This window comes from Paenibacillus lentimorbus NRRL B-30488 (genome assembly GCF_000411595.1).
Taxonomy (GTDB): Bacteria; Bacillota; Bacilli; order Bacillales; family Bacillaceae; genus Bacillus; species Bacillus velezensis.
In genome coordinates this window covers 1-110,309 of the sequence record NZ_ANAT01000014.1, presented here as the reverse complement: position 1 = coordinate 110,309, position 110,309 = coordinate 1, and the positions used below count along the sequence as shown (strand labels likewise).

Annotated in this window: 87 protein-coding genes, 1 tRNA gene, 24 pseudogenes and 1 riboswitch; of the genes and pseudogenes, 69 read left to right on the top strand and 43 right to left on the bottom strand. The window is 47.0% G+C overall.

All coding sequences use genetic code 11. The features are described 5' to 3' along the window. Nucleotides 1-53: 53 nt before the first annotated feature. Nucleotides 54-1,034 (bottom strand): GMP reductase, encoded by a 981-nt coding sequence (gene guaC, locus D368_RS08920; RefSeq protein WP_031378398.1) that lies wholly within the window; start codon nucleotides 1,032-1,034, stop codon nucleotides 54-56. A 217-nt stretch (nucleotides 1,035-1,251) separates the two neighbouring features. Here guaC and D368_RS20090 point away from each other — a divergent pair, with 217 nt between their 5' ends. Then, the gene (locus D368_RS20090) at nucleotides 1,252-1,395 is read left to right on the top strand and encodes a hypothetical protein (protein WP_003151982.1); all 144 of its coding nucleotides are present in this window, start codon (nucleotides 1,252-1,254) and stop codon (nucleotides 1,393-1,395) included. Nucleotides 1,396-1,435: 40 nt separating this feature from the next. Here D368_RS20090 and yumC read toward each other — a convergent pair whose 3' ends face one another. After that, entirely contained in the window at nucleotides 1,436-2,431 is a 996-nt protein-coding gene (gene yumC / locus D368_RS08915; protein WP_031378399.1) for a ferredoxin--NADP reductase 2, read from the bottom strand. Between the two features lie 310 nt (nucleotides 2,432-2,741). Between yumC and D368_RS08905 the strand changes: the two are divergent. From D368_RS08905 to D368_RS08890, 4 genes and pseudogenes are all read left to right on the top strand, one after another. After that, a pseudogene (locus D368_RS08905) lies at nucleotides 2,742-3,959 on the top strand (NAD(P)/FAD-dependent oxidoreductase); the annotation flags it as partial. A gap of 173 nt (nucleotides 3,960-4,132) precedes the next feature. Further along, on the top strand, nucleotides 4,133-4,258 hold the full coding sequence (locus D368_RS08900) for a YuiA family protein (RefSeq protein ID WP_007408708.1): 126 nt from the start codon (nucleotides 4,133-4,135) through the stop codon (nucleotides 4,256-4,258). Between the two features lie 68 nt (nucleotides 4,259-4,326). Further along, on the top strand, nucleotides 4,327-4,647 hold the full coding sequence (locus D368_RS08895) for a YuiB family protein (RefSeq protein WP_003151989.1): 321 nt from the start codon (nucleotides 4,327-4,329) through the stop codon (nucleotides 4,645-4,647). Between the two features lie 100 nt (nucleotides 4,648-4,747). Beyond that, nucleotides 4,748-5,389, top strand: a complete 642-nt coding sequence (locus D368_RS08890) for a 3D domain-containing protein (protein ID WP_003151990.1) — start codon at nucleotides 4,748-4,750, stop codon at nucleotides 5,387-5,389. 28 nt (nucleotides 5,390-5,417) lie between these two features. On the opposite strand, the gene D368_RS08885 is transcribed toward D368_RS08890, so the two are convergent. Then, nucleotides 5,418-5,894 (bottom strand): divergent PAP2 family protein, encoded by a 477-nt coding sequence (locus tag D368_RS08885; protein WP_039254019.1) that lies wholly within the window; start codon nucleotides 5,892-5,894, stop codon nucleotides 5,418-5,420. A gap of 147 nt (nucleotides 5,895-6,041) precedes the next feature. On the opposite strand from D368_RS08885, the gene D368_RS08880 reads away from it, so the two are divergent. After that, nucleotides 6,042-7,532: a leucyl aminopeptidase gene (locus tag D368_RS08880; RefSeq protein ID WP_039254021.1), complete on the top strand. Its 1,491-nt coding sequence runs from the start codon at nucleotides 6,042-6,044 to the stop codon at nucleotides 7,530-7,532. A gap of 132 nt (nucleotides 7,533-7,664) precedes the next feature. Next, complete coding sequence (locus D368_RS08875; RefSeq protein ID WP_025650207.1) at nucleotides 7,665-8,993, top strand: Na+/H+ antiporter NhaC family protein; 1,329 nt, start codon at nucleotides 7,665-7,667, stop codon at nucleotides 8,991-8,993. Nucleotides 8,994-9,038: 45 nt separating this feature from the next. On the opposite strand, the pseudogene D368_RS08870 reads toward D368_RS08875, so the two are convergent. Next, nucleotides 9,039-9,631 (bottom strand): annotated as a pseudogene (locus D368_RS08870) (biotin transporter BioY). A 99-nt stretch (nucleotides 9,632-9,730) separates the two neighbouring features. Here D368_RS08870 and D368_RS08865 point away from each other — a divergent pair. The 8 genes and pseudogenes from D368_RS08865 (at nucleotide 9,731) to D368_RS08830 (ending at nucleotide 23,477) form a co-directional block, all read left to right on the top strand. After that, a pseudogene (locus D368_RS08865) lies at nucleotides 9,731-10,328 on the top strand (sulfite oxidase-like oxidoreductase). A 174-nt stretch (nucleotides 10,329-10,502) separates the two neighbouring features. After that, a pseudogene (locus D368_RS08860) lies at nucleotides 10,503-11,371 on the top strand (alpha/beta hydrolase). 135 nt (nucleotides 11,372-11,506) lie between these two features. After that, complete coding sequence (locus tag D368_RS08855) at nucleotides 11,507-12,292, top strand: 2,3-dihydro-2,3-dihydroxybenzoate dehydrogenase (RefSeq protein ID WP_077722775.1); 786 nt, start codon at nucleotides 11,507-11,509, stop codon at nucleotides 12,290-12,292. 23 nt (nucleotides 12,293-12,315) lie between these two features. Beyond that, nucleotides 12,316-13,512 (top strand): isochorismate synthase DhbC, encoded by a 1,197-nt coding sequence (gene dhbC, locus D368_RS08850; RefSeq protein ID WP_128574727.1) that lies wholly within the window; start codon nucleotides 12,316-12,318, stop codon nucleotides 13,510-13,512. An 18-nt stretch (nucleotides 13,513-13,530) separates the two neighbouring features. Then, nucleotides 13,531-15,156 carry a (2,3-dihydroxybenzoyl)adenylate synthase gene (locus D368_RS08845; RefSeq protein ID WP_128574726.1) on the top strand — a complete coding sequence of 542 codons (1,626 nt, stop codon included), beginning with the start codon at nucleotides 13,531-13,533 and terminating at the stop codon, nucleotides 15,154-15,156. Nucleotides 15,157-15,174: 18 nt separating this feature from the next. After that, the gene (locus D368_RS08840) at nucleotides 15,175-16,101 is read left to right on the top strand and encodes an isochorismatase (protein ID WP_128574725.1); all 927 of its coding nucleotides are present in this window, start codon (nucleotides 15,175-15,177) and stop codon (nucleotides 16,099-16,101) included. A 14-nt stretch (nucleotides 16,102-16,115) separates the two neighbouring features. After that, on the top strand, nucleotides 16,116-23,243 hold the full coding sequence (locus D368_RS08835; protein ID WP_128574724.1) for a non-ribosomal peptide synthetase: 7,128 nt from the start codon (nucleotides 16,116-16,118) through the stop codon (nucleotides 23,241-23,243). An 18-nt stretch (nucleotides 23,244-23,261) separates the two neighbouring features. Continuing rightward, on the top strand, nucleotides 23,262-23,477 hold the full coding sequence (locus D368_RS08830) for an MbtH family protein (RefSeq protein WP_109567161.1): 216 nt from the start codon (nucleotides 23,262-23,264) through the stop codon (nucleotides 23,475-23,477). Nucleotides 23,478-23,521: 44 nt separating this feature from the next. On the opposite strand, the gene D368_RS08825 is transcribed toward D368_RS08830, so the two are convergent. The 3 genes and pseudogenes from D368_RS08825 to adeR all read right to left on the bottom strand — a co-directional run bounded on the left by D368_RS08825 (nucleotide 23,522) and on the right by adeR (nucleotide 26,778). Further along, complete coding sequence (locus D368_RS08825) at nucleotides 23,522-24,199, bottom strand: YukJ family protein (protein ID WP_039254039.1); 678 nt, start codon at nucleotides 24,197-24,199, stop codon at nucleotides 23,522-23,524. Between the two features lie 116 nt (nucleotides 24,200-24,315). Beyond that, the gene (ald, locus tag D368_RS08820; protein ID WP_003152011.1) at nucleotides 24,316-25,446 is read right to left on the bottom strand and encodes an alanine dehydrogenase; all 1,131 of its coding nucleotides are present in this window, start codon (nucleotides 25,444-25,446) and stop codon (nucleotides 24,316-24,318) included. Nucleotides 25,447-25,549: 103 nt separating this feature from the next. After that, nucleotides 25,550-26,778: pseudogene (gene adeR / locus D368_RS08815) on the bottom strand (sporulation transcriptional activator AdeR). A gap of 82 nt (nucleotides 26,779-26,860) precedes the next feature. Here adeR and essA point away from each other — a divergent pair. The 11 genes and pseudogenes from essA to D368_RS08760 form a co-directional block, all read left to right on the top strand. Next, nucleotides 26,861-27,004 (top strand): annotated as a pseudogene (gene essA / locus D368_RS08810) (type VII secretion protein EssA); the annotation flags it as partial. A gap of 60 nt (nucleotides 27,005-27,064) precedes the next feature. Next, nucleotides 27,065-27,796: a (S)-benzoin forming benzil reductase gene (locus D368_RS08805; RefSeq protein ID WP_007408685.1), complete on the top strand. Its 732-nt coding sequence runs from the start codon at nucleotides 27,065-27,067 to the stop codon at nucleotides 27,794-27,796. A 164-nt stretch (nucleotides 27,797-27,960) separates the two neighbouring features. Then, nucleotides 27,961-28,491, top strand: coding sequence for an HD domain-containing protein (locus D368_RS08800; protein WP_003152022.1), 531 nt, complete (start codon nucleotides 27,961-27,963; stop codon nucleotides 28,489-28,491). Nucleotides 28,492-28,628: 137 nt separating this feature from the next. Beyond that, a complete protein-coding gene (locus D368_RS08795; protein ID WP_003152023.1) occupies nucleotides 28,629-28,865 on the top strand; it encodes a DUF2642 domain-containing protein in 237 nt (78 codons plus the stop codon). A 135-nt stretch (nucleotides 28,866-29,000) separates the two neighbouring features. Then, nucleotides 29,001-30,107 (top strand): AI-2E family transporter, encoded by a 1,107-nt coding sequence (locus tag D368_RS08790; protein WP_039254048.1) that lies wholly within the window; start codon nucleotides 29,001-29,003, stop codon nucleotides 30,105-30,107. A gap of 61 nt (nucleotides 30,108-30,168) precedes the next feature. Next, nucleotides 30,169-30,390: a spore germination protein gene (locus D368_RS08785; RefSeq protein ID WP_003152026.1), complete on the top strand. Its 222-nt coding sequence runs from the start codon at nucleotides 30,169-30,171 to the stop codon at nucleotides 30,388-30,390. A 72-nt stretch (nucleotides 30,391-30,462) separates the two neighbouring features. Beyond that, on the top strand, nucleotides 30,463-30,711 hold the full coding sequence (locus tag D368_RS08780) for a YueH family protein (protein ID WP_003152028.1): 249 nt from the start codon (nucleotides 30,463-30,465) through the stop codon (nucleotides 30,709-30,711). A 65-nt stretch (nucleotides 30,712-30,776) separates the two neighbouring features. After that, nucleotides 30,777-31,175 carry a YueI family protein gene (locus D368_RS08775; RefSeq protein WP_003152031.1) on the top strand — a complete coding sequence of 133 codons (399 nt, stop codon included), beginning with the start codon at nucleotides 30,777-30,779 and terminating at the stop codon, nucleotides 31,173-31,175. Between the two features lie 96 nt (nucleotides 31,176-31,271). Then, entirely contained in the window at nucleotides 31,272-31,823 is a 552-nt protein-coding gene (locus D368_RS08770; RefSeq protein ID WP_025853916.1) for a cysteine hydrolase family protein, read from the top strand. 17 nt (nucleotides 31,824-31,840) lie between these two features. Next, nucleotides 31,841-33,306 (top strand): annotated as a pseudogene (locus tag D368_RS08765) (nicotinate phosphoribosyltransferase). 128 nt (nucleotides 33,307-33,434) lie between these two features. Beyond that, complete coding sequence (locus D368_RS08760; RefSeq protein WP_070082287.1) at nucleotides 33,435-34,655, top strand: EAL and HDOD domain-containing protein; 1,221 nt, start codon at nucleotides 33,435-33,437, stop codon at nucleotides 34,653-34,655. A 6-nt stretch (nucleotides 34,656-34,661) separates the two neighbouring features. Here D368_RS08760 and D368_RS08755 read toward each other — a convergent pair whose 3' ends face one another. Beyond that, nucleotides 34,662-35,003 (bottom strand): YuzC family spore coat inner layer protein, encoded by a 342-nt coding sequence (locus tag D368_RS08755; protein ID WP_014305721.1) that lies wholly within the window; start codon nucleotides 35,001-35,003, stop codon nucleotides 34,662-34,664. A 465-nt stretch (nucleotides 35,004-35,468) separates the two neighbouring features. Between D368_RS08755 and degQ the strand changes: the two genes are divergently transcribed. From degQ to D368_RS08720, 6 genes and pseudogenes are all read left to right on the top strand, one after another. Continuing rightward, nucleotides 35,469-35,609, top strand: coding sequence for a degradation enzyme regulation protein DegQ (degQ, locus tag D368_RS08745; RefSeq protein WP_003152043.1), 141 nt, complete (start codon nucleotides 35,469-35,471; stop codon nucleotides 35,607-35,609). Nucleotides 35,610-35,907: 298 nt separating this feature from the next. Continuing rightward, nucleotides 35,908-36,675: pseudogene (locus D368_RS08740) on the top strand (polyprenyl synthetase family protein); the annotation flags it as partial. Then, nucleotides 36,644-36,817: a competence pheromone ComX gene (gene comX / locus D368_RS08735; protein WP_102422026.1), complete on the top strand. Its 174-nt coding sequence runs from the start codon at nucleotides 36,644-36,646 to the stop codon at nucleotides 36,815-36,817. The pseudogene D368_RS08740 and the gene comX, both read left to right, overlap by 32 nt. A 13-nt stretch (nucleotides 36,818-36,830) precedes the next feature. Beyond that, nucleotides 36,831-39,119, top strand: a pseudogene (locus D368_RS08730) (histidine kinase). A gap of 80 nt (nucleotides 39,120-39,199) precedes the next feature. Then, nucleotides 39,200-39,843, top strand: a pseudogene (comA, locus tag D368_RS08725) (two-component system response regulator ComA). 21 nt (nucleotides 39,844-39,864) lie between these two features. Then, entirely contained in the window at nucleotides 39,865-40,248 is a 384-nt protein-coding gene (locus D368_RS08720; protein ID WP_007613430.1) for a hotdog fold thioesterase, read from the top strand. 39 nt (nucleotides 40,249-40,287) lie between these two features. Here D368_RS08720 and mnhG read toward each other — a convergent pair whose 3' ends face one another. The 7 genes and pseudogenes from mnhG to D368_RS08685 all read right to left on the bottom strand — a co-directional run bounded on the left by mnhG (nucleotide 40,288) and on the right by D368_RS08685 (nucleotide 46,056). Further along, the gene (gene mnhG, locus D368_RS08715) at nucleotides 40,288-40,662 is read right to left on the bottom strand and encodes a monovalent cation/H(+) antiporter subunit G (RefSeq protein ID WP_003152056.1); all 375 of its coding nucleotides are present in this window, start codon (nucleotides 40,660-40,662) and stop codon (nucleotides 40,288-40,290) included. Further along, nucleotides 40,646-40,930, bottom strand: coding sequence for a Na(+)/H(+) antiporter subunit F1 (locus tag D368_RS08710; RefSeq protein ID WP_003152057.1), 285 nt, complete (start codon nucleotides 40,928-40,930; stop codon nucleotides 40,646-40,648). The genes mnhG and D368_RS08710 overlap by 17 nt, the downstream gene beginning before the upstream one ends. Next, a pseudogene (locus tag D368_RS08705) lies at nucleotides 40,930-41,405 on the bottom strand (Na+/H+ antiporter subunit E). Before D368_RS08705 ends, D368_RS08710 begins: the two are co-directional and overlap by 1 nt. A 5-nt stretch (nucleotides 41,406-41,410) precedes the next feature. Then, nucleotides 41,411-42,892, bottom strand: coding sequence for a Na+/H+ antiporter subunit D (locus tag D368_RS08700; RefSeq protein ID WP_039254060.1), 1,482 nt, complete (start codon nucleotides 42,890-42,892; stop codon nucleotides 41,411-41,413). Next, a complete protein-coding gene (locus D368_RS08695) occupies nucleotides 42,885-43,226 on the bottom strand; it encodes a Na(+)/H(+) antiporter subunit C (RefSeq protein WP_003152063.1) in 342 nt (113 codons plus the stop codon). The genes D368_RS08700 and D368_RS08695 overlap by 8 nt, the downstream gene beginning before the upstream one ends. Then, the gene (locus tag D368_RS08690; RefSeq protein ID WP_128574722.1) at nucleotides 43,226-43,657 is read right to left on the bottom strand and encodes a Na(+)/H(+) antiporter subunit B; all 432 of its coding nucleotides are present in this window, start codon (nucleotides 43,655-43,657) and stop codon (nucleotides 43,226-43,228) included. Before D368_RS08690 ends, D368_RS08695 begins: the two co-directional genes overlap by 1 nt. After that, complete coding sequence (locus tag D368_RS08685; RefSeq protein ID WP_071392237.1) at nucleotides 43,654-46,056, bottom strand: Na+/H+ antiporter subunit A; 2,403 nt, start codon at nucleotides 46,054-46,056, stop codon at nucleotides 43,654-43,656. The genes D368_RS08690 and D368_RS08685 overlap by 4 nt, the downstream gene beginning before the upstream one ends. Nucleotides 46,057-46,307: 251 nt before the next feature. Here D368_RS08685 and D368_RS08680 point away from each other — a divergent pair. Next, nucleotides 46,308-46,525: pseudogene (locus tag D368_RS08680) on the top strand (hypothetical protein). 44 nt (nucleotides 46,526-46,569) lie between these two features. Here the strand turns inward: D368_RS08680 and nupQ are convergent. From nupQ to malK, 6 genes and pseudogenes are all read right to left on the bottom strand, one after another. After that, nucleotides 46,570-47,529, bottom strand: coding sequence for a guanosine ABC transporter permease NupQ (gene nupQ, locus D368_RS08675; RefSeq protein WP_003152071.1), 960 nt, complete (start codon nucleotides 47,527-47,529; stop codon nucleotides 46,570-46,572). Next, nucleotides 47,530-48,575: pseudogene (locus D368_RS08670) on the bottom strand (ABC transporter permease). Then, nucleotides 48,568-50,100, bottom strand: a complete 1,533-nt coding sequence (locus tag D368_RS08665) for an ABC transporter ATP-binding protein (protein WP_071392236.1) — start codon at nucleotides 50,098-50,100, stop codon at nucleotides 48,568-48,570. The pseudogene D368_RS08670 and the gene D368_RS08665 overlap by 8 nt, the downstream one beginning before the upstream one ends. 141 nt (nucleotides 50,101-50,241) lie before the next feature. Beyond that, nucleotides 50,242-51,315: a BMP family lipoprotein gene (locus D368_RS08660; RefSeq protein ID WP_007408665.1), complete on the bottom strand. Its 1,074-nt coding sequence runs from the start codon at nucleotides 51,313-51,315 to the stop codon at nucleotides 50,242-50,244. 401 nt (nucleotides 51,316-51,716) lie between these two features. Beyond that, nucleotides 51,717-52,424: a response regulator gene (locus tag D368_RS08655; protein WP_003152077.1), complete on the bottom strand. Its 708-nt coding sequence runs from the start codon at nucleotides 52,422-52,424 to the stop codon at nucleotides 51,717-51,719. Further along, a pseudogene (malK, locus tag D368_RS08650) lies at nucleotides 52,417-54,017 on the bottom strand (malate sensor histidine kinase MalK). The gene D368_RS08655 and the pseudogene malK overlap by 8 nt, the downstream one beginning before the upstream one ends. 174 nt (nucleotides 54,018-54,191) lie before the next feature. Here malK and D368_RS08645 point away from each other — a divergent pair. Further along, nucleotides 54,192-54,749, top strand: a complete 558-nt coding sequence (locus tag D368_RS08645; protein ID WP_007408662.1) for a YufK family protein — start codon at nucleotides 54,192-54,194, stop codon at nucleotides 54,747-54,749. A 14-nt stretch (nucleotides 54,750-54,763) separates the two neighbouring features. Here D368_RS08645 and D368_RS08640 read toward each other — a convergent pair whose 3' ends face one another. From D368_RS08640 to D368_RS08630, 3 genes and pseudogenes are all read right to left on the bottom strand, one after another. Continuing rightward, nucleotides 54,764-55,177: a thiol-disulfide oxidoreductase DCC family protein gene (locus D368_RS08640; RefSeq protein WP_003152080.1), complete on the bottom strand. Its 414-nt coding sequence runs from the start codon at nucleotides 55,175-55,177 to the stop codon at nucleotides 54,764-54,766. Nucleotides 55,178-55,198: 21 nt separating this feature from the next. Then, nucleotides 55,199-57,072, bottom strand: a pseudogene (locus D368_RS08635) (transglycosylase domain-containing protein). Between the two features lie 88 nt (nucleotides 57,073-57,160). After that, nucleotides 57,161-58,405: a multidrug efflux MFS transporter gene (locus D368_RS08630; RefSeq protein ID WP_032862488.1), complete on the bottom strand. Its 1,245-nt coding sequence runs from the start codon at nucleotides 58,403-58,405 to the stop codon at nucleotides 57,161-57,163. 151 nt (nucleotides 58,406-58,556) lie between these two features. Between D368_RS08630 and kapD the strand changes: the two genes are divergently transcribed. Further along, the gene (gene kapD / locus D368_RS08625; RefSeq protein ID WP_003152084.1) at nucleotides 58,557-59,174 is read left to right on the top strand and encodes a 3'-5' exonuclease KapD; all 618 of its coding nucleotides are present in this window, start codon (nucleotides 58,557-58,559) and stop codon (nucleotides 59,172-59,174) included. Nucleotides 59,175-59,197: 23 nt separating this feature from the next. Here kapD and kapB read toward each other — a convergent pair whose 3' ends face one another. From kapB to D368_RS08610, 3 genes and pseudogenes are all read right to left on the bottom strand, one after another. Beyond that, complete coding sequence (gene kapB / locus D368_RS08620; RefSeq protein WP_003152087.1) at nucleotides 59,198-59,584, bottom strand: kinase-associated lipoprotein KapB; 387 nt, start codon at nucleotides 59,582-59,584, stop codon at nucleotides 59,198-59,200. A 47-nt stretch (nucleotides 59,585-59,631) separates the two neighbouring features. After that, nucleotides 59,632-60,914 (bottom strand): annotated as a pseudogene (locus tag D368_RS08615) (ATP-binding protein). A gap of 122 nt (nucleotides 60,915-61,036) precedes the next feature. After that, nucleotides 61,037-62,200 (bottom strand): MalY/PatB family protein, encoded by a 1,164-nt coding sequence (locus D368_RS08610; RefSeq protein ID WP_031378409.1) that lies wholly within the window; start codon nucleotides 62,198-62,200, stop codon nucleotides 61,037-61,039. An 86-nt stretch (nucleotides 62,201-62,286) separates the two neighbouring features. On the opposite strand from D368_RS08610, the gene D368_RS08605 reads away from it, so the two are divergent. Then, nucleotides 62,287-62,547, top strand: a complete 261-nt coding sequence (locus D368_RS08605; RefSeq protein WP_039254081.1) for a DUF1871 family protein — start codon at nucleotides 62,287-62,289, stop codon at nucleotides 62,545-62,547. A gap of 25 nt (nucleotides 62,548-62,572) precedes the next feature. Here D368_RS08605 and D368_RS08600 read toward each other — a convergent pair whose 3' ends face one another. Continuing rightward, nucleotides 62,573-63,394: an alpha/beta fold hydrolase gene (locus D368_RS08600; RefSeq protein WP_003152096.1), complete on the bottom strand. Its 822-nt coding sequence runs from the start codon at nucleotides 63,392-63,394 to the stop codon at nucleotides 62,573-62,575. Between the two features lie 152 nt (nucleotides 63,395-63,546). Here D368_RS08600 and D368_RS08595 point away from each other — a divergent pair, with 152 nt between their 5' ends. The 3 genes from D368_RS08595 (at nucleotide 63,547) to yugI (ending at nucleotide 65,805) form a co-directional block, all read left to right on the top strand. Then, a complete protein-coding gene (locus D368_RS08595; protein WP_003152098.1) occupies nucleotides 63,547-64,047 on the top strand; it encodes an Lrp/AsnC family transcriptional regulator in 501 nt (166 codons plus the stop codon). Beyond that, nucleotides 64,048-65,217 (top strand): aminotransferase, encoded by a 1,170-nt coding sequence (locus D368_RS08590; protein ID WP_003152100.1) that lies wholly within the window; start codon nucleotides 64,048-64,050, stop codon nucleotides 65,215-65,217. 195 nt (nucleotides 65,218-65,412) lie between these two features. Continuing rightward, nucleotides 65,413-65,805, top strand: a complete 393-nt coding sequence (yugI, locus tag D368_RS08585) for a S1 domain-containing post-transcriptional regulator GSP13 (protein ID WP_003152102.1) — start codon at nucleotides 65,413-65,415, stop codon at nucleotides 65,803-65,805. 47 nt (nucleotides 65,806-65,852) lie between these two features. On the opposite strand, the gene D368_RS08580 is transcribed toward yugI, so the two are convergent. Next, nucleotides 65,853-66,089 carry a DUF378 domain-containing protein gene (locus D368_RS08580; RefSeq protein ID WP_003152104.1) on the bottom strand — a complete coding sequence of 79 codons (237 nt, stop codon included), beginning with the start codon at nucleotides 66,087-66,089 and terminating at the stop codon, nucleotides 65,853-65,855. 229 nt (nucleotides 66,090-66,318) lie between these two features. On the opposite strand from D368_RS08580, the gene D368_RS08575 reads away from it, so the two are divergent. Beyond that, on the top strand, nucleotides 66,319-67,482 hold the full coding sequence (locus tag D368_RS08575; protein WP_039254089.1) for an iron-containing alcohol dehydrogenase: 1,164 nt from the start codon (nucleotides 66,319-66,321) through the stop codon (nucleotides 67,480-67,482). 85 nt (nucleotides 67,483-67,567) lie between these two features. After that, on the top strand, nucleotides 67,568-68,740 hold the full coding sequence (locus tag D368_RS08570) for an iron-containing alcohol dehydrogenase (protein WP_101562384.1): 1,173 nt from the start codon (nucleotides 67,568-67,570) through the stop codon (nucleotides 68,738-68,740). A gap of 301 nt (nucleotides 68,741-69,041) precedes the next feature. Here the strand turns inward: D368_RS08570 and ycaC are convergent, their stop codons facing one another. Together ycaC and D368_RS08555 are read right to left on the bottom strand one after the other, a co-directional pair. Beyond that, a complete protein-coding gene (ycaC, locus tag D368_RS08560; RefSeq protein WP_003152112.1) occupies nucleotides 69,042-69,686 on the bottom strand; it encodes an isochorismate family cysteine hydrolase YcaC in 645 nt (214 codons plus the stop codon). Nucleotides 69,687-69,810: 124 nt separating this feature from the next. Beyond that, nucleotides 69,811-70,377: an NADPH-dependent FMN reductase gene (locus D368_RS08555; RefSeq protein WP_128574721.1), complete on the bottom strand. Its 567-nt coding sequence runs from the start codon at nucleotides 70,375-70,377 to the stop codon at nucleotides 69,811-69,813. A 397-nt stretch (nucleotides 70,378-70,774) separates the two neighbouring features. On the opposite strand from D368_RS08555, the gene D368_RS08545 reads away from it, so the two are divergent. From D368_RS08545 to D368_RS08535, 3 genes are read left to right on the top strand one after another with little or no spacing between them, the layout of a single operon-like run. After that, nucleotides 70,775-72,127 (top strand): glucose-6-phosphate isomerase, encoded by a 1,353-nt coding sequence (locus D368_RS08545; RefSeq protein ID WP_007408647.1) that lies wholly within the window; start codon nucleotides 70,775-70,777, stop codon nucleotides 72,125-72,127. A gap of 20 nt (nucleotides 72,128-72,147) precedes the next feature. Next, a complete protein-coding gene (locus D368_RS08540; RefSeq protein WP_101562383.1) occupies nucleotides 72,148-72,546 on the top strand; it encodes a transporter in 399 nt (132 codons plus the stop codon). Nucleotides 72,547-72,568: 22 nt separating this feature from the next. Continuing rightward, nucleotides 72,569-72,973: a YugN-like family protein gene (locus D368_RS08535; protein ID WP_003152121.1), complete on the top strand. Its 405-nt coding sequence runs from the start codon at nucleotides 72,569-72,571 to the stop codon at nucleotides 72,971-72,973. On the opposite strand, the gene D368_RS08530 is transcribed toward D368_RS08535, so the two are convergent. Together D368_RS08530 and D368_RS08525 are read right to left on the bottom strand one after the other, a co-directional pair. Then, nucleotides 72,970-73,956, bottom strand: coding sequence for a potassium channel family protein (locus tag D368_RS08530; protein ID WP_015240465.1), 987 nt, complete (start codon nucleotides 73,954-73,956; stop codon nucleotides 72,970-72,972). The two genes, D368_RS08535 and D368_RS08530, sit on opposite strands and share 4 nt — an antisense overlap. Beyond that, nucleotides 73,953-74,207, bottom strand: a complete 255-nt coding sequence (locus D368_RS08525) for a protein mistic (protein ID WP_039254102.1) — start codon at nucleotides 74,205-74,207, stop codon at nucleotides 73,953-73,955. Before D368_RS08525 ends, D368_RS08530 begins: the two co-directional genes overlap by 4 nt. Nucleotides 74,208-74,339: 132 nt before the next feature. On the opposite strand from D368_RS08525, the gene D368_RS08520 reads away from it, so the two are divergent. The 7 genes and pseudogenes from D368_RS08520 to D368_RS08490 all read left to right on the top strand — a co-directional run bounded on the left by D368_RS08520 (nucleotide 74,340) and on the right by D368_RS08490 (nucleotide 80,249). Further along, entirely contained in the window at nucleotides 74,340-74,603 is a 264-nt protein-coding gene (locus D368_RS08520; protein WP_014305698.1) for a YuzI family membrane protein, read from the top strand. Between the two features lie 46 nt (nucleotides 74,604-74,649). Beyond that, the gene (locus D368_RS08515; protein ID WP_003152125.1) at nucleotides 74,650-75,327 is read left to right on the top strand and encodes a zinc metallopeptidase; all 678 of its coding nucleotides are present in this window, start codon (nucleotides 74,650-74,652) and stop codon (nucleotides 75,325-75,327) included. Nucleotides 75,328-75,369: 42 nt separating this feature from the next. Continuing rightward, nucleotides 75,370-76,659: a hemolysin family protein gene (locus tag D368_RS08510; RefSeq protein ID WP_007408640.1), complete on the top strand. Its 1,290-nt coding sequence runs from the start codon at nucleotides 75,370-75,372 to the stop codon at nucleotides 76,657-76,659. A gap of 89 nt (nucleotides 76,660-76,748) precedes the next feature. Further along, a pseudogene (locus D368_RS08505) lies at nucleotides 76,749-78,406 on the top strand (glycoside hydrolase family 13 protein). Between the two features lie 121 nt (nucleotides 78,407-78,527). Next, nucleotides 78,528-78,944, top strand: a complete 417-nt coding sequence (locus tag D368_RS08500; RefSeq protein ID WP_033574926.1) for a secondary thiamine-phosphate synthase enzyme YjbQ — start codon at nucleotides 78,528-78,530, stop codon at nucleotides 78,942-78,944. Continuing rightward, nucleotides 78,941-79,972, top strand: coding sequence for a nitronate monooxygenase (locus D368_RS08495; protein WP_061890785.1), 1,032 nt, complete (start codon nucleotides 78,941-78,943; stop codon nucleotides 79,970-79,972). Before D368_RS08500 ends, D368_RS08495 begins: the two co-directional genes overlap by 4 nt. A gap of 25 nt (nucleotides 79,973-79,997) precedes the next feature. Beyond that, the gene (locus D368_RS08490) at nucleotides 79,998-80,249 is read left to right on the top strand and encodes a hypothetical protein (protein WP_007408636.1); all 252 of its coding nucleotides are present in this window, start codon (nucleotides 79,998-80,000) and stop codon (nucleotides 80,247-80,249) included. Nucleotides 80,250-80,266: 17 nt separating this feature from the next. Here the strand turns inward: D368_RS08490 and D368_RS08485 are convergent. After that, nucleotides 80,267-81,003 (bottom strand): annotated as a pseudogene (locus D368_RS08485) (protein-glutamine gamma-glutamyltransferase). A 141-nt stretch (nucleotides 81,004-81,144) separates the two neighbouring features. Here D368_RS08485 and D368_RS08480 point away from each other — a divergent pair. The 5 genes and pseudogenes from D368_RS08480 to D368_RS08460 all read left to right on the top strand — a co-directional run bounded on the left by D368_RS08480 (nucleotide 81,145) and on the right by D368_RS08460 (nucleotide 90,122). Then, nucleotides 81,145-83,130: a methyl-accepting chemotaxis protein gene (locus D368_RS08480; protein ID WP_128574720.1), complete on the top strand. Its 1,986-nt coding sequence runs from the start codon at nucleotides 81,145-81,147 to the stop codon at nucleotides 83,128-83,130. 184 nt (nucleotides 83,131-83,314) lie between these two features. Further along, a pseudogene (locus D368_RS08475) lies at nucleotides 83,315-85,300 on the top strand (methyl-accepting chemotaxis protein). A 127-nt stretch (nucleotides 85,301-85,427) separates the two neighbouring features. Then, nucleotides 85,428-87,413: a HAMP domain-containing methyl-accepting chemotaxis protein gene (locus D368_RS08470; protein WP_032876853.1), complete on the top strand. Its 1,986-nt coding sequence runs from the start codon at nucleotides 85,428-85,430 to the stop codon at nucleotides 87,411-87,413. A gap of 113 nt (nucleotides 87,414-87,526) precedes the next feature. Next, nucleotides 87,527-89,533, top strand: coding sequence for a methyl-accepting chemotaxis protein (locus D368_RS08465; protein WP_071392226.1), 2,007 nt, complete (start codon nucleotides 87,527-87,529; stop codon nucleotides 89,531-89,533). Between the two features lie 65 nt (nucleotides 89,534-89,598). Continuing rightward, nucleotides 89,599-90,122 (top strand): annotated as a pseudogene (locus D368_RS08460) (type 1 glutamine amidotransferase domain-containing protein). A gap of 31 nt (nucleotides 90,123-90,153) precedes the next feature. On the opposite strand, the gene D368_RS08455 reads toward D368_RS08460, so the two are convergent. After that, a complete protein-coding gene (locus tag D368_RS08455) occupies nucleotides 90,154-91,140 on the bottom strand; it encodes a Gfo/Idh/MocA family protein (RefSeq protein WP_071392224.1) in 987 nt (328 codons plus the stop codon). A 180-nt stretch (nucleotides 91,141-91,320) separates the two neighbouring features. Here D368_RS08455 and D368_RS08450 point away from each other — a divergent pair. The 3 genes and pseudogenes from D368_RS08450 to D368_RS08440 all read left to right on the top strand — a co-directional run. Further along, nucleotides 91,321-92,484: pseudogene (locus tag D368_RS08450) on the top strand (AI-2E family transporter); the annotation flags it as partial. 87 nt (nucleotides 92,485-92,571) lie between these two features. Next, complete coding sequence (locus D368_RS08445) at nucleotides 92,572-93,402, top strand: undecaprenyl-diphosphate phosphatase (protein WP_007613337.1); 831 nt, start codon at nucleotides 92,572-92,574, stop codon at nucleotides 93,400-93,402. A 128-nt stretch (nucleotides 93,403-93,530) separates the two neighbouring features. Next, a tRNA-Ala gene (locus tag D368_RS08440) sits at nucleotides 93,531-93,603 on the top strand. A gap of 174 nt (nucleotides 93,604-93,777) precedes the next feature. Here D368_RS08440 and D368_RS08435 read toward each other — a convergent pair. Together D368_RS08435 and D368_RS08430 are read right to left on the bottom strand one after the other, a co-directional pair. Then, the gene (locus D368_RS08435; protein WP_071392223.1) at nucleotides 93,778-94,293 is read right to left on the bottom strand and encodes a hypothetical protein; all 516 of its coding nucleotides are present in this window, start codon (nucleotides 94,291-94,293) and stop codon (nucleotides 93,778-93,780) included. A 137-nt stretch (nucleotides 94,294-94,430) separates the two neighbouring features. Then, a complete protein-coding gene (locus tag D368_RS08430; protein ID WP_007409859.1) occupies nucleotides 94,431-94,619 on the bottom strand; it encodes a hypothetical protein in 189 nt (62 codons plus the stop codon). Between the two features lie 319 nt (nucleotides 94,620-94,938). Between D368_RS08430 and D368_RS08425 the strand changes: the two genes are divergently transcribed. The 3 genes from D368_RS08425 (at nucleotide 94,939) to D368_RS08415 (ending at nucleotide 97,617) form a co-directional block, all read left to right on the top strand. Next, nucleotides 94,939-96,069, top strand: a complete 1,131-nt coding sequence (locus D368_RS08425) for a response regulator aspartate phosphatase (RefSeq protein ID WP_128574728.1) — start codon at nucleotides 94,939-94,941, stop codon at nucleotides 96,067-96,069. 134 nt (nucleotides 96,070-96,203) lie between these two features. After that, on the top strand, nucleotides 96,204-96,329 hold the full coding sequence (locus D368_RS20085) for a hypothetical protein (protein WP_261977451.1): 126 nt from the start codon (nucleotides 96,204-96,206) through the stop codon (nucleotides 96,327-96,329). Between the two features lie 967 nt (nucleotides 96,330-97,296). Beyond that, the gene (locus tag D368_RS08415) at nucleotides 97,297-97,617 is read left to right on the top strand and encodes a hypothetical protein (protein WP_071392222.1); all 321 of its coding nucleotides are present in this window, start codon (nucleotides 97,297-97,299) and stop codon (nucleotides 97,615-97,617) included. Nucleotides 97,618-97,684: 67 nt separating this feature from the next. Here the strand turns inward: D368_RS08415 and D368_RS08410 are convergent, their stop codons facing one another. Continuing rightward, nucleotides 97,685-98,326, bottom strand: a complete 642-nt coding sequence (locus D368_RS08410) for a cupin domain-containing protein (RefSeq protein WP_071392221.1) — start codon at nucleotides 98,324-98,326, stop codon at nucleotides 97,685-97,687. A gap of 217 nt (nucleotides 98,327-98,543) precedes the next feature. On the opposite strand from D368_RS08410, the gene hmpA reads away from it, so the two are divergent. Together hmpA and D368_RS08400 are read left to right on the top strand one after the other, a co-directional pair. After that, nucleotides 98,544-99,719 carry an NO-inducible flavohemoprotein gene (hmpA, locus tag D368_RS08405; protein ID WP_071392603.1) on the top strand — a complete coding sequence of 392 codons (1,176 nt, stop codon included), beginning with the start codon at nucleotides 98,544-98,546 and terminating at the stop codon, nucleotides 99,717-99,719. Nucleotides 99,720-99,860: 141 nt separating this feature from the next. After that, complete coding sequence (locus D368_RS08400) at nucleotides 99,861-100,706, top strand: glucosaminidase domain-containing protein (RefSeq protein WP_014418724.1); 846 nt, start codon at nucleotides 99,861-99,863, stop codon at nucleotides 100,704-100,706. Between the two features lie 34 nt (nucleotides 100,707-100,740). Here D368_RS08400 and ktrA read toward each other — a convergent pair whose 3' ends face one another. From ktrA to gbsR, 3 genes are all read right to left on the bottom strand, one after another. Then, nucleotides 100,741-101,409 (bottom strand): potassium uptake protein KtrA, encoded by a 669-nt coding sequence (gene ktrA, locus D368_RS08395; RefSeq protein WP_058906302.1) that lies wholly within the window; start codon nucleotides 101,407-101,409, stop codon nucleotides 100,741-100,743. Nucleotides 101,410-101,571: 162 nt separating this feature from the next. Continuing rightward, a complete protein-coding gene (bslA, locus tag D368_RS08390; protein ID WP_070082729.1) occupies nucleotides 101,572-102,111 on the bottom strand; it encodes a biofilm surface layer hydrophobin BslA in 540 nt (179 codons plus the stop codon). Between the two features lie 160 nt (nucleotides 102,112-102,271). After that, nucleotides 102,272-102,826: a transcriptional regulator GbsR gene (gbsR, locus tag D368_RS08385; protein WP_071392220.1), complete on the bottom strand. Its 555-nt coding sequence runs from the start codon at nucleotides 102,824-102,826 to the stop codon at nucleotides 102,272-102,274. A 200-nt stretch (nucleotides 102,827-103,026) separates the two neighbouring features. On the opposite strand from gbsR, the pseudogene betB reads away from it, so the two are divergent. The 3 genes and pseudogenes from betB to D368_RS08370 all read left to right on the top strand — a co-directional run bounded on the left by betB (nucleotide 103,027) and on the right by D368_RS08370 (nucleotide 106,376). Continuing rightward, nucleotides 103,027-104,498, top strand: a pseudogene (gene betB, locus D368_RS08380) (betaine-aldehyde dehydrogenase). A gap of 17 nt (nucleotides 104,499-104,515) precedes the next feature. Further along, nucleotides 104,516-105,723, top strand: a pseudogene (gene gbsB, locus D368_RS08375) (choline dehydrogenase). A 71-nt stretch (nucleotides 105,724-105,794) separates the two neighbouring features. After that, nucleotides 105,795-106,376, top strand: coding sequence for an MOSC domain-containing protein (locus D368_RS08370; protein ID WP_003152182.1), 582 nt, complete (start codon nucleotides 105,795-105,797; stop codon nucleotides 106,374-106,376). 1 nt (nucleotide 106,377) lies between these two features. Here D368_RS08370 and D368_RS08365 read toward each other — a convergent pair whose 3' ends face one another. Then, nucleotides 106,378-106,866 carry a DinB family protein gene (locus D368_RS08365; RefSeq protein WP_070082256.1) on the bottom strand — a complete coding sequence of 163 codons (489 nt, stop codon included), beginning with the start codon at nucleotides 106,864-106,866 and terminating at the stop codon, nucleotides 106,378-106,380. A 146-nt stretch (nucleotides 106,867-107,012) separates the two neighbouring features. Here D368_RS08365 and D368_RS08360 point away from each other — a divergent pair, with 146 nt between their 5' ends. Both D368_RS08360 and floT read left to right on the top strand, forming a co-directional pair. Continuing rightward, nucleotides 107,013-107,543, top strand: a complete 531-nt coding sequence (locus D368_RS08360) for an NfeD family membrane protein (RefSeq protein ID WP_003152186.1) — start codon at nucleotides 107,013-107,015, stop codon at nucleotides 107,541-107,543. 19 nt (nucleotides 107,544-107,562) lie between these two features. Then, a pseudogene (floT, locus tag D368_RS08355) lies at nucleotides 107,563-109,091 on the top strand (flotillin lipid rafts scaffold protein FloT). Between the two features lie 30 nt (nucleotides 109,092-109,121). Here the strand turns inward: floT and thiT are convergent. Beyond that, on the bottom strand, nucleotides 109,122-109,703 hold the full coding sequence (thiT, locus tag D368_RS08350; protein ID WP_007410163.1) for an energy-coupled thiamine transporter ThiT: 582 nt from the start codon (nucleotides 109,701-109,703) through the stop codon (nucleotides 109,122-109,124). A gap of 100 nt (nucleotides 109,704-109,803) precedes the next feature. Continuing rightward, a riboswitch (TPP riboswitch) is annotated at nucleotides 109,804-109,904 on the bottom strand. Nucleotides 109,905-110,309: the final 405 nt, after the last annotated feature.

The window sequence follows — 110,309 nt, the reverse complement described above, 5'->3', positions numbered from 1 at the left end:
TATATATATATATATNTNTNTTTTTTTTTATCTTCGAGCGGCTCTGCCGCGTGTTAAAATCTGTCGCCGTTGAAAATAGAGTTTTTTACGATTACATAGTCGACATTACGGATGGCTTCGAGTGTATTGCCGCCGGCGTAAGAGATGGAAGATTGCAGATCCTGCTCCATTTCAACCAGCGTGTCCTGTAAAGACCCTTTATGTTCGACATGCATTTTTTTGCCCTCGACGTTTTTCTTTTCGCCTTTTTGAAATTCAGAAGCGGAGCCGAAATATTCTTTGTACAGCTTTCCGTCGATTTCGATTGTTTGTCCCGGTGATTCTTCGTGGCCGGCGAATAATGATCCGATCATGACCATAGACGCGCCGAATCGGATGGATTTCGCGATATCGCCGTGCGTGCGGATGCCGCCGTCAGCAATGATCGGTTTGCTCGCAGCTTTTGCGCACCAGCGAAGCGCGGCTAATTGCCACCCGCCGGTTCCGAAGCCGGTTTTAATTTTTGTGATGCAGACTTTCCCGGGGCCGATTCCCACTTTTGTCGCGTCAGCGCCCGCGCGTTCCAGCTCCCTTACGGCTTCAGGCGTCCCGACATTCCCTGCGATGACAAAGCTTTCCGGGACATGTTCTTTAATAAATTGAATCATGCTGATCACGGCATTGGAATGGCCGTGCGCGATATCAATGGTAATATAATCCGGCACCAGCTCCTGTTCTTTCAGCTCCCGGATGAATTCATAGTCATTTTCCTTCACGCCGACACTGATGGAAGAAATCAGTCCGCGCGCTTTCATATCCCGGACAAAAGCCAGGCGTTTTTCGGGCTCGAAGCGGTGCATGATATAAAAATACCCGTTTTCCGCGAGCCAGGCCGCGATGTTTTCATCTATAATCGTCTGCATGTTGGCCGGTACGACCGGAAGTTTAAATGTGTGTCCGCCCAATGTAACTGATGTATCACATTCAGATCGGCTTTCAACAATGCATTTTGCAGGAATCAGCTGAATATCTTCGTAATCAAATACATTTTCCATATATAACACCCCTAAAAGCGAATAATATAATTAAATAAAATTAAAATGTTCGTCTTTTTATAATGTACTTCGTTTTGTCAGGAATGTCAAATGATTTCATGCTGCCTCATACGCGGTCAGCTTGTCATCCATTTGCAGTTTGGTTATCATAGTAGTATTGGTTGTTGTAAGACATTTGTTACGATAGATAGATTTGCAGAAGAAGGGAGGGGCCGGTGTGGAACAAAAACAGCCCGGGCACAGCCCGAAAGCCCAGAAAATTCAGGACCGGATTATTTTAGGCACGATTTGGGTCGTGTCAGCGCTTGTCATTGCGCTCGTTGTCGGAACCGTCATGAATTATATTTGGATGTTTAAATAAAAAAGAGTCTGTGCCGGTATGACACAGACTCTTTTTTATATTATTTTTCAAACATGCTTGTAGAATGCAGTGGCTGGACGCGCGCTTTCGGGTCCATGTAAGCCTTCGCGTTGTTCACGGCTGTCGGAGCTTCGCCGAAACCGCTGGCGATCAGCTTGACTTTGCCTTCATATGTGCAGATATCTCCGGCGGCAAAGAAGCCTTCAATATTCGTTTCCATCGTGCTTTTGACGACGATGGAATTTTTCTCGATGTCAAGGCCCCAGTTTTTAATCGGGCCGAGAGAAGAAACAAAGCCGTAGTTTACGATCAGGTCATCAATTTCAATGATTTCTTTACGGTCGCCTTTCACTTCTTCGAGAACGAGCTGTTCGATCCGGTCTTCACCGACAAGTTCAGCGGGAACAAACGGTGTCAGCACGTTGACTTTAGAATTATGCAGGTTTTCGACACTGTGCTCATGCGCGCGGAATTTATCACGGCGGTGGATGATGCTGACTTCTTTAGCAATCGGCTCAAGCATGAGCGCCCAGTCAACAGCGGAATCGCCGCCGCCCAGAACGGCAACGCGTCTGCCTGCGAATTGATTGAGGTCGTCAATGAAGTAGTGCAGGTTTTTGCTTTCATATTGTTCCGCTGATTCCAGCTCAAGCTTTCTCGGCTTAAATGCGCCGTTTCCCGCGGTGATAATGACCGTTTTTGAATAATGCGTTTCTGAATTCGTGACAAGCTTAAACACACCGTCCGCCTGTTTTTCAACAGATTCGACGGCCTGCTCTAAGCAGATGGTCTGATCGAACTTTGCCATTTGCTCTTTTAAGTTGTTCACAAGTTCCTGGGCGCGGATTTTCGGGAATCCGGCTACATCATAAATATATTTTTCAGGGTACAGCGCGCTGAGCTGGCCGCCAAGCTGAGGCAGGCTCTCGATGATTTTGACGCTCGCCTGTCTCATTCCCCCGTAAAAAGCGGTAAACAGGCCGACCGGGCCGCCGCCGATGACCGTAATATCATAAACCTTTGAATCCTCTTGCATACCAAATTGCCTCCTAATTGAAAATTGTTATTAATTATAACATAGAATTTGAAAGGATGACGAGTGCCGAAAACCGCCCGGCCGCTTCATTCTTGAAAAAAATTGCGGCTGCCGCTAAGATGGGGACAAATTCCAATCTGTTTTTTCCTGAATGTTTTCCGATTCTTCCGGATAGTATGGTGATATGCAGACATGTGCGGTTTTCTAAAAAATTTTATATTTCATTTCATAAAATCCCGCCAATAAGCTGAAGCTAATACAAATGTTGATTTGATTATGCGTCTAACAGCAAAAAAAGAAGGTGGATGTGATGGCATTGAATAAACCCAAAATCGTGGTTTTAGGTGCAGGTTATGGTGGATTAATGACAGTAACAAGGCTTCCGAAGCATATCGGGGCAAATGACGCCGACATTACTTTGGTCAATAAACACAATTATCATTATGAAACGACATGGATGCATGAAGCGAGCGCAGGAACGCTGCATCATGACCGCTGCAGATATCAAATAAAAGATGTAATCAATGAATCACGGGTCAAATTTGTGCAGGATACCGTAAAAGCGATAGATGTGCAAAATAAAAAGGTGACGCTTTCACAAGGGGACATCCCTTATGATTATCTCGTCATCGGGCTTGGCGCCGTCCCTGAAACATTCGGAATTAAAGGCTTAAAAGAATTCGCTTTTCCGATCGCGAATATTAATACGTCGCGCCAGCTGAAAGACCATATTGAGCTCCAATTTGCGACATACAATACGGAGGCCGAAAAACGCCCTGACCGCTTAACCATCGTTGTCGGCGGAGCGGGCTTTACGGGAATTGAATTTCTCGGTGAACTTGCGAACCGCAAGCCGGAGTTATGCAGATATTATGATATAGATGAAAGTCTCGTCCGGATCGTCTGTGTCGAGGCCGCCCCGACGGTTTTGCCGGGATTTGATCCGGAGCTTGTCGATTACGCCGTTCAATACCTTGAGAGCAAAGGCGTTGAATTTAAAATCGGCACCGCGGTTCAAGAATGCCGTGCAGACGGTGTCACAGTCGGCAAGAAAGATGAAGAGCCGGAAGAAATCAAATCGCAGACCGTTGTCTGGGCCGCGGGCGTGCGCGGACATCCGATCGTGGAGGAAGCGGGTTTTGAAAATATGCGCGGCCGTGTCAAGGTCAACCCTGATCTTCGGGCGCCGGGACATGATGACGTTTTTATTCTCGGCGACAGCTCGCTCTTTATCAATGAAGAGACGGAACGGCCGTACCCGCCGACTGCTCAGATCGCGATGCAGCAAGGAGAAACGGTCGCTAAAAATCTGGGCGGTTTGATTAAAGGAGGCCAGCTTGAAGAGTTCAAGCCTGACATTAAAGGAACCGTCGCCTCCCTCGGTGAGCATAACGCTGTCGGAGTCGTATACGGCAGGAAGCTCAAAGGCATGCCGGCGTCCTTTATGAAAAAGGTCATTGATAACCGCTCGCTATTTATGATCGGCGGGCTGGGCCTGACGCTGAAAAAGGGAAGTTTAAATTCTTTTGAAAACCCGCGGCCGCGGGTTTTCTCTTCTTTTAAAAAAGAGCGCTATAAAAAGCATGTAAAAGAAAAAAGAATGTTTCCGCTTACATGAGTTGTTATGTTACATATTCTGACTTGTTGCTTGACAAGTAAATATGATATATTATCAGAAAATTAAGAAAAAGGGTGGTCCGCATGAAAACGACAGCAAAAAGCACGGCGGCGTGTCCGTTCTGCTCAGGTAAAGGGTATTTTCAATTGCTTCTTGGCGGCTCCGAAACATGTCCCTCCTGCCAGGGAAGCGGCAAAGAGAGACGCTGATTTTTCCAGACGTTGACTTTTTTACCGCCCCCGAGGTACACTGAAAGTGCTGTAGGGGGTGGATGTTTGTGATTAGTTTGCCGGTTGTCCTGATCTCAATCGTACTATTTTTTGTACTGTTTTTCGGCATAGGCTTTCTGTTGAACATGCTGCTTAGAATGTCGTGGATTATGGCTGTTGTCTATCCGATTGTATGCCTTTTCATTATCAGCAATAAAAAGATGATCAGTTACGTGCAGGCGCCGGGGGAATCCTTTCAAAGCCTGTTTCAGCGCATCATGTCATTAGCGGTTGCGGATGTCGTGATTTTGGCGGGCGGACTGGCGGGAGCCATCATGTCAGGCATTGCCATAAAGGCGCTCAGAAAAAGAGGATATCAAATGTTTTAAGCCGCTTTCTTATTCAAGAAAGCTTTTTTTGTGTCGCGGCGCTTTTTGTATAGCACCTCACCGAGTTGGGAACAATGACTCGGAGGAGAGTGATTTCAGATTGACGATAATCAGACGTGTATTCATGATCGTGCTCTTTTTGGGCGCATGCCATGCGACATACTTTTCCATAACCGGTGTTGAAGCAAAGGATCTGACAAATTGGATGACGGAACATCGCGGCGCCGTTTTGAAAAACATCGGCACTCCGTTTCAATCCTTACAGAATCAGCCGGAAAAGAAGGCATCAGGCAGGGTAAAGCCGCTGGAAGAAGCTTTTGACTGGGAACGCTATCCGTCACAAAAGGTGACGGCCACCGGTTATACCGCCGGAGCGGAATCTACCGGAAAATCTCCGGGTCATCCGCAGTACGGAATTACATATTCAGGCGTGAAGGTCAAACGCGATTTATATTCAACTGTTGCGGCCGATCCGTCTGTTTTCCCGATCGGGACGATTCTGTTTATACCGAATTACGGTTACGGGGTTGTCGCCGATACCGGCTCAAAAATTAAAGGCAGCCGCCTTGACCTCTACTTTGACACTGTCAAGGACGTCTATAACAATTGGGGCAAAAAAACACTTGAAGTCTACATTATTAAAAAAGGGAACGGCACAGTGACTGAGGACGAACTTGTAAAGCTGAACGAAACAAAGTCGCTGCAAGTGTTCAGAAATCAATACAAAACGGTAAAAGAATAAAAACGCTTCAGCATCCGCTGAAGCGTTTTTACATAAAGAAATAATCTAAAATCAATGTCAGCACAATACCGGTGACGCCGCCGAAGAACACTTCAATCGGCTGATGGCCGAGCAGCTCTTTCAATTTCTTCTGTTTTTCTTTCTCTTCCGCTTTCTGAAAGTCCTTCGCTTCGCTGACAAACCGATTAAAGTCGATGACCAGTTTATTAATGACTGTCGCCTGTTCACCCGCATGCCGCCTGACACCTGTAGCATCGAACATCGTAATGACGGCGAAAATCGCGGCGACTGCAAACAGGGGCGAGTCCAGTCCCTGTTCCAAAGCGATTCCGGTTGACAGCGCGGTGACGGCGGCGGAATGGGAGCTCGGCATGCCGCCGGTGCTCGTCACAAGAGACCAGTCAAGTTCTTTGGATACGATAAATTGAATAGGCACTTTTACAACTTGGGCAAAAATAATGGCGGCAAAACTCGCCAGTAAAGGAAAATTCATAAGTACATCCATATGCGACATCCTTTCTGTATCTGCTGATTCCGATCGTATCGAAAAACTGCAGAAAACGCCCTTGGTTTGGTAAAATAAAATCAATGAAAAATGTTTTTTCATTATACCACTTTACATAACAAATACCCACATAAGGAGTGTGTACTCATGTTTTATGCATCTGATCAACTGCGGCATCCCGAAACACTGGTCATCGGTCTTTTTCAAAAAAGCACGCTGAACGGATTTACGAAGGAATTGGATGTTAAATTGGACGGTCATCTGACCCAGCTGTTAAAGGATGGTGATGTGTCCGCCAAACGCAATCGTGTATCAAAAGTATACCCTCCGGCTGCGACCGGTATGAAACGTATTTATTTTATCGGCCTGGGAAGAGAAGCGGATTATTCGTTTGAAGATACGAAAGAATGTTTTGCACGAGTATTTCAGCGGATTCATCAAGATAAAAAACAGGAAGTATCCGTGTTGCTCGATACATTCGTCTCCGGGGAAGTGCCTGCCGCCGATGCCGCTCATGCGCTTTCGGAAAGCTGTCTGCTTGCGGTTTATGAGGTGCAGGATTATAAACATAAATCGAATGAGCCGGATCAGGAACTGAAATCAGTCTGCGCCGTGACCGAAGAAGACCTGAGGGAAGTGCAGGCCGGCCTGAACGTCGGCGCGGCATACGGCCAAGGGACGAATTCAGCCCGCACGCTTGTGAATATGCCGGGTAATATGCTGACGGCCACTGATTTGGCGTCATATGCCGCTGAGCTTGCGGCAAAATACGATTTCGAGTGTGAAATTTTAGAAAAAGATGAAATGGAAGAGCTCGGCATGGGCGGGCTGCTTGCCGTTAACAAAGGCTCATCCGAACCGCCGAAAATGATCGTTCTGAAGTATCAGGGCAAAGATCAGTGGGAAGACGTCATCGGCCTGGTCGGTAAAGGAATTACCTTTGATACGGGCGGATATTCAATAAAGCCGAAAACCGGCATCGTCGGCATGAAAAGCGATATGGGAGGGGCCGCCTCAGTATTGGGCGCAATGGAAATTATCGGCGAACTCCGGCCTGAACAAAACGTGCTCGCCGTCATACCGTCTACGGACAACATGATTTCGTCCGATGCTATGAAGCCTGATGACGTCATCGTTTCGCTCAGCGGAAAAACCATTGAGATCCTGAACACCGATGCGGAAGGGCGTCTCGTGCTTGCCGACGGCATCACATACGCCAAGCAGCACGGAGCCTCTGTCCTTGTAGACGTCGCAACGTTAACGGGCGGTGTCATTGTCGCCTTAGGGAACGAAATGACGGGCGCCATGACCAATCACGCCGCTTTTTATGAACAGGTGGCGGAATCGGCGAAAGAATCCGGCGAGCCGATCTGGCAGCTTCCGATTACAGAAAAGGATAAAAAACGGGTGAGAAACAGTCAGATGGCTGATTTGAACAATTCTCCGGGAAGAGAAGGCCACGCGATTATGGCGGGGGCATTCCTTGGTGAATTCGCGGAAAACACGCCGTGGGTTCATCTCGATATTGCGGGAACTGCGACAGCGAATAAAGCGACATGCTTCGGCCCTGCCGGCGCAACAGGCGTCATGGCAAGGACGTTGGCTGTTTTGACTGAGCGGTTTACGCCCGAAAGATAACAGCATCCCGCTGCCTTGATGCAGCGGGTTTTTTGATTTCCAAAATCTTTAGTTGACTAAAGCGCGGAATGTATGTTAACTTTAATTATCTACTACATTAGCAAACTAAAGGATTTTTGGAGGGACTCATCAATGAATGCTGTTGTTGTCGCAGTATTGCTTATGCTCGTCTTAAGCCTGCTGCGTGTCAATATTATTATAGCTTTAATGATCGGCGCGCTTGCCGGCGGGCTGACCGGCGGCTTAGGCCTCGGAGAGACGGTGAAGGCTTTTACGGACGGTCTCGGCGGAAATGCCACCGTCGCGGTCAGCTACGCGCTGCTCGGAGCATTTGCCGCGGCGCTGACAAAGACGGGGCTTCCCGATGCAATGGTGGAAGCGTCTGTCAAACTAATCGGAAAAAAGGAAGATTCGCGGAAAAAAGCACTGTCAAAAGTGTTAATCGTACTGATTATTTTAATCATATCCTGTTTCTCGCAAAACGTGGTGCCCGTTCACATTGCGTTTATTCCTGTATTGATTCCGCCGCTTTTAAAAATATTTAACGAACTTGAAATAGACCGCAGACTGATCGCGTGTGTGATGACATTCGGACTGACTGCGCCGTATATCGTTCTGCCTGTCGGTTTCGGACAGATTTTCCAAGGGATGCTGAGAGATAATATGGCGTCAGCCGGTTTAAAGGTGCCGCTCAGTGATATTCCGTATGCTTTAATCATCCCGACGGCCGGGATGGTAGTCGGATTAATTTTATCCGTCATCGTCTTCCGGAAACCGAAGAAATATGAGACGAAGGAGATTGCCGGACTATCGTCTTCTCCTTATACGAAAAAAAGCATTGCCATCGCCCTGATCTCCATTGCCGTGTCGCTTGCCGTTCAGCTCTATCTGTCACAAGTGCTCGGAGTGGAAGGTATGATCATGGGCGCGCTTGCCGGTTTGTTTACGCTGTTTATCAGCGGAGTCATGAAGCGCAATGAAGCGGATAAGCTGATCACGGACGGCATGATTCTGATGGCTTTTATCGGGTTTGTCATGCTTGTTGCGGCCGGTTTTTCAAATGTATTGAACAAAACGGGTGATGTGGCTTCCTTGGTCAAAGCATCAACAGGCTTTATCGGTCACAGTCAATCATTAGGCGCGCTCCTGATGCTGGTGGTCGGTTTATTAATCACGATGGGAATCGGATCATCATTTGCAACCGTACCCGTCATTACGACCATATTTGTCCCGCTGTGCGCTCAGCTCGGATTCAGCCCGATGGCGACGATCGCCGTAATCGGAGCGGCCGCCGCGGTCGGTGATGCGGGTTCTCCTGCAAGTGACAGTACGCTCGGGCCGACGTCAGGCCTCAGCGCCGACGGACAGCACCACCACATTTGGGATACGTGCGTACCGACATTTATTTTCTATAACATTCCGCTTGTGATATTCGGGTGGATTGCCGCGCTTGTTCTGTAAAAAAGGCTCCCGGAAAGGGGAGCCTTTTTGTATGCTGAGAACATCTTACGCCGGATTTCTGCTGAACCCCGTCGCTTTATGAATAGACCTGTATACGGCAGGCGTGATAGATGCCAATAACAGTGCTAAAATGATATCTTTTATGAAAAACCATATCATGTACAACCAGGCCATTCCGTAGCTGATCGGAGCATGAAGCCATAATTTCAGCGCAATATACGTATAGGTCGTGCCAATGATATAAATGACGGCGGTACCGATCAAAGAGGCCCATGCATAATGCAGGCGGCCGGGTTTTTTTGTTTTTCCAGCAGCCATCCGGCTGCAAATGCCGCCGGGATGTAAGCGAGAATAAATCCGCCGCTCTTTCCGATAAACGGCGCAAAGCCTGCTGAGAATTGAGCGAAAACAGGCGCCCCCGCGAGTCCGGCCAATGCGTATACCGTCATTGCAATGGCTGCCCGTCTGGCGCCGAGAAGCATCGCGGCTAACAGACAAAAGAAAGGCTGCAGCGATAACGGAATTCCCGCAACTTGCAAAAAAGGAGCCATTGATGTAATGTTGGCGCCGACGGCCATCAGGGCGGCAAACATGCCGATAAGCGCCATATCGCCCGCGCGAAGGTTGCGTTGTTTCATTTGTTTTTCCCCCTTACACTTGTACCAGATTAGCGTAATCGAAGGGTGATTGATTGTCAACAAAGATTTAATAAAGGTTTACTAAATGGAGGGAGCCATATGTTTTTCGGGAAAACGAAGCAAACAAAACAGTCGGAACGGATTCCGCCAAATCAAAATGTCACAACGAAGTTTCCCGTGCTTCACGCCGGAAATGTTCCTTATTATGAAGATATGTCAAAATGGAATCTGCAAGTGTACGGGCTTGTTGACCGTCCTATGCTGTTAAGCTTTAAAGATATCAAAGCCTTTCCGGAAGCCGAAGTGAAAAATGATATTCATTGCGTCACGGGCTGGTCCCGTCTTGATAATATCTGGCAGGGAATACGCGCCAAAGACATCGCTGAGAAAGCGGGTGTGCACAAAGAAGCGGGATTCGTCATTCTGCACGCTGAAGAGGGCTGGACGGCCAACCTGCCGCTTTCTGATTTTACGCGGGAAACATCCCTGCTGGCATATGCGCATAACGGCGAGCCGTTAACGCCAGAGCACGGCTATCCGCTCAGAGGCGTTTTTCCCCCATCTTTATTTCTGGAAAAGCGCAAAATGGCTGCGCGGCATTCAGTTCACAAAGGAAAACCACCCCGGCTTTTGGGAGAAAAACGGCTACCATATGAGGGGAGATCCATGGAAGAATGAGCGCTTTACATGGGATTAAGCCCCTATCCCTACATAGTTCTTAGGTACCTTATTGAAATAAGGTGCTTTTTTATATCAAAAATCCATTGACTTTGTTTGGCAAAAAACCTATTATTTGAGGTGTCTTTTGATATTGAAAATCATTATCAATAAGGATAGATAAAGCAATTGCCACAAAGGGGATGAACACATAATGGACGGAAAACAAATAAAGCGGGGTTTCGCGCCGGCCGGCCGATACGCGGTTCCGGGCACAGAAGTAAGAGAAATGCGCTCAAAAGGAGGCCGTACGTATCGTATCTTTGTCTCTTTACCTCAGGAAGAACCGCCTGCATCCGGCTTCCCTGTCATATACCTGCTCGATGCGAATTCCGTGTTCGGCACAATGGCCGAAGCTTTGCGGGTGCAAAGCCGACGGCCTGAAAAAACAGGCGTTGTGCCGGCGGTGATTGTCGGAATCGGCTACCCGACAGATCAGCCGTTTTCCGCCGAACGGCACAGTGATTTTACGATGCCGCTTTCTGAATCAGAACTGCCGGTGCATCCGCACGGCGCGGCATGGCCCGAACAGGGAGGGGCGGAAGCGTTTCTGGAGTTTATAGAAGAAGAAGTAAAGCCCGCGATGGAGCGGGATTATCCGATCGACAGAGGCAGGCAGACGATTTTCGGCCATTCGCTGGGCGGTCTTTTTGTGCTGCAAGTGCTTTTGACGAGGCCGGACATGTTCCAGACCTATGTTGCGGGAAGTCCGTCAATTCATTGGAACAAGCGTTTTATTCAGGAAAACGCGGAACGTTTGTCAGACCGGCTCTCTGCGGAAAATCTTCAAGTCAGCGTATTGCTGGCTGCGGGAGAAATTGAAAAACACATAAAAGCAGAATCCCGGAGCACGCAGAGGCGCTGTACTCTTTATTATCCGGATTTGAAGGTGATGGAGTCCGCGCTGAATACAGCGAGTTTGAAGGAGAGGGCCATATTTCTGTCCTGCCCGTTTTAATCAGCAGAGCCCTGCGTTTCTGCCTGAATCCGGGAGGGCCGCATACCCCGTATTCTCCCGCATGAGAAAAAACAGGCCCTTCGAACTAAATGCGGCTGATTCTAATTTTCTAATTGACTGCGTGTTTTGATTTGGATATGATTGTCTTGAATCATAATTGATAATGATAATCATTATCAATATAGAAAGGGAATGATAATATGGACGCATTGGGAATGAAAGGGAAAACGGCCGTTGTCACCGGCGCCGCTCAAGGCATCGGAGAAGCAACAGCGCTTGCCCTTGCTGAACAAGGCGTAAATGTGGCAGCTATAGATACAAATGAAGACCTGCTTCCCGGGCTAACTGACAGACTTCGGCAAAAAGGCGTGCAGGCGCAGGGGTTTGCCGCAGATGTATCTGACAGTGCGGCTGTCAATGATATCATCGCTGCCGTTGAACGTGACATGGGGCCTATTGAAATATTGGCGAACGTTGCGGGCGTGCTGCGGCCGGGTCCGGTGCAATCCCTCAGTGATGAAGATTGGGATCAAACATTTTCTGTTAATACGACCGGCGTATTTCATGTATCGCGGGCTGTCAGCCGGTACATGATGGAGCGTCAAAAAGGCGCCATCGTTACGGTCGGTTCGAATGCAGCCGGCGTTCCGCGTGCTTCCATGGCGGCTTATGCGGCGTCAAAAGCGGCTGCCGCCATGTTTACGAAATGCCTCGGACTGGAGCTTGCGGCCTATCATATCCGCTGCAACATCGTATCTCCCGGTTCAACGGAAACCGACATGCAGCGTGCGCTGTGGCGGGATGAAAACGGAGCACAGGACGTTATCAGAGGTTCGCTTGATACATATAAAACGGGAATTCCGCTTCAAAAGCTGGCAAAGCCTTCTGATATTGCAAATGCCGTTTTGTTTCTGGCCTCTGAACAGGCAAGCCATATCACGATGCATGATTTATGCGTGGATGGCGGCGCTACTTTAGGCGTTTGATGTAACGAGAAGGAGGGATAATCATGACAAATCAACATGTATTGACGGAAGTGTCTGCAAAAGAGGTGCTGGACGCTTACAAGCCCGGGGCGTTCTTTTTAGCTTCCCCGAAAAGTACGCTCCTTGCAGAAGGTGTGTTTGCAAAAGTGCCGGATGCAGACGCGGAGAATCAGCTGGACTCACTGCCTGAACGTGTGAGACAGACGCTTCTTGAGGCAAAGCAAGCCGGCATCAAACATCCGATTGCGGCCGGCGCCATTCCTTTTGACGGCAGAAAAGCTTCCCGGCTTTTTGTACCGAAGAATGTCCATACGGCAGGCCCGCTTTCGTTTGCGGAATCTTCCGCAGAAAAGCCGCAATCCAATACATATGACATCCGCCCTGTTCCGGAGCCTGAGGGCTTTATGAGCGGTGTGGAACAAGGCGTATTCAACATTACGGACGGCCCGCTCAGCAAAATCGTGCTGTCAAGGACACTTCATCTGACCGCTGAAAAGGATATCGACATTCCTCAGGCCGTCAAGCATTTGGCGCAGCACAACCCGCGCGGCTATACATTCGCTGCCGATGTGACGGGAACGTCAGAAACAAGAAAAACGCTTTTCGGCGCAAGTCCTGAACTGCTGCTGTCCAAAAACGGAACATCGATTCTGTCCAATCCGCTGGCAGGTTCCAGACCTCGCAGCACAGATCCCGCCGAGGATAAGAGAAGAGCGGAAGAACTGCTGCAATCAGCAAAAGATCTGCATGAACATGCCGTAGTCGTGGCCGCCGTGGCCGCCGCCCTAAAACCGTTCTGCCGTGTGCTTGATGTGCCGGAAAAACCGTCACTCATTAAAACTGAGGCGATGTGGCACCTGTCCACCGAGGTAAAGGGCGAGCTGCGTGATCCGTCAACGACATCACTTGAGCTGGCCATCGCCCTGCATCCGACGCCCGCGGTATGCGGAACACCGACGGATGCGGCGAGAGAAGCGATTCAGGATATTGAACCGTTTGACCGCAATTTCTATACGGGAATGGCGGGCTGGTGTGATGCTGAAGGCGACGGAGAATGGATTATCGCACTCCGCTGCGCCGAAGCGGAAACAAGGTCTCTCCGGCTCTTTGCGGGTGCCGGGATTGTCGCCGGATCAAAGCCGCAGGATGAATTGGACGAGACATCGGCGAAATTCCGCACTATGCTCCGGGCGATGGGGCTTTACCAAGATGAGTTGTAAAAAAGGAGGGAACGGATCGTGCTGACTGGATTTACGCCATGGCCGGAAGAATGGGCTGACAAATACCGAAAAGACGGCTGCTGGAAGGGTGAGACGTTCGGAGGAATGCTGAAAGAGCGTGCGGCTTTATACGGAAATCAAACTGCCGTGACGTGTAAAGATGTACATTGGACCTACAAAGAATTAGATGAAAGGGCCGATCGTTTAGCGGCGGGGCTGCATAAGCTCGGAATTCAAAAGGAAGACCGCGTTGTCGTGCAGCTGCCGAATATCGCTGAGTTTTTTGAAGTGATTTTCGCGCTGTTCCGCCTCGGAGCACTGCCCGTTTTCGCGCTGCCTTCTCATAGAAGCAGTGAGATTACGTATTTCTGCGAGTTTGCAGAGGCGAAAGCATACATCATTCCTGATACGCATTCAGGTTTTGATTACAGGGCGCTGGCCAGACAGGTGAAAGACAAACTTCCGGATTTGGCGCATGTCATTGTGGCCGGCGAAACTGAAGAGTTTCAGGAACTGAGCAGCCTGCATAGAGAGCCTGTTCAGCTGGAAGAGGTAAGCCCGGCGGAAGTCGCCTTTTTACAGCTTTCAGGAGGCAGTACGGGGCTGTCCAAGCTGATTCCGCGAACACACGACGATTACATATACAGTTTGCGCCTCAGCGCGGAAATATGCGGCTTGGATCATCACAGCGTTTATTTGGCCGCTCTGCCGACAGCGCATAATTATCCGCTCAGCTCGCCCGGTGTGCTGGGAACTTTATATGCCGGAGGCCGGGTTGTTCTGTCACCGACGCCGAGTCCGGATGACTGTTTCCCGTTAATTGAAAAAGAACGTGTCACGATTACAGCGCTCGTCCCGCCGCTTGCGATGGTGTGGATGGACGCATCCGGTTCGCGAAGTGATGATTTATCAAGTCTTCAAGTGCTGCAGGTGGGAGGCGCCAAATTCAGTGCTGAGGCGGCCCGCCGCGTAAAGAGCGCTTTCGGATGCACCCTTCAGCAGGTTTTCGGAATGGCGGAAGGATTGGTGAATTATACGAGACTGGATGATCCTGAAGAGATCATTGTCAATACGCAAGGCAGACCGATGTCACCTTTTGATGAGGTCAGGGTTTTAGACGATGACGGGCGGGATGTCGCCCCCGGGGAAGCGGGACATTTGTTTACACGCGGCCCTTACACGATTCGCGGATATTATAAAGCGCCTGAACATAATGAAAGATCATTCACAGCCGACGGATTTTATCAGACCGGCGATATCGTCAAACTGACGGCGGACGGCTATATCATCGTCGAAGGACGTGCGAAAGATCAAATCAATCGGGGCGGTGAAAAAATAGCCGCTGAGGAGGTGGAAAATCACCTTCTTGCGCACCCTGCCGTTCATGATGCGGCCATGGTTTCAATGCCGGATGATTTTCTCGGAGAGCGGTCCTGTGTGTTCGTCATTCCGAAAGGAGAAGCGCCGAAACCGGGAGAGCTGAAAGCGTTTTTACGGGAGCGCGGGCTGGCGGCATATAAAATCCCCGACCGGATTGAATTTATCGCTTCTTTCCCGAAAACCGGCGTCGGCAAGGTCAGTAAAAAGGATCTTCGCGAAACGATCGCCCAAAAAGTAAAGCCGGCTGAAATCAAACAATCTTAAAAAAAGGAAGTGTTTACATTGGCTATACCGTCTATTCCCGCATATGCGCTGCCGACAGCGTCAGATATGCCTGAAAATAAAGTATCATGGACGCTGAATCCGAAACGCGCGGTGCTTCTGATCCATGACATGCAGAATTATTTCGTCGATGCTTTTGCGAAAGGTGAGGCTCCGATCACGGAGGCGGCTCAGAATATCAAGAAAATAAAAGAGCAATGCAAAGCACTCGGCATTCCGGTGGTGTATACCGCGCAGCCGGGCAGCCAAGACCCGGCGGACCGCGCGCTGCTGACGGATTTTTGGGGGCCGGGGCTGAAAAGCGGGCCTTATGAAGAAAAGGTCATTCCGGAGCTTGCCCCGGATGATCAGGACATAGTCCTCACAAAGTGGAGATACAGCGCGTTTAAACGGACGAATCTCCTTGACATCATGCGTGAAAGCGGCAGAGACCAGCTCATGATTACGGGAATTTATGCACACATCGGCTGTCTCGTCACAGCCTGTGAAGCATTTATGGATGATATCCAAAGCTTCTTTATCGGAGACGCCGTTGCTGATTTTTCTTCAGAAAAACATAAGTTGGCCATCGAATATGCGTCTCAGCGCTGCGCTTACACGGCTTTGACAAACGAAGTGCTGGAGCTGCTGGGCGGCGCGCCGGTTTCTGAAGGAGAAGGGAAGACTTCCGCCGTATTGACAAAAGACCGGGTGCGGGAACAAATTGCGGCGATTCTTCAAGAATCACCGTCTGATATTCCGGATCATGAAGACCTGCTGGACAGAGGCCTTGACTCCGTCAGAATCATGAGCCTTGTCGAACAATGGCGCCGTGACGGAGCTGAAGTGACGTTTGTGGAACTGGCGGAGAACCCGACGCTGGAAGAGTGGTGGAGACTTCTTTCTTCCCGATCTCAAAAAGTCTTGCCGAACGCAGATTATTTATAAAGGGAGAGAATAGAATGCATGATACACAACAGCTGCCTCTGACAGGCGCACAGGCCGGTATCTGGTTTGCGCAGCAGCTTGATCCTGATAATCCGATTTACAATACAGGCGAGTACGTTGAGATAAACGGCGCGATCGATGTGAACATATTTAAAACCGCTCTCGAACGCGTGCTGACGGAAGCCGCGTCATTACACGCCCGCTTCGAAGAGGGAGCAGACGGGCCGAAGCAGATCATCAATCCTCCATTTGAGGCTGCGATCGATGTCATAGATGTGGGTTCAGAAGCTGATCCGAAGCAGGCCGCACTCAGACTCATGCAGACAGATTTGGCTGAGCCCGTTGATATGGCGGCCGGGCCTTTGTTCCGCGACATTTTATTTCAGGCGGGACCGGAACGCTTTTTCTGGTATCAGCGCATTCACCACATTGCGATAGACGGCTACGGTTTTTCACTGCTGGCACGGCGTACGGCGCAAGTGTACACCGCAATACGGGAGGGACGTCCGGATAACGGGCGCTCCTTCGGCTCTTTGGAGGAGCTGGTAAAAGAAGAACAAGAATACCGCGCGTCTGATCAATTCCTGAAAGATCGGGAATTTTGGATGGAGAAATTTGCAGATGAACCTGATGTCGTCAGTTTGGCGGAAAGAGCGCCGCGAACGTCAACAAGCTTTCACAGGAGCACGGCTTATCTCTCTGAAACGGCTTTACAGCATGTAAAAGCGATTCCGAACTGGCATGAAGCCGTCACGGCCGCAGCGGCGGTATATGTCCACCGGATGACAAACGCGGGGGATATCGTGCTCGGCTTACCGATGATGGGGCGGATCGGATCGATTTCACTGAATATTCCGAGTATGGTCATGAATCTTCTGCCTTTACGGCTTTCTCTCCGCCCGGATATGAATTTTCATGAGGCCGTCAGCCAAGTGGCAAAAGAAATCCGAAACATCCGGCGCCATCAGAAATACCGCCATGAAGATATGCGCCGCGACCTTAAATTGCTCGGAGAAAATCGCAGGCTGTTCGGCCCGCAAGTCAATGTGATGCCGTTTGACTACGCGCTTGATTTCGCCGGAGCGCCAGGCGCCGTTCATAACTTATCAGCCGGGCCCGTTGATGATTTGTCAATTAACGTTTACGACAGAGCGGACGGAAGCGGAATGCGTGTGGACTTTGATGCGAATCCGGAAGTGTACAGCGCCGAAGATATTGAAAACCATCAAAAACGATTCCTGCTTCTGTTGGAATCCGCTGTGAAAGACCAGACACAAAAAATCGGCACACTCAACCTTCTGCCTGAAAGTGAACGTCTCCGCGTACTGGAAAGCTGGAATGACACGCGCAAGGCCGAGAAGCAGAAAAGTCTGCCGGAGCTGTTTTACGAACAGGCCGTAAAAACACCGGACCGGCCGGCAATCATCACCGAAAACGAAGAGCTCAGCTATGCCGAATTGAACAAGCGCGCGAACCAGCTTGCCGGCATGCTAAAGGAAAAGGGGCTCGGACCGGAACAATTTGCCGCTTTGCTGCTTCCGCGGTCACAGGAGTTGGCCGTGAGCATGCTGGCCGTTTTGAAAACGGGAGCCGCATACCTGCCGCTTGATCCTGATTTTCCTTCTGAGCGGATCACATACATGCTCAAAGATGCACAGCCTGCATGCCTGATTACAACGATGGAATTATCCGGCCGCATGCCGGAAGACAGTGATGCAAAAAGGATCATTCTCGATGACCCCGATACGGTAAAAACCGTTGCCGCTCAAAATGCTGACTGTCCCGCTCAGGCGGAATGTTCGCCTTTGCACCCCGCTTATATCATCTATACATCGGGTTCAACGGGCAAACCGAAAGGCGTAGTCGTGACATTAAAAAGCGTAAGCAATTTCCTCTTATCCATGAGGGAAATGTTCCCGCTCGGCGCACAAGACCGCCTGCTTGCCGTTACGACTGCGGCGTTTGATATTTCCGGACTTGAGCTCTTCCTTCCGCTCATCAGCGGGGCGGGGTGCGTCATCGCACGTAAAGAGACGATTCAGGAACCGCGGGCGCTTGCGAACATGATTCACTCATACGGTATTTCAATCATGCAGGCAACGCCGACATTGTGGCATTCATTAGTCACCAATGAACCGGATTCCCTCCGGGCGCTGCAGGTGCTTGTCGGAGGTGAGGCGCTTCCGAACGCGCTTATGCATGCTCTGCTTGAATCAGGCTGTACGGTGACGAATCTGTACGGGCCGACTGAAACAACAATCTGGTCGGCCGCACAGCCGCTTGCAAAAGACCATACAGGGGCGCCTCCGATCGGAAAGCCGATTTGGAACACGCGGGTATACGTGCTGGACGCCGCATTGCAGCCAGTCCCGCCGGGAATTGCGGGCGAGCTTTATATAGCGGGCGAGGGGCTTGCCAGAGGTTATTATAACCGTCCTGATTTAACAGCTGAAAGATTTATTGCCGATCCGTACGGGCCCGCGGGCGCGAGGATGTACCGGACGGGAGATCTCGTGCGCTGGCGTGAGGACGGCTCGCTTGATTATATCAGCAGAGCCGATCACCAAATTAAAATCCGCGGGTTCCGGATAGAATTAGGCGAAATTGAGTCAGTGCTGTCGAAATACCCGGGTATTTCGCAGGCCGCCGTCATTGTCCGTGAAGACCAGCCGGGAGATAAGCGGCTGGCGGCTTATGCTGTCGCGGATCAGCCCCTTGATATCGGCGGACTTCGTGAATATATAGGCGAAAGTCTGCCGGATTATATGGTGCCGGGCGCGTTTGTACAGCTGAAAGAATTGCCGCTGACGCCGAATAAGAAGCTCGATCGCAGCGCTCTGCCTGCACCTGATTTTTCCGCTGTCCTGTCTGACAGAGGGCCGCGGACGCCGCAGGAAGAAATATTATGCGATCTGTTTGCCGAAGTTCTCGGTCTCGCGCGGGTCGGAATTGATGACGGGTTCTTTGAATTGGGCGGACATTCGCTCTTAGCCGGACGCCTGATGAGCCGGGTTCGGGAGACGATGGGCGCAGAGCTTGGCATCGGCCGTCTGTTTGATACGCCGACCGTTGCCGGGCTCGCCGCACAGCTTGACACCGCAAAGAGTGCGCGGCCTAAGCTCAAGCCGTTTGACCGGCCGGAGCACATCCCGCTGTCATTTGCGCAGCTGCGTCTTTGGTTTCTCTACTGTCTTGAAGGGCCGAGCCCGACTTACAACATTCCGGTGATTGTCCGCATGTCAGGCAAGCTTGACCAATCAGCGCTGAAACACGCCTTTTACGATGTTGTCAGCCGTCATGAAAGCCTGCGCACCGTTTTTCCGGAAAATAAGGGATCATCTCATCAGCTCATTTTACCTGCTGAAGAAGCCCGCCCTGTGTTTACAGTGACACAAGCAGACAAAAACGAGCTCCAAGACATGCTTGCCGCTGCGGCACGATACCGGTTTGATCTCGCTAAAGAGCCGGCCGTCCGGGCTGAACTGTTTGATCTTGGTGACGGCGAATATACGCTGATGGTTCTCCTGCATCACATCGCAGGCGACGGCTGGTCCTTGAATCCGCTCATGCGTGACTTATCCATAGCCTATATCGCCCGGCAAACAGGTGAAAAAGCAGAATGGGCGCCGCTGGCGGTTCAATATGCTGATTATGCGCTTTGGCAGCAGCAGCTTTTAGGCAGCGCGTCTGATTCTGAGAGCTTAATTGCGCGCCAGCTGGATTTCTGGAAGAAAACGCTTGAAAATGTACCGGATCAGCTGGAGCTGCCGTCTGATTTTCCGCGTCCCGCTGAATCAAGCTACAGGGGCGGCGTCATTCCGGTCAACATCGGCCAAGAGCTTCATGCCCGTCTTCTCTCACTTGCCAGAAATCAGCGCGTAAGCCTGTTTATGGTGCTTCAATCAGGGCTTTCCGCACTGCTGACCCGGCTCGGGGCGGGAACCGATATTCCGATCGGCAGTCCGATAGCCGGCCGCAGTGATGACGCATTAGGAGACCTTGTGGGTATGTTCATTAATACACTCGTACTGAGAACCGATACCTCTGGCGATCCGAGCTTTTGTGAGCTTCTTGAAAGGGTCAGGGAAATGAATCTCGCAGCATATGAACATCAGGACGTGCCGTTTGAACGTCTCGTGGAAGAATTGAATCCGGTTCGCTCCCGGTCAAGACATCCGCTGTTCCAAGTGATGCTCGCATTCCAAAATACGCCTGACCCTGTACTCAGTCTTCCTGATATGGAAACAAGCCTGCAAATCAGCAGTGTCGGATCGTCCAAATTTGATTTGACGCTGGAATTGGCTGAACAGCGCCATGACGACGGCACGCCTGCCGGTATTGAAGGCCTGCTGGAGTTCAGTACGGACTTATTCAGAAAAGAAACGGCTGAAGCACTTGCCGGACGCCTGCTTCTTTTGCTCGAAGATGCCGCATCACATCCGGATAAACCGATCGGAAGCTTAACCATTCTTTCTGATGAAGAGCGCCGGAAGCTTTTGCCGGTTAAACAGGCAAAACAGCATATTCAGCCTCGGCAGACACTGCCTGAACTGTTTGAAATACAGGCCGCCGCAAAATCGGATGAAACGGCGGCAGTATTTGAAGAGAGCGGACTCACTTATCAAGAGCTGAATGAAAGAGCCAATCAGCTCGCGCACATGATGATTGCCCGCGGCGTCGGCCCGGAGCAGTTTGTCGCACTGGCGCTGCCGCGTTCTTTAGATATGATTGTCGGGCTGTTAGCCGTCCTGAAGACGGGGGCAGCATATTTGCCGCTTGATCCTGATTATCCCGCGGACCGCATCGCTTTTATGTTACATGATGCCAAGCCTGTATTTATGCTCACCAATCGTGAAGGCGCAAGTAAGCTCTCTGGCGAAAACGGCATGCTGGCCTTCATCCTGGATGATCCGCAGAATAAGGAAACACTTCGGCAATATGCCGTCACGAACCCTGAGAATGCCGACCGGATTCGTCCGCTGTCACCGCTTCACCCGGCCTATGTCATTTACACGTCGGGATCAACAGGTGTGCCGAAAGGTGTCATCATTCCGCACAGCAATGTTATCCGGCTGTTTGAGTCGACGCGGCATTGGTATCACTTTAATTCTGATGATGTGTGGACGATGTTTCACTCCTACGCTTTCGATTTCTCTGTCTGGGAAATATGGGGGCCGCTGCTTCACGGCGGACGTCTCGTCGTCGTGCCGCATGACATCAGCAGATCGCCGGAAGCGTTTCTGCATCTCCTCGTGAAAGAGCGAGTGACCGTACTTAACCAAACGCCGTCAGCGTTTTACCAGCTGATGCATGCGGAAAAAGAACACAAAGAGCTGGGGCGTCAGCTCGCACTCAGATATATCATCTTCGGCGGCGAGGCGCTTGAGCTGAGCCGGCTTGAGGATTGGTACAGCCGCCACGCGGACAATCAGCCGGTGCTTGTGAACATGTACGGCATTACGGAAACGACGGTGCACGTCAGTTACCTTGAATTAGACAAAAACATTGCCGAACTGAGAGCAAACAGCCTCATCGGCTGCGGCATTCCTGATCTGAACGTATATGTGCTTGATGACCGGCTGGAGCCTGTGCCTCCGGGCATCACGGGCGAAATGTATGTTGCCGGAGGGGGCGTAGCGCGAGGCTACTTAGGGCGGCAAAGTCTGACCGCCGAACGCTTTGTGGCTGATCCGTACGGCCCGCCGGGAACGAGAATGTACCGGACGGGGGATTTAGCCCGTCTGCGGACGGACGGTTCTCTTGATTATATGGGCAGGGCGGACCACCAGATTAAAATCCGCGGCTTCCGGATTGAATTGGGAGAAATCGAAGCGGTTCTCGTCAAACATCCGGATGTCGAGGATGCCGCCGCAGTCGTCCGTGAAGACCGGCCGGGAGATAAACGGCTGGCCGCCTACCTTGTCCGATCTGCCGGCAGCACCTTGGACACTGGGGACGTGCGCCGGTTTGCCGAAGAAAGCCTGCCGGATTACATGATTCCGTCAGCTTTTGTCCAAATGAATGAACTGCCGCTGACACCGAATGGAAAGCTTGACCGAAAAGCGCTCCCTGCGCCTGACTTCCAAACGGAGGTCACCGGCCGGGGACCGAGAACGCCGCAGGAAGAAATGCTGTGTGAGCTGTTTGCAGAGGTGCTTCATCTGCCGCGTGTCGGTATTGATGACAGATTTTTTGATTTAGGCGGCCATTCTTTGCTTGCGGTTCATTTAATGAGCCGTATTCGGGAAGCGATGGGAGCCGAGCTCAGTATCGGAACATTATTTGAAGCTCCTACGGTGGCAAGCCTTGCTGAAAGACTTGAGTCAGGAACGGGCACAAGCGCGCTTGATGTTCTTCTTCCGCTCAGAACGGCAGGAGAAGAAACACCGTTGTTCTGTGTCCATCCGGCCGGCGGTCTCAGCTGGTGTTATGCCGGGCTGATGTCTTCTTTAGAGGCTGATTATCCGATATACGGCTTACAGGCGAGAGGCATCGGAAAAAAAGAACCGCTTCCGCAAAGCTTAGATGACATGGCGGCGGATTATATTGAAAAAATCCGCACCGTGCAGCCGAAAGGGCCGTACCGTCTGCTCGGCTGGTCTCTCGGAGGGAATGTCATTCAGGCCATGGCGACACAATTACAGAGCCGGGGCGAAGAGGTTTCGCTTTTGGTGATGCTTGACGCGTATCCGAATCATTTTCTGCCGATAAAAAATGCGCCTGATGACGAGGAAGCCGTCATTGCGCTGCTTGCCCTGGGAGGGTACGACCCGGACAGCCTCGGGGATCAGCCGCTTGATTTTGACACCGCGCTGACCATTCTCCGCCGTGAGGGGAGCGCATTAGCCAGCCTGGACGAGTCAGTGATGATGAATCTGAAAGACACGTACGTTAATTCTGTCGGGCTGTTAGGAACATACAAGCCGAAGCCGTTCCACGGAGATGTGCTGTTCTTCAGATCCACGATTATTCCGGAGTGGTTTGACCCGATTGAGCCGGATACTTGGAAACCGTATATTACGGGGAAAATCGAGCGGTATGACCTAGACTGCCGCCATAAAGATATGTGCCAGCCGGGCCCGCTTGCCGACATCGGGGCGATTCTGGCAGAGAAATTAAACGGACGGCGTACAGTCCGGTAAAGAAAGGAAAGAGATGATATGACAAATCCATTTGAACGGGAAGACGGTTCATACCATGTGCTCGTCAATGCTGAAGGCCAGTACTCACTGTGGCCGGCCTATCTGGATGTGCCGGACGGCTGGGAAACCCGCCTGACGAATGAAACCCGCCCCGTTTGTCTCGAATATATTGAAACAAACTGGCGTGATATGAGGCCGGAAAGCCTGAAGCGGGCCGAAGCCGCTAAAATGTAATAAGAAAAGCCTGCCGTTATCTCGGCAGGCTTTTTATGCGGACATCAGCCGTTAAGCTGTGTATGATCACAAAATGTATAAGGGTGGCCTTCTTCATCCGTGCACCATGACTGAGACAGAAAAGCCAAAAAGACCGCGGCCCACTGGTCTGCAAACTGGATTAAAATACCGCCGTCGTGCCACGTTCCGTTATCCTTCTTCCAGCGTGTATCAATTGGGTTTCCCTGATTCATATGAATATTATGCATGCCGTTTGTCGGCTTGAAACCGAAAATCTTATCAGCGCCCGGCTCCGGCCCGAATTTAGAGCCGTAAATATAGACGGTGGCTTTTTCTGATTTGGCTTTTTGCATGTACGTCTCAATAAAGTCATTTAAGTCATTATCCGGACCGGTGACTTCATGCGGGAGGGGCACCATGTTCCGGGGATCAAACAATCCGCCGCGGACATAATCCAGCGCCAGCTCACGGCTGGTTTCATCAATTGGGGTATATCCATACGGAATGTTCGGCAGCAGGGTGATCGCGCTTGCGTCAAAATGATCGCGTGCCGCATACAGAACCTCTGATTCTTTTGAACTTGACATGACATTGATCGCACAGCGATAGCGCGTATCAGGCTCGCCTAGCACCTCGACTTGAAAATGCGGAGAATCATCATCTGTTTCCCTTTTCATATCTAACACAGTGCCTTTTAATACACCATAGTGCTGAACAGCCATATGAATCCTCCTTTTCTTCCGGGATATGAATTGATATTCGAGACAGGGGGCCGTTTTTCCTTTTATGAGAAAGCAAAAAGGACAGCCCGCTGATCAGGCTGTCCTCTTCATATCTATTAAGCTTTTGCAGCCGAACCTTGCATTGCTTTTTCAGCAGGCACATAGTCATAGCCTAAGTCTTTGGCTACCGCTTCATACGTGACATGTCCGTTAGCCGTATTTAAGCCCGCTTTAAGCGCAGGGCTGTCTGCAATGGCTTGTGCCGCGCCTTTATTGGCGATTTGCAGCGCGTAAGGAACGGTTACATTCGTTAATGCGAGCGTAGACGTACGCGGTACGGCGCCCGGCATATTGGCGACAGCGTAGTGAACGACGCCGTGTTTTTCGTAAGTCGGATTATCGTGGGTTGTAATATGATCGACGGTTTCCACAATGCCGCCCTGATCGATGGCAACATCAACAATGACGGAACCCGGTTTCATTTGTTTAACCATTTCTTCCGTAACGAGAGTCGGCGCTTTGGCTCCCGGGATGAGCACGGCGCAGATCAGAAGATCCGCTTCCGCGACGGAATCTGCAATATTTACAGGGTTTGACATCAATGTTTTAATCTGATGCCCGAAAATATCATCAAGCTGACGCAGGCGGTCTGCGTTCAAATCGATCATTGTCACATCGGCACCGAGTCCGACAGCCATTTTCGCGGCATTTGTTCCGACGCCGCCCCCTCCGATGATCGTGACTTTTCCGCGGGATACACCCGGTACGCCGGCTAATAAAATTCCTTTTCCGCCCTTTGGTTTTTCAAGAAACTGTGCCCCGATCTGCGCGGCCATTCTGCCGGCCACTTCGGACATCGGCGTAAGCAGCGGAAGGGAACGTCCGTCCGTTACCGTTTCGTACGCGATAGCTGTCACGCCTTTTTCTGTAAGCGCTTTAGCTAATTCCGGCTCTGCGGCTAAATGAAGGTAAGTGAACAAGACCAGACCTTGACGGAAATACGCATACTCTTCAGCCAGCGGTTCTTTTACCTTCATGACCATTTCCGCATCCCATACTTGCTTTCTGTCCTCCAGAATTTCCGCCCCTGCTGATACATAATCTTCATTTGTAAAGCCGCTTCCGAGTCCGGCTCCGGATTCCACAAGAACCCGATGGCCGTTTCCGATAAGCTGTGAAACGCCTCCAGGTGTTAATGCCACTCGATTTTCATTGTTTTTGATTTCTTTTGGAACCCCGATAATCATGTCTGTTTCCCCCAATGTTTGTGTGATGCTTCAAGTGTAGCGCGATTTTTGCGAAAATTCTTTGTTTGAAACAGAAAATAAAAAAACACGGATTTGTGAAATTTCACGAACCCATGCTGCGAAGTTTGATATCCAGGTAAATCGTAAACTTCTCATTCACATTTTTTAAGTCGATTTCTGCGATCTGGCTGATTCTTTTCAGCCTGTAATTCAATGTATTGACATGGATGTTAAGCGCTTTGGCGGCGGTGTTGACGTTGCTGTCGGCATCAATAAAATGTTCGAGCGTTTTTACCATATCGGCTTGGTGCTCCCTGTCATACTGCTCAAGCTTTGACAGGGAATAGTTCATATAGCCGCTGTGCTTGCGTTTTTCATCCAACACATCAAGGTACTGATAAATGCCGAGTTCAGAAAAGCTGAAAAGGTGTTTGGTTTCTCTCACAAACCGCTCTTTCGCTTTTAATACGGAAAGCGCTTCCTGATAGGATCGGTAAACGTAAGAAATCGATTCGTAAATACCGCCGATCGCAATCGACGCATCCTCAATTTTATATCGTTCCTTCAGCTGTTTTTGAATATGAAGAGCGAAGTGTTTTAAATCTTTAAAAGGCTGATCGGTTTTCGGTGCGGCTAATAAGATTAATTCATTTGAATCAACAGTCGCCAGCATGACATGAATCTGCTGTGTCGTTTCCTGCAAATATTGCAGCTGCTGTTCCGTCTTTTCAGTCAGCTCATCATGTAAACGGATGATCATGACACTGAACACGGACGGCAGCGCCATTCCGAGCTTATGAAACCCTTCGGCCATCTCGGCTTCCTGATAAATATGGCCTGTCAGCATTTTCCAAAAAAACTCCTGGCCCCGCTCTTCGATTTTCGTTTTGCGGATCTGCAGGTGCAAAAGCTTGTTCCGCACCGCTTTGGCGGCCAGCTGAAGTGTCTTCAGATCTTCGTCATTGAGCTTTTTTTGATCTCAAGCGCCCAAATAAATCCGAGAACCTGGCTGTTTTTCCAGATGGAAATCGCCACGCGGTTGCTTAGGCCCACCTCGTCAATTTCTTTCACTTTAATCGGCTGGTCCGTTTTTAAAAGGGCCGGAATGGTTCCGTCTTTCCACAGTTTGTTGATGACTTTTTCCGGCACCCTCCGCCCGATAATCGTCGACGTCCGGGCCGGATCTGTACAATCGCTGTGCGTGCTGTATGCAAGCAGTTTATGATTAACGTCTTCTATTGTAATGGGGCATTGAAGAACTTCACTGATATGGTCGGCAACATCTTCAAGTCTGTCGAAACTGTACTTAAATGGATCCTTTGGATTGGTCATCTGTATCCCTACTTTTTCATAGCTTCATATCTTGATCTTACCATCTTGGTTTTCAGACTGAAAGATAATGATTTACCGGTAACACTCTATAGCAGATATGGAAACGGAAGAGAAAAAGACTTCTTATCTGCTTCCTGCTATTTATGCCGTCTTGATCCTCCTCGGGATTGCGGCAATGATCTATCTGATCCCGAAAGTCACGGCGCAGGAAAAGGCAAAGCGGTAAACGGATCGCTTGTGTTTGCGGGAAGACAGCCCGTAAAATAAGAAAAAAAGGAGGAGTTTCATGCAGTTTTTTCTTATAACAGGCGCGTCAAAAGGCTTGGGCCGGGCGCTTACGGAACAGGCGCTTCAAGAAGGAGCCGAAGTCGCCGCGCTTTCAAGAACGATAAGCGGGGAAAAGCGCGAGGGGCTGACAGAATACAGTGTTGATTTAACCGATCTCGCAGATACCGGGCGGCAGATGAAGGCGATTCTTGATCAAGCAGAGGAGAAGGGGTACTCCGCCGTCACACTGATCAACAATGCCGGAATGGTGGAACCGATCAAGCGGGCGAAAGAGGCTTCCGCCGAAGAATTGAACCGCCATTACACCCTTAATCTGACGGCGCCCGTTTTGCTCAGCCAAATGTTCACAAAGCGTTTCGAAGCGTTCAGCGGCAGCAAAACAATTGTCAACATCACATCGGGCGCGGCGAAAAATCCTTATAAAGGCTGGAGCGCGTATTGCAGCTCAAAAGCGGGGCTTGATATGTTTACGAGAACATTCGGGTTTGAACAGGAAGATGAAGAGCTGCCGGTCCGCATGATCTCATTCTCGCCGGGAGTGATGGATACAGACATGCAGGCTGTCATCCGTTCTTCGTCAAAAGAAGATTTCCATGACATCGAACGGTTCCGCAATCTGAAAGAAACGAAAAACCTCAGAAGTCCTGAATACATCGCCGGCGTCATTCACTCACTGATCGCGGGCGAGCCGGAAAACGGACGGATATACGATATCAAAGAATTTTTGTAGAGCAGCTTTCACGCTGCTCTTTTTTTGTTTGTACAATCACTTCGGGCTTCGGCGGCATATGATGAATGAAACAACATATAAGGGGTATAAGAAATGTATCAGATGAATTGAGTTTCTTCTCGATTTATGTTAGGATTCTAAAAATATATGAAGGAGGGGTTTCCATGAGAAATGTAACGTTAATGGATGTCTTCACCCATCCAATCGCACAAAAGTATTTACAGCGTTCCGGTGTCGCCCATGCGATCGCCTGCGCGTTTCATGCATACCGTCTAGCCGTAAAAGCAGGTGTCAGCCCGGATCTGGCGGCGAAAGCGGCATTACTGCATGACGTCGGCCATTATGAATGGTACACAGACGGCAAATGGGATTATGAAAAGTACAGAAGAAACGATATCCATGCCATTAAAGGCGCGGAACGGGCGCATAAGCTGCTCATCCGGCTCGGTGAAGAACCGAAAGCGGCGAAGGACATTGCGCTGGCGATTCTGCTTCACACCGATTCCTATCTGCCTGAAGGCGAACTGGACAAGAATACGCTCCAGCAAATCGTGAAACAAGCGGATGAACTCGATGAAGAACCCGGCGGACATCACCATTACCGCCAAATGGATCACACGGCCGCGCTCAAACAAATCCAAAAGCTTGATCAGTTAATTGACCGAGCCCAATATCCCATAAGAAGCTCAGTCTAGGCCACTCATGCGGCCTTTTCCGCTTACATAACTCCGCATGCTCACTAACACCTTTTCCGCTCCGATAGACGTACTGTGTCAAAGCCTTTGTCCGCTGCATATGCTGAAGGAAAACATAGTAAAGGGGATCAGCGAAAATGGCCCATCAAGGAAGCCCGCAAATCGTCTCGTTAGTGGATCCTTACGTTTATCAGACCATCCATAAGCTTATCGGCTCAAGGTTTATCATTCAAACCGTCAGACGCATTGTCAGAGGACGGCTGATTGATGCCACTCCGGATCACATCGCCATTGAAGAGACGCATGACCGTGTATTTTATATCAGAAACCGCCATGTGGTTTCCGTCATGCCTGATTATACCGAACGCGTGTAACAGCCCGAAAAGGCGCAAACCGGAGGCGGCACTATAGAACCCCGGTGCGTCTTCTTTTTTGAGATACATAGATGCACGGCGGCTTTTTTTGGTACAATCACAGTACAAGTTCGCATGACAATAGGAGGAAATCGCTTGTTGAAATCAAAGGTCCATTTTTGGACGCTGCAAATTTTGCTCGTTTTGCTCATTATTTACGTATCAACGAAAGTCTCGTTTATTTTTCAGCCGTTTTTCGGTTTTATCACCACTCTGTTTTTTCCGATTTTGATCTCGGGCATTTTGTTTTTCATTTTTAATCCGATCGTGCGCCTGCTTGAGAAAAAAATCCCCCGGACATTGGCAATCCTGCTCATTTATCTCGTTTTCATAGGCCTGATTGCCTTTATGTTCACCGCCATCGGGCCGATTGTGGCTTCTCAGGTCACGGGGCTGATTAACAATTTCCCTGATTACATTCATCAGATTCAAGTCTTGACGGCGCAATTATCCCATTCCAAATGGTTTACGTGGATGATGACGCAGGATTATGTGTCGATAGACAAAATCCAGCAGTCTCTGACGGGGTTTTTACAAAGCCTTCCGCAAAATATTACGGCAAGCCTGTCGGCCGTGTTCGGCGTCGTTACGAATATCACGCTTGTCGTGATCACCGTTCCGTTCATTTTGTTTTATATGCTGAAGGACGGCCGGCGGTTTCCGCTCTTGGCAGTCAAAATCCTGCCTTCTTCCTACCGGGCGGAAGGTCGGAAAATATTTAACGACTTATATGTCACATTGGCCGCCTATTTCCAAGGCCAGCTGCTGATTTGTCTCTTTGTCGGAACGGCATGCTTTATCGGATATTGGATCATCGGCCTGCAGTATGCGTTAATTCTCGGGATGGTGATCGCCGTCACCAATATCATTCCGTACCTGGGGCCGTTTCTCGGGGCGGCGCCCGCGGTGATTATCGCGTTTATGGATTCGCCGGCTAAGGCGCTCTTTGCCGTTATTGTTGTCGTTGTCGTCCAGCAGCTTGACGGGAACCTGCTTTCTCCGCTTGTGATTGGGAAACGGCTGAATACCCACCCGCTCACCATTATTCTTCTGCTTATCGGAGCGGGCAGTTTCGGCGGCATTCTCGCAATGATTCTGGCCGTGCCGGTTTACGCGGTTTTAAAAGCTTTCGTCTTAAATATCGTCCGGCTTATCAAACTTCGTCAGCGGTCAAAGCTCGAAGACAGCCGCAAGCCGAAATAAAAACGGGCACAACTCCCGGTGCAGCGCATAAAATGCTGTAAAGAAAAGCGGAGGTGTGGGTATGCCTGCAATTGTGGGACCGATTTATATTATGAGTTTAGCCGGAGACGCTGCGGCGAGCTTCGGTGACGTGTTTGCCATTTCTCCCAAAGCCGTTGACCACTCAGGCGCGGGGGCAGGGGCGTTTCATTCCGGAGATTTTGTCAAAATTACTAATAAATTCAGCAAAACGCGCTTTGAAGACATCGATGTGTTTGACGAACCTGATTGGTTTAACGCGTGACAGCCTCCTTTTAGGAGGCTGTCGCTTTTTTGTAGTATAATAGAATCAGTCTTTATAAAAGGGGAATGTTTTATGAAAATCAGAAAAGCGAATATTACCGTGCAGTCCGGAATGATCGGTGATGTATATCTGCATGAAAATAAAAAAGAACAGCATACCCTTGTAGCTGTTCCGGAACTTGAGTGGAGCACGATCATTTCCTATGAGGAAGAGAAAAAGGCGCTGGCGCAGCGGCTTTTACAATCATTCAGCAAGCTGATTGAAGAAGAACCCGCCGGAGAGCTCGCCGGCAAGATCTCCCATTGGGTGGCTGAAATGTAACGAAAACGGTTTACCGCGTCCCGTCCGGGGCGATAATTGTAAAACAAGCTGGGAGGGACAGGCCGATGAGCGACAAAACGGTTGACCTTTATTTACAGCAGGGGATGTACGGCCCTCTGCAGACGAAACCGGATGAACGCCATTTATTTTTAGGCTCGCTGCGTGAAAGAGTCATCATTGCCCTGACGAAGGGACAGGTGCTGCAAAAGCAGCCGTATGAAGAAGTGAAACAGGCGCTGAAAAGCCGAAAAGACGCGGTGCTCTATATAAACGGAAGGCTCCCGTATCATGCTTATTCACCATATATGAAGCTTGCCGCACTTGCCGGTGTCCGAAGCTCCGTCATCTCGGACCTTCAATTCGAAACGCCGCTCGGCCTGGTTTTTGCCGCCGATTATGCCGTGAACCTTGACGGCATTTACGTGCAGGATGACATTTTTCAGCGCTCACTCCTGAAATCTTAAAAGGGCAAAACACCGTTTGTCATTTTACAATGCCAATTCACTTACAAGTGGAGATAGGATATAATGGTTTTCATATGAATGGCGGGGAGGCCGGCTATGAAAAAAGCATTTATATGCATTGATTATACGAATGATTTTGCAGCTGAGAACGGGGCATTAACTTGCGGAGAACCCGCGAGACAGATTGAAGATACGATTGTCAGTTTGACGCAAGCATTTATAGAAAACGGTGATTACGTTGTCTTTGCGGTAGATTCGCATGATGCGGACGATGACTTTCATCCCGAGACACACCTGTTTCCTCCGCATAATATTAACGGCACGGAGGGCAAAGAGCTGTACGGAAGGCTATCGCCTCTTTATGAGAAACATAAACACGCAAAAAACGTAAATTATATGGAAAAAACGAGATATTCTGCTTTTGCGGGAACGGATTTAGAGCTGAAACTGCGGGAACGGCAGATCACTGAGCTGCATCTTGCGGGCCTGTGCACCGACATCTGCGTTCTTCACACGGCGGTTGACGCCTACAACAAGGGCTTTCAGATCGTCATTCATCAAAACGCTGTGGCCAGCTTTAATCCGGAAGGGCATGAATGGGCCCTGTCCCATTTTAAGAACAGCATCGGAGCGCAAGTGGCAGAGTAAGGAAGGGGAAAACAATTTTGGTGGAGCATGGTTTTAAAGACGACAGTTTGTCTTTACATACAGATCTTTATCAAATTAATATGGCCGAAACGTACTGGAGAGACGGCATTCATGAGAAAAAAGCGATTTTTGAGCTTTTTTTCAGAAAGCTTCCCTTTGAAAACGGCTATGCGGTATTTGCGGGCTTAGAAAAAGCAATCGAATACTTGGAGAACTTCAAATTTACCGACAGCGATCTGAATTATTTAAAAACGGAATTGCACTATGCTGATGATTTCATTGATTATTTACGGGATCTTTCTTTTACCGGATCTCTTTACAGCATGAAAGAAGGCGAGCTCGTTTTTAACAACGAACCGATTATGCGGGTCGAAGCGCCCCTGATTGAAGCGCAGCTGATTGAGACGGCTCTGCTTAACATTGTGAATTACCAAACATTAATCGCCACGAAAGCGGCCCGCATTAAAGGCGTTGTCGGTGATGAAGACGCCCTCGAATTCGGAACGCGGCGCGCCCATGAAATGGATGCGGCCATGTGGGGAGCGAGAGCGGCTTTGATCGGCGGCTTCAGCGCGACGAGTAATGTAAGAGCCGGAAAGCGTTTTAATATACCGGTATCCGGCACGCACGCTCATGCGCTCGTACAAGCGTACCGCGATGAATATACGGCATTTAAGAAATATGCGGAGACCCACAAAGACTGCGTATTTCTCGTAGATACGTACGATACGATCCGTTCGGGCATGCCGAATGCGATTAAAGTCGCAAAGGAATTCGGCGACCGGATCAACTTCATCGGCATCCGCCTGGACAGCGGGGACTTGGCGTACCTGTCAAAAAAGCCCGTGAAATGCTTGATGAAGCGGGTTTCACAGACGCAAAGGTCATTGCTTCAAGCGATCTTGATGAGCACACGATATTAAATCTGAAATCCCAAGGAGCGAAAATCGATACGTGGGGCATCGGCACGAAGCTGATTACCGCATACGATCAGCCGGCTCTCGGCGCGGTTTATAAGCTTGTCGCCATTGAAGAGGACGGCAAACTGACCGACACCATTAAAATTTCGTCAAACCCTGAAAAAGTGACAACGCCGGGAAGAAAGAGAGTATACCGAATTATCAACAAGCTGAATCACCACTCGGAAGGTGATTATATCGCGCTTTATGACGAGCGGGTAAATGATCAGAAACGCTTAAAAATGTTCCATCCCGTCCACACGTTCGTCAGCAAATTCGTCACTGATTTCTATGCGAAAGACTTGCATGAGCCGATCTTTGAAAACGGCGTTTTATGCTATGATAATCCCGAAATTACCGACATCCAGCAATACGTGCAGGATAACCTCAAACTTCTGTGGGAGGAATACAAACGGATCAGCAAGCCGGAAGAATATCCGGTCGATTTAAGCGAAGACTGCTGGAGCAACAAGATGCAGCGGATTCATGAAATCAAAAGCAAGCTGAAACGGGAACTTGAATAGAAAACAAAGCGGCCTTTCCTATCTCTGGAAAGGCTTTTTGTTGTGATAATATTTTTCACATTTAGACAAATTTCGTCAAGTTATTTGATATACTTATGTTCGAAGGCCGCATCTAAGGGGGTAAATGAATGAAGGTGTTTGTTGCGAGACAGCCTATCTTCAACAGAAACGAACAGGTTGTTGCTTATGAACTTCTTTACCGGGAGAGCGAAGAGAACCGTTATTCGGCCGCGGACGGAGATAAAGCTACGACGGATCTCATTATTAACAGCTTTATCAACATCGGAATCGAAAAGCTGACTGAGGGGAAACGCTGCTTTGTGAATTTTACAGAAAGCCTGATGTTTTCAGATCTCCCTACCTCCTTTGATCCTGACCAGCTTATTATCGAAATTCTTGAGGACATACCGATCACTCCGGCACTCATCTCAAGATGCAGACAGCTGAAGAAATTAGGATATACATTAGCACTTGATGATTTTTACGCCATCAATCCGGAAAATGAAGAGTTAGTGGAACAGCTGATGAAATATATTGATATTTTAAAAATCGACTTTTTGCAATCCTCGCGTCTGGAGCGCAAAAAAATCATTCAGACGTACAGCTGTAAAAGTCTGATTTATTTAGCGGAGAAAGTGGAGACGAGAAAAGATTATAAACAGGCGGCCATAGACGGCTTTCACCTGTTTCAAGGATATTTTTTCAGTGAACCGCGTGTCATCAGCGGAAATGATCTGACGTTTCATTTTCATTCTTACTACCAGCTTTTAAGCGAATTAAACAATGACCAGCCCAATATACAGCGCGTGACGGAATACATAGAGCGTGACGTCAGCTTATCGTATCAGATTCTGCGTTTTTTAAACGGATCGCAAACAAGGCTGAAAAAAAAGATAGACAGCATCCAGCAGGCCATCATGATGCTCGGGCTGAATGAGATTAAGCGCTTGATTTACATTCTTTCATTCAGAGATTTAACGGCGAAAAGCCACTCAAGCCAAAAAGAAATCATTAAGATTTCCTTAATCAGGGCCAAACTGTGCGAACTGCTGGCGAAAAGAACCGGAAGGCCCCAGCCCTCTTCTTACATGCTGATCGGCATGTTTTCGCTCATCGATACGCTTCTCCACAGGGAGCTGGAGGATATCATCAAAGAACTGCCCTTAATCGATGAAGTCGGACAGGCGCTGCTCGGTTATGAAAACGATTATTATCAGATGCTCGCGCTCGTCAAAGCCATTGAATGCAACAACTGGGACTGTGACGAGTGGGGAAAAGAACTGAACAAAGAAGAAGCGTATGAATGTTACTTACAGGCGATCGAATGGTGCCGGCAGCTGATCGATTGAGCCGCTTTAAGCCGACCACCTGAGGGCGATGATAAACCGGCTTTGCTCTCTGATCAGACTGACACGGATGCCGTCGGGATTATACGTCACGTCAAAATCATTTTTGATGCCGGTCTGCTTAATGAGCCGCTTGACCGCTGCGGTGTCAGATGATTGCGCTGCGGTGAGGATGCTGCGCGCAAGCTCTTTTGACGCCGACAGCCGCGCAAGGAGCAGGCGCGCATCCTCCAGCATGCCCGCAGCTTCTTTTGCGGACGCTGTCAAAATATCTGCGTGAACCGGGGCACTGGGCGCTGGATGCCGGTATGGCGCGGCGAAAACAGGGCAGCATGGATACACATAATGCATACGGCGGCCTCCTTCCTGAGAAAACATTCGTTATACATGAGTATAGGCGGCGTGATAACGAGTTATGACATGCAAAAAGACCACAATGCGGGGGTTGCGGTCTTTTCGGTGTTTGTCGGTGGTTATGCGACGCTGTTCGCCCATTCTGTTTTGAAATTGCGACGGCAGGGACTATAGTCCCTGCCGGTTTGTCGGAAAACCGTTGAAAAAACAGCAGAACCGCCAGATTGGTCTGCTTTATCCTAAACGTCTGCCTTTATGGTAGTTATATAGTCCTGTTCGCTAAATGCCCTGTTCGGGACTATGGGATTACCATGGTTTGCGGTGTCACGCAGATACTTTTACACATACTTTTCGGTGAAAAATCCCGCAAAAACGTTTACACTATTAGTAACAGATCAAATACCTAGGACTCGTTCACCATACACAATTCATTGATCTTTCAAAAAAAGGAGTGTGGAAACGGTGGAAAACAAATTAGAAGAAGTAAAGCAATTATTATTCCGACTTGAAAATGATATCAGAGAAACAACCGACTCATTACGAAACATTAACAAAAGCATTGATCAGCTCGATAAATTCTCATATGCAATGAAAATTTCTTAAAAAGACTTGGAAACAAGTCTTTTTTTTGTGCATTTGTTATACAATTAATGGATAAAGTATTATATGATTATTAAAAAACAATAAACATGCTGTATTTGAACAAAAGGGTTTAGTAAAATAAAGTGAGGGATTCATATAGCTAAGAAATTAACTCTAGAAGCAGAAGATGTAAAGGACACAATAAACCATATTCTCAAAAAAATGATGTGAATAAAGAAGTAAGTAAACATGTTTTGAATTTTGCTGATACAAAAACAACTTTCCATTTGCTGAGTTAGCTTTAGATCATTATTTAGCTTTTGGAGGGAATGATTTTGAAGATATACTAGATTTAGGAACAGGGATTGAACTGCTTATCTTAGCGGCTGATATTTTTGATGACATACAAGATAAGGATCGTCCAAATGCAGAATGGATGAAAATGGATCAGGCTGTATCTTTAAATATTGCAACCTTAATTTATACAATAGCTCTCCAAGTTATATCATCTCGAGATCCGGAAGGGTTATTACTCAAGACAGCTCTAAAATATACAGTTCAAGCTATGGAAGGGCAACACATTGATTTGGTTGATAATACTTTAACTGAAAATCAATGCATTGAAATGATTAAGAAAAAGTCAGGGGCTTTGACAGCTTTAGCAAGTATGCTGGGTGCTGTACTTGCAACTAAACGTTATCAATCAGATGTGGAGCAGTATGCTTTCTATATAGGGGTTGCAGCTCAATTAAAAAATGATTTATTTGAAATAATGTATGTGAATAATACGGAAACCTTTTTCAAAAAGACAAATTTGGCAATTCAGTTCTTAGAGAAAAAATTCAACACAGTGTCCACAGAATTGTTAAACAACAACTTTCAACAATCAGAGTTAAAACGGCTTCTCTTAGAATCTGGCGTTATCCATTATATGTCAGTTATGATTAATGTATATAATTTGAAAGTGAAAAATGGACTCGAAAATTTAAATTTGACTTTAGAGAACAAAAACTATTTAATTAAAAAAATTTGCGAAAATGAGAAGGTGGATAAAAATGCAGGAAATAGTAAATTATTTAGTTCGTAATCCCGAAATTGTTCAAAAATTGAAAAGAGAAGAAGTCAGTATTATAGGTTTAGATAAAGAAGAGGTGAAAGGGGTATTGCTTGGATTTGATCAATTAATCTCAATGAGTTCAAAAGACGAGATATATTGGAAACCGTCATGAAACAGGGGTAAATATGAAGTTATCTAAAAATACGTATTCCATTTTATTAATTTTACTCAGCTTGTCTTATATTTTCTATTTAACTTATATAAATGTAAATAATTTGTTTGTAGGAGCCACCGCAAATGTTAATAACAAGAATCAAATAGAGATTACCAAAGTATCAGATTACACAATGGCTTATTATGCTGGTGTTAAAAAAGGTGACATTGTAATAAAAATTAATCAGAATAAGAGCGTTGAACCAAAAGATTTAAAACAAAATACATTGAAAAACGTTAGATCTATGACAGTTGAAAGATCTGGTGAAATAGTTGATCTCAAAAATTTAAGTTTATTAAGTGAAGACAACTTATTTGTTTATTTAATACCTGTTATTTTTTTCTTTGTATGCCTTAGTTGTTTTAAAAATTAATAAGGAGCAAGATTCAGTTTCAGCTTTTATATTGATCATCTTTTTACTCACTACTGGTATAGCATATGTAAGTGCGGGAGGTTCATCAAAAGGAGATATAATAAGCCGATACGTAAATGTCATAACTTTAATATCCGTACCGGTAAATTATCTCTTGTTTATTTATCAATATATCAAAGAATTTGGATACAAGATTTTTAACGGGAAAGTTTTTGTTGCTTTATATACAGTCCCTGTTATTAATATAATACTAGAGTTTTTTAGGCATTGCTTTGAAAGAGGAGTAGTGGGGAAAGTTAATTTAGTATCAATATCTCTCCTTTATTTAATAGCTTTATTTTTCATTACCATAGGTTTAATAAAGTACAAAAAAACAGAGCAAGCAAATATTCTTAAGACTTTTCTTTTAATTAATATTTTTGCTTTCTCACCATTTGTATTCTTGTATGTGGCACCCTACATCATTTTTAATGACTATTATGTTTCTTCTTTTTAGTTGCGCCTTTTCTTTTATTAATTCCTTTTTCTTTAGTTTATCAATTTATGACTAATAAAATCTATGAAATTGATTTTATTATTGGGCGGTTGAAATATTATAGTCTTTTAGCTGTCACTCCTACTTTACTTATTATTACAATTTATGATCTTGTACAAGATCCAAACTCAGAGTTTTATACGTTTAAACTAACTTTGCTGACATATATTATTATGTTGGCTGTGTTTTATTCAAAAGAGATCTTAGATTTTCGTTTCCGTTTAAAGCGTTTTTCTGAAAAACATAATTATCAGGATAGCATATTCAAGTTTACTCAAATAATTAAAGGAGCTTCATCCTTAAAACAAGTATTCACTGAACTTGAATCTACTCTACTTGAAGTTTTGATGGTTAGTAAAGTATGTGTTTTAGAAGTAGAAGGAGACTTAAATATAAGGTGTTTTTTTAATGATAATGAGAAAAAATTATGGGAGCCGTATTCTCATCAATTAGCTGAAACGACAAGCGAAATTGGCAAAATAGTTCAGGTGGATAAAGGGTTTTTAATGAAAATAGGGGAACGGGGCAGTAAATCATACATTGTACTGTGTTTATCATTTATGAATACTCCGAAACTAACCTGGGATGAGATTTCTTGGTTAAAAACTTTATCATTCTACACCAGTATTACGATGGAGAATGTGCTTAAAATCGAAGAACTTATGAATCATCTCGAAGATTTAAAGAAACAGGAGACAAACCCGGTCTGGCTCAAAAAGCTGATGTTTACGATCGAGGAAAAGCAGCGATCGGATTTGGCCCGGGATCTGCATGATTCGGTGCTGCAGGATTTGATTTCTTTGAAGCGTCAATGTGAGCTGTTTCTGGCTGATTTTAAAAGAGAAGAGCCTTGCCAGTTAGAGGTGCAGGACAAGCTTCATCAGATGAATGAGCAGATGTCGGATGTTATTTTGATGACCCGGGAGACGTGCCATGAGCTTCGGCCTCAGCTGCTGTATGATTTGGGTCTGGTCAAGGCGGTATCCAAGCTTGCCGCGCAGCAGCAGGAGCGTGCGCCGTTTCATATCCGTCTGAATACGGGCCGGTTTACGGCGGCGCTGGATTTGGATACCCAGCTGAATTTGTACCGCATTATTCAGGAATTTCTTTCGAACGCCATGAAGCATTCACAGGCGAATGAGGTGCTGATTATGCTGATCAGCATTCAAAATAAAGTGATTCTCCATTATGAAGACGACGGTGTCGGCTGCAATCAGGAAGAAGGCGGCGGACAGTCGATGAGCATGGGTCTTTCGGGTATTAAGGAACGCGTCCGTGCACTTGACGGACGGATGAAAATCGACACAAGTGAAGGAAACGGTTTTAAAGCGGATATTGAAATGGAATTGTAACCAATTTATCACCAAATCGACTTGGCAGAAGCCAAGTCTTTTTAATAAAATGGAAATGAGTGAGTAAAAGGGAGGAAACCATGAAAAAGATACTAGTGATTGATGATCATCCGGCTGTCATGGAGGGCACCAAGACGATTCTGGAAACGGACACGAATCTTTCTGTCGATTGCCTTAGTCCTGATGCCAGTGAACAATTCGTTCTCCGGCATGATTTTTCAGCTTACGATCTCATATTAATGGATTTAAATCTGGGTGATGACATCAGCGGCATAGAGCTTTCCAAGAAAATCTTAAAAGAGAATCCTCTCTGCAAAATCATTGTCTACACAGGCTATGAGGTTGAAGATTATTTTGAAGAATCCATCCGCGCGGGCCTGCATGGCGCCATCAGCAAAACCGAATCTAAAGAGAAAATCATGCAATACATATATCACGTGCTCAACGGACAGATTTTAGTTGATTTCTCCTATTTCAAACAGCTGATGACCCAGCAAAAACAAAAACGTCTTCTTCCCCTCAAAGTGAGCAGGATCGGTTAACTCCGAGAGAGCGCCATATTCTCCAAGAGGTCGAAAAAGGTTTGACCAATCAGGAAATCGCAGATGCGCTTCACTTAAGCAAGCGGTCGATTGAATACAGCCTGACATCCATTTTTAATAAGCTGAATGTCGGCTCCCGTACTGAAGCGGTGCTGATCGCCAAGTCAGATAACGTACTATAAATCTTGAAGGGAGAATGACCTATGAATCTGAACAATACATTGCTCGGCGCACTCGGTATTGAAATCACTGAAAACACGCCGGAGAGATGCGTGGCGGTGATGCCGGTGGATAAGAGGACGGTGCAGCCTTTCGGATATCTGCATGGGGGCGCGTCAGCAGCGCTGGCGGAGACTGTTGCAAGTGTCGGGGCCCAGCATTTTATCGACCGGTCGAAACAGGCGTGTGTCGGGCTTGAGATTAATGCCAATCATTTAAAGTCCGTGAAAGAGGGCGGAACGGTCACGGCGATAGCGGAACCCGTTCACACAGGCAGGGCAACCATTGTGTACGGGATTAACATTTTCGATGAACGAGAAAGGCTGATCTGTGTTTCCCGCTGCACGCTGGCTGTTATAACAAAATAAACAAACAGCCGGAACCCTGAATCGTCCGGCTGTTTGTTTTTACAAATATGAATCTTCTTTTCGTTTGATCACAAAGTTTCTGATCCCTTTGTAATCATCCTGAACGCTTCGTTTATCAAGCGCCGCTCCCGAATTGTACGCGGCCCTGCATATGAGGTGCGCTCCGACCGGCGCCGTCAGCAGGATAAAAATGATGCCGAGCAGTATTTTTACAGAAATTTCTCCGGTCAGCATCCACAAGTAGCCTAACACCCCGAGCAATACCAAATTAACGCCGAGTGTCGAGCCTTTTGAAGAGGCGTGGGCGCGCGTATACACATCAGGAAGCCTGAGTGTGCCGAAAGACGCGACCAGGCAGATCAGCGATCCCATCAGAATACAAACGGCGACGGCCCATTTAACGATTTCGATCATTTTCGATAATCTCTCCTTTCTCCAAAAACTTAGCAAAGGCAATCGTGCCGATAAACGATAAAATGCCAAGCAGCAGAATGATGTCCAAAAAGGCCGATGTGTTTAAGAGAATGGATACAAGTGCGGTCATGGCAATCAGATTAATGCCGATCCCATCAAGCGCGACGACCCGGTCCGGTATCGTTGGCCCTTTCATGACGCGAATGACGTACAGAAGAGTCGAAACCGCCATAATGCCGAGTGATAATTGCAGAATAAACGTAAACATCAGCGGCTCACCTCCTGAATGGCTTTCTCAAAAGAGACGCGGATGTCATGGATCGCTTTCTCCGCATCTTCAATGTCCATGGCGTGTATATAAAGAATCGACCGGTCATCGGAGATATCCATCACGAGCGTACCCGGTGTTAAAGTAATTAACAGCGAGAGCAGTGTGATCTCCCAATCCTCCGTCAATTCCGTCTTAAACGCGAAAATGCCCGGGCGGATGTTCAGTTTCGGCGATATAACGGTTTTCAGCACGCTGACATTGGCCAAATATAATTCCTTTATAAAGATCATCGCCAGTCTGATGACTGACCATATTTTCCAAATGTAAAACGGCCGCGAGAAGAAGCGCCGGAAAAAAACAGCGCCGCCAAGCCCGCGATAAATCCGGTTATAAAACCCGCCGTGCTGAGGCTGTTTGTGAGAAACATCCAGCAAACAGCGAGAAGAACATTTAATAATAGTTGAAAAGCCATGCCATCTACTCCTCCAAAACAGCTTCAATGTATTTTTCCGGATTCAGCAGATTCTCAGCCGTCTGATTGACATACGGAGAAACCCATTCGGTTCCGAGCCCGAACAGAAGCGACAAAAGGAGAAAAGCGGCTGCCGGATAAAGAAGTCCTTTTGCGGACCGTCCGCCTGCGCCGGGGATTTCTTTTTCTTCCCCCCAAAAAGCCGTCGTAAAAACCTTCAGCACGGAATAGAGCACAAGCAGGCTTGATAAGAGAATCAATACGGAAAACAATGTTTCCCCCTTATCGAACCCGCCTTCCGCGATCTTCAGCTTGCCCACAAATCCGCTGAACGGCGGGATGCCGGCCAAAGATATGGCTGAAATAAAGAACATCCATCCTAAAACGGGATAACGGTTGATCAGTCCGCCCATTTTATGCAGGCTGGCAGTGCCTGTCAATGCGATAAGCGAGCCGGCAAGCATAAACAGCGCTCCTTTAATCAGCATATCGTGAATCAAGTAATAAACCGCTCCTTGAATGGAGGCCGGCGTGTTCATGGCAATGCCGAACAAAATCACGCCGACGGCTGTAATAATATTGTAGATGACGATTTTCATGACATCCGAAAAGGCGATAGATCCGATTACGCCGAATAGCACCGTCAGCATCGCAAGCCACATCATCAATTGGTGGGTAAAGCCCGTATCGTGAATAAAGATCAGGGTGAATACTCTTAAAATGGCATACAGGCCGACTTTCGTTAAAAGAGACCCGAATAAAGCCGAAATTGCAGCCGGCGGGGCGTAATAAGAGCCCGGCATCCAGAAATACAGCGGGAATATCCCGCCCTTTAAACCGAAAACGACGAGAAGAAGGACGCCGATCACGGTTATCAGCCCGGTCTGGCCCGATTCGCTTATTTTTACGCTTAGATCAGCCATATTCAGCGTGCCCGTCACCGCATATAAGTAACCGACGCCGATGACAAAAAACGCGGATGACACAATGTTAAACACGATGTACTTCAATGATTCTCTTAATTGAATTTTCGTTCCGCCAAGCACGATCAGCATGTAGGACGCGATAAGCAGAAGCTCAAAAAAGACGTACATGTTGAACAGGTCACCCGTCAAAAACGCTCCGCTTACGCCGGCCAGAAGAAACTGCACCCCTGAATAATAGAAAGCGCGCTCCCTTTTTTCTCCGATGGAGCGGAAGGAGTACAGGGTGACGAGCAGCCCGATTATGGCAGTTGTCAAAACAAGCAGTGCGGCAAGCTGATCCGCGGCGAGCACAATGCCGTACGGCGCTTTCCAGCCGCCGAGTGTCAGCGTCTGAATCCCGTGTGTGAAAACCGTCTGAACGAGAGCGGCGCTGATGACGATGGAGACACAGGAAGCGGCAGTGCTGAATATCCGCATCAGCATCACGTGCCTGTTCATAAAAATCAGCAGCACTGCGGCAAGCAGCGGCACCAGAATAGGCAATATCACAAAGTTATTCATGTTGATCATTTCCCCTCATTCGATCCATATCATCCGTTTTCAGTTCCTGATAGGCGCGAAACGCCATCACAAGCAGGAAGGACGTGACGCCGAACGAAATAACGATCGCCGTCAGTATGAGTGCCTGCGGCAGCGGATCGACAAACGATGTGCTTTTTCCGCCCAGTATGGGAGGAGCGCCTTTTTTCAGTCCGCCCATGGTCAGGAGCAGCAAATGGACGCCGTGGCTCAAAAGCGCGGTGCCGATAATCACGCGCAGCAGACTTTTAGAAAGCAGCAGGTAGGTTGCCGCCATAAACAAAATACCGGCAATGACAGACATTAAGATTTCCACTATTCTTCCTCTCCAATCGTTTGAATAATGGTCATCGTCATGCCGACAACAACGAGATACACACCTAAATCAAACAAAGTGGCCGTCGCAAGCTCCGTATTCCCGAGCACCGGGAGATGAAAATGGCCGAATGTATGGGTGAGAAAGGGCGCTCCGAATAAGAATGAACCTGCACCCGTTGCAATCGCGATAAGCAGACCCGCGCCCGCCACATAAATAAAATTGACGGGCAAAATCGATTTGACGGTTTTTAAATCAAAGGCCAAAAGCAGCAGCACGATGGCCGAAGACGTAATCAGTCCGCCGACAAATCCTCCGCCGGGAGCGTTATGCCCCGATAAAAATAAATAGAAAGAGAAAAGCAGAATGATAAAAGATACAAGCTTCGTTGCCGTCTGAAGGATGATGTCGTTTGTTTTTTGCTGTCTCAACGCTCTTCTCCCTCCTCTTTTACTTTTGTTCTGATCATGCCGTAAATCCCGAGTGCGGCAATCGACAGCACCGTGATTTCAAACATCGTGTCAAATCCCCTGAAATCAACGAGGATGACATTGACGATATTGTTTCCTCCCCCGAGCTTATGGCTGTAAGCGGTGAAAAAGGAGGAGATGCTGTCTTTTGTTTTTTCGCTGGAAGACGCGATTCCGAGCATTGTCACGATGAGGCCGACACCGAGAGAAATGATAAAATTCGTCATCCGGAATGTTCTTGTCTTCTTTTTCCGCCGCATTTTCGGCAGATGGTAAAAACAAAGAAGAAACAAGGCGACGGATATCGTCTCAATGACGAGCTGCGTGAGCGCCAGATCGGGCGCTCTGAAAATCACAAAAAACAACGCGAGTGTGTACCCGACAACACCGAGTGAGATAATGGCCGTCAGCCGCGATTTGGCGAACACAGTCGCAATCGTTGCGCTCACCATAACGAGGGACAGCACGATTTCATACAGGCCGATCTCAGCCATTCCTTTCGCTGTCATGGAAAAGCCGCCTTTCATGACGAACGCCGCTCCGATGAGAATGATAAACGCCGCAAAAATATACAGCAGATAATCCCGCAAAAATCCGGTCATATAAGATGACGTCAGCTGGTAAGATCTTTTTTCCATACTGCCCGTCACCGCATCGTAAAGCTTGTTCAGCGTCAGTTTTTTCGGAAACAGACCGTACAGACGCTCCCATTTAGACAGCGTTACGTAACCGATCGTGCCGACAATGATGATGCCGAGGGTCATCATTACCTCAGCCGTCACCCCGTGCCACTGGGAAATATGGACATGGAATGTATCTCCGCCGGTTAACAGAGCCGGATAAATGGAGTTCATCGCCGGTTCAATCAGGCTGTAAGACAAAACGTTCGGGGCAAAAAACAGACTGACGGCGCAAGCGGCAAGAATCACCGGCGAAATCAGCATGCCGAGCGGAGCTTCATGCGGCGTCTTTTCAAGCTGAGCAGATTTGCGCGCGCCGCTGAACGTTCTGAAAAACAGCTTCATGCTGTAGATGAAAGTGAAGACGCTCCCGATCCATGCGAGAACGGGGAATAGCACGCCCCACGTATCCAGGCTGAAAATATCTGCATGAGCAATCCGCAGCATACTTGTAAAGAACATTTCTTTACTTAAAAAGCCGTTAAACGGAGGGAGGCCGGCCATGGAAAACGTTCCGATCAGTGAAACGGTAAACGTTACCGGCATAAGCGCCATCAGGCCGCCGAGCCTGCGGATATCCCGCGTTCCCGTTTCATGGTCGATAATGCCGACCGCCATGAATAAACTTCCTTTAAAAGTAGCATGGTTAATTAAGTGAAACACAGCCGCGGTGACAGCCGCCGTAAAATACTCTGAATGCTGATAATGAAGCGCGGCGGCTCCTGCGCCGAGCATTGATACAATCATACCGAGCTGGCTGACTGTGGAAAATGCCAGAATCGCTTTTAAATCGGTTTGTTTAATCGCATTAAAGGAAGCCCATACCATCGTGATCAGACCGACTGAGGCAACCGTCCAAAACCAGACGGGTGAAAAAGCAAAAACCGGACTGAATCTGGCAATCAGATAAATACCCGCTTTCACCATTGTAGCCGAGTGCAGATAGGCGCTGACAGGAGTCGGCGCCTCCATGGCATCAGGCAGCCAGATGTAAAACGGAAACTGCGCTGATTTCGTAAAGGCCCCCAATAACAGGAGAACCATCGCCGGAATAAAGAACGGATGGCCTGCGATAATATGCACCTGGTTGACCATTTCCCTGATACTGAAAGAATCCGTCATCAGATACAGCAGGATAAAGCCGCCGAGCATGCACAGCCCGCCGCCGACGGTAATCAGCAGTGATTTTTCCGCCCCGTAGCGTGATTTCTTCCGCTTATGCCAATACCCGATTAATAAGAAGGATGACAGGCTTGTCAGCTCCCAGAACATATAAAGCACGATGACGTTATCGACGAGCACAACGCCGAGCATCGCGCCCATAAACATCAGCAGGTACACATAAAAGGGGCCGAGCTTTTCTTTGTCCTTCGATAAGTAAAAAATACTGTAAAGCGTCACCAAAGAGCCGATGCCCGTAATCAATAAAGCGAATAACAGCCCGAGTCCGTCAATATAAACGGTATAGTTAATACCGAGGGACGGAATCCATTCGGCCGCATACCGGACGGTTTCCCCAGCCATTGTGACAGGGAGCTTGCTGATAAAGTAAACAAACAGCACAACGGGCACTATCAGCACAAACCAGCCTGTATGGACTTGTTTTACCCGTTTATAAAGAAAGGGAACGATAAATGCAAATAAAAAAGGCGCCAAAATCGCGAAATGTAACAGCTGCAACAGAAGACCTCCTTTGCTTGTTTTTATCAAGCAACTGCTTTATGTAAGAATGAATCAATCAATCAATCAATCAATTCACGGTCATAGGACCCAGTACAAATTATATCGCACTTTTTTTACCCTGCTACGGCATAATGTATTCCTCTTTGTGTTTTTGTGGTCTTTTGAACCCAAAATAAATTTATCAAATATCCGGATCTTTGTATATACATTTCTTTTTCAGATCAAGCTTTACAAAAGGAGCTGGTCAGATGAAGAGAAAGGCGGCGGCCTGTATTGGAATATTTTGTTCTATTATTGCAGGAACATTCATAGCGGATGATTTCTGCAAAACGCGGCAGCAGACGGAGGCAGATGATTGGGAGCGTTTTTTCTCGGTGCGGAATACGCTGAAGACAAGCTGAGTGCGGCTGAATCAATGCAAACGCCGTTTCAGCCGCGTGAGTATATCAGAATCGTATATAGATGAAAAGAGTTCCGGCACCAGGGTGCGGAACTCTTTTTGTGTGGCAATCAGCGTTTTCCTTTAATATAAGGGATGCCGTTGGCTTTAGGCGCATCCGCTCGGCCGATGAAGCCGGCAAGCGCGAGAATGGTCAGAATGTAAGGAGCCATCAGCATGTATACATTCGGAATGTCTTTGAACAGGGGCAAAAGCGAGCCGATAATGCTCAAACTCTGCGCAAACCCGAAGAACAGCGCAGCCCCGAGCGCGCCGATCGGATGCCATTTGCCGAAAACAAGCGCGGCGAGAGCGATAAAGCCTTGCCCGGAAATGGTGGAGTGCGTGAAATCAAGCGCGATCGTGGAAGCATACACACCGCCGCCGAGCCCGCCGAACAGTCCGCTGATCATGACGCCGATATAGCGCATGCCGAACACGTTGATTCCCATCGTATCGGCCGCCATCGGATGTTCCCCGACAGAACGGATGCGGAGGCCGAACGGCGTTTTGAATAAAATAAACCAGGAAACAAAGGCCAGTACGATGGCTAAAATCGACGTATAATATACGTCAGAAAAGAAAATCTTTCCTAAAACCGGAATATCGCTTAACCCGGGAATGTTCGTTTTGTAAAAGGGCTCCGGGATTTTATCAGTCTGCGCTTTTCCGTAGATCAGCTTGACGATAAACAGTGTTGCTCCTAACGCGAGCATATTGATCGCCACACCGGTTACCGTCTGATCGGCGCGGAAAGAAACCGCGGCAGCCGCGTGGATCAGTGAGAACAGTCCGCCGGCAATCATAGCCGCAGCCAAGGCGAGCCACGGAGCGGCGGCGCCAAGCTCGCGTCCGAAAAATAAGTTGAACATGACGCTTGTAAAGGCGCCGATGATCATCAGTCCTTCAAGACCGATGTTGACAACCCCCGATCTTTCAGAAAACACGCCGCCGAGAGCGGTTAAAATAAGCGGAGCCGCATATACGAGAGTTGCCGGGACAATAATGGATAAAATCTGCAGGAAGTCCACTTACTTCGCCCCCTTTTTCTTCAATTTATCAAGGATGAGACGGATGGCGTAGCTTGATGCCACAAACAAAATAATAATGGCGATAACGATGTCAACGACTTCAGAAGGCACCCCGGATTCAATCGGCATATTTAATGCCCCGACTTTAAGGCCGCCGAGAAGACATGCCGCCAGAACAACGCCGATTGCCGTGCTGCCGCCGAGAAGCGCAACCGCAATGCCGTCGAAGCCGACGCCGGTAAAGGCGCCCTTAACCGCCGCATATTGAAAGGTTCCGAGTCCTTCCATCGCGCCGGCAAGCCCTGCGAAGGCGCCGGAAATCATCATGGCGTACATCATATTTTTTCTGACGCTCATACCGGCGTATTGTGCGGCGTGCTGGTTAAAGCCGACAGCCCGGAATTCAAATCCGCTTTTTGTTTTATGAATGATAAACCACATGAGGACTGCCGCAAACAGAGCGATCAGAATGCCCCAATGAAGGCGGGAGTAATCTGTCAGCTGCTCTAAAAACGGCGAGCGGAGCGACGCGCTTTCATGAATTTTGTCTGTTTTGTCCCGGTGGTCCGTCATGACATCGGAAATGAGATAATTGGTTAAATGAAGAGCGATATAATTCATCATGATCGTGACAATCACTTCGTGGACAAAAAACGGGCTTTTAAAAATCCGGGAATCAGGCCCCAAATGCCGCCCGCAGCCGCAGCCGCCAATAACGAAAGCGGAAGGTGGATGTAAGCGGGGGCGTCAAAGGAAGCGCCGACCCACACCGCGGCGGTCCAGCCGACAAGGAGCTGTCCTTCAACCCCGATATTAAAAAGGCCGGTCCGAAATGCGAATGCCACGGCCAATCCGGACAAAATATATGGCGTAATCTGCCGGATCGATTCCCCGATGTAATACACTTCACCGAAAATGCCGCTCCAAAGAGCCGAATACCCGCTTACGACATTGTAGCCGCTGGCGAGCATGATGACCGCACCCGCAGCTAATCCAAGGATGATCGCAATCAGCGGCACAGCCAGATGAGAAAGTCGATTAATCATGTGTTTTCCCCGCCTCCATTTGCTTACTACCCGCCATTAAAAGCCCGAGCTCCTGCTCGTTTGTTTCAAGCGGATTGACGTTTGCGATGATGCTGCCTTCAAAGATGACGGCGATGCGATCGCTGAGATTCATTATTTCGTCAAGTTCAAAAGATAACAGAAGCACCGCTTTACCGGCATCACGCTGCTCAATGAGCTTTTTATGGACGAATTCAATCGCGCCGACATCGAGTCCCCGCGTCGGCTGGGCCGCAATTAAAAGATCCGGATTTCTGTCCACTTCCCGGCCGATAATGGCCTTTTGCTGATTCCCCCCGGAGAGAGCGCGCGCAGGCGTATATTCATCAGGTGTTCTGACATCGTATTCTTCAATCAGGCTTCGCGCTTTGTCATAAATCGTGTGTTTATTTAATATGCCGAAAGAAGAGTAAGGCTTTTGGTAATAACTTTGCAGTACGATATTTTCTCCGATCGGAAAATCAAGGACGAGCCCGTGTTTATGCCTGTCCTGCGGAATATGCCCGATGCCGGCTTCAGTGACTTTCCTGGGCGGCATGTTTTGGAGCTGTTTGCCGTTTAACATGATCGTGCCGGCATTTGTTTTTCTGAGACCTGTAATGGCTTCAATTAATTCAGACTGGCCGTTTCCGTCAACGCCCGCAATGCCGACGATTTCACCGGCTCTGACAGAGAGGGAGAGCTGTTTGACCGCCTCAACGCCGCGCGCGTCTTTCACCGTTACATCAGAAAGCGAAAGCACTTCCTGTTTTGGTTCGGCCGGCTGTTTATTCGTCTTGAATGACACTTCGCGTCCGACCATAAGGTTTGCCAGTTCATCTTGATCCGTATGTGCGACATCAAGTGTTGTAATGCCTTTTCCTTTCCGGATGATGGTGACACGGTCGCAGACTTCCATAATCTCTTTTAATTTGTGGGTGATGAGGATAATTGATTTTCCTTCATTGACAAGATTTTTCATAATCTGAATCAGTTCTTGAATTTCGTGCGGAGTCAGCACCGCGGTCGGCTCGTCAAAAATGAGAATGTCGGCGCCCCGGTAGAGGGTCTTTAATATTTCCGCCCGCTGCTGCATACCGACGGAGATATCGGCAACTTTGGCTTCAGGATCAATGTGCAGGCCGTAACGGTCGGAAATATCGCGCACGTCCCGGTCGGCGCGCTGTCTGTCAATTCGGCCGAAAGTTTTCGGTTCTTTTCCGAGAATGATATTTTCTGAGACGGTAAAGGTATCCACAAGCATAAAATGCTGGTGTACCATCCCGATGCCGAGATCGTTGGCTTTGTTCGGGCTGTTGATATGAACGCGTTCGCCACGCACCCGGATCTCGCCTTTTTCCGGCTGATACAGGCCGAATAAAACGTTCATGAGTGTCGATTTTCCGGCGCCGTTTTCACCGAGAAGGGCGTGTATTTCGCCTTTTTTCACTTGAAGCGTGACGTCATCATTGGCGACGATTCCGGGAAATTCCTTGCGTATATTAAGCATTTCAATGATATAATCCACCGATTTGTCGCTCCTTTTCAGAGATACTTTGATGAGAAAGAGCTTGGCAAAAGAAAAGCTGCAAGAGATGCAGCTTTTCCTTCACCGCTCTTTTCAAAAAAGAGAGGGGATAAGCACGGAAGTCTCCTTATCCCCTGGTTCTTACTCAGCCTTGAAGGATTTCAATTCTTTTTCAGTTGAAGGGATCTCGAGTCCGTCCGCGATTTTCTTCTTCCAATCGTCTGTTGCTTTGATGACATCGTCAGAAAGGTTCTCCTTATGATCCGAGATACCGACTGCATCTTGCGCCAAACCGTATGTTAATGTTTTGCCGCCCGGGAATTTACCGTCACTCGCTTTTTTCGTTAAGTCCTCCACGGCAGTATCCACTTTTTTGACCATTGATGTGAGAGTGACATTGTCTTTTGTGCCTTTGACTTGGCCTTCCGCGTACTGGTCTTTATCAACACCGATAACCCATACGTTCCGCTTCGGATCTTCTTTTTTCAGATTTTTCGCTTCTGTGAAGACGCCCGTTCCCGTTGCGCCGGCCGCGTGATAAATGACGTCAACGCCTGATTTGTACATGCTTTCAGCCGTCGCCTTGCCGACATCGGCTTTGTCAAACCCGCCCGCATATTTCACTTCGACGGTCGCTTTCGGATTTGCGGCTTGTACACCCGCGCGGAAGCCGATTTCGAATTTTTTGATCAATTCAGACTCCATTCCGCCCACGAATCCGACTTTTCCCGTTTTGCTCGATAGCGCAGCGGCCGCTCCCACGAGGAATGAGCCTTCCTGCTCTTTAAATGTAAGGCTCGCCACGTTGTCTTTTTTGACAACGGCATCAATGATCGCAAAATTTGTGTCTTTGCGCTGATCGGCGATTTCGCTGATGGAATCCTGCATCAGATACCCGACGCCGTAAATCAGGTCAAAGTGTTCCCGCGCTAATTTATTTAAGTTCGTTGTATAATCTGCATCTGATTTTGATTGAAGATAGTCAAAACCGCTTTTGCCTTTTGTAAGCCCGTTGTCTTTTCCGAATGCCTGGATGCCTTCCCAGGCGGACTGGTTAAATGATTTGTCATCAACACCGCCGATATCCGTTACCATGCCGACGGTAAAGTTTTTGCTGCCGGAGCCGTTTGCTTTGTCACTTGAACCGCATGCGCTTAATATGGTTCCGGCCGCTGCGATGAGCGCCATCGCCATTCCGATTTTGCGTTTTTTCAAAGATATAACCCCCCTGTAAAATATGGCTGTGCCGTTCAATTCAGACTTGAGTCCCCGTGCCGGATGCAGAATCGAAAAAACTTTCTGATAATAATGATGAGACGTCTCTTTTTTTCCCGCCTTGAGCGGCTGTCTCTTCCGGGTTCGGGACTTATGACTTATCTGAAAAGATCTGCTAACCAATCATAATTTATCATTTTACCCGCCATAAATAAATAGAAATTTGCTTATTTTTTAAAAAATATCAATTTTATGAATCGGCTTCCTCATCTGGTTAAAACAGAGGAGGATCAGCCGGGTCATTATCCTTATATAGCATATCAAAAAGGAATCTCAAGCCTTTTGTCACGGGATATGACAGTAAAAAAGCACCGTTCACAGCGAAACGGCGCTTTTTGACATTATAAATATTGTTTGATGCTGCTGACATTGCCGGTGTTGATATGATATTGAAAGACGGGTCTGCCGATCGTGCCGTACGCCATCTCTACATTCAGCACTTGTATGTCTTCCAGAAATTTAAGGTATTTCCGGATGGAGACTTGCGAGATTTCAGTATGCTTGGCGAGATCTTCCGTGGTAAAAGAGCCGTCGCCGAAAGACTCAATGCTCGCCCAGATGAGTTTAAGCGTGCTCTTTGTCAATCCCTTCGGAAGGTGAACCTTTTCCGCCGCTTCTTTCTTTTGAAAAAGCTCGGCATCCAATTCTTTCTGTGTCATGCTTCTGTGTGATTGATAAACTTTCTGCTTGCGTCTGTAGTCGGAAAGAGCGGTTTGAAAGCGGTCAAATTCAAATGGTTTGATTAAATAATCGACGGCGCCGTACCGAAGCGTTTTTTTAATGACGTCCAGCTCGCTTGCGGCCGAAATGACGATGACATCAACCGATTCATTCTGCTTGCGGATTTCCGTTAAAAGCTCAAGCCCGTTTTTTCCCGGCATGTAAATGTCAAGAAGGATGAGATCGATATGATGCTCGCTCAGCACGTGCAGCGCGCTTTGAAAGGATGATGCGATCCCTTTCAGCTGAAATCCTTCAATCTGGCTGAGATAGCGTTTATTTAATTCACCCACCATGGGGTCGTCTTCAACTATGAGTACATTAATCATCATTTTCCTCCTTCGGTTCATACGGAATGCGAAGACTGAAAGTCGTTCCTTCATTCTTTTCACTTGTCACAATCATATGGCCTTTTAAATTTTCTGTTGCCTGCTGGGTGAAATAGAGGCCGAACCCCCGGTTTGTCCCTTTCGTGGAATAACCTTGTTCAAAAATACGGGCTTGGTCTGCCGCAGACATTCCGGCTCCCGTATCCGTAATCTCTATATCAAGCTGGCGATCCTGAAACCGCATCGAGCACGTAATGTTTTTTTCGGCATCTGCGCCACTGCGTCGAGCGCGTTGTTTAACAGGTTTCCGATAATCGTAATGAGCTCATGGATGACGGCCGGATCCGCCGCATTCGGAATCAGGCTGCCGAGCTGAATGTCCAGATCAGCGCCCTGCTCGCGTATGTAGCTTTGTTTTCCCAGAAGAAACCCTGCGAGAACCGGACTTTTGACATCACTTATAATCTCGCTTGTTTCCGTCTTCTGCTGAATGGCAATGTCTTTAATGTAAGTGCCGAGATCATCGTATTCTTTTAACTGGACAAGCCCTAAAATGACATGAAGCTTATTCATGAATTCATGAGACTGGGCTCTTAATGCGTTTGCATACATTTTAACACCGGACAGCTGTTCTGCTAAATGTTTGACCTCCGTTTTGTCCCTGAACGTGGCGATCGCTCCGACGGTTTGTCCTTTCAGATGAATCGGAACTTCATTAAAGACCAGCTCAAGTCCGTTAATGCGGATATCCCTGTCCTGAAGCGGTTTTTTCGTTTCAATCACCTGTTTCAGCCGGCTTTTCGGGAGAATATCGTTCACATCTTGATCGACCGGATTAGTCGGAATACCCATTTTAATAAAAAGCCGTTTCGCTTCCGCATTGGCGAGCTTTATTTTTCCCCGCGCGTCAACCGCCAGGATGCCTTCCTTCGTTGATTCGAGCATGGCGCTCCGCTCTTCCAGGAGGGTGGCGATTTCATAAGGCTCAAGACCGTACATAATGTTTTTGACGGTGCGGGCGACAATCACGGCTCCGATGACGCCGACAAAAATACTTACGCAGATGATGAAATAAAGCGGTCTCAAACTGTGGCTGACGACATCCTGTATTTTGTTAAGCGAAATTCCGACCGAAACGACGCCCACTTGTTTTTTATCTTTTCCATAGATCGGTACGAAGGCTCTCATGGATTTTCCGAGAGTGCCCGCTGATGTGCTCGTTTTGATATGGCCGTGCATTGCCGGCTGTTCGTCTCCGCCGGTGAATTTCTTCCCGATTTTATTTGCGTCGGGGTGGGTGAGGCGGATGCTGTTCATATCCATCACCACGACAAATTCGGTTCCTGTCGTATGCTGGACATCCAGTGTATAATTCCGGAGCTCTTTCAGCCCTTTTCTTGTTTGCAATGCCTGCGCGACACTCGGTGTTTCCGCGACCAGCTTTGCGGTGCGCAGCGCGGTTGTCCGTTCTTCTTCTTTCACGCGGTCCGCGGTCTGGACGCTGATCGTGAAAAAGGTGATACAAAGTGCGATAAGGACGACAATACAGACGAATATCGTTAATCGGGTTTGCAATTTTAATGTTTTTTTCATAACAGCCTTCCTTACGTTTATCATTCCCGCGTTCTACTTTACTCCGAAAAAGCCGGTTTGTGAAGATCAGGCCCTTATTTCGTAAAAGTGAGGAAAAATGGAATTTTTTATCTTGTCAATGTGTTTTAAGTCCTCCATAATAAGTGAGGTAGATTACAGAAAGGGACTTTTTATATGAAAAATACTTATTGGACGGGTTATTTTCCGCTCGTTGCGATTCTGCTTTTTAGTTCGTCATTATCCATTTCTACCTCGCTTTATGTCATGAAGATACTTCAGACGCTCGGCATGTATCAGGGGATGCTGGATTATTTCTCTGAGAAAGGGATCAGACTGGCGCTTTTTGCAGCGTTCGCCCTTGTGTATTTTATGCTTTTTTCGGCTTTGAAGCTGATTGCAAACACAGTGACAGAGCTGTCTCTTTTGTTTTTCACAAATGACCCTGAAGGGGACAATCTGAAAAAAATCAGATTAGGCTCTTTAATTTATGTAGGCGGAGGAATTCTTTCCTTTGCGCTCGTGCAGAATGGTTTTTGGATTGCGGCGTTATTTGCCGTTGTTACGCTCGTTTATTTGATTTTCATGGTGTACAGAATCTATTCGACACTCTCGATCGTTTCGCTGATCGGTTTTATATTGCTTGAGATTCTGTTTTGGTTTACTTTTGTTATCGGTATTTTGTACATCTTTATCAAGCTTTATAATAGCATAATGGCTAGCTTACCTGTGTAAGCTAGCCATTTTTGTTAAGACAGAAATCTGTTTTTGATCTCAGGGGAGGGGAGCATGCATGCTTCCCTTTTTCCGAACCATTTGTAACGGCGCCGGGCGATGAAAGAATAGGCTCTGTCCCTGAGGGGGCGGGGCACTGCGAAAAAAATCGCTGACAGCCGCCAGGCTCCGCGGAGATGACGGGAAACCTTTAACACGGCTGCGGATTTTTTGTATATTCGCCCGTTTTCGATGAAAATCATGCTGTCAAATTGTTCTGTCGGAAGTCCTTCTGATGCCAAAAGCTCCCGGGCGGTATCTGATTGCAATGAAGCAAATGAGATTTTGCCGGCCGGATCGCGTTTAATGATGAATTGAACGGCGCCGCTGCATAAGTTGCAGACGCCGTCAAACAAAAGCACGCGGTCCGGAAGCTGAGCTGGTTTCAAAGCGGATCCCCTCCGTTATCTTTAATAAGCTGCCTGCAGCGTGTTTTTCCAGATTGAAAGCTGAGGGCTTGCGTCATGAAGGTATTCGACGCTTGACGGTGTATCCTTGCCGACCCATACCCCCATCGTATAAGCATCCGTCAGGCCGACAAACCACATATCGTGATAGTCATTTGACGTTCCTGATTTTCCGCCGACGTACGGAGCTTTAAAGTTCGCTTTCTTTCCTGTTCCGCTTTTGACGACGGCTTTCATCATTTCTTTGATCTGCATGTTGGTCCGCACGCTGAATACCTGCGCCGGCTCATCTTTCCATTTTAATATCGTTTTTCCTTTTAAATCAGTCACTTTTGTAATCGCGTGACTCGGCGTATAAACACCGTTGTTGCCGAACGTGGTATACGCATTGGTCATTTCAAGCGGCGTCATGCCGTTTGTAAAACCGCCCAGCGCCGCAGGCAGACGGTAATCCGCGCTGACCAGCTTCGCGAAATGAAACGGTTCAAGGTAGCTGAACGCCTTATTGACGCCGACGCGGTCCATGATTCTGATGGCCGGTGTGTTGTACGAGTATTTAAACGCCGTTTCCAGGGTAACCGTGCCGTACGTGCGGTTATTATAGTTCTGCGGGCAGTAATCCGCACTGCAGAATTTGCTTGCGTCAATCTTGCTGTGTGGCGTTGCGCCGGTCTTTTCAATGTAAGGTCCGTAATCAAGCAGCGGCTTAATGGATGAACCGGGCTGTCTGTATGCTTGATAGGCGCGGTTGAAATCATATTTATGATAATCTTTCCCGCCTGAAAGCGCGATAATCTGATGTGTCTGATGATTAATCACGGCCGCTCCGCCCTGGACGCCTGCATACGGCAGATTTTGATTCACTTGGGCGACGACTTGGTTTTGCATATACGGATTCAGCGCCGTATAAATCTTCACGCCGTCTTTTAACAATGTGCTGACTCTGTCGGAAAGCTCACTCTGTATTTTTTGTTTCGCCTTTCCGGAAGCTTTTTCAAGACGTTTGTCATAGCCTTCAGATGAGGAAACAAGCTGTGTGAATTCATCATTTACATAGGAAACATAGTCAGGATATTTATTTGTTTTTCGTTTATATCAAGCTTGATCTTTTCCTTTTCGGCTTTTTTCAGCTGTTTCCCGGATATAACGCCTGCTTTTTTCAATCCGTTAAGCAATCTGACTTGTCGTTTTTTCGTATAATCAAAATGCTTGAGAGGATCATATAATGTAGGGTTATTAGGAATGGCGCAGATAAAGGCCATCTCTCCCAAAGTGAGAGATTTCAGCGGCTTGCTGAAATAAAATTGTGCCGCTGAACCGACACCGTATACGCCGTTATTAAAATAAATTGTATTTAAGTAGCCTTCTAAAATCTCATCTTTGCTGTATTTTTTCTCAAGCTGATAGGAATAGGCCAGCTCCGTCAGCTTTCGGCTGAAGGTGCGTTCATGGCTTAAATACACATTCCTTGCCAGCTGCTGGGTGATGGTGCTGGCGCCCTGGTCAATTTTATGATCTTTGAAATTGGAGGCGGCCGCCCTGACCATCCCCATAAAGTCAAACCCTTTATGCTCATAAAAATGGCGGTCTTCAGAGGTTAAAAACAGCTGTTTTACCTCATTCGGTATTTTATTAAAGGGCACGATCACGCGGTTCTCATGATCGCTGACAATCTCAGAAACAAGGCTTCCGTCCCTGTCATACATGTAACTGTTTTGAACCAGGTTGATCGCTTTTAAGTCAATATGTTTATCGAGCACCTGATCAAAAGGCTTGATTTGTTTTACCTCTTTGCCGGAAGCAATAACTGTAAATGCACACAACGGGATAATGCCGAGCAGCAAAATCCATCCGATTATTTTACGTACCATGGTCACTCTCTTTCTCCTGATTTCTAGCCATATCGTATCATTCTTTTAAGAATACGAGAAGGTTAAATTTAGAAGAAATCGTGATCGCTGCCGGTCAGCCCGCATTTGACGCTGTATCCTTTTGCAGATGTCCCGCCATCCATAAAAGCCCCGCGCCTATTAAAAAGAGAAAGGCGGTGACGTAGAAAGCAGCCGAAATAGAAAAACCGCTTGAGACCGCACCTCCGAGCAGAGGGCCGAGCACGTTTCCGAGAAAACGAAAGCTGACGTTATAGCCGAGCACCTCTCCCTGGATGCTGCCCGGCGCCCTGACGCGGATCGCGGCCGTAATGCAGGGGAGCGTGCCGCCCATGACCATGCCGAACAGAAATCTGAAGACTAACAGAATGGAGAGGGAGGAGGCGAGCGCCTGCGGAATAAAAAACACCGCTGATGCAATCAAAAGCACGATTAAGATCCGGCTGTGGCCGAAGCGGTCGCCGAAGTCCCCCCATTTCCGGGCAAGCAATAAGCTTCCGAGTCCGGTCGCTGAAAACGCCATTCCGGAGAAAAAGGCTAAATTAACAGGTCCGTGCAGCTCATTGACATATAAAGCGAGCAGCGGCTGGATGCTGAAATTGCCGGTCTGCACGATCATGGTAAGCACCATCATCGCCCAAAGCGCGGGCTGGTGAAAAATATAGGAGAGCACCTGTTTTCTGGAATAGGTTTTCCGCTTGTTTTGTTTCTCGCCGAGCGGCTGCTCATTCACCTGAAATAAAACGAGAAGCACGGATACGAAAATAACAAAAGACGTAATAAAAAATGTGTACGTAAACCCGAAGCTGTCAGCGAGCAGCCCGCCCAGCATCGGTCCGAATAAAGTGCCTGACACCTGACCCATCTGCAGCGTGCCGAGCGTTTTCCCGGCAGTCTCTTTCGGCGTCTGCGCCGAAATCATGGCAAGCGATGTCGGAACAAAGCCTGTTACAAGGCCCATAAGCAGCCGCAGGACAAACAGCTGATAAACCGATGTCACAAACCCCATCAATAAAATGCTGACGGCAATGCCGGTGCCTGTGATCAAGAGAATTTTTTTGTAGCCGCGCTTATCGCCGAATCTGCCCCAAAACGGGGAAATCACAAACGCCATTAAAAACGTGACGCCGAACACATACCCGCTCCATCTCTGCACATACCCGCCCGAATGGGGGCTGATCGTTTCGATATATAACGAAAGAAACGGAACAATCATGGTCATGCTGGCGGAAATAAAGAAATTTGTAATCCAAATGACGACGAAGTTCTTCTTACGGACAGAAATAACATCACCTTCTTTAATTTTCGTGTGTCTAATCATTAGTATATAGGAATGAATCCGGTATTTGTATTTTCGATGCATATATAGGAAAATTCATTATTTTTAGAAAATGAAGAAAGTTTCAGAGGGGAAACTGATATACTATCATAAAATATCATTTTTGATCGGAGGAAAGGCAGGTGTAAAAAAAGTGGATCAGCGCAGTCTGCTCATTATTGATTTTGAATTTACGATGCCTGACGGAAAATACAGCCCGCAAAATTTCTTTCCCGAGATTATTGAAGCGGGGATTGTCAAGACGGTGAATGATGAAGTGACTGAAACGTTTTCGAGTTATATCAAACCGAAAAAATTTCCAAAGCTGACGAAACGATGCAAAACCTTTCTGAACATCACCCAAAAAGACGTGGACGGCGGAATCACGTTTAATGAATTCATCCGCAAATTAAATGAGCTTGATCCTGATAAAAACTGCACGATCGTCACCTGGGGCAATATGGATATGAAAGTGTTAAAGCAAAATTGCATGTTTAACCACATCCCTTTTCCGTTCAAAGGAGAACTTCGGGATCTGTCCCTTGAATACAAAAACTTCTTCGGCGACAGAACATTGACCGGCCTTTGGAAAGCGGCGGAAGAGTATGGCGATAAAGGAACGGGCACACATCACAAAGCGCTGGATGATGCGCGGACGACATACAAATTATTCAAGCTTGTCGAGCGGGATAAACAATATCTTGAAAAACCGAAACCTCCGACGATCGGTGATCGCGTCGATCTGACTGAACTGTTTCGCCGGGCCACATAAAAAACCCAATCATGCCGACTGGGTCAAGTTCTTTTAAAATAGTCACGCTCTAACGCGGCCAAGTTGGCGAGCGAACGTTCCGCCCATTCTGAGCCGTCCGCTGTAAGCTGATCTTTCAGCCGGGCAGACGCCGCTTGTAAGGAAGCCGTATAATCAGGAACTTCGCCATCAAACGGTTTGACCATCTGATGCGGTATGTTTGTCTGTTCCCCGAATGCAAGCGCTCTTCTTTCATGAAAGAACGGAACATCCGCCTGCTTCGGATGATGAAGATCTCCTTGAGCGGGATGCGTCAGAACGGCTTTAATTTTCACTAAATAGTGATTGGGCCTGACGTCTGTCACTTCCCCTATGTATGCTCCTGTTTTATAAAACCCTTTTACGATTGTGCCGATTTCAAACGAATTCATAGCGTTCACCTCTCTCTAGTTATTCTATAAAAGATCAACGCGATTGGCTAGTGAACAGCTGCCGGAAGCCTGACTGAAGCCGTTGTGCCCGAGTACTCGCCGCTGGTGAAATAGACGGAGCCTTCATGATGCTGAATAATCGAGAATGTCACGGTAAGCCCGAGCCCGGTGCCGTTCGTTTTCAGCGTATAATACGGTTTGCCGAGTTTCTGCAGTTCTTCATCGGACATGCCGATTCCGTTATCCGTAATCTGAATGAGAATCATCTCTTCCTGTTTTTGGACGGAGACCTCGATTCGGCCGTTTTCAGAGGGCACGGCTTCAATACTGTTTTTAATCAGATTAATGAAGGCCTGTTTCAGTTTTTTTACATCGCCGAACACATATAAATCAGGCTCGCTTTGAACAGTCACGGTCACCGATTTAAAATTGGCATAAGACTCCATTAAGGAACCTGTTTCCTTTACGAGCAGAGAAATATCAAACTTTTCTTTTTCATAGTCATCCTGCTTCGCCATATCAAGATAATTCGTAATGATCGTCTGAGCCCGGTCGAGTTCGGACAGCACAAGTTTCTGATATCCGGAGTGGGATTTGTCCTGAAGCTGCTCGCCGCTGAACAGCAGCTGCACAAAACCTCTGACGACCGTAAGCGGATTGCGGACTTCATGGGCGACGCTTGCCGCAAGCTCGCTGACGACGGCCATTTTTTCTGAGTGAATCAGCCTTGCCCGCATGGACGCATTCTCATCGATGATCTCAATCAAATAAATGCACAGCAAAAGGGCGCTGACTTGAAAAAAAACGGATACTGCCGCCTCATAATAAACGGAAGATAGATTTTGAAAATTGAAAATATTGGTCACGGAATAGATGAAGACAGATGCGGTTAATAAGGCGGTTTCAGTGCAGCCGATGAGAAGAGCGAAAAGCAGTTTCTTCCGCTTTGAGAAAAAAGGCCATTTCGTTTGGAGCTGGATAGGGATGATGATTAAAAAAGGAATTAAGGATAAGAAAAAAAGAGCGGAAGGTTCAAACCATATGAGCTGAAAAAAACGGATGCCGCCCCTGCGGCAAGTCCTGCTGCGGTACCGGAATAAAGCAGGCAGACGATAATGGGAATCAGCTGCAAACCGTAACGGACGGAATGAAGCTCCTGGATGGGAAAAGCCGTACATAATAATGAAGATGCCGCTGCAAATACGGCGACCAGCAGGCGGTTCGCTCTCGGTACAAGCAAATCGGGCTTGCTGAGCCAGAAGACTTGATAAAGAAAAATAGGGAATAAAATAAAAGAGAAGTGAAGCAGGTAATCCTTTACAATCTCCATTTATGCGAAATCCTTTCCTATGTAAATATGAATCTATTATAACATCTTTACCGGCAAAAAAAGTATATATTTCTCTAAAGCGAACGCCCTTATCTCGTCTGATAAAGGCGTTCTTTCCGCTGCTAAGCGAGCGCTGCTTTCATTCTCTCAAGCCCTTCTTTTACGGTTGCGGCTGAACAGCCGACATTAAGTCTCATAAATCCTTCGCCGCCCGGTCCGTATTTCGTTCCCGGCTCTAATATGATTTTCCCTTTTTTGAGCATTCTTTCTTTGAGCTCGGCATCCGAAAATCCGTATCCGCTGAAATCCATCCAGATCAAATAGGAAGCGTCAGGTTTCATCATGCGGACTTTCGGCAATTCTTTTCTTAAAAAGTCCTCAGCCAATTTCATATTCCCTTCAATGTAAGGAATCAGCGCGTCAAGCCAAGGGCCTCCCTTTGTATAAGCCGCTTCGATTGCTGCAACCGCAAATGTGTTGAGGCTGGAAATCCCGTTCTGATGCAATGCGGCGGAGAATTTCGCCCGCTTATAACGGTCGGGAATGATAATGGCGGATGCCTGAATGCCGGCAATATTAAACGTCTTGCTCGGCGCGACACAAGTAACGGAAATCCGCGCAAACTCCTCAGACAGAGAAGCAAAAGGCGTATGCGGCTTTCCGTACAGCATCAAGTCGGAATGTATCTCGTCAGAAACGACGGTGACGTTATGGGCGGCGCACAGCGATCCGAGCTTCATAAGCTCATCCCGGCTCCACGCTCTGCCGGACGGATTGTGGGGATTACAAAGAATCATCAGCTTGACCTCAGAATCGTTCAGCTTTTTCTCAAGATCCTCAAAATCCATGCAGTAGACGCCGTTTTCTTCCCGTAATGGGTTATGTAAAACCTGCCGTTTGTTTTCCTTGATCATCTGATAAAAAGGCGTATACACCGGTGATTGAATCAACACCGGATCGCCCGGTTCGGTAAAGGCTTGTACTGCCATGCTGATTGCCGTGACAACTCCGGGACTGAACGTGATGCTTGCGGGATCGGGCCGGTAGCCGTGCCGTGTCTCAAGCCATGAAGCGACGGCTTCTCTTGTGTTTTCGTCAGGAGCCGTATAACCGAATATGCCGTGGTCAAGGCGGGCTTTTAAGGCGTCAGTGACCGCTTCGGGAGCGCGGAAATCCATATCGGCAACCCACATCGGAAGTGCATCCGATACGCCGAATAACGCTTCCGCCTTGTCCCATTTCACCGATTGTGTGCCAAGACGGTTTTCTCGAAGATCAAAGTTCATGTATGTCACTCCTGTAGTATCATTATTTTGCACAGCGTATCTATGATAAAATAGATTTGCAAACTTTATTATAAGCGGTGATGAAAATGGAAGAAAGCCAAGCGGTCATGGAAATGATGAAAATCATTGCCAAGTGGGACCCGTTTAAATATGGAGAAGATTTTTATGAGACAGAAGCCGCCGACATCGTTCAGGCCGTCTACAGTGAAGACCGTGCCGACAAGCTGGCAGCAGCCATTCAGGATATCTTTGAAGCTTCATTTGAGCAAAAGCTTCCGATCGAAGGCTGCCAAAAGGCCGCCGAGCAGCTTCTGTTCATAAAAGAAAGCAGCTCCTGCACCCCTTAAAAACCGGCGGTTCCCGCCGGTTTTTTTATTGAATAAATTCAAAAATCCGCTCTGAAACAAACTCCGGGCGCTCTTCGGGTACGAGGTGTCCCGTATCTTTGAGTGAATACAGAATGGAATCCGGCAGGTCGTCATGAAGCCGTTTTCCGACTGAGACCGGAACGACCCGGTCTTCTTCTCCCCATATTAAAAGAGCGGGGTTTTGCACTTTCTTCAAATCCTCGGGCTCTAAATCGCCCTCCCTGTGTCTGATGAACCTTGTCATCGCTTTGAAAATCTGGCGGTCTGTAAATGGTTTTTCGTAACCGTCAATCATTTCCTGATCGATAAGCGTCCGGTCGTGAACGACATTTAACAGGTTTTTCAGCACACCGTCTTTTGAAAGCCAATACTTAAGATACAGGTCAAAACAAGGGAGGTGCGTCCCGAATATAATCGACGGGTGCGAGCGCTTTAAATACCCCGAGCTGCACAGCAGGACGATTTTTGAAAAAAGCTCGGGTCTGAGAAGAGACGCGGATAAGGAAATCTGGCCGCCCATCGAATGGCCGATGAGTGCGGCCCGGCTGATACCGAGCTTTTCCAGAAGTCCGATCAGAAGCTTGGCGAGGTTTGCGTAAGTATATACGAAAGTCCGTGACTTTTCCGATTGCCCGAAAGGAGGCAGGTCAACGGCGATAATATCATAATGGTTTCTGAGCAGCGGGATCAGTTTTCTGAAGCTGAATGCCGAAGATAAAAAACCGTGTACGCAGACGAGTGTCTGTCTGCCGGGATTTTCATAATGCTCGTAATACAGCTCAACTCCGTCTATCGCGGCCCGTTTAATGGGTGAAACAGCTTCCATGAGAGCCTTCGCCGTCCTTTCTTTGTTGTAATGTAAAGGCTTTTTTGATTGTCAGATTTTAGCTCTGGTTTCTTTCGGGTTTTTCTTAGCATTTGTCGAAAATCGTGATATAATGTCATGAAGATTTTTGATAATGCAAAGGTGTGAAACGTATGAAGCTGACCGAAAAAGAAACAGAAATATTAGAAATTTTAGACGAAAACAGCCGCGTTGATGCGGAAACGATCGCGAAAATGGCGAACATTCCCGCCGAAGAAGTCAAAAGCATCATTGAAAAGCTTGAAAAGGAAAAAGTCATCATTGATTATGCGGCGATGATCGACTGGCGCAAAGTCGACGGGCTGGAAGGCGTCACGGCGATGATTGACGTAAAAGTCACTCCGAAACGAAATGTCGGCTTTGATGAAGTCGCTGAACGGATATACAGATTCCAGGAAGTTGAATCAGTGTACCTGATGTCAGGGGTGTATGACTTATCTGTCGTCATCCGCGGCAACACGATGTCAGACGTGGCAAGCTTCGTGTCTGAAAAATTGTCCACCCTTGAGTCCGTCGTTTCCACGACAACGCACTTTATCCTGAAAAAATATAAGCATGACGGCAAAGTCTTTGAAAGCGGAGACGATGACAAAAGAATCGTGGTGTCTCCGTAAATGGAAACGAAGACTTCTTATTTATCTGACTACGTGCAGCAGATTAAACCGTCAGGCATCCGCAAATTCTTTGATCTGGCTGCTACGATGGAAGGCGTCATTTCACTGGGAGTAGGAGAGCCTGACTTTGTGACGGCCTGGAACGTGAGGGAAGCGAGTATTCTTTCTTTAGAACAGGGTTATACGGCTTATACGGCAAATGCGGGTCTTTATGAACTGAGAGAAGAAATCAGCCGCTATTTAGATCAGCGGTTCGGCCTGAGTTATTCGCCTGACAGTGAACTGATCGTTACGGTAGGGGCAAGCCAGGCGCTTGATCTCGCTGTCCGCGCCATTATGAATCCCGGAGAGGAAATGTTAATTCCCGAACCGTGTTTTGTCGCATATGAATCACTCGTGACCCTGACGGGGGCGAAGCCGGTGCCGATTCAGACTGTAGCTGCAAAAGGTTTCAAAGCATCAGCAGCCGATTTTGAAGCGGCCCTGACGGACAAAACAAAAGCGCTGCTTCTATGCTCGCCGTCAAATCCGACTGGTTCCGTCTATTCGAAAGAAGAGCTTGAATCCATCGCTGCTTTCGCTGAAAAACACGACTTGATCGTGCTTGCCGATGAAATTTATGCCGAGCTGACGTATGATGAGCCATTCACGAGCATGGGGGCCATCCGCGGCATGAAGGAGCGGACGATTTTGATTTCAGGTTTCTCCAAAGCATTTGCCATGACGGGATGGAGACTCGGATTTACGGCGGCGCCTCCCGTGATCAGGGATGCCATGCTCAAAATTCATCAGCACGCGATGATGTGCGCGCCTTCCATGGCTCAGTATGCGGCGCTTGAAGGGCTGAAAAACGGCCAGGAAGACGTCGAAAGAATGAAAAAAAGCTACCGGAGACGCCGAAACCTGATTGTGGAAACATTGAACGAAATCGGACTCGGCTGCCACCACCCCGGCGGAGCGTTTTACGCCTTTCCTTCCATTCAATCGACCGGCATGAGTTCAGAAGAATTCGCGGAACAGCTGCTCATTGAAGAAAAAGTAGCCGTCGTTCCGGGGAATGTATTCGGCCCGAGCGGCGAAGGCTACATCAGATGTTCCTATGCGACATCCATTGAGCAGATTCAGGAAGCGCTCGTCAGAATCAAACGGTTTGTTGAAAAAAGGGCATAAAAAAAGATACGAACCCGGTTCGCATCCAAATAAAAGGGGGGAATACTAGAAAGCCTTCGTAATCATAGTATACCCCCTTTATCTGTGCTTAAACATGATCATGTAAAAAAGTTCTCTTTGCGAAAAACAAACTTGTATGATATAATTTTAAATTGCGTATAATCTGTATTTAATTTAACTTAGGAGTTGTTATGAATGGCAGCAAAATTTGAAGTGGGCAGTGTTTACACTGGTAAAGTAACAGGATTACAAGCGTATGGTGCGTTTGTTGCATTAGATGAAGAAACTCAAGGACTTGTTCACATTTCTGAAGTCACTCACGGTTTCGTAAAAGACATTAACGAACACCTTTCAATCGGTGACGAAGTACAAGTAAAAGTACTTGCAGTTGACGAAGAAAAAGGCAAAATCAGCCTTTCTATCCGTGCGACTCAAGCGGCGCCTGAAAGAAAAGAAAGCAAACCAAGAAAACCGAAAGCGGCACAAGTTTCTGAAGAAACATCTGCTCCGCAAGGTTTCAACACATTGAAAGATAAGCTTGAAGAGTGGATCGAACAGTCCAACCGCAAAGACCTTATCAAAAAATAACCATCAAAAAAAGCACCGGATATGTATGTTCGGTGCTTTTTTTATGTTTATCTGACTTCAGGATTTGCCGCTTCCTCGCGGGATGTTTCTTCGTTCGGCTTAAACAGCAGGCCGAGATTGATCAGACCGGCGATGCCGACAAGACCGTAAATAATCCGCGACAGAGCTGATCCTTGGCCGCCGAAGATGGCTGCTACTAAATCAAATTGGAAAAATCCGATCAGTCCCCAGTTAATAGCGCCGATAATCGTTAATACGAGACAGATACGCTGAATAACACTCATGTAAACAACCTCCTCTATGAATTCGTGAAACAGTTATAGATTGTGACAAAGCAAAGAATCTATGCATACTTTCTCTGCCGTGTAAATCACACACTGTCTCAAGCTGTACAAGTGCCTTTCCCGGGAAGCCGCTGTCTGTAAACCGTGTGATGTGTGCCGTCAAAAAAGCGGATTGCTTTACATTGAACGTCAACTTTCTGCATAATATAAATCCAAAGGAGGAGATGTCATGCAAAACTTTACATATTGGAATCCAACCAAATTGATTTTCGGAAAGGGAGAGGTCGAAAAACTTCCTGAAGAAATCAAGCCGTACGGAAAGAACGTACTGCTCGTATACGGAGGCGGCAGCATTAAGCGCAGCGGTCTTTATGATCAAGTAACCGAACTGCTGAAAAAAGCCGGAGTTACCGTACATGAATTGGCAGGCGTAGAGCCGAATCCGCGTGTCTCAACAGTGAACAAAGGTGTTGCGCTCTGTAAAGAAAACAGCATCGATTTCTTATTGGCCGTCGGCGGCGGAAGTGTCATTGACTGCACGAAAGCCATCGCGGCGGGCGCTAAATATGACGGCGACGCGTGGGATATCGTCACGAAAAAACACCAGCCGAAAGAAGCGCTGCCGTTCGGAACAGTGCTGACACTTGCGGCGACCGGTTCAGAGATGAACTCCGGATCAGTCATCACAAACTGGGAGACACAAGAGAAATACGGATGGGGGAGCCCGCTCGTTTACCCTAAATTCTCTATTCTCGATCCGGTAAACACCTTTACCGTTCCGAAAGACCACACTATTTACGGCATGGTCGATATGATGAGCCATGTGTTTGAACAATATTTCCACCACACATCAAACACGCCGTATCAGGACCGGATGTGTGAATCGCTTCTGCGCACGGTGATTGAAACAGCGCCGAAGCTGATCAATGATCTGGAGAACTACGAGCTTCGTGAGACGATTTTATATACAGGCACGATCGCATTAAACGGAATGCTGTCAATGGGCGCAAGAGGGGATTGGGCCACACACAACATCGAGCATGCGGTATCAGCGGTTTACGATATACCGCACGCCGGAGGTTTAGCGATTCTGTTCCCGAACTGGATGAGGCATGTGCTCAAAGAAAATCCGACCCGCTTTAAACAGCTTGCCGTCCGTGTTTTCGATATTGACGAGACAGGCAAATCAGATGAAGAGATCGCACTTGAAGGAATCAGCAGGCTGTCTGATTTCTGGACGAGTCTCGGCGCTCCGAACAGACTCGCTGATTATGATATTTCTGATGAGAAGCTGGATACGATTGCAGATAAAGCGATGGCAAACGGAGCATTCGGACAGTTCAAGTCACTGCAGAAAGAAGATGTGCTTGCGATACTGAAAGCATCATTGTAATAACATAAAGGGGCGGCCGGATTGGCAGCTCCTTTTTTTCTGTGTTATAGTAATTCCCTTACGATTTTTTTGGAGGTCATGATAAATGGAGAACTTTACGTACTACAATCCGACGAAACTGATTTTCGGAAAAGGTCAAATCGACCAATTGAAAAAAGAGCTGAAGCAATACGGGAAAAACGTGCTGCTTGTTTACGGAGGCGGCAGCATTAAGCGAAACGGCCTGTATGACCAAGTAACAGGCATCTTAAAAGAAGAAGGCGCAACCGTTCATGAACTTGCGGGCGTTGAACCGAACCCGCGTCTGGAAACGGTAAATAAAGGAATTGAGCTGTGCAGACAGCATGAGATTGATTTCCTTCTCGCAGTCGGCGGCGGAAGTGTCATCGACTGTACAAAAGCGATTGCGGCCGGTGCGAAATATGACGCCGACGCATGGGACATTTACAGCAAAAAAGTAACGGCGCAGGACGCGCTCCCGTTCGGCACGGTGCTGACGCTTGCGGCGACAGGCTCTGAAATGAATCCTGATTCCGTTATCACAAATTGGGAAACAAACGAAAAATTCGTATGGGGCAGCAATGTCACTCATCCGCGTTTCTCCATTTTAGATCCTGAGAATACTTTCAGCGTTCCGGAAAACCAAACCGTATACGGCATGGTGGATATGATGAGCCACGTATTTGAACAATACTTCCACAATGTTGAAAACACGCCGCTTCAGGACAGAATGTGTTTTGCGGTCCTTCAGACGGTAATTGAAACAGCGCCGAAACTTTTGGAAGACCTTGAGAACTATAAGCACCGCGAAACGATTTTATACGCGGGTACGATCGCATTAAACGGCACGCTGCAAATGGGCTATTTCGGCGATTGGGCTTCCCATACGATGGAGCACGCCGTATCAGCGGTTTATGACATCCCTCACGCGGGAGGACTTGCGATTCTGTTCCCGAACTGGATGAGATACACGCTTGATACAAATGTAGACCGTTTTAAAAACCTCATGCTTAATATGTTTGACATTGATACTGAAGGCAAAACGGATAAAGAAATTGCGCTTGAAGGAATCGATAAATTGTCCGCGTTCTGGTCAAGCCTCGGCGCGCCGTCCCGTCTTGCGGATTATGACATCGGCGAAGACAAGCTTGAGCTGATCGCAGACATCGCCGCAAAAGAAATGGAATACGGCGGATTCGGCAATTTCCAAAAACTGAACAAAGATGACGTACTTGCCATCTTAAAGGCGTCACTGTAAGATCATATTCCAGGCCGGAGTGGTTTTCAAGCTGCAGATGTAACCGTTTTGGGAGTCCCTCTTTCCGGATTTTCTATTAGTTCATTAGGAGCAAGTGAAACACCCTTTGCCATGAGACAACTATGGAAATCGTTTCATCCGTATCACATGATGCGGATTTGACTCCCTGTTTCTGTACATTTAGCAGAAAAGGACCAATTAACTTTGCGATTGCCTGTCATCTATTTACACGAAATCTAAATCATGAAGATAAAGAGCCGCGAATTTAAAAAAGGGGCGCTGATTCAATCAGCGCTCCTTTTTATGCATTTTGTGTACTAAGGTCCCGCTGCGCCCCCATATAGCTTCCCATTAAGTTTTGATAACCGGGAAGATGACTGGAGATTAATGCGCCAAAACCTTCAACGTCGTTGCGCCAATCACGCTGTAACTCGCATGCTGCGCTAAACCAGTTCATCAGCTGCGCGCCGCCATGAGCCATACGGGTTAATGAAGCATCTGCTACTTGCTTATTAAACGTCCCCGAAGCATCTGTCACAACAAACACTTCGTAGCCTGCTTTAATGGCAGAAAGCGCAGGAAAAGCAACGCAGACGTCTGTTACCACCCCCGCGATAATCAGCTGTTTTTTGCCGGTCGCTTCAATGGCTTTAACAAAGTCTTCATTATCCCATGCGTTAATTTGTCCGGGACGGGCTATTTTTGGCGCATCAGGAAAGAGATCAGCGAGTTCTTGCATGAGCGGTCCGTTGGGTCCATTTTCAAAGCTGGTTGTTAAAATAACCGGTAAATCAAAGAATTTAGCCGTATCACCGAGAGCCAATACATTGTTTTTAAATTCATCAACGCCATAGTCACGCACGAGACCGGAAATAAGGCCGGTTTGATGGTCAACTAAAAGCACGGCAGCATCATCTTTTGAAAGACGGGAATAAAGATCAGACATTTTATCATCCTCCTTGAATTAAGGCAAGTCAGTTTGTCAATGGAAAACGGTAAATCTATTCATATGCTGTATAGATAGAAAGTTATTTCTGAGGTGACTTTTCGTGAGGGTGATGATCTTTCAATTAATCCGGAACGGGAACCGGAGCATGATCAATCCAATGGATGAACTGTTGTAAATAGCGTTGAAGATAACGTTTTGTTTGTTCATCCGTAAGTATGTTTTGAGCGGAATCAATTTTCTCATGGACTTGCGAAATCAGCATTTTTTGAAAGGGCAGAACATTGACTTGCATAGCTTCGAGTACTTCTCTCATTTGCATTTGACCAAAGGAGGTGCCGAACCCTCCGGGGGTTGCGCCGATTAAGCCAACCGGTTTTCTGTTTAAAACAGAAGAGGTCCGCGGTCTCGATGCCCAGTCCAATGCATTTTTTAATACCCCGGGAATCCAGGAATTGTATTCTGGACTTACAATGATGACGCCGTCAACGTCTTGTAAATCAGCTCTAAAGGATGTTACGGAGTCTGGTGCTCCTGCAATTTCTAAATCTTCGTTAAAAAAAGGAAGATTGTCTATTTCAACCCAGCGAAATTGAGCCGCATTATCGAAGTCAATCAATGATTGAGCAATCACTCGATTATACGAGTTTTTTCGTAAACTTCCACAAATAAGACCAATGGTTTTAGTCATAAAATCACCTCCCGGTTTAAAATTATTTTCATCTTAACACGATACCCCAAATATAGACACTATTTTTAAAAATGGACATTTATTACTTAATATACCTGCGCGTTAGCCTCTCAAGAGGAGTACTATATAAAAAGAACCGTCCCATCGGTATTGGCGATGGATGTCAACCTGCTCCAAAGTAAAGGTGATACGTTCCTGGATCACCAACATTCGATTCGTTACCTCTTTCACGATTATTACAAATATAACTATTTCGAATCCGGGATATTGTATAAAAAATGAACGCATCCTTAGCGCAAATCCCGTATTCATCATGCCTTCTTCATGACTTGATTTAGCGGGTGAGTTCATATAAAGTGAAAGAGAAAACAATTCACCGTGATGGAGGGACAAGCAAATGACGCATGTACGCTTTGATTACTCAAGAGCGTTACCTTTTTTCAATGAACATGAACTTACATACGCACGTGATTTCGTAAAAACGGCACACCATAATATCCATGAAAAAACAGGCGCCGGAAGCGACTTTTTAGGCTGGGTGGACCTCCCTGAAAACTATGATAAAGAAGAATTCGCGCGCATTAAAAAAAGCGCTGAAAAAATCAAATCAGATTCAGACGTGCTTCTCGTCGTGGGTATCGGCGGTTCATACTTAGGCGCCCGCGCGGCGATTGAAGCGCTCAATCATTCTTTCTATAATGTTCTGCCGAAAGATAAGCGCAAAAACCCTCAAGTTATCTTTATCGGCAACAATATCAGCTCAACTTATATGAAAGATGTTATGGACCTTTTGGAAGACGCTGATTTCTCTATCAATGTCATTTCTAAGTCAGGCACGACGACGGAACCTGCAATCGCTTTCCGGATTTTCCGCAAACTTCTTGAAGAAAAATACGGAAAAGAAGAAGCGAAAGCGCGGATTTATGCGACAACTGATAAAGAGCGCGGCGCTTTAAAAACGCTTTCTAATGAAGAAGGCTTCGAATCGTTCGTTATTCCTGATGATGTCGGCGGACGTTTCTCCGTTCTGACTGCGGTAGGCCTTCTGCCGATTGCGGTAAGCGGGGCTGATATCGATGAAATGATGAAAGGCGCTCTTGATGCAAGCAAAGACTTTTCCAGCTCGGAATTAGAAGAGAACGCGGCTTATCAATACGCCGTCGTCCGCAACGTTCTGTATAATAAAGGAAGAACCATTGAAATGCTCATCAACTATGAGCCTGCGCTGCAATACTTTGCGGAATGGTGGAAGCAGCTCTTCGGCGAAAGTGAAGGAAAAGATGAAAAAGGCATCTATCCTTCTTCCGCTAACTTCTCAACTGACCTTCACTCTCTCGGTCAATACGTGCAGGAAGGCAGACGCGATCTGTTTGAAACCGTATTAAACGTTGAAAAACCGAAGCATGAGCTGACAATTGAAGAAGCGGAAAATGATCTCGACGGCTTAAATTACTTAGCCGGCAAAACGGTCGATTTCGTCAACAAAAAAGCGTTCGAAGGCACGATGCTTGCCCATACAGACGGAAAAGTGCCTAACTTAATTGTCAATATTCCAGAGCTTAATGCATATACATTTGGATATCTCGTTTATTTCTTTGAAAAAGCGGTGGCGATGAGCGGTTATCTGCTCGGAGTCAACCCGTTTGATCAGCCGGGTGTTGAAGCCTATAAGGTGAATATGTTCGCGCTTCTCGGCAAACCGGGCTTTGAAGAGAAAAAAGCAGAGCTTGAAAAACGCCTTGAAAAATAAAAAGAAGGCTGGCCCTCAGCATGACGGGTCAGCCTTTTTTAAACCGTGAAAGGTGTGATGATGAATTGATGCGGCTTTTATGTAAGCATGTCTTCATTTCCGTCTGTTCCGCCGCTGTCGCCTATTCGGCACTAAAACTGTCTCCTGAATCCCTCTTGCAAACCATCCTGTTTTTCGCTTTCCCTCTCGGCTTGTTTACGGACATGGTCCGGCTGAAACTGAAGATTGGCCGGATGCATACGCTGATCACGAAGTGCTGTCTCTATGCCGCCGTTTTCTATATTTCAACGGAAGCCGTTCTCTCCGCAATTGTGACGTATGTTCTGATTGAATGCGCCGTTACCTCTTTTCAGCGTCTGTCTGCCGCTCCCGGTTCTTCCCGGACGCCGTATGAAGATGCCGCAGAGCGGGGACGCTAAAGACAAAAAGGAGCATATGCACATGATCAGCATACCATCTTCACTTGAAGGGCAATCGTTTTTACTCCGCGAATTGGAACAGGTGATGAAACCGATCGGTTATACCATCGGAGGCGGCTGGGAGTATGACCGCGGGTTCTTTGATTACAAAATTTCCGATCAGGACGGCTATTTATTTCTCCGTATCCCTGTTGAAGCAAATAAGGGACACCTGGATGAACGGGGGGCCGCCGTTACAATCGGCACACCCTTTTTGCTGAGGCACGTTTATCAACAGGAAACGGATGATGCAGCAGGCGGCGGTGTTTTTGAGTCATTATTCAACCAATTCTCCGAGCCGAAACGGCGGGATGCGGCAATTGACCGCTCATATACAGATATCGGCATCTCGCTTGTGAAAGAGCTGGAAGACGTCCTGCTGCATTAAAGAGCCAAAAACAGATCAGTATCGAGCACCTGGTATGACAGGGGAGGGGTCAGCATCGGCCCCTCTTCTTTTTGTATGCCGATGATCGTGGTATTCCGTTTGAGATAATAGAGCGCACAGTCATGATAAGATGAGCCCTTCAGTTCCTCGGGGACGGGAATGATGCGCACCTTTTTCTCCAGCGTCAGATCTGACAGCGTTTGCGGTTTGGCAAGCTGCAGCTTGACCCGGTAATGCTCAAACATCACCCGGCTCGACAGGCGTGATGTGCACAGAATCTTATTGGCTCCTGCGCGCTCGGCGTTTTTGACATACCGTTCCGTTAAAATTTCTACGATACAATAAACGGACGGATGCAGCCCTTTGATGGCGAGAAGTGTTAATACCGACAGCATATCAGCTTCGGATTCATTTTTCTGCTGGTCCGCTGTCAGAATGACGGTATCAGCTTCCGTAATATTCGCCTTATTGAGCGTGCTGTCATCAGCGGCATGTCCGCGGATGAAATGGACGTTTTCAATAAGCGGCCCTTCCCTTAATGAATCATCAATCAGGACGACAGTTTTTGACGGTGCGATGTGCTGCAGTTCTTTCAGCAGCATATGCGATTTTTCATTCCATCCGATAAGAATGACGTGCCCCTTGCCTTTAAAGGCGACCTTCCCTTCGACATAGCGGTGCTGTTTGCTGAATACGGCTGAAGAAAGCGTGGCGAAATAGGCGGTCACAAAACTCGCTCCGCTTAATACAAGCACCATGCCGGCAATCTGCCCGAGCGGCGTCTGCGGAACGTAATCGCCGTAGCCGACTGTGGCCACCGTAATCACCGCCCACCAAACCCCTTCAAACACAGACGTGAACTGCTTCGGTTCGAGCATGTATATGAGTTGGCCGAACAATAAAATCAAGGCGATAATGATCAGCCCGATCCGAACATATAACGGCCATCTCAGCCAGGAAATAAATATACGGTTTGATTTCATTCGTCCGGCTCTTCTTTCGACAGAGAGATGGATAAAATCTGCTTAATAATGGTGTTTAGTTTTTTGTCCAGCTGTTCCTGGCCGTATGAGTCACGCGCATGTCTGATTAAATCGGCCGTCTCATCTTCAAACTGAATGAGAGGTTCGTCGTTTTCCGATTCATTATAGAGCTGGATGAAGGCGTCAAGCCCTTCGTTCATTCTGTCTATCGCATTGCTCAGCTGTTCTTTCTCGCCATTTGTCACTTTCATGTCGATCACACCTGTATCTTTTTTTATACAGTATGTCCCAGTTCGTTTGATGTCTTTCAAAAATCACCGAAAACATATTCACCCTTATTTTTTCATATGATAAAGAAAGCGGACCGAAAAAGGGTGAGTCAAATGACGGTCATTCAAAAACTGCTGGCGGCGCTGGCCGGAGCGCAGCTGCTTGCTTCGGCGGCCGTATTGCTTATTTTCGATTTGAATGGATACAATCACATGTCCGGCGGATTTTCATGGCTTGTTTTTGCAAAAGAGACCGCAGGCACGTTTCCGTTTTACATCGGAATGGCCGGGTGTATCCTCATCATGCTCGGAGGATTGATTCCTGTCAGAAAAAAGAAGCGGATTTCTGTACAGGAAAGCGGGCAATCATTAAAATAATATATAAGCAGATCGTACGATATAAGAGAAAAAGGAAGAGGATAATATGCTGTTTATCTTTTTAACAATTGCTGCATTGGGATTGTCGTTTTGGGCACAATTTAAAGTGAAAAGCAATTTTCAGAAATACTCAGACGTGGAAGCCTCCAGTCAGCGGACGGGGGCGGAAACGGCAAGACGGATTCTTGATATTAACGGTTTATATGATGTGCCGGTAGAACCGGTAAGAGGCACTTTAACAGACCATTACGACCCGACGGAGCGGGTGGTGCGTTTATCTGAGCCGGTATATTACGGCCGCTCCATTTCCGCCATTTCCGTCGCTTCTCATGAAGTCGGACATGCTTTGCAGCATCAGGAATCATACGGCGCGCTTGTGCTGAGGCACAAAATTTTTCCGGTCGTCAATTTTGCCTCCGGGGTTGCCCCTCTGCTTTTCTTGGGCGGGATGCTCCTGGGCAGCTTGAACTTAATCGGACTCGGCATTATTTTGTTTTCGGCCGCTGTTTTTTTCCAGCTTGTCACACTGCCTGTCGAGTTTAATGCCAGCGCGAGGGCGAAGCGGATTATCGTGTCGGAAGGATTCATTCGCAACAGTGAAGAACACGGCGTGAATAAAGTGCTGAACGCCGCCGCGCTGACGTATGTGGCTGCGGCGCTCGTTTCATTATTCGAGCTGCTTCGTTTTGTGATGATTTTCTTAAATGGTCGTGATGAGAATTAACACGAAGGAGGTGGCCCCTTACCGTTTGCGGTAGGGGTTTTTTTGCTTATATTAAAACTGATTCTCATTATGCTGTTAATCGGATTAACGGCCATCTTTGTCGCTGCGGAATTTGCGATTGTCAAAATCCGCGGTTCAAAAATCGCGGAGCTGGTTGAAACCGGAGACAGCCGGGCGCTCGCGGCGCACAGGGTGATTTCAAATCTCGATGAATATTTATCAGCGTGCCAGCTCGGCATTACGATTACGGCGCTCGGACTCGGCTGGCTCGGTGAACCGACGATTCAGCGGCTTCTTCATCCTGTTTTCAGCCTGATCGGAATGCCGTCATCTATTACGCACGTCGTCACGTTTATTGCGGCGTTTATCGCCGTCACGTATCTGCACGTCGTCATCGGAGAGCTTGCGCCGAAAACGATATCCATTCAAAAAGCCGAAGCCGTCAGTTTGTGGACGGCGAAACCGCTCATTCTGTTTTATAAAGTGATGTATCCGTTTATTAAGCTGTTAAACGGCTCAGCCGGATTTTTGGTCAAGCTGTTCGGTTTTCATTCGGTGAAAGAACATGAGGTCGTGGTCAGTGAAGAAGAATTGCGGCTGATTTTGTCCGAAAGCTATAAAAAAGGTCAAATCAATCAATCTGAATTCCGTTACGTTAATAAAATATTTGAATTCGATAACCGGGTCGCCAGAGAAATCATGGTGCCGCGCACCGAAATCGCCGCCATCTCGCTTGAACAGTCAGTTGATGAAGCCATACATTTGATCATCAACGAACGGTATACGCGATATCCGGTTATTAAGGAAGACAAAGATCACATTCTCGGCATTATTAACAATAAGGATTTATTTAAAGCGTATTTTCTCGGCCGCTCCATTGAATTAAAAGAAATTATGCGTCCGGTCATCAGAGTCATTGAAAGCATCCCCGTTCAGGAGCTTTTGATCCGCATGCAGAAGGAGCGGATTCATATGGCGATTCTCGTTGACGAATACGGCGGCACGGCGGGACTTGTGACCGTCGAAGACATATTGGAGGAAATCGTCGGGGAAATCCGTGATGAATATGACCAGGATGAAATGCCCCACATCGTCAAAAAAGGCGAACACCATTATGTGATGGACGGCAAGGCGCTCATAGAAGAGGTGAATGATCTCCTTGATATCGCCATCGAAAATGAAGACATTGACACGATTGCCGGCTGGCTCTTAACACAAAAAATGGAGCTGAAAAATGGTGATGTGTTTCATGCCGAAGGGTGTGAATTTAAGGTGCTGGAAGCGGAAGACCATCATATCCGCTTCGTTGAAATTAAAAAAACTGATTTCTGAGCCTCCTGCTTTTGCAATGAGGCTTTTTTTATGGAAAAAATGCTTCTTCGTCCCGCTCCTTCATATGATGTAAAGAAAGGAGTGTCGGTATGAAAACGGATTGGTGGAAAACGGCGGCCGTCTATCAAATTTATCCCCGAAGCTTTATGGATTCGAACGGGGACGGAATCGGCGACATGAACGGCATCAGAGCAAAGCTTCATTACATAAAAGAGTTGGGGGCGGATGTGATCTGGCTTTGTCCCGTTTTTGACTCGCCGGGCGCGGACAACGGCTACGATATTCGGAATTATAAACAAATTGCCGGCGAATTCGGGACGATGGAGGATTTTGACCGGCTCCTTGCGGATGTCCATGCGCTCGGCATGAAGCTGATTATAGACCTCGTCATCAACCATACAAGCGATGAGCACCCTTGGTTTATCGAATCACGCTCGGCGAAAGATTCCGAAAAACGGGACTGGTACATCTGGAGAGACGGAAAAAACGGCAAAGAGCCGAACAATTGGGAAAGCATTTTCGGCGGATCAGCGTGGGAATATGATCAAGAGACCGGCCAGTATTACCTGCACCTGTTTGACAAAAAACAGCCTGATTTAAATTGGGAAAACGAAGCGATGAGGCAGTCCGTTTATGAGATGGTCCGCTGGTGGCTTGATAAAGGCATAGACGGCTTCCGGGTGGATGCCATTTCTCACATTAAGAAAAAAGAAGGGCTCCCTGACATGCCGAATCCGGACGGTCTCCCGTACGTCCCGTCTTTCCCGTACCATATGAATGGGGAAGGCATAATGGATCTCTTAAAAGAGCTGAAACGGGAAACATTTTCGCGCTATCCGATCATGACGGTCGGCGAGGCGAACGGAGTGGCGGCTTGGGAGGCGGCTGATTGGGCCGGTGAAGAACACGGCGTCTTTCAAATGATTTTTCAATTTGAACATCTCGGCCTCTGGGATACGGAAGATGATCAAAGCATCTCCATTCCGGCGCTTAAGCGCGTCTTGTCCGGCTGGCAGAACAGTCTTGAAGGAAAGGGCTGGAACGCGTTGTTTATGGAGAACCACGATCAGCCCCGTTCCGTCTCGGTATGGGGTGACGAACGGTTTTTGACAGAAAGCGCCAAGGCACTCGCCGCGATGTATATGCTGATGAAAGGCACGCCGTTTATTTACCAGGGGCAGGAGCTCGGGATGACCAATGTTTCGTTTCCGTCCATTGAAGATTATGATGACGCCGCAATGAAATATCTGTATGAAAAAGAGACGTCCCGCGGCGTTCCGCATGAAAAAGTGATGAAGATCATCTGGAAGAAGGGCCGGGATAATTCACGGACACCGATGCAATGGAGCGGTGAGGCGAACGGCGGGTTTTCTGATGCTTCTCCGTGGCTCGGAGTGAATCCGAACCACACATGGCTGAATGCTGCATCACAAATGCAGGATGAAACATCCGTATACCATTTCTACAGACGGCTGCTCGCCCTCAGAAAAGAACACGGCGTATTGATCAGCGGCACATATGAATTGCTGCTTCCGAATGACCGGCAGATTTATGCCTATCTAAGAAAAACGGAACAAAAACCGCCCTGATCATCACAAATCTGTCCCGGACCCCCGCTTTATACAGGCATCCCGGTTATCCGCTTGACTCCGATACGCTCGTGCTCGCAAGCATGGAAACACCACCGCATCGGCATGTGACATCCTTTCTTTTAAAGCCTTATGAGGCCCGCGTATATATATGGTGAAAAACTTCAGTCCCGAGGCTGAAGTTTTTTGTGATCTGCGTTTATCATCGCGATCCGACAGGAAAAGACAAATACAGAAACGAATATGGGAAAGGAAGAGAAAAAGAAAGGAGGCATCTATATGCTGAAAAAATTGCAGATTCAAACAAACAGACGGGATGAAATGATCGACATCACACATGAAGCTGAAGCGTTTCTCCGCAAAACAGGCGTGAAAAACGGTTTGGCGCTCATATACTGTCCCCATACAACCGCCGGCATTACCATAAATGAAAATGCCGATCCGGATGTGAAGAGGGATATGCTCAGAAGGTTTGATGAAATATATCCGTGGGAGCACGAACTGGACCGGCATATGGAGGGAAATACGGCGGCACATATGAAAGCGAGTACAACCGGCGCCTCCCAGCATGTCATCATAGAAGACGGCCGCCTGATACTCGGAACATGGCAGGGCGTTTATTTTTGCGAATTTGACGGTCCGCGAAACAGAACATGTTATATCAAAATACAGGCTGAAACGGAGGAAAACAAATGAGTGAGTGGATGAGTGCATTATCATTAACAAAGCCCGTCATTCAGGCGCCGATGGCCGGCGGGCTGGTCACGCCGCGTCTGGCTTCGGCGGTATCAAATGAAGGGGCGCTCGGAAGCCTCGCTTCAGGATACGTCAGCCCGCAAGCGCTTGAAAAACAGCTTATCGAGATGAAAGAGCTGACGGACCGCTCCTTTCAAGTAAATCTTTTCGTCCCGGAAGAAAGGCAGATGCCTGAGGCGGAACTTGTTGAAAAATGGAAAGCCCGCATTCCGAGGGCAAAAGACGCCAAGCCGTTCTCTGATCTGAAAGAAGAATGGAAGGATTTCGAGGAAAAAGCGGAGCTTCTGATCCGTTACGGAGTCAAAGCGTGTTCATTCACCTTCGGCCTGCCGCCGGAAGAAACGGCGGAAAAGCTGAAGAATAGCGGTTGTTTCCTTTTCGGCACGGCGACAACGCCGGAGGAAGCGAAGGCTTTTGAAGAACGGGGAATGGACGCCGTTATTCTTCAGGGAATAGAAGCCGGCGGGCATCGCGGGTCGTTTCTGCCGGTTAAAGGAGAACCGGCTCTCGGCCTTATGGCGCTGATTCCGCAGGCTAAAGACGCGCTGAATATCCCGGTGATTGCGGCAGGCGGCATTTTTGACCGCCGCGGCGTGCAGGCCGCCCGCTGTTTGGGTGCGGACGGCGTTCAAGTAGGAACACCGTTTCTCCTTTGTGAAGAAAGCAGCGCCTCACCGGCATATCAAAAAGCCATTGCCGAAACAAAAGGAGCCGACACGCGGCTGACCACCCTGTTTTCGGGAAAACAGGCGCGGGGAATCGTGAATCAGTTCATGAAAACATATGAAGCTGACGAGGGGAAAACGCTGCCTTATCCGCTGCATAATACGCTGACAAAGCCGATGCGCGGGCACGCGGCTCAATCAGGAGACGCGGAGTATATGTCTTTATGGGCCGGCCAGTCCGCCGCGAAACTTGAAGGGCCGACAGACGTGAAAACCGTTTTGGACGGATTGTGCGAATCATAATCCAGAAATCGTGAGGTGATGGATGATGAAGATTCTTCAAATGTCCTATAAAAAAAGAGGAACTATTGAGTTTGTCTTTGAAGATTTTCCGCATTCCAAAGTCACCATGGCGCCGATTAAAGGGTATTACTTTGTCCGCGCCATTAAATGGAGCCGACGGGACAGAGCCGTCACCCGCCATGATTTAGAGAAGTTTGAATGGGCTGCAAATCAAGCGCTCGGCACGACGGCTTTTTACCGGAAAAGAAAAGCATTCCGCATCCCATCGTCACAATGACAGACGATGGGATTGTTTTAATGCATGATCTGATAAAGCGCGGGTGCATCAAGCCTTGTTGCCTGGTTAAGCAGATAAGCCGGCTGCACGGCATTTTTTTTCTTAAAGAATTCAATCTCTGGATGATTTGTTCAGCGGTCAGAATCCCGAGACCGTGGGCGAAATATTGATCATTCCCCATCACAATGACATTCTCTCCCCGCCACTGAGCTTTTGCAGGATTAAAATCAGGATTTTTAAAATATAAACAATCTCCCCGTAAAAAGTGGCTGCCGGTTTCCGTGTAGATCGGCAGATGCTCATAGTGCCAGTCATACAAAGTGATATCCCGGAAACGCCGGTTAAACCGTTCTTCACCGATTGTCTTTAAGACGGCCAGATAATAAATCACAACAATGGCGGTAGCGCATTCAAATGCGTAAAACGCCCCGTTTTCAATAATGTCCCGAATCGCTTTTGAAGCGGGGATTCTGTACTTCAGCTCCAAGGCTCCTTCCGGCGTCACTCTCCAATAAGCCGTATTTCCGTATGTTTTGGCGAAAGTTGCAAATTTCACACCTGATCCGTGCAGTTCTCTTGCGGCTTCCGCAATATGGCGGCGCAGCCGCACCTCGAACATCAGTTCAGCAATCGACCCGTAATCAAATTGTACGGGAGAATTGAGCAGTTCATTTATATACGGAACAAGGCTTTCTTCCGTCTGCCAGTTCGCGATGTCATGAGGACGAAGCACTTGGCCGGATATGATAATCATCTGCACGCCCCCTTCTCTTTTTTATAAGATATGCAGGAAGCTTGGGCAATGAAAATCAAGTCATAAAAAATGAGGAAATGTTAACAAAATGTGAAGACTGAGCCGATATATAAGGTATCACACTTGAGGGAGCAGCTTAATATGAAAAAATTCATTAATTGGTGCACAAAGGCATCGATTTCACGTAAATTAATCATTTCATTTATCGTGATCTTAATCATACCGATTCTCGTGTTAGAATTCAGTTCATACCATACGGCGAGCAATTCGCTGGATGATCAGATTTCAGGCAACGCGAAAAATAACATCGAATCTTTTAACACAACCATTACAAATGATATCGGCGCAAAAGCAAAGGCGATTGAATTTTTCAGTGAAACGTTAAAAGGGTCATCCTTCTCAAAGAAAAACATGTCTGCTCTTGAAGAAAAGTTCGGGCAATACACGTCTATTCATAAGGACGTAGCCCGCATTTACGGAGGTACGGAAGACGGCAGCTACGCACAGGCGCCGAAGGAGAATACTCCGGCCGATTACGATCCGAGAACACGCACTTGGTATAAAGACGCCGTGAAAGCCGGCGGCACGCTCGTTGTCACCGACCCTTACACCGCGGCAAGCGACGGCAGCATGGTCGTTACCGTGGCAAAGCAGATGCAGGACGGAACAGGCGTAGTGGCCATGGATATTACGATTGACCAGCTGCTGAAGCAGATGCAGGGAATCAAAATCGGGCAAAAAGGATTCGTGTTTATCACATCCAAAAATAAAACCTATGTCGCGCATAAAGACCACAAACCGGGCGATAAAGTTTCAACCCCGTGGCTGAATGAGGTATACAGCAAAGACAGCGGCATTATTTCATACAAGCTCGATGATCAAAATAAAAAAATGGCGTTTACGACAAATAAACTGACCGGATGGAAAATAGAAGGGAGCATGGAGCTCAACGAAATTAAAGACGCCTCACAACCGGTGCTGACGATGGGAATGCTCGTCCTTGCAGCATCCATTATCATCGGGGGAATTTTAATTCTGTTGATTGTCAGATCCATTACGTCACCGCTGAAACGGCTTGTCCGCTCTTCTAAACAAATCAGCGGCGGAGACTTGACCGAAACCATTGATATCCGCTCGAAAGATGAATTGGGCGAACTCGGCGCGAGCTTTAATGAAATGGGAGAATCTCTGCGCGGATTGATAAGCGCGATCCAAAACTCTGTCGACAACGTGGCCGCGTCATCGGAAGAGCTGACCGCTTCAGCTTCGCAGACAAGCAAAGCGACGGAACATATTACAATGGCGATTGAGCAGTTTTCAAACGGGAATGAAGAGCAAAGCGAAAAAGTCGATTCAAGCTCAGCCAAGCTGAATCATATAAACGACGGACTCGCCGCCGTTTCCCGCACATCATCATCCATTACGGAAGCATCTAAACAATCGAAGGAAGCTGCCGGCACCGGGGAAGAATATGTGCAGCAAACCGTCGGGCAGATGAATCTCATCAATCAATCGGTCCAGCAGGCGGAAGCGGTTGTAAAAGGCCTTGAGGCCAAATCAAAAGACATCACTCATATTTTAAGAGTTATCAACGGTATTGCCGATCAGACAAACCTGCTTGCGTTAAATGCAGCCATTGAAGCGGCAAGAGCCGGTGAATACGGGCGGGGCTTCTCAGTAGTAGCCGAAGAAGTGAGAAAGCTTGCCGTCCAATCCGCCGGTTCTGCCAAAGAGATTGAAAAACTCATTCAGGAAATCACGGCTGAAATTAATACTTCGCTTCACATGTTTACATCCGTTAATGAAGAAGTGCAATCAGGACTTGCCGTAACGGACCGCACGAAAGAAAGCTTCCAGAATATCTTCGGCATGACGAACGACATCGCCGAGAAGCTTCAATCGATGAACGGCACGGTTGAACAGCTGTCAGACAGCTCTCAGCACGTTTCAGCTGCAGTGACGGATATTGCGGACGTATCACGGGAAAGCGCAGCAAGCATTCAGGATATTGCCGCATCCGCAGAAGAACAGCTTGCATCAATGGAAGAAATCAGCACATCCGCCGATACGTTGGCGCAAATGGCCGAAGAACTGCGGGAATTAACGAAACAATTTAAAATCAACTAGTAAAAAAGGACGCTTTCCAGGTGGAAGGCGTCCTTTTTTATAGTGACAGCCGGATAATTAAATAAAAAGTCTTGCATACAAAGGGAGTACATAGAACTATTTTTCATTTATGACTTAATTTTCAATGTAATAAAAAGGGAGTCGGCCGATATAAACAGTAAATGATTGAAAGAGGTTTACAAAATTGAAAAAAACAGCAAAAAAAATCGCCAGAAAATCAATAGCCAAAAAACTTATTATTTCATTTTTACTGATCTTAATTATTCCGGTAGCAGTATTGGCTGCCGGCGCCTACCGTTCGGCGGCTTCATCCGTTGAAAAGCAAATGATGGAAAGCGCCGAAGGAAATGTGCAAATCTTAAACAATATGATTGATGACCGGATCGGAATGTTTACAAAAAGCTCAGCATATTTCAGCGAATGGGCGACAAGCGCTAAATTTAAAGAAAAAACCAAACGGAAATGCAAGAAAGGTTCAAACAGTTTATTGAAAGCAATGATAAAGCGTCCGCCATATTTTCAAGCAGCAAGGAAGGAACGTTTACCCGTTATCCGCATGCCGACATGCCGGCCGATTTCAATCCGCTTGAAAGAAGCTGGTATCAGGAAGCCATGGAGAATAAAGGCCAAACCATCATCACGGACCCTTATGAGTCCATCTCAAACAAAAAGATGGTCGTCACCATGGCCCGCGCGGCGCAAGACGGATCAGGCGTCGTCGCCATTGATATAAAAATCGACGATCTCATCACGATGACAAAAGAAGTGAACATCGGAAAAGAAGGATACGCCTTTATCCTCAGCAAAATAAAAAGCTGTTGCTTACAGTGATGAAAAAGCCGGCGCGGCGGTATCGGGAAAATGGGTTGATACATTATACAGCGGGCAAAAAGGCGACTATGAATATACGCTGAACGGGAAAGCGAAAAAAATGGCGTACGTGACCAATGAAGCGACGGGCTGGAAGATCAGCGGAACCATGTCCGTGGATGAAATCAAGGATGCGGCAAGACCGGTTCTGACTCTGGCCGTTATCATATTGGCGATAGCCATCGCCGCAGGGATGATTTTCATTTATTTTGTCATCCGCTCAATTACCAAACCGTTAAAACGTCTCGTAGCTTCAGCGGAAAAAATCAGCAGCGGAGATCTGACGGAAACCATTGATGTCGGCTCTCAAGATGAGCTCGGCGTGCTCGGTAAAAGTTTTAATCATATGACAGATTCACTCCGTTCGCTTATTCAAGGAATTCAGGACTCTGTTGAACATGTCGCTTCTTCCTCAGAGGAGCTGACGGCTTCGGCTGAGCAGACGAGCAAAGCAACGGAACATATCACCCTTGCGATTGAACAGTTTTCTAATGGAACGGAAGACCAAAGTGAGAGTATTGATAAAGCGACAGCACAAGTGAATGAGATGAAAGACGGGCTCAGCGATCTGGCGGAAGCGGCAGCCGTTGTGACGGAAACGTCAATTGAATCGGCGGAGATATCCGGCGCCGGTGAGCGGCTTGTCAAGAAAACAGCCGGCCAGATGGGCGCTATTGACCAATCCGTAAGTAAAGCGGAGCAAGTCGTACAAGGGCTTGAACTCAAATCGCAGGACATCACCAGCATTTTGCGCGTCATTAACGGCATTGCCGATCAAACGAATCTGCTTGCTTTAAATGCAGCCATTGAAGCGGCAAGAGCGGGAGAATACGGACGCGGTTTTTCAGTCGTTGCCGAAGAAGTGAGAAAGCTTGCCGTCCAATCCGCCGATTCAGCGAAAGAAATCGAATCCTTAATTCATGAAATCGTCAAAGAAATTCATACTTCGCTCGGAATGCTGGAATCCGTCAATCACGAGGTGAAAAGCGGACTTCAGTTAACGGACGAAACGGAAAAAAGCTTCCGGGACATTTCCGCTAAAACAAATCAGATTGCCGGTGAACTGCAAAATATGAATGCAACCGTGGAACAGCTTTCTGCCGGATCTCAGGAAGTATCAAACGCTTCAGAGGATATCGCGGCAGTCTCCAGACAAAGCGCGGCCGGCATTCAGGACATCGCGGCTTCAGCTGAAGAGCAGCTTGCGTCCATGGAGGAGATCAGTTCCTCAGCCGTCACGCTGGAAAAAATGGCGGAAGAATTACGCGAACTGACAAAGCGTTTTAAGATAAACTCTTAATTAAGTCTAAAAGACTAATTTTGCAATAGGTAAAAAGTATGTTTCGGTATATTTCTTCTTTTCGGATGTGTATATTTACCCATAATTGCCGATATGAAGGGTAAACATGCAAGAGGAGATATAGCAGATGAAAAAAATTGTGCAAATCATCAAGCAGAGATCGCTTACAAGAAAACTGCTCATTTCTTTTTTGGCCATTCTCATTCTTCCTATTTCAACGCTGGCTTTTATCGCCTATCAATCGGCGGTTAGCACGCTTGACAGGCAGATGATGGGAAGCGCACTAGATAATGTGCAGCAGATTAACGATATGATCAACACAAGCATCAGCCAAAAGGAAGACGGAACGGCATATTTCAGCGACTGGCTCACAAAGGATCGGTACAAGCCGAAAAACCAATCGCAAATTACCGATAAATTCACAGAGTACATGAAGATCAATAAAGACGTGGAATCCATCTATACGAGTGACACGGAAGGACATTTCACACGGTATCCGGATCTGCAGATGCCTAAAGGATATAATCCGCTTGAAAGAGACTGGTATAAAAAGGCCGTGGAAAATAAGGGGAAAGTTGTTGTAACAGATCCCTATCGCACGGCTTCCACCAATACGATGGTCGTGACGGTCGTTCAGCAGACGAAAGACGGCTCAGGGGTCGTCGCCATCAATATGAAAATCGATGAGCTTCTGAAAACGACAAAGAAAGTGAACATCGGAAAATCCGGCTACGCTTTTATACTGACGAAAGACAAAAAAGTGGTCGCCCACCCGAACCGCACGTCAGGCACAGTATTAAACGGGGATTGGGCTGAACAGCTGTACAACAGCAAAAAAGGTGATTTTCAATACAAATACGACGGCCAGGAAAAGAAAATGGCTTATGATACGAACGGGCTGACAGGCTGGAAGATTACCGGAACAATGTATCTGGACGAAATTCATGAAGCGGCCCTGCCGATCCTTCATCTGTCCCTGCTCGTTCTCGTATTAGCGATTGTCATCGGAACCATCGTCATGGTGCTGATTATCCGTTCAATCACAAAACCGCTCAAGCAGCTTGTGACATCATCGAAACAGATCAGTGAAGGCGATTTAACAGAAACGATCGAGATTCAGTCAAAAGATGAATTAGGCGAGCTTGGCAAAAGCTTTAACAATATGGCCGCTTCACTCAGGTCTCTCATCCATGCCATCCAGGATTCCGTGAATAACGTCGCATCTTCCTCAGAGGAGCTGACGGCTTCAGCGGAGCAGACAAGCAAGGCAACCGAACATATCACATTGGCGATCGAACAATTTTCTAACGGAAATGAAAGCCAAAGTGAAAATATCGAAAGCGCAGCGGAACATATTTATCAAATGAACAGCGGGCTTAAAGATATGGCGAAAGCATCTGCCGTCATTACCGAATCCTCCGTCACATCAGCGGAAGTCGCCAATTCAGGCGGAAAGCTCGTTCACCAGACGGTCGGCCAAATGAACGTCATTGACCGGTCAGTGAAAGAAGCTGAACAAGTGGTGCGCGGACTTGAAACAAAATCAAAAGACATTACAAACATTCTCGGTGTCATTAACGGAATCGCTGATCAGACAAACCTTCTTGCGCTGAACGCGGCAATTGAAGCCGCGCGTGCGGGTGAATACGGCCGGGGCTTCTCAGTCGTCGCCGAAGAGGTCAGAAAACTTGCGGTCCAGTCTGCCGATTCAGCGAAAGAAATCGAAAGCTTAATTATAGAAATCGTCAACGAAATCAATACATCTCTCGGCATGTTCCAATCGGTCAATAAAGAGGTGGAGAGCGGACTGGATATTACGAATCAGACCGAAACGAGCTTCAAACGGATTTCTGAAATGACGAACCAGATCGCCGGAGAAATTCAAAATATGAATGCGACGGTAGAACAGCTGACAGCAGGATCACAGCAGATTTCAGGAGCTTCTGAGCAAATCGCGTCCATCGCAAAAGAAAGCTCCGCCAGCATTCAGGATATCGCGGCCTCTGCCGAAGAACAGCTGGCTTCAATGGAAGAAATCAGTTCGTCTTCGGAAACGTTATCCCAGATGGCGGAAGAATTACGTGATATGACGAAACGATTTAAAATAGATTAATAGGTCATAGAACACCCAAATGTGCTGTTTGGGTGTTTTTTTAGTTTTTTAATAAATCTTTTGTCCTATCTGACGATATTAGATTTAGCTTTTCAAAGAAGGAGACTGAAAAAATGAAACAACTGATACATTGGATCAAACAGCCATCCATCAGCAAGCCGCTGATCGCGGCATTTTTAGCCGTATTGGTGCTTCCGGTCGGCATACTCGCCTACTTCAGCTACCAAACGGCGGGGAGTACATTAGAAAGAGAACTGACCCACAGCGCCCAGGGAAATGTCAGCGAACTGAACAGCGTGCTGGAAAACATGCTCGAAGGCAAGCTGAAAGCGATTGACTACTACAGCGAATCAATCACAAAGGAAAAACTGAACACGAAAAATAAATCGGTACTGCTCGACAAAATGAAGCAGTATGTCACCGTAAATGACGATGTCACGTCAATTTACGCCGCGTCTCGCGACAAAGCGTTCGTGAAATATCCGTCCGCTGACATGCCGTCCGATTATAATCCGCTCACGCGCGAGTGGTATACAAAGGCGGTTGAAAAAAGCGGACAGCCGGTGTTTACCGAGCCTTATAAAGACGCTGCAACCGGACAGACGGTCGTTACGATTGCCCAGCAGACAAAAGACGGATCAGGCGTTGTGGCGCTTGATATTAATCTGGGCGACCTGCTGAACGCTTCCGAACGCGTCCAGATCGGTCATAAAGGATTTGCCTTCATTACAACGGGGGACAAAAAATACATCGCCCATCCGACTATAAAAGCGGGAACGGAAGGCTCCGGAGAGTGGACGAAAGAGGTATTTTCCAAATCAAGCGGATCGTTTGAATACATGTTTGAAGGACAGCAGAAGAAAATGGCCTTCACGACAAACAAACTGACGGGCTGGAAAATCGCCGGCACATTTTTTGTCAGTGAGATCCATGACGCAGCCTCGCCTGTCATGAAAATGGCGCTGATCATCCTGGCGGTTTCTCTTATCGTCGGCGGTATTTTAATCTTTTTTATCATTCGCTCGATTGCAAAACCGCTCAAAAAACTTGTCTCGACATCAGCTAAAATCAGTGACGGCGATTTAACGGAAGTCATTGACATCAAGTCAAAAAATGAATTCGGGCAGCTCAGCCAAAGCTTCAATGAGATGTCGGCATCACTCCGGTCTGTCATCGGCGTCATCCAATCATCCGTCGAACATGTCGCTTCTTCATCCGAAGAGCTGACGGCATCCGCCGGACAGACAAGCAAGGCGACAGAGCATATTACTCTGGCGATTGAACAATTCTCAAACGGAAACGAATCACAAAGCGAGAAATTGGAAGAAAGTGCTGATCACCTTTCCCAAATGAATGCCGGCATTGCCGAGACGGCGAATGTATCGGCGGAAATCACTGAATCCGCCATCCAAACCTCTGAAACGGCCGGAAGCGGAGAAGAATTAGTGGCGAAAACGGTCGGCCAGATGAAAACAATTGATCGTTCCGTACAGCAGGCGGAAGCCGTCGTAAAAGGGCTGGAAACGAAGTCGCACGACATTAAGAGCATTCTGAACGTTATTAACGGCATTGCCGATCAAACAAATCTGCTTGCCTTGAACGCGGCCATTGAAGCGGCCAGAGCAGGCGAATACGGGCGGGGCTTCTCCGTCGTTGCGGAAGAAGTGAGAAAGCTTGCCGTACAATCCGCCGGCTCCGCGAAGGAAATCGAAACGCTGATTCAGGAAATCGTCAAAGAAATCGCCACATCGCTTTCTGTATTCCAAGCGGTGAATCAAGATGTGAAGGAAGGCCTCGATATTACGGATCAAACGGCCGAAAGCTTCAAAAAAATCTCAGAAATGACGACTCAGATTTCAGGCGCCTTGCAGCATATGAACGGAACGCTTGAGCAGCTTGCAGCCGGGTCGCAAAATGTGACAAACGCAGTGGAGGACATTACCTCAGTCGCCAAAGAAGGGTCCGCCGGCATTCAAGACATCGCCGCCTCAGCTGAAGAGCAGCTGGCCTCCATGGAAGAAATCAGTTCATCCGCCGAAACGCTTGCGCATATGGCTGAAGAACTGCAGCAGGTCACACGGAAATTTACGATTCAGTCTGAAGACGAAGAACAGCTGTAACGAGCTGTTTCTTTTCCTCATCTGAAAAAAGCGATACACTAATATAAAAGAAGGGAGTGGCAGTGATGAGATTAGAAGGCAAAAAAGTCATAGCGCTTGTCAGTGACGATTTTGAAGACTTAGAGCTTTGGTATCCCGTCTACCGGCTGAGAGAGGAAGGCGCGATCGTTCATTTAATAGGAGAAGAAGCGGGCCGTTCATACAAAGGAAAATACGGGGTGCCCGCGACGGCGGATTACGATTTTAAGAGCCTGATTATTCAGGAGTATGATGCCGTGCTCGTGCCTGGCGGCTGGGCTCCTGACAAACTGCGAAGATATCCCGAAGTTTTGGACATCATCCGTACGATGAACGAGCAGAAAAAGCCGATCGGCCAGATCTGCCATGCGGGCTGGGTGCTTATATCTGCCGGAATTCTCGCAGGAAAAAAGTAACGAGCACGCCCGGCATCAAAGACGACATGACAAATGCAGGGGCACAGTGGCTGGATGAAGCTGTCGTAACTGACGGCCACATTGTATCAAGCCGCCGCCCGCCCGACCTTCCGCAGTATGCAAAAGCGTTTGCTGACCTGTTAGCGTCCAAATAAAAAACATCCGCCCGAATCCGGGCGGATGTTTTTAGTTTTGATCGGCGGGAAAGACGATTCCGATTTGTTTTCTCGCTTCTTCCATAATGCTCGCCGTAATGAAAGAACGTTCAAATGTATTTTCGGAAGACTCCCGCTGTCCGTTTCGAAGAAGATTGATGAATTCAGCCGTTTCGTAGTACATCGACGGTTTCAGATCAGGGACTGAAATGTCTTCCGTCCGGCCGTCACGATAGCGGATTTCCGCCCGTTCCGGTCCGTGAATGCTGTCCAGAACGATCGTGCCGTCTTCACCCTGAATTTCCGCCGGGGCAAACGAATTTGAGATTTTCGAATGCATCAGCACCGCTTCAAATCCGTCGTATGACAGAATGACCGTGCCTTCGCCGTCAACGCCGGATGATAGTTTATGACCGGTCGCAATGACGTTTTTCGGTTTGCCGAACAGGACGACGGCCGGATAAATGCAGTACACGCCGATGTCCATTAACGAACCGTTCGATAATTCAGGCTTAAACGCGTTAAGCACCGTACCGTTTTTATATGCATCATATCGTGATGAATATTGGCAGTAGCTTGCCGTGAATCTCCTGACGGGTCCGATTTTATGTAAGTGGTTTTGAAGCATGCTGAAGTTCGGCAGAAACGTCGTTTTCATGGCTTCCATCAAGAGAACGCTGTTCGTTTTGGCTGCGTGAATCATTTCATCCGTTTCCCTTGCGTTAGACGCAAACGGTTTTTCGCACAGTACATGCTTGCCGTGTTCCATAAAAAGGACCGCCTGCTCTTTGTGAAATGCATTCGGGCTGGCAAGATACACCGCGTCATAGGCTTTGCTTTCCGCCATTTCTTTCAGGCTGGTGAAATAATGAGCAGCGCCGTGTTTGCCGGCGAATTCCGCCGCACGTTCCTCAGTTCTGGAATAAACCGCCGTTAATTGAAAGTCATCAATAGCAGAAGCCGCCTCCAGAAATCGTTCTGTAATCCAATTCGTTCCGACTGTTGCAAATCGAATCATTGCTATCGCTCCTTCTATGTATTGGCTTACATTATAGCTTTTTTTCAAAGAAACATAAATGGAAAAAAAGGCTGCCAGCTAAACGGATAGGAAAAATTCCCATAGAGGCCGGTTATTATTTTTCATTACAGGAACGATAGTGTACAATTTAAGTAAAATACATATGATGGAGGAACAATAGTGGAAACATTGCAAACATGGGGCGGCAGATTTAAACAGTTTTTCTTAGACAATAAATTTGTCTTGTTTTTGCTTGTATTGCTGCTCATCGGTCTCAATATCCTTGTCTTTATGAAGACATCATTTATTTTCACACCCATTATCGTCCTGCTCAAAACGATTGCGCTCCCCGTCATTTTGACAGGAATTGTTTATTATCTGCTTAATCCGATCGTAGATATATTGGAAAAAATAAGAGTGAAAAGAGTCTATTCCATCCTGCTCCTTTACCTCATTATTATAGGGCTGATTTCGATTACGGTCGTTTCAATTATTCCGTTTTTAAAGGAACAGATCATGAGCCTGATCGACAACCTGCCGAAATATGTGGACATCGTTGAAGATCAGACGAAAAGCCTGATCGGAAGCGATTTTGTAAATCAGGCGCAAAAGACGATGAATATCAACATTTCCGATCTCGCTAATAAAGTATCGGCGCAGGCGGCGACAATTGCAAACAGCACATTTACCGGAGTCGGGAATTTTATCGGCGCGCTGACTGAAGTGATTATTTCGATTGTGACCGTGCCGTTTATTCTGTTCTATTTGCTGAAAGACGGCAAAAAACTGCCGATTTATATCTTAAAGTTTGTGCCCACCCGTCTGAAAGAACAAACGTATACGATGCTTAGTGAAATGAACCACAGATTAAGCTCCTATATCAGAGGACAGGTCATCGTCAGCTTCTGTATCGGGTTTTTATTATTTATCGGCTATCTGATTATCGGACTTGATTATGCTTCCCTGCTTGCGGTCATTGCCGCTTGTACGAGCGTTGTTCCGTATTTAGGGCCGACCATTGCCATTACGCCGGCGATTATTATCGCGTTGGTCACTTCGCCACTTATGCTGCTGAAGCTTGCGATTGTCTGGACCGTTGTCCAGCTCGTGGAAGGGAAATTAATTTCGCCGCAGATCATGGGGAAAAATCTTCACATTCATCCGATTACCATCATCTTTGTTCTTTTAACCGCCGGAAAGCTGTTCGGGGTTGTCGGCATTATTTTAGCCATCCCGGGGTATGCGGTCATCAAAGTGGTCACGACCCATCTGTTTGATTGGTTCAAAATGCGCTCGCATTTATATGAAGAAGAAAAAATGATGCTGTATCGAAGTCATAAAATCGGAACGGACATGATATTTATTATAAGACAGGCTTTCCTTCAGAGGAGAGCTTCTCTTTTGTAAATGATGAATGAAGGGAAGAATGGGATGACACTATGGGAGATGTTCACAGCAGCCGTTTTGGGAATCGTGGAAGGGCTGACGGAATACGCGCCGGTTTCTTCCACGGGACATATGATCATAGCGGATGACATTTGGCTGAAATCCGGAAGCCTGATGAATCCGGAAGCCGCCAATTCCTTCAAAGTGGTGATTCAGCTCGGTTCGATTCTGGCGGTGGCCATTGTGTTTAAGGATCGGATATTACATTTACTCGGCCTCAAAAAAAACGTCACGCGCGATCAGCAGAAGGGATACAGGCTGACCATCGCGCAAATCGCCGTCGGTCTTGTTCCGGCGGCGGTGCTCGGCTTTTTATTTGAGGATTTCATTGACCGCTATTTATTCTCCGTCAGAACGGTCGCTTACGGATTAATTGCCGGAGCCGTGCTTATGCTTATAGCGGACTGGATCAATAAAAGGAAAGAAACGATCGATACGGTGGACAGAATCACCTACAAACAGGCTTTCTGTGTCGGATTATTCCAGTGTCTCGCCTTATGGCCCGGATTTTCCCGCTCAGGCTCAACGATTGCCGGAGGTGTCATTGTCGGCTTGAATCACCGGGCAGCCGCAGACTTCACATTTATTATGGCCATTCCGATTATGGCGGGTGCAAGCCTTCTGAAGCTGGTGAAATACTGGAGCAGTCTTTCTTATGACATGATTCCGTTTTTTCTTGTCGGCTTTATCTGCGCCTTTGTCGTCGCCCTCTTAGTCGTCAAGTTTTTTCTTCGGCTCATTAACCGGATTAAGCTTGTCCCGTTCGCCATTTACCGTGTCATCCTCGGCATCATTTTAATCATGCTCGTGCGATAAACGAAGAGGCCCCCAGGAGGGTCTTCTTTTTATGTTCGAAAAACGTCTCAGGAAAATATGAGCAAACTGAATTTTCTGCTTGAAATTCATAGAAGACTCGTCTATAATAAAACATGACGTTACAGCACGGGGCCATAGCTCAGCTGGGAGAGCGCTACGCTGGCAGCGTAGAGGTCAGGGGTTCGAGCCCCCTTGGCTCCATACCTTTAAACCCTTATTCTATAAGGGTTTTTTATTTGTCAGGAACAGAGCAATAGCCCAAAAAAGCAATTGGGGACAATTTGGGGACGAAAAATTTATTTTGAGGAAGTTTAGTTGCTTTTCGCCTTCAATTAGGCTTGAAGAAGCCGCCTTTAAAGGCGGCTTTGTTGTTTATCAATTTTCTTTCGGAGCAATCTTTGCTACTGGAGCACCACATAGCAGGAAGAATGCAAATACTGCTGGTGGGGAAATTGCTAAACCTATAGTTCCTAGAAATCCTACAACAGTCAGCCACTCGCCCTTTTCAATGGCTTTTTGAACTTGATTCAAAGCACCTTTACTTAAGTTAAGTGTATCCTCTAAACATCCTTGAACACTACTGATTTGGGCATCCGTATTATTATATTCCTTATTCATATAATTAGCGAAAGCGATCATGCCCTCCTTTTGAGCAGGAGGATAAGGAGATTTTTCAAGCTCATCTTCTTTGACTGTATAGCCGGTCTCTTTGTCAAAAACTAGAATTTTAGTAAAGATGTGCTCAACTTCTGCAACAGATTTTTCAATTTGTTCTTCAGTTAAGCCGTCTAAACCGTCCTTAGGATTCAATTGTGCTGCTGAAGCTGCTGGTGCTATTGTCACAATAGCAAGAAGTAGGGTCAACGCCAGAAAAACTAATCTTTTCAACATTATAACTTCCTCTTTTAGAAACTTGTACAAGAAACTACACGGTAACACATTTTTCTAAATAAGGGTACATTTATCTAGTTTTAATCTGTTTAGACAGGATAAGTAAAATATCGACAAAAAAGATTATGACCATAAACTCAAAGCAAGAGTCGAACCCCCCAAGCTAATATACCGAACATGACAGAGAACCTAAGACAAGCTTCAAATTTTGTAAGCCCTCGCTCTCTTTTTGTTTTACCTAATTTCCAATAAACAGCATATCCTGAGAACACCAAAATGAGTACTCCGAGTCGTGTCATATTTTCTAAAAATTCTATACCATCCATTGATTTTCACCTCGTTTATTTATGAGAAAAAATAAAGTAGACTTGTAGAGAGTCTACTTATAAACGCTATCCCAAAGTACACATTTTCATACAGCTTAAAACATTTGAGTGATAAAGTAAGGCTCATTTTAAATGACACATCCTTAATCCCTCCCATTTATATTCCCCATACATTAGTTTTATTATCGCAAATAGAATGGACGTTTCCAACAGTTATGTGAAAATAAGTAATCTGGCAACTGCAAACAAATTGCGGTTTTTTTTCGTCCAAACATATTATGGAAATGTTAGAATATTATATAAAAGGAGGAGTGGCCTTGTGAGTTCTGTTTTACCGTCATCGGGGGTTGGCGTTAAGATTAATGAATGGTACAAAATGATACGTCAGTTCAGTGTTCCGGATGCGGAGATTTTGAAAGCGGAAGTGGAACAAGAAATAAATGAGATGGAAGAAGACGAGTATCTACTGATTTACTACACCCTCATGAAATTCCGCCATCAGCTCATGCTGGATTATTTAGAACCGGTGACTACCCGTGTGAGACCGACAATTGACGAGCTGCTGGAAAAAATCGAAGCATCAAATAAAGGAATTTCCGGCCTGCTGTGCTATTACTCTTTATTTTTCCGCGGCATGTATGAATTTGATCAAAAGCAGTATGTAAAGGCGATCGGCTTTTATAGAGAGGCTGAAAAACAACTCGTTCATGTGCATGATGAAATTGAGAGAGCGGAGTTTCATTTTAAACTGGCTGAAGCATATTACGGTATGAAACAAAGCCACGTCTCCATGCATCACGTAAAGCAAGCGCTCGATATTTACGATCAGTATGAGTTGTATAAGGTCCGGAAAATTCAATGTCTATTCGTCATCTCTGGGAATTATGTTGACTTTAAACGCTTTGAAAAAAGTTTGCCTCATTTAGAAAAAGCTTTAGAGTTGTCGAAACAAGTAAACAATAATGAAAGGCTGCTCAGTTCTGCTTATTACAACATAGGAAAGAATTACGGAGACCTAGAAGAATACAGTAAAGCTGAAATCTACTTAAAAAAAGCAGCGGAGATATCTGAAAAGTATAAATTGGGTAACCTTCCGCATTCCTTGTTTACATACGCAAAGCTTCTATTTAAACAAGGGAAAACAAGCGAGGCGATTCAAATCAGCAAAAAGGGACTTTCATCAGCGATATATCAAGGGGATAAGCTGTTTGAATCTCTGCAAAAATATTTGGAGGCTTTATATATTAATGCAATAGACCAAATGGGAATCAAAAAAACAATTGATTACCTTGAGAAAAATAAAAACTATTCGTATGTAGAAGATATTGCTCTTGATACGGCTGCTGTTTATGCAGAATCAAAGCAATATGACAAATCTTATTTTTATCATCAAAAAATGATTCAAACGCAAAAACAAATTCAGAGGGGAGAATGCCTGTATGAATTTTAGAAAAGGCGTATTTATCATTGTATCGGCTGTCGTTTTAATGTCAGGGGCCGGTCTAACGGCTTCGGTTGTTTCATTTGATGGATCATATCAAGTTTCATCTGATCGTAATCAAACTTAAGAAGGAGAGTGCCAGTATGAAAAAAAGCATCTGCATTATTTTGGGTCTGTCGTTATCTTTAGTATGTGGATTGGGTATGAGCTCAGTAGAAAAACAAGCACAAGATACAATCAAAGTAGCTTCTGATCGCCTTCAAACTTGAACAGCTTAAGTCTTTTCTTCGGAAAAGGCTTTTTTGTTTCTTCATTATATTGTTTTAAAACATCCACTTGTTTTTATTCTTATCCCATTTCAGCATACGCTGCCTCATGAGGTTCTTCACTGTTTCCCGAATAGCGCGTTCATCCTTGCCAGTTTTTCTCTTCAATTCATCCAAGGAGGGGTTCTTCCTGAATTGGATCTAAAGATAATCCGGTGCACTTTTCATTCAAAATCAGTCATTTGATCATCTCCCAACTTCATAAGTCTCAACGGATAAAAGAGAATCAAATACAATAATGTATCCCCCTTTAAGTTCTTCACACGAAATTCCTTCCGTAGGTGGTCCCGTAATGAACTGCGCAGATAACCTCGCGTATGTATCCGCCGTCATAAAGCTCGAACGATAAATCTATGCTAATATTTAAAAAATATGGCACTCAATATTTATAAGTTCAATTTTCTTTTCAATTTAAGGGAGGGAAAATAGAAAGGAGAGAAATGAGAAAGTATTTTGGGTTCGTGTCGCTTATCATCCTTTTATTCGCATTGTGCTTTCTGCCTCATATTCATTGGGCGCTTGGAATCCTAGGAATTGTCGTGGGGAGTATTCTAGCAATCAAATCCCCTAAAGGAATTGCAAAGAATATTTCTTTTGTTATCCTAGCACTTTGTTTACTTTTACTATTATTATTGATTGTGATGGGCGTTTTGATGGCAGGTCTAGTGGAAAATTAACCTTTAATTTATAATCCTATTTTGGGACCAGCTTATTCATTTTTAGCCAAATAAAAGATTAGGGTTTGAAACAAAACGTCTGTTCCTATCAGAAAAGCATCTCCACACCGGCAGCGTAGAGGTCAGGGGTGCGAGCCCCTTGGCTCCATACCTTTATAAGTTTTTAATCCTCTGCAGCAGCCTCTGTGTTCCGCTTCGTTTCTAACAACTAAATGAAAGGAATAAGAGGAAAAATGAAAAAGAAAATCTATCTTATACTAACTCTTTCAGCGGCAGTGGCACTTCTTTTAACAGCGCTCTCGGCTCTTTCTCCCATCATTTTCACGTCTGCTTCAGAAAAAGGAGCCATCAGGCATGACATTTATAAAAAAGGATATCCGTATCAAAGCTGCTTTGCGATTCTTCAAAAAGAAGAAGGAGGCGGAGAGGCCGGGAACCTTTATTATGTAAATTGGTTCAATTGGAAAGATGAAACCGGACAGACGCCGCACGTATGTTATTCAAAAAAATCGTCCGAAGGCGAGTACAAAGTAAGCTGCGGAACCGGACCGTAATGATCAAGAGCCCCTCTCCAATGAGGGGCTTTTTTCGTCAAAGCTTGAATGCCGCTCCGTTTCCCATTTAATACCCCCGATAGAACGGCTGAACATAATGCCGATACGGATCATTCGGATAATGCGTATTTGGCTGATAAGGCTTATTCATATCATGAATACCCGTGTTTTCAGACTGTCCGCAGTATTTATCGGGACCTATCACAGTTGATTGCCGGATCGGTGAAACGGCTTTTTCCCACTCATGCTCATTCAAACAGTACGTATGCGCCATGATCTCAGGCGGCGTCAGACGGAGAATATCCGAGCCGTATATCACTTCAGGCGAAGGGGCGTCAAATATGGCCAAAAGATGGGTTTTGTCTGAAGTGGCGACTTCATAATGCCACCACCCCTGCGGAATATTCGCCACTTGCCCGGGGGTAATCGGGTAATTACGTATTTTCTGGGTGAACGGATTCAGCATCGATACCACCGCGGAACCCGAAATACAGTACACCAATTCAGCGGCGTTTTGATGGGTATGCGGTTCAATCACATTTGTTTTACTCAGAAAGATATCTAATAATGAAATATTTTCAAGCGTGTTTAACTGTTTAATCCCCAATACATTGATAAAGTTCCGAGCATCTTTCGTAAAAAAACGGCTCTCATTCACATCATAAGTGAACTGTGTATTCGGAGACGTGTAATCGATATCGGAAACCATGCAATCCCCCGCTTTCATCTTTAAACGTATATTCCCAAATATATGTGTCCCTGTTTCACCGGGTGATAAAAAAGGAGGTGAAATCCATAAATTCCAAATCCAACACAATATTGTGACGGCTTTTTTAAAGATTCATTTTAGATATATCTTTTATTCGAAATATCTCTTACTATAAAGATATATTGAAAATACATCTTTAGAAGGGTTGAGGATGAACATGCTGGATGAGAGAACAATAGACATCATCAAAAGCACAGTACCTGTATTGAAAACACATGGAGAAAACATCACCGGACGCTTTTATAACCTGATGTTTCAAGATCATCCCGAACTGTTAAATATGTTTAACCAAACGAACCAAAAGAAACAGACTCAGCGCGCAGCATTGGCAAATGCAGTCATTGCGGCTGCGGCGAATATTGATCAATTAGAACAAATCATTCCGGCGGTCAGACAGATCGGCCATAAGCACACAAGCATCGGTGTAAAACCGGAACATTATCCGATTGTCGGAAAGTATCTGCTTCTGGCAATTAAGGATGTGCTGCAGGATGCCGCAACTCCTGAGATTATGCAGGCATGGGAAAAAGCTTACGGTGTTATTGCGGAGGCTTTCATCGGCATTGAAAAAGACATGTATAATGAAGCCGGATGGCAGGGGTATAAAGAATTTACGGTTATACAGAAAACAAAAGAAAGCAAAGATATCACATCGTTTTATATCAAACCGAGTGACGGCTCTTCGCTTCCTGGATTTGAAGCGGGACAATATATCAGCATTAAAGTGAGGATTGCGGATTCTCCTTATACGCACATTCGCCAGTACAGCCTGTCTAATGCTTCTCAAAAAGGCGCATATCGGATTTCTGTGAAAAAGGACGGAGCGGTTTCTTCTCATCTCCACAATGAAGTTCAAGAGGGAGATAAACTTGAAGTCAGCGCACCCGCCGGAGATTTCAAGCTGTCTGCTTCCGAAAAACCGGTTGTTCTTATCAGTGCCGGTTCCGGAATCACGCCGATGATGAGCATGCTGAAAACAGCCGCCGAAAAACAGCCGGAGCGTTCCGTTACTTTTATTCATGCCGCGAAAAACGGAGAGTACGCCGCGTTCCGCAAAGAGGCTGAACAAGCTGCGGAGAATCATCCGAATATTAACGTCATTTATGTATACAGTGAACCGGCAGAACAAGACCGCTCAGGAGACAAGCCTTTTTACAGCGGCCGAATTGATCAAACCTTCTTGGAGCAGCTTCATCTGAATCAAGATGCTGAATGTTACTTGTGCGGATCAGCGCAGTTTATGACGCAAATGAAAGATATGATTCTTGCGCTCGGGTTTGACTCTGATTCTGTTCAATATGAATTGTTCGGCCCTCAGCTGAGCATGGCATAACAAAAAAGACTCCTCAAAGAGGGGTCTTTTTTATTTGCACAATGTGTTCTTTCTCCGTCTTTTTCCCTATTTTATTGAAATTTTCATCAATGACCAGTAAAATTATAAATCTAGTGATTCCGGAATTAAAGGAAGGTTGATATGAAAAAGAAAGCAAAGACCAAAAGGGTGCTTGGGTGCCTTTTTGCTGTATCTCTTATATTCGGATTATTTCTGGTATCAATGGTATTTTCGAAATTCATAGTGACGGAAGAAAAACCGCCTGAAGAGGTGGACGAGCAGCAGGTCTTTATTGACAGCCTTTCCGGGCATGCTCAGATTTTATATGAGAAATATCATGTCCTTCCGAGCATCACCCTCGCACAGGCCATTCTCGAATCGGACTGGGGGAACAGTGAGCTTGCGGGGAAAGCGCGCAACCTGTTCGGTGTAAAAGGTGATTATAAAGGAAAACACGTCACGATGAAAACGGATGAATTTGAAAAAGGAAAACGAAAAACGATTCGGGCAAAATTCCGTAAATACAGCACGTTTTTTGAATCAATGGATGACCATGCCAAATTATTTGTCAACGGAACGTCTTGGAATAAAAAGAAGTACAAGCCCGTCATTGAAGCGGACAATTATAAAACAGCGGCGGCTGCCCTTCAAAAATCCGGCTACGCCACAGACCCCGGCTATGCTGAAAAAATTAAAGATGTCATAGAAACCTATAACCTGAATGAATATGACAAAATCAATGCCTCTCTTAAAGCAGTTGATATGAAAGGCGCCATCAAAGACCACGCCATTGAAGACGTGTGGTCCAAGCCGTCAAAAGAGCGGCATTCTATTAAACTGGCATCGGCGCAAAAGTTTACCGGCCAGCATATTAAAGTCGTATCTGAAAAACAAAACGGAGAATCCGTCTGGTACCAAATTCAAGTGAAAGATGAGCTGATCGGCTGGGTAGACCAAACCGCCGTCCAGTTAAGTGAAGAAACATAAGCATCAAAAAAAGCCGGCAGCTTGCCGGCTTTTTTTACATTCCTTCAGTTTCAAACCTTTTAATATCACGTTTATGCCCCATCAGCACAAGGCAGTCACATTCATGGATGACAGTCTCCGGAGAAGGGGACAGCTGAATGTCTCCATTATGTTTCACGGCGAGAATGGTGCAGCCGAATCTGGCCCGGACGCCGAGATCAAGAATGGATTTTAAATGCAGCTTTTTCGTGGCTGAAAGCTCCACGATGCTGTATTCATCTGACAAATCAATGTAATTTAAGACATTTTCATCTGAAAGGCTTTGCGCAATCCGCACTCCCATATCCTTTTCGGGATGGATAATACGATCAGCACCGATCTTTTCAAGCACTTTGTGATGATAATAGTTTTGCGCTTTCACCCAAATATTAGGGATGTTCAGCTCCTTCAATAACAGCGTCGTCAGCGTGCTTGCCTGAATGTTGGCGCCGATTGCTACGATGACATATTCAAAATTTCTGATGCCGAGCGACTGAAGCTCGCTTTCTTCCGTTGAATTTGCCCGCACGGCATGCGTGGCATAAGAGGAGTATGCGTTGACCCGCTCTTCGCTGATATCGATCGCAAGCACCTCATGCCCCATTTTAAAAAGCTCTTTACAGATGCTTCCGCCGAAACGGCCGAGTCCGATGACGGCAAATTGTTTATTTTTGATTTTTCCCAATCCTCATAACTCCTTAAGAAACTGTTTTCGTCACTCCAAATATAACAAACAAGAATGTACTCCTGTTTCAGGGGTTTGTCAATGCGAGGGCCGGAAGAAAGAAAACAGCACAAAAAAGACCGGCTGACAAGCGATGAGCTTGTGCCGGTCCGTTTTTCGCAATTATTTGCAGTTGCAAGGCTGTGTCGGCGGTGTGCTGCGTTTTTGAACAACAATTGTGTCCTCAGCATAGAATTTAGAGCCGATGCTTAATGATTTATTTTCTGCACGGAACTTATATGTACCTGCAGCAGGCAATGTTTTATTATTAAGAGAAAGCTTAAATTCCGCTGCGCCGAGCAAATCAATGTTTAACGGAAGTCTGACTGTTTTGCCGTTATTCAGAATCTGTCTTTCACGCAAAGCGTGTCCGTTGACTGTATCTTTTGTTGTAGCCGCAAATCCGCTAGGAAGGGTAAATTCCATAACGCCTAAGCTCAGGATCGTGTTCGGACGGTACGTCAATTCGATATCAGAAAATGACCATTCCTGCTGGCTGGCACCTGTATATTTTGCAAATAAGGTAGCAGTCGCTTTCGCGGACATTTCCGGCTCGTGAACGGTTGAGCCTGACTCAGCGGCGAATGACGCTGTCGGCAGAGAAAGAAGCAAAACGAGGCCGAATAAACTTGCCATGACAGTTGAGAAAAATTTCTGTTTCATTTTCATAAATCCCCCTAAAAAAAAATTTGCTGATTGTTCTTAAAAAAGAACGACCATACCTATAAAAATTTACCATCAATTTTAATGGAAGTAAATGGGGTTATGTTCCTATATTTTCTCAAAAATAATCAAATCACGACAAAAAACGCCTGAATCAAAATCAGGCGTTTTTTTCGTCTGTTTCTATCGGAATAAATTTAAAAATCTCCCCGCTCTGAACTGAGTCGGCGAGCCGCTTCAGCCAATGATAATAAGCTTTCGAGCTTTCAAGCTGATCATATAACTGCCGCGCTTCTTCCTGTAATTCCGCGCTGCCTTCCTCGGCCAGCAAAACGGACTGCAAATCCGCCTGGGCCTGTACGATGGCGGACAAATTCACCTGAACTTCACGGTCCCATTTCGGCGGGAAGAAATTCGTGAAAAACGTAAAGAAATCCTTTTCCGCTACAAACGTATGCTTCCGTGTGCCGCGGTGAAAGGTTTTTTTGACCACATTTAAATCCTGCAGCTTTTTGACGCCTGTGCTCATACTCGGTTTGCTCATCTGCAGTTCCTCACGCATTTCGTCAAGCGTCATTTCATCCCTCATATACATTGTTCCGTATAAAATCCCGACACTCCGGGTGATTCCGTAAAGATCCATCGTCTCTGCAATGGAATCAATGACAAGATCCCTGGCTTGTTCTATAGCTGTGAATTCTGGATTCTCATCCATACTGTCCCTCTTTTCCTCTTGAAGTTTAAATTTGTTAAGTCATTTCTTTATGTTCTTAATCTTAACGAATCATGACAAAATGTCAAAATCTAAACGGACTGACCGGGTTTTGACAGGCAAAAAAACATGTGTTAAATTAACATTGTTAAAAACATTAAATTTTTATTTAACAAACTTACTTCTCGGTAAGGAGGACTCTTATGAGCAAAACGCTTTATATCGGCGGCGAATGGATCAGTGCAGAAAAAAACAGACCCGCCGCATCATTAATCCATTTAATCAAGAAGAAATTGCAACGGTATGCGAAGGAGACCGGGATGATGCGGTGAAAGCCATCGCCGCAGCCAGAAAAGCATTTGATGAAGGGGAATGGCCGGTGCTTTCCGGGCTCGAGCGCGGACAATTTGTTCTGAAAATTGCGGAATTAATCAGACGCGATCTGAACGAATTAGCTGAGCTAGAATCGCTTGATACAGGAAAAACGATTGAAGAAAGTAAAGCCGATATGGATGATATCGCAAATGTATTTCAATATTATGCCGGTTTGGCGGATAAAGACGGAGGCGAGGTCATTTCATCTCCGATTCCCGATTCAGTAAGTAAAATCGTCAGAGAGCCGATTGGTGTATGCGGACAAATTACGCCGTGGAACTATCCGCTCCTTCAGGCGAGCTGGAAAATCGCTCCCGCTCTTGCGGCCGGAAACACGATCGTTTTAAAGCCGAGCGAGATTACTCCGCTGACAACCATTAAAGTCTTTCAATTAATAGAAGAAGCCGGTATTCCGAAAGGGGCCGCCAATCTCGTGCTGGGGCCGGGCGCTTCTGTCGGCGACGAGCTGGCGAGAAACCTCGACGTCGATTTGGTCTCTTTTACGGGCGGAATTGAAACAGGCAAAAAAATCATGCAGGCGGCAAGCGGCAACGTGAAAAAGATTGCCCTGGAGCTTGGCGGCAAAAATCCGAATATCGTATTTCAAGATGCAGATCTCGAAACAGCTGCAGATCAAGCGCTGAACGCCGTGTTTTTCCATGCCGGCCAAGTTTGTTCGGCAGGGTCCCGTCTTTTGGTGGACGAAGCCATTCATGATGAATTTTTAGCCGAGCTGATCAAGCGCACGAAACGCATCAAATTAGGAAACGGTTTTCATGAAGATACGGAAAGCGGTCCGCTGATTTCCGCCGAGCATCGGGCCAAAGTCGAAAAATACGTAGAAATCGGTATCGAAGAAGGGGCAAAACTGGAAACAGGCGGCAAACGTCCTGATGATCCCGCCCTTCAAAACGGTTTCTTCTATGAACCTACTATTTTCTCAAACTGCAAGTCTGATATGCGGATAGTCCAAGAGGAGATCTTCGGCCCCGTTTTAACAGTTGAGTCATTTTCTTCTGAAGAAGAAGTGATCAGACTTGCCAACGATACCATTTACGGGCTGGCCGGAGCGGTATGGTCAAAGGATATTGAAAAATGCGAACGCGTAGCCGCCAAACTGCGGATGGGAACGGTATGGATCAATGATTTCCACCCGTATTTCGCGCAAGCGCCATGGGGCGGGTACAAACAATCGGGCTTCGGCCGCGAACTCGGCAAAATCGGCCTGGAAGAATACACGGAAATCAAACATATTTACCGCAATACGAAACCTGCGGCTGTGAACTGGTTTCAAGCATAATTAGGAGGAGATACAATATGACATTAAATATGAAAGTAGAAAGCATGCATAAATTCCATACATTCGAAATCCCGACAGTCATTAAACACGGAATCGGCGCGATTCAGCACGCGGGAAGTGAAGTCAGAGCGCTTGGCGTCACAAAAGCGCTGCTCGTAACAGACCCGGGAATTTATAACGCGGGAGTGGCAAACCCGGTCATTGAATCTTTGCAGGAAGCGGGCATCGAAGTCGTCCTGTTTAACAAAGTGGAGCCGAACCCGCCTGTACGTCTTGTGAACGAAGGATCAGAACTGTATAAAAAGAAAACTGCAACGGTCTTGTGGCTGTCGGCGGCGGAAGCTCCATGGATACGGCGAAAGCGATCGGGGTAGAAGCGACACACGAAGGAAGCGTGCTTGATTATGAAGCCGCGGAAGGCAAAAAGCCGCTGGAAAACCGCATTCCTCCGCTGACAACGATCCCGACGACTGCGGGAACAGGTTCAGAGGTCACACAATGGGCGGTCATTACAGATGAGGAAAGAGAATTTAAATTCAATACGGGCGGACCGCTTATCGCCGCGCATTTAACGGTCATTGACCCTGAGCTGCACACGTCCATGCCTCCGCATGTGACGGCCATGACAGGTATTGATGCACTTGCGCACGCCATCGAGTGCTATACGATGAAATTCGCGCAGCCGATCACTGATGCCGTCGCTTTAATGGCCATTGAATATGCGGCGCATTATATTAAGCGCGCGTTTGCGGACGGAGAGGATTTGGAAGCAAGATACGGCATGGCGCAGGCGGCGATGCTTGCCGGCCTTTCATACGGCAGTGAATCAGCAGGCGCGGCGCATGCGATGAGCCAGACGCTCGGCGGCATCATCCCTGTCGCTCACGGACAATGCGTCGCAGCTATGATGGGACCGGTAATGGAATACAACTGGAAAGGCTATCCGGAAAAATTCGCCCGCATCGCCAAAGCATTCGGAATCGATACAAGCAACATGACAACCGAAGAAGCGGCCAAAGCGTCCGTCAACTGGATGTATGATCTTGTAAAAGATTTAGAGGTGCCGAGTTTAGAAGAACAAGGTGTGTCTCCGGACATGATTGAACGTTTATCAAAAGAAGCCATGAAAGATCCGCAAACATTCGGAAATCCAAGAGATTTGAATGAGAAAGCATACAACTGGATTTACAAACGCTGCTTTGACTTAACGCCGAAAACGGTATAATAAATGAACCCCGCTCCTTTACAGAGCGGGGTTTTTTAAGGATAATGTCAAGAAAAAGGCGGTGGTGGCTGATGTGGAAACGCATAACAGCAAAGACGGAAGGCGTATATATAGCGGATACCGAACAATTTGTTACCAAAAAGATGGACAAGCTTCGCGCGGAATACGGCGGGTTTCCCGGTGACCTGCATTTCGGACTGACAAAAAAGGCCGGCGCGCGTGAGCCGATGTATGAAAGAGGAACAGAAATTTTTAACCGGAGACAAATTTCAATCGTGTCCATGGAGGAATGTGATGACATTGCGGAGAAGATGGGGATTTCTCATATCTTTCCCGAATGGCTCGGCGCTAATATCGCAATCAGCGGTTTTTCTGCGCTGACGCCGCTTAAAGAAGGAAGCAGAATGATATTTCCAAGCGGTGCGTCTCTGTTGTGCGAGGGAGAAAATGATCCGTGCATTCAGCCGGGAGAAGTCATTCAATCCTTTTATCCGGATCAGCCAAAACTCGCCGCGGCGTTTGTGAGGCACGCGATGGGCAGAAGAGGAATTGTCTGTATTGTTGAACGCCCGGGTGATATATGCACGGGCGATGCGGTCACCATCCATTCTTATGAACCGAAACGCGCCAAGAAAAAAATCGAGAAGGTCTGAGTCAGACCTTCTCGATTTTTTGTTTGATTTCTTCTATTTGATTGATGTGACGCTTTTCATGATGGCCGATAAAATCAATCCACTGGCGGATCGTCAGTTCTTGAAAAACAGGATGCGGAAGCACACGTTCAAAGTCTTCCTCGTTTAATGATGAAATAACTGCGGTCAGCTGCTGTCTTGCCGTATCTAATTCTTGTTTTGCCTCAATGACTGATATTCGGTTTTGCTCAGGTTCGAGGTGTGACGGCGCCGGCCGTTTATTTGATCTGTCCTCTATAAACTCCATCGGTTTGTCTTCGATTTTTTTAAACGGTGCGTCTTTTGCCTGCTTTGATAAAAGGGTCTGCGCTGTTTCGTCAATTTTCTTTAAATGGTCAAGGACTTCCCGCACGCTCCACTCATCAGCCGCGGGCTTTCGGTTGAATTCCTCATCAGAGAGTCCTTTCAGTACTTCCCAGGTCTGCTGTCTGGCTTCATTAAAAATGCTCATCCTATCTCCTCCTTTAGAGTAAACATATCATATCCGGATTGGATAATCATGTAATCAGCCTTCCTTGTCAGAAAATTGAAACCATTTACCTTTCCATCCGTATATAAAGTAACACTCCGACACCTCAGCCGAAAGGAGGATAGAATGTGGACATATTTCATCTGCCGCTTGAAACGGTCTATCTTTACACATTGATTATTTCGGGAAGTCTCACGCTTTTGATTCTGTTTTTTCAAGATGTGTTTCACGGCCTCTCGGAAGCCATTCCTGTTTCATTTTTAAACCCTGCATTGATTCTGTCTTTTTTAACAATCTTTTCAGCCTCAGGTTATATCGGCGAAATCGCCGCTCCGCTATCAAGTCCTGTCATTGCGTTGCTTTCATTTGTTCTTTCGGTTCTTTTGGTCAGCCTGCTTCACTTCTTCGTCCTTGTCCCGCTTTCATCAGCGGAAGAATCGCTCGCATATCGGGAGACAGATTTAAAGGGCAGGGTCGGCAGGGTCATTACTTCCGTCCCGAAAGACGGCTATGGGGAAGTGATCATAGAGGGAATAGGGGGCGCCATTTCTAAATCAGCCGTCAGCTTTGATCAAGAACAGATCAGGTACGGAACGGCCGTATTAGTGATTGACGTGAAAGACGGAGTGCTTTTTGTGACGCCGCATGAACCAATCTGATATCTAAGGGGGAACTGTTATGACTATGCCGATTATCATTGTTATCGGAATCGTATTCTTTTTACTCATCGCACTTATTGCTGTATTTATTACGAAGTACCGGACAGCGGGGCCGGATGAAGCCCTTATCGTGACCGGAAGTTATTTGGGAAATAAGAACGTCCACATTGATGAAGGCGGAAATCGTCTGAAAATCGTCCGGGGCGGGGGAACGTTCGTGCTCCCGGTATTCCAGCAGGCAGAACCTCTCAGTTTACTGTCAAGCAAACTTGATGTCTCTACACCTGAAGTCTATACAGAGCAAGGCGTGCCGGTAATGGCCGACGGAACCGCCATTATTAAAATCGGAGGCTCCATCGGTGAAATCGCCACAGCAGCTGAACAATTTTTGGGGAAATCCAAGGACGACCGTGAGCAGGAGGCGCGGGAGGTGCTGGAAGGCCATCTGCGCTCCATCCTCGGCTCCATGACCGTTGAAGAGATTTATAAAAACAGGGAAAAGTTTTCTCAGGAAGTCCAGCGTGTCGCGTCTCAGGATCTTGCTAAAATGGGGCTGATGATCGTTTCTTTTACGATTAAAGACGTTCGAGATAAAAACGGCTATCTTGAATCATTAGGTAAGCCGAGAATCGCCCAAGTCAAGCGGGATGCGGACATTGCCACGGCAGAAGCGGATAAAGAGACGAGGATTAAACGCGCGGCCGCTGATAAAGACGCAAAAAATCAGAGCTGGAGCGGGCGACGGAAATAGCTGAAGCGGAAAAAATCAATCAGCTGAAAATGGCGGAATACAGAAGAGAGCAGGATACAGCAAAAGCCAATGCCGACCAGGCATATGATCTTGAAACCGCAAAAGCGCGCCAGCAGGTGACAGAGCAGGAAATGCAAATTAAAATTATTGAGCGGCAAAAGCAGATTGAATTGGAGGAAAAAGAAATTCTGCGCCGTGAGCGCCAATATGACTCTGAAGTGAAGAAAAAAGCCGATGCTGACCGTTACTCGGTGGAACAAGCGGCCGCGGCCGCAAAAGCGAAGCAGCTCGCCGAAGCGGATGCCGAGCAGTACAGCATCGAAGCGATGGCCAAGGCGGAAGCGGAACGCGTGAGAATTGACGGTCTTGCTAAAGCGGAGGCTGAAAAGGCGAGAGGAGAAACCGAAGCGGAAGTCATCCGCCTGAAAGGTCTCGCAGAAGCGGAAGCTAAAGAAAAAATCGCCGACGCATTCGAAAAATACGGGCAGGCTGCAATCCTTGATATGATTGTGAAAATGCTGCCTGAATACGCAAAACAAGTCTCAGCGCCTCTTTCAAACATTGATAAAATTACCGTCGTGGATACGGGAGGAAGCGGTGAAAACGGCGGAGCCAATAAAGTCACAGGCTACGCAACCAATTTAATGGCCGGTCTCCAGGAAAGCTTAAAAGCATCTTCCGGAATCAATGTAAAAGAGCTGATTGAGAATTTTTCAGGCAAAGGAAACATAAAACAAAGCATAAATGAACTTACAAAAGAACTGAGTGATTCTAACGAACGGCACAGCCCGGAATAAAAAAACAGCAGGCGTAAACCGCCTGCTGTTTCAGTTCGTCCGCTTAGCTTCAAGAAGCCGCGGCGCAGTCATGAATAATAAGATAAGGACAATGGCCGAAAGGATAAAAGAAGGAATCATGTAAGTCGCGTTATAGACGGATGAATAAATCCAGACCGGCGTACCCTTCGGAGCATAGCTTCCGAAAAAGACAGCTCCGGAGACCACATGCGCCGCATACCGCAGCACACTGCCGATGAAAACACCGCCTATAACATACATCGTTAAAGCGCCTCTTTTTTTATTCAATGCCGATTCTCGTACACCGGAAGCAAACAAGCCGCTGAAACCGAGAACTGCAAATGCCGCGATGTAATCGAGAAATAGCTGCACCGGGTGCTGCAAAAACAAATTGCCGATGGCGATCTGGACGATCCCTGTTAAAAAGCCTGTCGTAAGCCCGGCCTTCACTCCCCAGCGGAATGAAATCAAAAAAATCGGAATCATCATAATAGAGACCGAACCGCCTTGGGGCATCCGGAGAAACATACCTGAGACAATGTCCAGAATGACAGCCGCCCCGGTCATAATCGCTATTTCAATTAAGCGCACAAGCTGTGTTGAATGATTCATAGTTTTCCCCCTGGTCAGACAACCGTATCAAGGATAAACAAAAAAGCAGCGCGGGGAAGGATGGGAAAAGGTCCGCGCGCTGCTTACATAAACTGCAAATCATTTGGCTTTGCCACATCCCTACGCCAGCGTTAACTAACAGGTTCAAAGGGTCAGAACAAAACGTTCACTCTCAGCTTTAATGCTCCCCTTGTGGTCATCAAGTATTTAGTTCAATCTTACTATACAAGAAAATAGGCCAAACCACAAGACAGCTTATCTTTCTATAGAAGAGAAACTGAAATAAGGTATGAAAGAAAATAATTAATGATTTTTTAAAAAACTATTGTCATATTTTCAAAAGGGTGTTATATTATTAAACGTCGCTGATGGACAGCAGACAACAACGAAAAGCTTCGGAAACAACTTAAAAAAAGTTGTTGACATAAAAGAAGCTGAGTGGTAAGATAATAAAGCTGCTTCGACAAGCGGTAATGATCTTTGAAAACTAAACAAGACAAAACGTACCTGTTAATTCAAAGTTTTAAATAAATCGCACAGCGATGTGCGTAGTCAGTCAAACTAAGGTCTGCACGATGCAGATCACACAGACGTTACTGCAGGATT

Coding starts and splice junctions, on each gene's coding strand:
- guaC (WP_031378398.1), bottom strand. CDS start 1,034: ATGGAAAATGTATTTGATTACGAAGATATTCAGCTGATTCCTGCAAAA.
- yumC (WP_031378399.1), bottom strand. CDS start 2,431: ATGCAAGAGGATTCAAAGGTTTATGATATTACGGTCATCGGCGGCGGC.
- D368_RS08900 (WP_007408708.1), top strand. CDS start 4,133: ATGAAAACGACAGCAAAAAGCACGGCGGCGTGTCCGTTCTGCTCAGGT.
- D368_RS08885 (WP_039254019.1), bottom strand. CDS start 5,894: ATGGATGTACTTATGAATTTTCCTTTACTGGCGAGTTTTGCCGCCATT.
- D368_RS08880 (WP_039254021.1), top strand. CDS start 6,042: ATGTTTTATGCATCTGATCAACTGCGGCATCCCGAAACACTGGTCATC.
- D368_RS08875 (WP_025650207.1), top strand. CDS start 7,665: ATGAATGCTGTTGTTGTCGCAGTATTGCTTATGCTCGTCTTAAGCCTG.
- D368_RS08855 (WP_077722775.1), top strand. CDS start 11,507: ATGGACGCATTGGGAATGAAAGGGAAAACGGCCGTTGTCACCGGCGCC.
- dhbC (WP_128574727.1), top strand. CDS start 12,316: ATGACAAATCAACATGTATTGACGGAAGTGTCTGCAAAAGAGGTGCTG.
- D368_RS08835 (WP_128574724.1), top strand. CDS start 16,116: ATGCATGATACACAACAGCTGCCTCTGACAGGCGCACAGGCCGGTATC.
- D368_RS08830 (WP_109567161.1), top strand. CDS start 23,262: ATGACAAATCCATTTGAACGGGAAGACGGTTCATACCATGTGCTCGTC.
- D368_RS08825 (WP_039254039.1), bottom strand. CDS start 24,199: ATGGCTGTTCAGCACTATGGTGTATTAAAAGGCACTGTGTTAGATATG.
- ald (WP_003152011.1), bottom strand. CDS start 25,446: ATGATTATCGGGGTTCCAAAAGAAATCAAAAACAATGAAAATCGAGTG.
- D368_RS08805 (WP_007408685.1), top strand. CDS start 27,065: ATGCAGTTTTTTCTTATAACAGGCGCGTCAAAAGGCTTGGGCCGGGCG.
- D368_RS08800 (WP_003152022.1), top strand. CDS start 27,961: ATGAGAAATGTAACGTTAATGGATGTCTTCACCCATCCAATCGCACAA.
- D368_RS08795 (WP_003152023.1), top strand. CDS start 28,629: ATGGCCCATCAAGGAAGCCCGCAAATCGTCTCGTTAGTGGATCCTTAC.
- D368_RS08785 (WP_003152026.1), top strand. CDS start 30,169: ATGCCTGCAATTGTGGGACCGATTTATATTATGAGTTTAGCCGGAGAC.
- D368_RS08780 (WP_003152028.1), top strand. CDS start 30,463: ATGAAAATCAGAAAAGCGAATATTACCGTGCAGTCCGGAATGATCGGT.
- D368_RS08775 (WP_003152031.1), top strand. CDS start 30,777: ATGAGCGACAAAACGGTTGACCTTTATTTACAGCAGGGGATGTACGGC.
- D368_RS08770 (WP_025853916.1), top strand. CDS start 31,272: ATGAAAAAAGCATTTATATGCATTGATTATACGAATGATTTTGCAGCT.
- D368_RS08760 (WP_070082287.1), top strand. CDS start 33,435: ATGAAGGTGTTTGTTGCGAGACAGCCTATCTTCAACAGAAACGAACAG.
- D368_RS08755 (WP_014305721.1), bottom strand. CDS start 35,003: ATGCATTATGTGTATCCATGCTGCCCTGTTTTCGCCGCGCCATACCGG.
- comX (WP_102422026.1), top strand. CDS start 36,644: ATGCAGGAAATAGTAAATTATTTAGTTCGTAATCCCGAAATTGTTCAA.
- D368_RS08720 (WP_007613430.1), top strand. CDS start 39,865: ATGAATCTGAACAATACATTGCTCGGCGCACTCGGTATTGAAATCACT.
- mnhG (WP_003152056.1), bottom strand. CDS start 40,662: ATGATCGAAATCGTTAAATGGGCCGTCGCCGTTTGTATTCTGATGGGA.
- D368_RS08710 (WP_003152057.1), bottom strand. CDS start 40,930: ATGTTTACGTTTATTCTGCAATTATCACTCGGCATTATGGCGGTTTCG.
- D368_RS08700 (WP_039254060.1), bottom strand. CDS start 42,892: ATGAATAACTTTGTGATATTGCCTATTCTGGTGCCGCTGCTTGCCGCA.
- D368_RS08655 (WP_003152077.1), bottom strand. CDS start 52,424: ATGATTAATGTACTCATAGTTGAAGACGACCCCATGGTGGGTGAATTA.
- D368_RS08645 (WP_007408662.1), top strand. CDS start 54,192: ATGAAAAATACTTATTGGACGGGTTATTTTCCGCTCGTTGCGATTCTG.
- D368_RS08630 (WP_032862488.1), bottom strand. CDS start 58,405: ATGATTAGACACACGAAAATTAAAGAAGGTGATGTTATTTCTGTCCGT.
- kapB (WP_003152087.1), bottom strand. CDS start 59,584: ATGAATTCGTTTGAAATCGGCACAATCGTAAAAGGGTTTTATAAAACA.
- D368_RS08610 (WP_031378409.1), bottom strand. CDS start 62,200: ATGAACTTTGATCTTCGAGAAAACCGTCTTGGCACACAATCGGTGAAA.
- D368_RS08605 (WP_039254081.1), top strand. CDS start 62,287: ATGGAAGAAAGCCAAGCGGTCATGGAAATGATGAAAATCATTGCCAAG.
- D368_RS08600 (WP_003152096.1), bottom strand. CDS start 63,394: ATGGAAGCTGTTTCACCCATTAAACGGGCCGCGATAGACGGAGTTGAG.
- D368_RS08595 (WP_003152098.1), top strand. CDS start 63,547: ATGAAGCTGACCGAAAAAGAAACAGAAATATTAGAAATTTTAGACGAA.
- D368_RS08590 (WP_003152100.1), top strand. CDS start 64,048: ATGGAAACGAAGACTTCTTATTTATCTGACTACGTGCAGCAGATTAAA.
- yugI (WP_003152102.1), top strand. CDS start 65,413: ATGGCAGCAAAATTTGAAGTGGGCAGTGTTTACACTGGTAAAGTAACA.
- D368_RS08580 (WP_003152104.1), bottom strand. CDS start 66,089: ATGAGTGTTATTCAGCGTATCTGTCTCGTATTAACGATTATCGGCGCT.
- D368_RS08575 (WP_039254089.1), top strand. CDS start 66,319: ATGCAAAACTTTACATATTGGAATCCAACCAAATTGATTTTCGGAAAG.
- D368_RS08570 (WP_101562384.1), top strand. CDS start 67,568: ATGGAGAACTTTACGTACTACAATCCGACGAAACTGATTTTCGGAAAA.
- ycaC (WP_003152112.1), bottom strand. CDS start 69,686: ATGTCTGATCTTTATTCCCGTCTTTCAAAAGATGATGCTGCCGTGCTT.
- D368_RS08555 (WP_128574721.1), bottom strand. CDS start 70,377: ATGACTAAAACCATTGGTCTTATTTGTGGAAGTTTACGAAAAAACTCG.
- D368_RS08545 (WP_007408647.1), top strand. CDS start 70,775: ATGACGCATGTACGCTTTGATTACTCAAGAGCGTTACCTTTTTTCAAT.
- D368_RS08540 (WP_101562383.1), top strand. CDS start 72,148: ATGACGGGTCAGCCTTTTTTAAACCGTGAAAGGTGTGATGATGAATTG.
- D368_RS08535 (WP_003152121.1), top strand. CDS start 72,569: ATGATCAGCATACCATCTTCACTTGAAGGGCAATCGTTTTTACTCCGC.
- D368_RS08530 (WP_015240465.1), bottom strand. CDS start 73,956: ATGAAATCAAACCGTATATTTATTTCCTGGCTGAGATGGCCGTTATAT.
- D368_RS08525 (WP_039254102.1), bottom strand. CDS start 74,207: ATGAAAGTGACAAATGGCGAGAAAGAACAGCTGAGCAATGCGATAGAC.
- D368_RS08520 (WP_014305698.1), top strand. CDS start 74,340: ATGACGGTCATTCAAAAACTGCTGGCGGCGCTGGCCGGAGCGCAGCTG.
- D368_RS08515 (WP_003152125.1), top strand. CDS start 74,650: ATGCTGTTTATCTTTTTAACAATTGCTGCATTGGGATTGTCGTTTTGG.
- D368_RS08500 (WP_033574926.1), top strand. CDS start 78,528: ATGCTGAAAAAATTGCAGATTCAAACAAACAGACGGGATGAAATGATC.
- D368_RS08495 (WP_061890785.1), top strand. CDS start 78,941: ATGAGTGAGTGGATGAGTGCATTATCATTAACAAAGCCCGTCATTCAG.
- D368_RS08490 (WP_007408636.1), top strand. CDS start 79,998: ATGAAGATTCTTCAAATGTCCTATAAAAAAAGAGGAACTATTGAGTTT.
- D368_RS08480 (WP_128574720.1), top strand. CDS start 81,145: ATGAAAAAATTCATTAATTGGTGCACAAAGGCATCGATTTCACGTAAA.
- D368_RS08470 (WP_032876853.1), top strand. CDS start 85,428: ATGAAAAAAATTGTGCAAATCATCAAGCAGAGATCGCTTACAAGAAAA.
- D368_RS08465 (WP_071392226.1), top strand. CDS start 87,527: ATGAAACAACTGATACATTGGATCAAACAGCCATCCATCAGCAAGCCG.
- D368_RS08455 (WP_071392224.1), bottom strand. CDS start 91,140: ATGATTCGATTTGCAACAGTCGGAACGAATTGGATTACAGAACGATTT.
- D368_RS08445 (WP_007613337.1), top strand. CDS start 92,572: ATGACACTATGGGAGATGTTCACAGCAGCCGTTTTGGGAATCGTGGAA.
- D368_RS08435 (WP_071392223.1), bottom strand. CDS start 94,293: ATGTTGAAAAGATTAGTTTTTCTGGCGTTGACCCTACTTCTTGCTATT.
- D368_RS08430 (WP_007409859.1), bottom strand. CDS start 94,619: ATGGATGGTATAGAATTTTTAGAAAATATGACACGACTCGGAGTACTC.
- D368_RS20085 (WP_261977451.1), top strand. CDS start 96,204: ATGAAAAAAAGCATCTGCATTATTTTGGGTCTGTCGTTATCTTTAGTA.
- D368_RS08415 (WP_071392222.1), top strand. CDS start 97,297: ATGAAAAAGAAAATCTATCTTATACTAACTCTTTCAGCGGCAGTGGCA.
- D368_RS08410 (WP_071392221.1), bottom strand. CDS start 98,326: ATGGTTTCCGATATCGATTACACGTCTCCGAATACACAGTTCACTTAT.
- hmpA (WP_071392603.1), top strand. CDS start 98,544: ATGCTGGATGAGAGAACAATAGACATCATCAAAAGCACAGTACCTGTA.
- D368_RS08400 (WP_014418724.1), top strand. CDS start 99,861: ATGAAAAAGAAAGCAAAGACCAAAAGGGTGCTTGGGTGCCTTTTTGCT.
- bslA (WP_070082729.1), bottom strand. CDS start 102,111: ATGAAACAGAAATTTTTCTCAACTGTCATGGCAAGTTTATTCGGCCTC.
- gbsR (WP_071392220.1), bottom strand. CDS start 102,826: ATGGATGAGAATCCAGAATTCACAGCTATAGAACAAGCCAGGGATCTT.
- D368_RS08370 (WP_003152182.1), top strand. CDS start 105,795: ATGTGGAAACGCATAACAGCAAAGACGGAAGGCGTATATATAGCGGAT.
- D368_RS08365 (WP_070082256.1), bottom strand. CDS start 106,866: ATGAGCATTTTTAATGAAGCCAGACAGCAGACCTGGGAAGTACTGAAA.
- thiT (WP_007410163.1), bottom strand. CDS start 109,703: ATGAATCATTCAACACAGCTTGTGCGCTTAATTGAAATAGCGATTATG.